The following is a 115343-nucleotide window of genomic DNA, read 5'->3' as shown; positions in this document are numbered from 1 at the left end:
GGCGGGTCGTTTCGCGACATCGTCCGGGGCATCGGGCTCGGCGACAGCGTGACTGGGCGGGCTACCGGGAACTCGGCCGAGGTAGTAGTCGGTCTCGTCTGCGCCGGGGTACATAGCGTGCGGCGGTGCAGTCATGCCGGGTTGCAGCGGGGCCAGGAGTCGACCTTTGTCGTAGATCAGGTCGGCGCGGTTGTCGTCGGCCATCTCGTAGTCGTTGGTCATGGTGAGTGCTCGGGTGGGACAGGCCTCGACACACAATCCACAGCCGATGCAGCGCAAGTAGTTGATTTGGTAGTCGCGACCGTAGCGTTCACCCGGGGAGTAGCGTTCGGCGGCGGTGTTGTCGGCGCCTTCGACGTAGATCGCGTCCGCCGGGCAGGCCCAAGCGCACAGTTCGCAGCCGATGCATTTCTCCAGGCCATCGGGGTGTCGGTTGAGTTGATGCCTACCGTGGTAGCGCGGCGCGGTGGGTGTTTTGGTTTCGGGGTAGAACTCGGTGTTCGGTTTCTTGAACATGGTCGCGGCGGTGACCGCAAAGCCCGACAACGGGTCGAGCAGCCCGGCCTTGGCGCGGGTGATGTCGTGGGCGTGGGCGTCGGTGGGCAGCGGCGGTACCGGGAAGCCGAGGAAGACCGGCGATTCGGTGGGCGGGGGTTGCTGTGGCGGTGGTGGCGCCGGCGCCCGGCCTGCCCACAAGAATCGCCCAACGAGCAGGCCCGTGACCAGCAGGCCGCCGAGCACCAAGATCGGTGTCTGCACGTTGTAGCCTTCGGCCTGCAGAACCCGGGCAGTGGCGACGACCATCACCCAACCGAGTGAGGTCGGAATGAGCAGTTTCCATCCGAGATTCATGAACTGGTCGTACCGCAGCCGGGGCAGGGTTCCGCGCAACCAGATGAATACGAAAAGGAACATCCAGACTTTTGCGGTGAACCACAGCAGTGGCCACCACCCGGAGTTCGCGCCGTCCCACATGTTCAATGGCCACGGCGCACGCCAGCCGCCGAGGAACAATGTCGTCGCCAGCGCCGAGACCGTTGCCATGTTGACGTATTCGGCCAGCATGAACATTGCGAACTTGAGTGAGGAGTACTCGGTGTGGAAGCCGCCGACCAGTTCGCCTTCGGCCTCCGGCAGGTCGAACGGCGCCCGGTTGGTCTCGCCGACCATCGCGACGCAATAGATCAGGAACGATGGCAGCAACAAGAACACATACCAGGTGCCTTCTTGCGCCGAGACCAGCCCTGAGGTCGCCATCGTGCCGCCGAGCAGGAATACCGCGGCGAAGCACAGCGCCATCGCGATTTCGTAGGAGATCACCTGCGCGGTCGAGCGTAGGCCGCCCAGCAGGGGATATGTCGAACCCGAGGACCATCCGGCCAGCACGATGCCATAGACTCCGATGGAGGTGATGGCCAGGATATACAGCACCGCCACCGGCAGATCGGTGAGTTGTAACATGGTGTCGACGCCGAAGATCGACACCTGGGGGCCGAAGGGGATCACCGCGAAGGCCATGAACGCCGGCACCGCCGAGATGATCGGCGCCAGAATGTAGATCGGCTTGTCCACGATCGCCGGGACGATGTCTTCTTTGAGGGCCATCTTCACGCCGTCGGCGACGCTTTGCAGGGAACCGAAAGGCCCGGTTCGGTTGGGGCCTATGCGCATCTGCATGCGGGCCACGATCTTGCGTTCGGCCAGTACGGCGACCAGCGGAACGAGAATGACGTAGACGAAGATGCCGAGCGCTTTCACCAGTACGAGCCACAGCGGGTCGTGGCCGAAGCCGGCTGGTTCGGAGGAGGCGACGAGGAGTGTTGCTGGATCACTCATGGCGGTGTTCCTTCGCAGTGCCCTCCGCGCGCTGGATGCGCACGATGGAACCCGGCTGCGCGGCAAGGTGTTCGGTGATGGAGCAGCCAGGTGAGTGTTGGGGCAGCCAGACCACCCGGTCGGGCAGGTCGTCGAGCATCAGCGGCACAGTGACCGCACCACGGTCTGTGGTGATGGTGACCGCATCGGCGTCGCTCGCGCCGATCTCGGCGGCGGTCGTGGCCGACAGGCGCGCCACCGGCGGTCGGGCGATGCCGGCGAGATTCGGTTCGCCGTCCTGCATGCGGCCGGTGTCCAGGAGCATGCGCCAGCTGGCCAATACTGCGCTGCCGCGCCGCGGTCGCGGTAGCGCGGGCGCGGGGTGTTCGGGTGCGTCGATGAAGGTGCCATCCCAGGCGCCGAGTTCGGTGAGTTCGGCGCGGGCGGTCTCGACATCGGTCACGCCCGCCCGCACCGACATGTGCTCGGCGAGGGCGTGCAGTACGCGTAGATCCGACAGTGGTGCGGCCCGGCGGCGCACCATGTCGTCGCCGAGGGCGGCGGCGAACGGGCGCGGTCGTCCTTCCCAGGTGCGGTAGGTGCCGGGCTTCTCCATCGCCGAGGCGACCGGGAAGACCACGTCGGCGCGGTGGGTGACCGGGCTGTGTCGCAGTTCCATGCTGACCACGAACTGTGCTGCATCGATGGCGGCCAAGGCGGCCTGCGGATCGGGCAGGTCGGTGACGTCGACGCCGCCGATCACCAGTGCGCCGAGGTCGGGGGCGGCGGCGAGGATGCCGGTGGTGTCGCGGCCGGCTCGGGTCGGCAGCTCGGCTGCGTTCCATACGGTTCGAACCTGTTGACGTGCACGAGGATCCGCAACAGGTCGACCACCGGGCAGCAGACCGGGCAACGCGCCGGCTTCGACCGCACCGCGTTCGCCTGCCCGGCGTGGAACCCAGGCGAGAGCTGCTCCGGTCTCCTCGGCCAGGCGCGCAGTCGCCGAGAGGGCGCCCGAGATGCCGGCGAGGCGTTCGCCTGCCATGATCACCGCACCTGGAGCGCGCAGCAGCCGCGCGAGGTCGGCCGCCTGGTCGGGATGCACACCGGGCGGGGTGGTCCCACCGGTGCAGAGGGCGTCGAGCACCTGCGGCTCGGCCCCTGGGATCGCTCGTAGCAGGTGGCCGGACATGCGGTCGAGTCCCCGCGAGGAGTACGGCGCCAGCGCATGGATCGCCACACCGTGCTTGCGGGCGGCTTTGCGGAGCCGCAGATAGACGATCGGCGCCTCCTCCTCGGGTTCGAACCCGACCAGCAGCACCACGGGAGCGCACTGCAGGGCATCGTAGGTCACCGTTGTCCCCGAGCCTGCGACGCGTGCGGCGAGGAATTGCGCCTCTTCGGCGGAGTGCGGGCGAGCACGGAAGTCGATGTCGTTGGTGCCCAGGGCGATGCGTGCGAACTTGGCGTAGGCGTAGGCATCTTCCTCGGTGACGCGGCCGCCGACGAGCACGCCGGCGTTGCCCGCGGCCGCGGACAAACCCGCCGCGGCCGCGGTGAGTGCGGCCGACCACGAGGCGGGGGCGAGGGCGCCGTCGGGGCCGCGCACCAGCGGAGTGGTCAGCCTGTCCGGTTCGGTGGCGTAGGCGAAGGCCCAGCGCCCCTTGTCACAGTTCCATTCTTCGTTGACCAGTGGATCGTCGCCCGCCAGGCGACGCAACACCGTGCCGCGCCGGTGATCGGTGCGCTGGGCGCAGCCGCAGGCGCAGTGTTCGCACACATTCGGGCTGGACACCAGGTCGAACGGGCGCGCTCGGAACCGGTAGGAGGTTCCGGTGAGTGCGCCGACCGGGCAGATCTGGACGGTGTTGCCGGAGAAGTAGGAATCCAATGGTTCGGCCTGTGCGGTGCCGACCTGTTGCAGCGCGCCGCGTTCCATCAGTTCGATGAACGGGTCGCCTGCGATCTGCTGGGAAAAGCGGGTGCAGCGGGCGCACAGCACGCAGCGTTCGCGGTCCAACAGCACGGCCGTGGACAGCGGAATCGGTTTGGGGAAGGTGCGTTTGCGTCCATCGAATCGGGTGTCGGCGCGCCCGGTGGACATCGCTTGGTTCTGCAGCGGACACTCGCCGCCCTTGTCGCACACCGGACAGTCGAGCGGATGGTTGATCAGCAGTAGCTCCATCACGCCTTCCTGCGCGCGGTCGGCGGCCGGGGAGGTGAGTTGGGTGCGCACCACCATGCCGTCGGTGACGGCGACCGTGCAGGAGGCGACCGGTTTGCGTTGGCCTTCCACCTCCACCAGGCACTGGCGGCAGGCGCCGACCGGGTCGAGCAGGGGATGGTCGCAGAAGCGGGGAATCTGGATGCCGATCATCTCGGCCGCCCGGATCAGCAGGGTGCCCGGTGCTACCCCGACGGACGTGCCGTCGATGGTCACGGTCACCAGGTCGGCCGCAGCCAGGCCGCTGGTGTTGTTACTGACGATGGCGGTCATCGCACGTGTTCTCCTGACTCGGCCCAGGCGGTGGCATGCTCCGGGTCGAATGGGCAGCCCCCGAGCCGCAGATGCTCGGCGTATTCGTCGCGGAAGTACTGCAGCGAGGAGATGATCGGGCTCGCCGCGCCGTCGCCGAGGGCGCAGAACGATTTGCCGTTGATGGTGTCGCTGATATCGAGCAGCGTGTCCAGGTCCTGTTCGGTGCCATCGCCGGCTTCGATTCGATCCAACAGTTGAACCAGCCAGTAGGTGCCTTCGCGGCACGGGGTGCACTTGCCGCAGGATTCGTGTGCGTAGAACTCGCTCCAGCGCAGGACTGCGCGCACCACACAGGTGGTGTCGTCGAAGATCTGTAATGCCTTGGTGCCGAGCATCGAGCCGGCGGCCGCGACGCCCTCGTAGTCGAGCGCGACGTCGAGGTGCTCATCGGTGAGCAGCGGGGTGGACGATCCGCCCGGGGTCCAGAACTTGAGGCGATGCCCGGCACGCACCCCGCCGGCATGGCCGATCAGCTCGCGCAGCGTGATCCCCAGCGGCGCCTCGTATTGTCCGGGCCGAGCTACGTGGCCCGACAGCGAGTAGAGCGTGAAGCCAGGGGACTTCTCGGTGCCCATCGAGCGAAACCACGAGACGCCGTTGCGGATGATCGGTGGCACGCTGGCAATCGATTCCACATTGTTCACCACGGTCGGTCGAGCGTAGAGGCCGGCGACAGCGGGGAACGGCGGGCGCAGGCGCGGCTGCCCGCGGCGCCCCTCCAGCGAGTCCAGCAGCGCGGTCTCCTCGCCGCAGATGTATGCGCCCGCGCCGGCGTGCACCACCAGCTCGAGGTCATAGCCGGAACCGAGGATGTCGCGGCCGAGGAAGCCGTGGGCGTAGGCCTGAGCGACCGCGGCCTGCAGTCGGCGCAGTACCGGAACGACTTCGCCGCGAACGTAGATGAACGCGTGCGCCGCGCGGATGGCGTAGGCGGCGATGACCACGCCTTCGATCAGTGCGTGGGGCGTTGCCAGCATGAGCGGAATGTCCTTGCAGGTGCCGGGTTCCGACTCATCGGCGTTCACGACGAGGTAGTGGGGTTCCCCGGCGCCGTCCGCGCCGGGGGCTTGCGGGATGAAGCTCCATTTCATGCCCGTGGGGAATCCCGCGCCGCCGCGGCCGCGCAGACCTGCGTCCTTGACGGTCTGGATCACGTGGTCGGGAGGCATCTGCAGGGCGGTGCGCAGCGCCTGGTATCCGTCGTGGCGCACGTAGGCGTCCAACGTCCAGGATCGTGGATCGTCCCAATAGGCGCTCAGGACCGGAGTGAGGGTCATTCGGCGACCTCCCGGTCTTCGTCCGCTCGGGGTGCGTGCATGCCTTGGGCGTGGGCGACTCGGAGACCGGCGAGTGTCGCATCCCCGGCCGCGCCGTCGAGCACTCCCTCCCGGGTATCGGGAAATCCGGCCAGGATTCGCGCGGTCTGGGTGAATGTGCACAATGGTGCGCCTCGGGTGGGTGTGACGGTCTTCCCGGCCCGCAGTGCATCGACCAGGGCACGCGCCGACTCGGGAGTCTGGTTGTCGAAGAACTCCCAGTTGACCATGATCACCGGCGCGAAGTCGCAGGCCGCGTTGCACTCGATGTGTTCGAGGGTGATCGATCCGTCCGGCGTGGTCTGGCCGGGTTCGATGTCCAGGTGCCGTTCGAGGGTGGCGAGGATGGCGTCGCCGCCCAGGACGGCGCACAGTGTGTTGGTGCATACACCGATGTGGTAATCGCCGGTGGGGGTGCGCCGGAACATCGAGTAGAAGGTGGCGACCGCGGTGACCTCGGCAACGGTCAGACCCACCTGTTCGGCGCAGAATTCGATTCCGGTGGCGGTGACGTGGCTGTCTTCGGACTGCACCAGGTGGAGCAGCGCAAGCAGCGCCGACCGCGGATGGGGATAGCGGGAGATGATCTGGGTGGCGTCGGCCTGGAGCCGCTGGTGCACCTCGGGTGCGTAGGGTTCGGGTCGGCGGCTGAGCTTGATCAGGATGTCCGTCATCTGTCCACTCCCCCCATGACCGGGTCGATGCTGGCGACCGATGCGATCACGTCGGCAACCATGCCGCCCTCGCACATGGCGGCGACTGCTTGCAGATTGGTGAACGAGGGGTCGCGATAGTGCACGCGGTAGGGGCGAGTGCCGCCATCGCTGACCATGTGTACGCCGAGTTCGCCGCGCGGCGACTCCACCGCTGTGTACACCTGGCCCGCCGGAACGCGGATGCCTTCGGTGACCAGCTTGAAGTGGTGGATCAGCCCTTCCATGGACGTACCCATGATCCTGCCGATGTGTCGGGAGGAGTTGCCGAGTCCGTCGGTGTCGAGCTGTAGGTCGGCGGGCCAGGCGATCTTGCGGTCGTCCACCATGACCGGCCCCGGCCGCAGCCGGTCCAGGCATTGCTCCACGATTTTCAGCGACTCCTTCATCTCCGCCACCCGAATGGCGTAGCGGCCGTAGCAGTCGCAGCCGGTGGTGGTGGGGATATCGAATTCATAGGTCTCGTACCCGCAGTAGGGTTGCGCCTTGCGCAGGTCGTGTGGCAGTCCGGTCGCGCGCAGCACAGGCCCGGTGATACCCAGGGCCATGCACCCCGACAGGTCGAGGTAGCCGATGCCGCGGGTACGTGCTTTCCAGATCGGGTTCGCCGACAGCAGGTGTTCCATGTCGCGCAGCCGTGTGGGTAGCAGCGCGAGTAGTTCACGCACTGCGGTGACCGCATTGTCGGGCAGGTCTTGGGCCAGCCCGCCGGGACGGATGTAGGCGTGATTCATCCGCAATCCGGTGATCGACTCGAACACATCGAGAATGAGTTCGCGTTCGCGAAACCCGAACAGCATCGGAGTGAGGGCGCCGAGTTCCATGCCTCCGGTGGCGAGCGCGATCAGATGCGACGAGATGCGGTTGAGCTCCATGAGCATCACGCGGACGACGGTGGCGCGTTCCGGGATCTGCTCGGTGATGTCGAGGAGTTGCTCGACTCCGAGGCAATAGGCGGTTTCGTTGAAGAACGGCGACAGATAGTCCATGCGCGTGACGAAGGTAACCCCTTGCATCCAGGTGCGGAACTCGAGGTTCTTCTCGATTCCGGTGTGCAGGTAGCCGATCCCGCAGCGCGCCTCGGTGACCGTCTCACCTTCGATCTCCAGGATCAGTCGAAGAACGCCGTGGGTGGACGGGTGTTGCGGACCCATGTTCACCACGATGCGTTCTTCGCCGGCGCCGGAAAGGGTCTCGGCCACCTGTTGCCAGTCCTGCCCGGCAACCGTGACCGAGGCGGGCTCCGGACCGGTGTCGCCGGTGGTGTCGGGTCTGGTGTCGGTGTCGCTCATCAGCTGTATGTCCTCCGCTCGTCGGGCGGCGGCACCCGCGCGCCCTTGTACTCGACCGGTATCCCGCCGAGCGGGTAGTCCTTGCGTTGGGGGTGACCGCGCCAGTCGTCGGGCATGGTGATTCGGGTGAGCGAGGGGTGCCCGTCGAAGCGAATGCCGAAGAAGTCGTAGGTTTCGCGTTCGTGCCAGTCGGTGGTCGGATACACCGTGAACAGGGAGGGAATGTGCGGGTCGACGTCCGGTGCGGCCACCTCCACCCGGAGGCGGCGGTTGTGGGTGATCGACATGAGGTGGTAGACCGCGTGCAGTTCGCGCCCGGAATCCTTCGGATAGTGCACGCCGTTGACACCCAGGCACAGTTCGAAACGCAACGCGGCGTCATCGCGTAGCGCTGCGGCAACGGCGAGTAGGTGCTCGCGCCGCACGTGCACGGTGAGTTCGCCGCGAAAGACGACCACCTTCTCCAGCGCGGCGTCCGGGCGGGCGCCGGTCGCGGTGAGCGCAGCGCGCAGCGCGGCGACCAGGTCGTCGAAGTAGCCGCCGTAGGGTGCCCGGGTCTGGCCGGGCACCGTGACCGGACGGACCAGCCGGCCGTAGCCGGACGTGTCGCCGGTGCCCGCGACGCCGAACATCCCATGACGTACGCCGACCACTTCCGCATCCGGGCTCGTGGAAACCTCTTCGGGCACTGTGCCTTCGGGGCCGGCGGTGGCTGCGGCGTCGACCGGGTCGTGCGCGCGCGGGCTGCCGGCATTGCCCGAGGTGTCGGCGGTCATCGCGGCAAACCTTCCATTCGGATGGTCGGTGTCGAGGCCAGCGCGGCCTGTTCGGCAGCGCGGATGGCTTCGGCGCGGTGGACGCCGAGCGGCATCTGCTGGATCTTCTCGTGCAGTGCCACGATTGCGTTGAGCAACATCTCCGGCCGTGGTGGGCACCCAGGTAGATAGATGTCGACCGGTACGACGTGGTCGACGCCTTGGACGATGGCGTAGTTGTTGAACATCCCTCCAGAGGAGGCGCAGACACCCATCGCCAGGACCCATTTCGGTTCGGTCATCTGGTCATAGACCTGGCGCAGTACCGGAGCCATCTTCTGGCTCACCCGGCCTGCGACGATCATCAGGTCGGCCTGCCGTGGCGAGGCGCGGAAGGCCTCCATACCGAAGCGGGCGATATCGAACCGACCTGCGCCGGTGGCCATCATCTCGATGGCGCAGCAGGCCAAGCCGAAGGTGGCCGGCCACAAAGAGCCCTTACGCAGGTATCCGGCGAAATCCTCCACAGTGCTCAGCAGAAAACCGCTGGGCAGCTGTTCTTCGAGACCCATCTTCTCCTGACTCGCTTCCACTCGTCTGCTGCGAAAACTGGTGTGCGGCGATCACTCCCAGCTGAGCCCGCCGCGCCGCCATTCGTAGGCGTAGGCCACCGAGACGTTGACGATGAACAGCGCCATTGCCGCGAGGCCGAACAGACCGAGCGCATCGAAGTGGACTGCCCATGGGTAGAGGAACACGATCTCGATATCGAAGATGATGAACAACATGGCGGTGAGGTAGTACTTCACCGGAAATCGTTGCCCAGCAATGCTTCCCGGTCCGCCGGCCACGGCATGGGGAGTGGGTTCGATACCGCACTCGTAGGCTTGCAGCTTTGCCCGGTTGTAGCGTCTCGGGCCGACCAATGCCGCCGCGGCAATGGAGAACAGCGCGAACGCCGCCGCGATCGCGCCGAGGACGAGAATCGGCACCTCGATATTCACGACTGCACTTCCCCTCCTTGCGAGCGGCGGCTGGGGTAACAGCGTCCGCGGCGGGCCGACGTCGTTGTCCGCCTCGGTCGGGCTCGCTCCGCGGCGCGCCACCGGGGAGTCATTACCTGATCCGTTCCCTTGTGAGACAAGGCACAGCCTACAACCGGAAGGGACGACTGCAGCCGGATTGGCGACCTCGTTTGATCGAATTCAGTACAACGATTTATGACCGAATCGGGGGTAATCGACCTCTATCGTCGCGCGATGCTCACCGCATGAAGAGCCGGCTCGACGCTGCGCACCGCTCGGCGCAGGCGATGTCGCAGCTCGCCGTCCCCGGTTCGGCGTCGACCAGCAGGTGGTCGGCGCGTTCACTGCCGTCGGTGAGCCGGTGCCTGCCCGCTGCGCATCCGCGTGAGACGGGGTGCAGTGCAGGGGCTCGGCGCGTGTGCGGTGGATACACCCATCAGAACCTACCGGGAGATTAATCCATGATCGCTATGAATAGCGTCAACCGGCGGGCGCCGAGCCGTGAGCTCACGCCGCGGGCCGACGGCGCAGCAACCCGACAACGGTCTCGGCGAGACGGATCGGGTCGATGGGATGGGCTACCGCGGCTTCGGCACGCGACCAACTCGCCAGCCACGCGTCGTCCGCGCGGCCGGTGAGAACCAGGATCGGCGGGCAGGAGGTGACTTCGTCCTTCAGTTGCTTGGCGATGCCGAGCCCTCCGGCGGGCGCCGCCTCGCCATCGAGAACAGCCAGGTCGATGCCGCCGGCATCCATCCGCGCGATCACGACCGCGGCCGTGGCCACCTCGATGCAGTCGAGTTCCGGTAGATCGGGGTGCGGGTGGGTACCCAAGGCGGAGACCACCTGGTGCCGGGTATCGGCATCGCTGCTGTAGACGAGAACCCGCAACGGGGTGGAGTGCGTGGAATCGGCCACGACGGTATGGTACGCCCGCGAGGGGAAGCGCGCGGGGAGATCGTGAAGGTCGCGGCACGATCAGTGCGCGTGGAAGGCGTCGGGGCCGACCTCGGCGGGGTCGAGCAGATGGCTCAAGAACAGGCGGGTGGCTGGAGCCGGGGTGCGGGAGGTGACGGCGTGCCAGGGTCGATCGAGCGGGGTGCCCGGCACCGGGAGGACCCGCAGCACGCCTTGGCCGACTTCGTGGGAGATCGCGTCGCTGTGTATCAGGGTGACGCCCAGTCCTTCGCGCGCGGCTGCCAAGGCTGCACCGTGCGAGCCGAGGGTGAGGGTGGGTGGTTCGATGCCGAGTTGGTCGAGCAGGCCGACAGTGGCCTCGCGGGTACCGGACCCGCGGCCGCGCAGCAACCAGGTGGTGTGCATCGGGTCGAGCTCGGGCACCCCGACGACGACCAAACAGCTGGGCCGGCGAGCGCGTACTACCAAACCAGCATCCCGGGGCGGACGACCTGCGATGACGAGATCCGTTTCGTGGTGTTGCAGTTCGAGAAACAGCAGATCACGAGGCTGGACCGACAAACTCAGCTCGATCTCGGGGAACCGGCGCCGGAACGCCGCCAGCGGTCGCAGCAACACGTATTCGCCAGCGGTGGCCACCACCCCGATCCGTAGTCGCCCGGTTTCGGCCCGGCGGACCGCGGTCTGAGCCTCGCGCATCAGCCCGAGGATGCCGCGGCAGTAGTCGGCATAGATCCGGCCGGCCTCGGTGAGCACGATGCCGCGCCCGGATTTTGCGATGAGCGTGGCGCCGAGCTGTTTTTCGATGTGCGCGACCGCTGCGGACACAGCCGCTTCGGTGACGTGCAGCTCGGCGGCGGCTCGACGGATGCTTCCCCGGCGAGCCACGGCCACGAAGGTTTCCATCCGCGCCGCGCTCACCGTACCCATTCACCGACGGTAACAAACACGACGAATTCATTGGGTATTGCGAGGAACAATCAAATTGTTCGTCGGTATCCGGCCCGTCATCCTGGAAATCTCCAGGCATTCCGACCACTGGTGTTCGGGTGTCTGTCCGCGCCACAGCAGGAGGAACCATGGCCGACGATACCGACCGTGACCGCTGGGATCCGGGTGTCCAATCCTATGCGTCGATGGGCTATTACGCGCCGGATTACCAACCGGCGCACACCGATGTACTCGCCGTTTTCCGGGTGACCCCGCAGCGCGGGGTCGATCCGATCGAAGCGGCAGCGGCGGTGGCCGGCGAATCGTCCACTGCGACATGGACTGTCGTGTGGACCGACCGATTGACCGCGCATTCGCGGTACCAGGCCAAGTGCTACCGCATCGACGAGGTTCCCGGCCGGCCGGGGGAGTACTTCGCGTATGTCGCCTACGATCTCGATCTGTTCGAGGAAGGGTCGATCACCAACTTGACCTCCTCGATCATCGGCAATGTCTTCGGCTTCAAGCCACTGTTGGCCCTGCGTTTGGAAGACATACGCATTCCGGTCGCGTATGTGAAGACGTTCCAGGGTCCGCCGCACGGCACGGTGATGGAACGGGAATATCTCAACAAGTACGGTCGGCCACTGCTGGGCGCCACGGTGAAACCGAAACTCGGTCTGTCGGCCCGCAACTACGGTCGTGTGATCTATGAAGCCTGCAAGGGCGGCTTGGATTTCACCAAGGACGACGAGAACATCAACTCGCAGCCGTTCATGCGTTGGCGTGACCGGTATCTGTTCGCCATGGAAGGCGTGAACCGGGCAATGGCCGAGACCGGTGAGATCAAAGGGCATTATCTCAACATCACCGCGGCGACGATGGAGCAAATGTACGAACGCGCCGCGTTCGCCAAAGATCTCGGCAGTGTGGTCGTCATGATGGATCTCACTGTCGGATTCACCGCGATGCAGTCGATGTCGCACTGGGCGCGACGCAACGGAGTGTTGTTGCATCTGCATCGGGCCGGCCATTCCACTTATACCCGGCAGAAGACGCATGGGGTGAGCTTCCGAGTATTGGCCAAATGGTGCCGGCTGATCGGCGTCGACCACCTGCACGCGGGAACCGTGGTGGGTAAACTGGAAGGCGATCCGGCCACCACCCGAGGGTTCTACGACACACTGCGCGAGAACGAGATTCGCACCCAGCCGGCCAACGGAATCTTCTTCGACCAGTATTGGGCGAGCATGCCTGGCGTGATGCCGGTGGCGTCGGGTGGTATTCACGCCGGACAGATGCACCAACTCCTCGATCTGTTCGGCGACGACGTGGTCCTGCAGTTCGGCGGCGGCACCATCGGCCATCCGCTCGGTATCGCCGCGGGCGCCGAAGCGAACCGGGTGGCATTGGAGGCGGTCGTGCAGGCCCGCAACGAAGGCCGCGACCTCGTGCAGGACGGACCTGCGATCTTGCGCAAGGCTGCCGAGATCTGCCGACCACTCGACGTGGCGTTGGCGACCTGGGGCGAGGTCACGTTCGACTACACCTCCACCGATGCCCCGGACGCCGTGCCGACGGCCAATCGCTGAGATTCACGAGAAAGACCCTCCATGTACCTGCGTCACGGAACGTTTTCCTACCTGCCGCCCCTGACCGACGACCAGATCTCCGCCCAGGTGCGCTACACGCTGTTGAACAACTGGCCGGTCTCGATCGAATACACCGACGATCCGCATCCGCGCAATGCCTATTGGGAGATGTGGGGGCTGCCGCTGTTCGATCTCGACGAGCCCGATGGTGTGCTCGCCGAGATCACCGCCTGTCGAGCCACCTTCCCCCGGCACTACGTGCGTGTACTGGCCTATGATGCCCGCTACACCCGGCAGACCACGGCGGTGAGCTTCCTCGTGCAGCGTCCGGCCGACGAGCCCGGCTTCGTACTGACCCGCACCGAGGGTCCGGACCGTCGCCAGAAGTACGGCCTGCACTCGTATGCGACCAGCGTTCGCCCGGGATCCCGATATGGCAGCTGAGAGCAGTGGCACCGGATTCCGGCTGTATCGGCAGGAAGCGGAGGTAGTCGGCACGGTCGCGTCAGCGCCGAACGAATCGGATGTGCCTGCCGTGCTGGGGCAGAACGCGGTCCTGGATCTGTCGAGCGATCTCGCCGGGCACGACGTCGAGCAGACCTTGCGCGCACTGGAGGCCGACCTCGTCGGGCTGGCCACCGTGAAACGACGTGTTCGCCAGATCGCCGCACTGTTGTTGATCGATCGCGCTCGGCAGCGGTTCGGCCTGACGGCATCGCGCCCGACGATGCACATGAGCTTCACCGGCGGCCCGGGCACCGGCAAGACAACAGTGGCGCTGCGGATGGCACAGATGCTGCACGCGATGGGCTATGTCCGCACACCGACGGTCCACGCCGTCACGCGCGACGATCTGGTGGGCCAGTTCATCGGCCACACCGCACCGAAAACGAAGGAGGCGCTGGCCAGGGCAGCGGGCGGCGTGTTGTTCATCGACGAGGCGTACTACCTGTTCCGGCCCGAGAACGAGCGCGACTACGGGCAGGAGGTGATCGAGATCCTGCTGCAGGAGATGGAGAACGAGCGCACGAGCCTGGTGGTGATCTTCGCCGGATATCGCGATCGGATGGAGCGGTTCTTCTCGGCCCACCCGGGACTGTCCTCCCGGGTGGCACACCACATCGAGTTCGCCGACTACGCCCATGCGGAACTGCTGACCATCGCCGAACTCATGGTGGCTGCAGAGAACTTTCGCTTCGACGCCGCGGCACGAGAGGCGTTCGGGGAGTATCTGACCCGGCGCATGCCGCGTCCGCGCTTCGCCAATGCCCGCAGCGTACGCAACGCACTCGACCGGTGCCGGTTACGCCAGGCGCAGCGTCTGGTGGACCTGCACCGACCACTGACCAGGATCGACGTGACCACGCTCACCGCCCAGGATGTCTACGGCAGCAGCGTGTTCACCCTCCCGGCGCCGCCCGGCGAGATGACCGAGCCGCCGCATGACGAGATCGAGCCGCTATGCCCGAAGGACTGAAGACCCTCACCCGTTACACCATCGAACAAGAGCATCGCCACCCCGGGTCGTCCGGAGAATTCTCCGGGCTGCTCAATGCGATCGCCACCGCTGCGAAGATCGTCGCCAACCAGGCCACTCGGGGTGCGATCGCGCAACCGATCCCAGCGCTCGCCGACCCGGCCGTGATCTCGGCGGTCACGCCCGACGATGCGGCGCTACATCGCACACCGGATGTGATCGCCGATGAGATCATCGTCGCCGAAACTCAATGGACCGGTCATCTCTCGGGACTGCTCTCGGAGCAGATGACCGGGATTCGGCCAGTGCCGGCCGCGCATCGCCACGGGAAGTACCTGTTGGTGTTCGATCCGTTGGATGGATCGTCGAATATCGATGTGAATCTGCCGGTCGGGACGATCTTCAGCGTACTGCGCGCCCCGGCGCGTGTGCAGGGCACAACCTCTGGCGGAATCCTGACCGCCGACGACTTTCTGCGGCCGGGCACCGAACAGGTCTGCGCAGGGTTCACCGTGTACGGTCCGGCGACCATGCTGGTGCTGACCACCGGCAGCGGGGTGGACGGCTTCACCTTGGACCGGGAGATCGGCGCATTCGTGCTGACCCACCCGCAGATGCGCATCCCGGCCGACACCTCGGGTTTCGCGATCAACGCCGCCAACGAACGGTTTTGGCAACCACCTGTGCAGCGCTACGTACACGAATGTTTGGACGGCGTGGACGGTCCGCGCGGGCGTGATTTCAATATGCGCTGGGTGGCGTCGCTGGTGGCAGACACCTTCCATATCCTCACCCGTGGCGGTGTCTATTTGTATCCGCGAGACGCTCGGCCCGCCGCACATCCTGGTCGGGTCGCGCTGCTGTATGGCGCGAATCCGATCGCGTTCATCGTCGAACAGGCCGGCGGGGCGGCGATCACCGGCTCCGAACGGGTGCTGGCCGTGGCGCCCCGCCACATTCACGAGCGGGTGCCATTGATCTTCGGCTCCCGCAATGAAGTCGAGCGCATCGAGCGGTACCACCGCGAACACGACGAGGGTCGCAGTTTCGACGCCTCGCTGTTCGGCACGCGGTCGCTGTTTCGCCCGGTAAGACGCTGAACGGGAGGACTCATGTCGGTCGAGCATCCGGTCGTCGCGATCACCGGTTCCTCCGGCGCCGGCACGACCAGCGTGACGCGGACCTTCCAGGAGATATTCCGCCGGGAAGGGATCGACGCAGCGATTGTCGAAGGCGATGCGTTCCACCGCTACGACCGCAGCGAGATGCAGATGGCGATGGCCGAGGCCGAGCAGAACCGCGATCTGCGGTTCTCGCATTTCGGTGAGGAGGCCAACTTGCTGCCGGAATTGGAGACGCTGTTTCGTGACTACGGCGAATCCGGCGTCGGAATGGTGCGTCGATACCTTCACGACGATGCCGAGGCCCACCCATATGGTCGACCGCCGGGGACATTCACCCCGTGGGAGCAGCTCGCGCCGGGCAGCGACCTGTTGTTCTACGAAGGACTGCACGGCGCGGCTGTCACCGCGACGGTGGACATCGCCCGATACACCGACCTTCTGGTCGGCGTGGTTCCGATCATCAATCTGGAGTGGATTCAGAAGGTGATCCGGGACAAAACCGAGCGAGGCTATTCCAGCGAGGCAGTGATCGACACGATCCTGCGGCGGATGCCGGACTACGTCACCTACATCTGCCCGCAGTTCTCCCGGACGTATGTCAACTTTCAGCGGGTGCCGACGGTGGACACCTCCAATCCGTTCATCGCACGCACCATTCCGACGGCAGACGAGAGTTTCGTGGTGATCCGGTTCGCCGACCCGAAGGTCATCGACTTCCCGTATCTGCTGTCGATGCTGCACGACTCGTTCATGTCGCGGCCGAACTGCATCGTGGTACCCGGCGGGAAGATGGAACTCGCCATGCAATTGATCTTCACCCCGCTGATCCTGCGACTGATGGACAAGCGGCCGAAGCGGACAGCATGATTGCCGCGGATACTCGCCCGCTCGAACGACGACTACTGCTCGGCTTGTTCTCGACTTCGCCGTCGAGTAAGACCCGTGCAACGATCCGCCACGAATACGAGAATTCCCGCCGTTTGAGCGCCACCAACACCGCCTCGGTCGCTGTGACCTCCACCTTGCCGTTGGTCGCAGCTATCTGCTCGACAGCTGCAGCTGCTTGTGTCGCAAGCCCTTCGAACGATGCCAGCTGCTCCGGCGTAGGTGCACCTTCGTGCGCGATTCGGTCCAGTGTGAGGTGAAGGCCGTCCGCACGAGTTGGTTCGAAGTACGTCGTATCTACCTTCTGCTGGCACGATTCGGTGAGCGCGTGCAGATCCGGTGCGTGCTCGAAGGTCAGGAACCAGTAGTGGCCGAGTTGGCCGACCCGCCCTTTGAGAGGCTGCAGGCGTTGACTATTCATGCTGCGCATCCGGGCTGTTCACGCTGGCTACCATGTCGCGGATAGCCCTGAGTGAAGGTGTGTCACCCCACCGGGCAGCTGCGTCGCGCACAAACTCCAGCCCACGGCGACGAACTTGCATCATGGGCGTGCCACTGGATGGGTCGAGGGCTTCGAGCATGATGTCGGCCGCGGCGTCGAGGTCGGCGCTCGCGCTCAGGGCCACGCGCCCATGCGGTGAGGTTTCTGTCCTCTGTGTACTCGCCGAGCTGAAACGATTCCAGGCAATAGGCCCGGGCAAGTGAGAAGTTCGCGCACCCAACGGCGATGTAGCCGAGCAGTCCCGATGTTTCACTCCAGATCTCGAATAGCTGGCGTCGCTGCGCCGGGCGGCGGCACTGCTCGATTAGTTCATCGAGCCACTGGCGCTGCTTCCTGAGCGCCGGAACCAGTTCGGACGGATCGAGTGTCTCGTACCGCGCGATGCTCAGGTGCGTGCTGGTTCGCAGCTGAGCAACGATGGCAGGATCGATCAGCCGTCTCGACGCCGAGGTGCGCCGCGAACTCACGGATCGACCTACGCATCGCTTCTTGGAGTGCGGCTGCTTCGAAGCCGGTCCATTCCCGCGCTCGCACCATCACCCTCACCTATATTTTTGCGGCTTGAACTGGGCAAACACCTACGATACGCCCACAGTAACCCATCACCGCGCCCGTCGGCCCGAAACTCCTTGTCGGCCAGCCCGGAGGTTCCGATCCAATGGCCATCACCCAATCCCTCACCGACCGTCAACCTGCTGCGACGCCCACCAGCCACCAACCATGTCGTTCACAGTCCCGCAAGCACACTCGGTGATGCAGATCCATGTCGCTTGCCGCGCCAACCGCTGCCCGGGAGAGCCGCCGCACTGGAAGCGCTCGTCGATGCCGGACAGGTCGCACCGGCTATCACGAAGCCGCGGTGATCGGAGGCGGCTGTGATCCCGAATCATCTGTCGGTCGAAGCCAGAGGCCACGGGGATTTACCTCGTCAACCGCGCCGCGTCCGGCACATCCACATCGAATACGGCTCCCTGAGACTTGATTTCACCGCCAGCGCTGAACAAGCGCAGAACGTCGCCGACGAACTGGCACAGAGCTTTCTGGGAATCATCGTGACCCACGATGACAGCTGAGCGTGACCGGAAGCCGATCGATCGCACCTCTGTGCACGCGGATGGGCCGTTGGCGGAAGTAATGTGCTACGCGTACTTGCTAGAGCTAACCGATACCCGGGCGCGGCAGCTGTGGGAGAGTCATCGCATGCACCTGCCGGACGACTGCTGGGTGCATTTGCAGGTGGCGATGAAGCTGCAATGTCGAGATCGGCGCTCGGTACGACGAGCAGGTTCAGCCGTTTCGCTGTGGGAGGGCGACCTGCTCGGTTGACCTTGACGTTGGGTCGTGGTCGAGACTTGGTTCATGCGAATAGGCCAGCTCGCCGAATTTGCCGGCACAACGACGAGAGCGGTGCGTCACTACCACCGTCTCGGTCTGTTGAACGAGCCGCACCGTCGATCCAACGGCTACCGCGAGTACACGATCAGCGATGCCGTCCGTCTCATGCGAATTCGTTGGCTGGCAACGAACGGGGTTCCGCTCGGATCGGTCGCCGCCATACTCGCGCAGGAGAAGTCGAGCGAAGACGATCGAGACGTAGTGGCGGATCTTCGGGCGTTGATCGTCGGCATCGAGAAGGAACAGGCTGTACTCGCCAGCCGGCGCACTGCGCTCGCGGCGATGTTGGCCGAGGCCGAACGCGGCAACCGGATCTCGGCGCTGCCGACGACCCTGGAAGCTGCCCTGTCCGACGCTATCGACGGGGCTACGTCGGTCGCGGTCGGTTCGGCTGTTCGACTCGACCGAGACCTGGTCGAGGCCGTGTCGCTGTCGGTGAGCACTCCGAAGGCGTTGTTCGCCGCTTACGAAGCAACGATGACCGATGACCGTCAGCGCGAGCGGTATATGTCCCTGCTTGCCGAATGGTCGCATCTCGAAGGGCGCAGCCCGGGTTCGGCGGAATCCGAGATCGACTCGCTCGCAGCCCGGTTCCTCGAGTTCTTCGGTCAGCAGTGGACAGCGATCATGCAGCTATCCGAGGAAGCGGCCGAGGCCGACGGCAGTATCGGCGCGATTTCGCTCGATGATCTGATCCCCGACCTCGCGCAACGAGAAGTCGTTCGTCGGGTGCACCGAGATCTGATCACCCGATCCTCGACCGATGTGGATCTCTGATGATGCTCGAGTCGATTCGACGATGGGGACACGCTGCGCAGGTGGTGGCGGCAGCCGTTCTCGTCATCGATGCCGCGATGTTGGCGGCCGGTGTGGTCAGTGCTCATCAGGCCGTGCTGCTTTTCGTCGCGGTGGAAATTCCTCTCGCGTGCGCCATGATCGTGACGCTTGTCTTCGCGATCGTGGTTGCGCGCCGTCGAGGTGCGAGGCTTCGGGATGCGGCTGTGAACATGGTCGGCCACTCGCCGTTTCGGCCGTTTGTACGCGCCGAACTCAAAGCCTACCGGGCGCTGTGGCTGTGGATCCGTGGACGTCACTCCGAAGTCGAGGCGGGTGCGCTCGTTCTCGACGCGCGTCGAGGAACGCTGGCAATGCCGGTGGCGTTCGCAGTCGCGACCCTCCTCGAGATCATTGTCCTGCATCTGCTTCTACCGTGGACGTGGGTTCGGGTGAGCGTCGCGGTTGCCTCGGTGTGGTCGCTGGTCGCGCTGCTGGGACACTTGGCGATTCATCTGACCAGCCCGCACTTTCTGACCGACACGTCCCTGGTGCTCCGTCGATCCGGCGCTGTCGTGGCCGTCGTCGATCGGACGGACATCGAGTCGATCACGTCCAGGCACCGATTCACCGAAACCGCACCCACTGTCAGGGACGGCCGTCTGCACCTCCCGAACGCTGACGGAACGAATATCGATCTAACTCTTGCTCGCCCGGTCACCGCTCGACTTCCCGCTCTGCTGCCGTCGCGACGAATCACCGCGGAGGTCACCCGCATCAGCGTGTATGTCGATGAACCAGCACACGTGCCGCGATAGCGGCTCACCATGACGACCGGGCGAACTACGACGTGCCAGCGGCTTTGAGAGCTTCGGCGAGTTCGACCCGGCGGCTGATACCCAGGCGAGGGTAGATGCGATACAGGTGGGAACCGATCGTCCGATGCGACAGGTAGAGCTTCTCCGCGATTTGCCGGTTGGTGAGTCCGTCGGCGGCGAGCGTCGCGATCTGGAGCTCTTGCGGAGTGAGATGGTCGCGGGCGCTGGGCGCCCGGCGTGCGCTGGCCTCGCCAGCAGCACGCAGTTCGTTACGCGCGGCGTCTGCCCACGGATTGGCGCCGAGCGCATCGAAAGTGTCACGGGCCGCCCGCAGTGGTTCGCGGGCCTCCGACAACCTGCGCTGGCGGCGCAACCGGCGACCGTGATGCAGGTGAAGCCGGGCGCGATAGAGCGGCCAAGAGCCCACACCACGCTCGAGTGCCTCGGAATAGGCGGTGTCTGCATCGGCATCATCGGCGAGAACCGCTCGCGTGTATTCGTCGACGACGCCGAGCATCGGGGCAGGCAATCGCACTGCCAGGGGTGGTAGTTCGGTCAGTAACTGTCGGGCGGCGTCGACTTTGTCTGCGGCGACTGCGGCGTCGGCGAGTTCGGGAGCGACCCACCAGCATCGCATGGGGTGGCTGACCGGGTCGGCCGGGTCGTAGACGCGGTGCAGAGCCGTGTAGGCGTCGTCGGCGCGGCCCGCTAGGAGATGGATGATGCCGCGGGTTTGTTGAGCAGCGACGTGAATGCCCCGCATGCCGGTAGCCAAGGGGCTGGCGTGGATCTCGCGCAGATGATCGTAGGCGAGCTCGAATTCTCCGCGCAGTGCGGCGATCATGGCCAGGTTGGCGCGCCCGGCGATCAGGTGGAATTCTTCGCCAGTTGCCTCGGCAAAGGCCCGAGACTCCTCGGTTTCGGCCAGGACCGTATCCCACTCGCCGAGCCAGATACGACTCCAATTTCCGGCACCGAGAATTCCTGCGAGCAGTCCGAGGCGTCCTTGATCGCGTCCGACAGCGGCGGCGGTATCGATATAGGCGCACCCACGACGGAAGTCCCCGAGGAACAACGCGGCATAGCCGAGGAAGCGCATGGCGTCACCATCGGAGCGGTCCGGGGTCAGCCGCTCGAGCTGTTCGAGTACAGCGGGACCACGGTCGCAGGGCATGGTGTAGGCGTCGATGGCAAGCTGTCGGGGGTCGTGTGCAGGCAGGTCGAGGATGTCGAGTTGGTTGGCGATGGCCGTGCGAGCGTCGAGCGAGGCTTGTTGGAACAGGCAACGCGAAGCGGCCCGCCACAGCAGCTCGGCGGCGAGATCGGAGTTGCCCATGACCTGTGCGGCGATGTCGACAAGTTCGAATATCCGAGATTCGGGGTCGTGTCGGCTGAAGGCGATGACTTCCTGAATATTGGCCAGCCGGGCTCGTTCGATCGGACCCAATGCGCCTAGGTTTACTCGATCGACCAGGTCCTGGGCTTCGCGGCGGGCGCCGATTTCGGTGGTGATTTCCGCGGCGTGCAGTAGCAGCGCGGTGGAGCGCTCCGGGCTCTCGGACAGAGCGGCCGCTCGTTGCAATGCGTTGACTGCGGCCATCATCGCTCCCCGCGCCTCGGAGCGTTGGGCGTAGTCTGCGAGTTGCACCGCGAGGGTGTCGTCCAATCCGAGAGTTGCTGCTGCCCGATGCCACAGTTGTTTGTCGGGGAATTCGGCGAGTACGTCGGCCAAGCGGGTATGTGCACCGAGTCGTTGAGTCAGTGACGCGCGGACGTAGACGGCCGAACGCATCAACGGATGCCGGAATCGCGCTGCCGCGCCGGATAACTCGACCAGGCCGACGTCCAGCGCTTCCTGCAGGTGTGCGGTCGTAACCGCGGTGTCGGCGAGTGCGGCGGCTGCCTGCAGCAGTCGACGTAGATCGCAGGTGACGTCGGCCGCCAAGACCACCACGAGTGCGCGGGCCGGATCACTGAGCTCGGCGTAGCGGTCGGCGAAGGCGTTTTCGAGACGTGGGGTGAGGGGGAACTCCTCGACCACCCGGTCAGTGTTGGTCTGGTGCAGCGCTCGGGGCAACTCGAGCAGCGCCAAGGGGTTGCCCGACGCCAGCTCGAGCAGTCGCTGCCGAACGGTGGTTGTCAGTGCCGGGGCACGGCTGTCGAGGAGTGCGGTGGCTTCGCGATCGTCGAGTGGGTCGACGTCGAGGTCGGGCAGTCCCGCCAGGGGCGCCGGATCCGCCCGCCCGGCGCGAGCGGCGCACAAGACGAGAACCGCGTCGCTGCCGACTCGGCGAGCGACGAAGCTCAGCACTTCGGCGCTACAGCTGTCGAGCCATTGCAGGTCATCGACGATCAAGACGACAGGGTGCTGTGCGGCGGCCTCGCCGACCAACTGGAGCACGGCCATTGCCAACGAGTACAGGTCTGCGGTGCCGTCCTCCTGCCCGAGCGCGACGTTCAGTGTGCGCTGGTGTTTCGGTGGCAATATCGTTGCTTTGGACATGAGCGGGCGCAGCAACTGATGCAGTCCGGCGAAGGGCAGTCCCGCCTCGTTCTCGACGCCGACTGCCGACAGGACGGTCAGTCTCCGCTCGATCGCCATATCCCGAACAGCGGCCAGCAATGCCGATTTTCCGATGCCGGCTTCGCCATGCAGGACCAGCGCCGATCCGTCGCCCGCGACAGCTCGATCGAGTAAGCCCCGCAGCAATGAAAGATACCGCTCGCGACCGACGAGACGTGGCGAAACGTTCGGTGTGGTGGTCAGCACGTCACTGGTAGTGACCGAGAGCGGCGAAATCCGACTATCCACCGACGCAGACTAGCAAGAGGCTGGTGCAGCAGCTGACTGCGCTTTCACCCACGAAGGTTCGATAGCTGGCAGGTGACTGCGTCATCGATTCGGAAGGACTGAGTCGTCGGTGCAGTCGTCGGTGCAGTCGTTCGACTGATTCGTCGGGGGTACTCGGACTCGTAGCTTTATCGGCATGACCTCGACATTCACCACAACAGACGGCGCGGAGATCTTCTTCAAGGACTGGGGCACCGGACGGCCGGTCGTGTTCAGCCACGGGTGGCCGCTCAGCGCCGACGCCTGGGACGAGCAGGCTCGCCTGGTCGCCGAGAACGGCTTCCGCGCCATCGCCCACGACCGCCGCGGCCACGGCCGATCCAGCCAGACCTGGGACGGCAACACCATGGATCGCTACGCCGACGACCTCGCCGAACTGATCGAGACGCTCGACCTCCACGATGCGGTGCTCGTCGGCCACTCCACCGGCGGTGGGGAGGTGGCCCGCTACCTGAGCCGCCACGGCAGCGCTCGGGTAGCCAAGGCCGTCCTGCTCGGTGCGGTACCGCCGGTCATGGTCGAATCCGACACCAACCCCGACGGCACCCCGATGGAGGTGTTCGACACGATCCGCTCCGGTGTCGCCACCGACCGCTCCCAATTCTATTGGGATCTGAGTGAGACCTTCTACGGCTTCAACCGGCCAGGCGTACCGACCTCCGAGGGTGCTCGTCGTGCGTTCTGGCGACTGGGTATGCAGGCGGGGATCCGGGCCGCCTACGAATGCATCGCCCAGTTCTCCGAAACCGACTTCACCGAGGATCTGAAACGCATCGATATTCCCGTGCTCGTGGCCCACGGTGATGACGATCAGATCGTCCCGCTGCACGACTCGGCGGTGAAGTCGGCCGAGCTGATCATGAATTCGACCCTTCGCGTCTATCCCGGCGCACCACACGGGCTGTACGGGGAATTCCGCACCGCCTTCGAAGCCGACCTGCTCGAATTCCTCAACAGCTGAATTCACCAGCCATCCATCAGCGTTCCCACACGCTCAGTTCTGTACAGCAAAGGAACTCGTCGTGAGATTCACCAACACCGCCAAACTCGCCGCCCTTGCACTGGGACTCGCCGCGACCATGGCCAGCGCAGGCTGTGCAGCCGCCGATCCTGGACGCGCCGAGGAGAAGCCGACCATCGTCCTGGTACACGGTGCCTTCGCCGAGTCCGCGAGCTGGAACGCCGTGATCGACCGGCTCGACCAGCAGGGCCTGAGGACTATCGCCGCGGGTAACCCGCTGCGCAGCGTGGACGGCGACGCCGACGCAGTCCGCGGCGTCGTTTCCTCTATCGATGGTCCCGTCGTCCTGGTCGGGCACTCCTATGGCGGCCAGGTCATCTCGCAGATCCACGATCCGAAGATCAAGGGACTGGTGTACGTCGCTGCCTTCGCGCCAGAGGAAGGCGAAACCATCGGCGAGCTTTCCGGCAAGTTCCCGGGTAGCACGCTCGGTGAAACTCTGAGCGAGGTTCCGCTGCCCGACGGCAGCACCGACCTCTACATTGCGCAGGGCAAATACCACGGCCAGTTCGCTGCGGATCTGCCGGCCGACCGAGCCCAACTCGACGCGGTCACCCAACGCCCACTCAACGACCGTGCCCTCAACGGCACGTCGGGCGCACCCAACTGGAAGAACCTGCCGTCGTGGTTCGTCTTCCCCGAAGCGGACCTCAACATTCCGGTGGCTGCACACCGGTTCATGGCCGAACGCGCCGGAGCTCGCGACACTGTTGAAATCTCCGGCGCTTCGCATGCCCTGCCCGCATCCCAGCCGCAGGCGGTCGCCGAGATCATCCTCACTGCCGCCGATTCGGTATCCTGACCAGCGGCTATGGTGTGTCGCGTGAAGATTCCACGCGACACACCGAGCGAAGACCCGGAGTGTGTCGGGGCCTTCGAATGTGACCTGGCCCAGGGTGTTTCGCCCGGGGCCACGTTTGGTTGTGTGCGTTGTTTCAGTCGGGGAGCAGCGGAACCGAGGCTCCCACACCACGGTCGAGCAGCGCCGCGCGGGTAACGGCAGTGGAGCCGAAGCGGCGGCGCAGATCGTCCAGTGTGGTGTCGAGCGTGTCGGTCGGCCGTGCGGCGAAGGGCAGTGGGAGCTGGACGGCATCGGAGTCGTCCAGATTGGTCAGGCCCAGGCCGATCAGGGTCAGACCCCGCTCGTGGATGAGCGGGGTGACCTCGGTGAGCAGGCTGCGGGCCGCGTGCAGGATCGTGTCGGTGTGGTCGGTGGCCTCGGCGAGAGTGTGCGACCGGGTGGCGCGGGTGAAGTCGTCGAAACGAATGCGCAATACAACCGTGCGGCATCGGCGGTTGGCGGCTCGCAGGCGCTGTCCGAGCCGATCGGTGAGACCGTGCAGGTAGGCCTCGATCTCGTCGGGCGGACGGTAGCGGCGGCCGAGAGCGCGCTGTGCGCCGATCGAACGGCGCCGCCGGCCGACCTCCACCCGGCGCGGATCACGCGCCCAGGACAGGGCAGACAGATGACGGGCCGCCGCAAGGCCGACCATGTCCTGCAAAGACCGTTCACCCAGGTCGGCGAGTTGCCCGATTCGGGTGATGCCATACTGGTGCAATATCCGCGCAGTGACCTCGCCCACACCCCACAGTCGTTCGACCGGCAGCGGGTGCAGGAAATCGATTTCACCGTCCGGTGGCACCACCCGCAAACCGTCGGGCTTGGCCACCGCGCTGGCCACCTTGGCGAGGAACTTGGTGCGGGCGATCCCCACCGAAATCGGCAGGCCGACACGCTCACGCACGGTGGTGCGCAACGTCGCGGCGATATCGACCGGCTCACCCGCGATACGACGCAACCCGCCGACGTCCAAGAACGCCTCGTCGATGGAGATCCCCTCGACGATCGGCGTGGTGTCGCGGAAGATCTCGAATACCGCCGCGCTCGACTCGGCATAGGCAGACATGCGCGCCGGCACCGCGATCGCATGCGGACACAGCCGGCGCGCCTGACTGGCGTTCATCGGCGTGCGCACCCCGAACGCTTTGGCTTCGTAGCTGGCGGCGAGCACCACCCCACTGCCCACGATGACCGGCTTGCCTCGCAGGCGCGGGTCGTCCCGCTGCTCCACCGACGCGTAGAACGAGTCCAGGTCGGCATGCAGGATCGTCGCCTCGGCCCGCGCCTGTATCCGAGGTCTGTCCGATCGGGGTGTCGACGCAGCAGACACGAACATATGTTCGCATACCTGTGTGACAGGCCAGCCTCTGCCCACGCCGGGAACTCGCTCGGCCGCCCGGCATCATGTGTCGAAGGGGTTCGATGGGGAGTTGCGGGGGTAAGTAAGGTGTGGGTGCACGGTGATCACTTCGCAGACACCCACGAGTTCGGTGGGCACGTCCGGGCCGATGTGGTGGAGATCGGGCACGATCACCGCATCGGCGTCGATCTTGCGCACCGCGTCGACCAGGCGAGCGAGCGGCTCGCTGGTGTTGGCCCCGAACACCACGGTTTTGGCCAACTCATACCCCATCCGGCTCGCCAGACTACGGATCTGGGTCTCGTGCCAGGCCTGGGTCACGCCGGAGACATCGCGGCGCAGGTAGCCCAACGCGGTCGGTTTCGCAGTCATATCCACCAGTTCGTCATCAGATTCGTCGATCGCTGCCGAATCTCACTGTGCGCTATCGCCTCAACCACGCATGAGGCGGGGGTCACACCAGCGACCCGGTTGGACCCCTACGCGGAAGCCTCGAAGACGATCCAGCCGTCTTTGATGTCGGACAATCTCTTTCCACGACAGTGGTTTCGGCGGCGGCGAGCCATTGGTTGGTGGCCGGACTGTAGACCAGAATGATAGGTGGAAGGATAGTCGGCATCGGTCCAGCGACTCACGCAGGCCCTCTCTCGCGTTGCAGCAACGCTGTGCGCGCCACCGCCGCGAGCCCCCGCATCGTCAGCCCGACCGCCACGAGTGGTGCGAATGCGATCCACGGCGAACCCTTGTGGTAGTCGCAGTAGAAGCGCAAGGCGCTACGGTGGTGGGAGCGGACCTTGCGCAGCGGCGCGGACCGCATGCTGCCGCCCTCCCGGTGGCGAATCGCGACACTGGGATCGAGCACGACTCGCCAGTCGCCGCGATGCATATCCAGGGCCATCTTGGTTTCTTCGAAGTAGAGGAAATAGCGATCATCGAATCCGCCCACCGCATCGAAAGCGCTGCGGCGAAACAGCATGCAGCAGCCCGAGATCCAATCCACATCGCTGACCTCGGTCACCGGCTCGCCGAAATAGCGACGCGTCGCCGGGTTTCCGGGCCACACCGGCCCGAGCAAGGCATGCGCGATACCCACCGCCAACGACGGAAACCGCCGACCGCTCGGGTACGGGGTGTCGTCCAACTGGGTGATCCGTGGTCCGATCATCCCGATTCGCTCATCGGTTTTCGCGGTCTCCACCAACGTCGCAATCGAACCGACCGCCAACTCGGTGTCGGGGTTGGCGACGAGAATCCACTCCGCACTGGTGGCCGCGGCGCCTTGGTTGATCGCTGCGGCCAGACCGACATTGCGGGAGTTACGGATGACTCGGCCGCCGAACTCTTCGACGATGTCGGCGCTGCGGTCGGTGGAAACGTTGTCGACGCCGATCACGTCGAGACCGTACGGTCCCACTGCCGCCGGAAGCGTTTCCAGGAAACCGGGCAGGTCCTGCGCACTCTGGTAGGTGACCAGAACCAGGCCGATAGTCTTCTCATCCGAGCTGGGCATGCCGGCGAACCTACCACTGTCCCGCTGGGCCTGCGTCGCCGTCCGAATCACCGGCTCAACGCTGCGGTGTCTGAAACCGATTGAGCATAAGGACCATTCGGTGGCTTCGTTTGGATGCCGCGAGCCACGATGTGCGACATCCGCCGCAAACAGTGGAAACCGGTGGATGGTTGCTACCGAGATCCGGCCGGTCGATATCGAACGTCGCGGGGGGCGGTATCTTGGTGGCGCGCTCCTGCTGCTGGTGGCCGCCGGACTCGGTATAGTGCAGCCGATCATGTCGATGCGGATCATCGACGCCGTGTCCGCGGGCGGTGCGGTTGTCGGGCTCGTGGCATTGCTTATCGGCCTTTTCGTGGCGCAGGCGTCGTGATCTCGATGGTGTCGGCAGCCGCAGCCGTATCGGTCATGGTCTGGCTCAGCCCCTTCATGACAGCGGTGGTCGTGATCACCACCCTCGGCGCGGGTCTGCTCGTCGCGGGTGCGCTGGTTGGAATCAGAACCGCCTCCGAGGGCATACAGACCGGTGTCGGAGCACTGAGCGCCGACACCGAACGCGCGCTGAGTTCTGTCCGCACCGTGCGTGCCAGCGCAGCCGAGGATAGGGAGGCCGCCCGGCGCCGGGAGGAGCACCTTGCTCGCGCTGATCGAGCGATTCTATACACCCGAGTGCGGTGCAGTTGTCATCGACGAGGTCGACGCCGCATACACCGATCTACGCTCCTACCGCCGCCGGATCGCGTTCGTGGAGCAAGACGCACCGATCATGCACGGCACAGTGCGAGAGAACCTCGCCTACGCGCACCCGAACGCCACCGAGCAGCAGCTCGTACGCGCCGTGGAATTGGCTGGACTCGCTGAGGTCGTCGATCGGTTCGAGGGAGGCCTCGAAGCGGCCGTGGGCGAGCATGGGCGGTCCTTGTCCGGCGGGGAGCGCCAGCGTCTGGCGATTGCACGTGCTCTGTTGAGCGAACCGCATCTGCTGCTGCTGGACGAACCGACGTCGAATCTCGACCCCCTGAGCGAAGCTGCGATTTCGCAGACGCTGCGGCAGTTGCGTGGTCACTGCACCGTCATCGTGGCCACCCACCGCTACTCGACAATCCGAGACTCCGACTCGGTCATCGTGCTCGATGGTGGGCGGATAGCGGCCGCGGGAAGCCATGACGAGTTGTCGGCCACCAGCCCCTACTATCGTGAGCTGACAAAAGACACTGTCACCGCGGACGGGTTGGCACGCCGATCGTAAGTCATGACGGGCGCCTCGGCCGCAGGAGGACCAGCACCGCGGTCACGGAGAACGCCGCCAGAGCAGTCGAGATCCACATCACCTGATGGAACGCGGAAACGTTGGCATCGATGAAGCCAGGTACTGCATCCGGGAAGTCGGTGAAAAGCTGTCCGACGTCTCCAGAGGCCAGTTTGTCCGAGGCTGTGGCAGTGTCGACCTCTGGTGGCAGTGGTGCGCGCTCGAGTTGAGCTCGCGTGAACGAGGCGATCAATGTGACAACCAGTACCGAGGCCGATGCTTCTGCGGCCAGGCGGTTGGTGTTGAACATGCCCGCCGCCATGCCCGACGACTGGTTCGGCACGGTACTGACGGCCGCACCGTCCATGACCCCGTTCAGCGAGCCGACACCGAGTCCGGTCACGATCAGCGGCAGCGCCAGCACCCATAGCGTGCGATCGGCATCCAGGAAGGTGAGCCCGAACGCGCCGAGACCGATGACCGCCAGACTTCCCGCAAGGATGAACCTCAGTTCGACACCCGCAGCCAGCAGCCGGCCCGACAGCAAGGGCGCGAGCAGAATCGGCGCGGTCAGAAACAGAATGCGCACACCGGTTTCGCCGTCGCCGAGTCCACCCACGCCACTGAGGAACGCCGGTAGCAGCAGTAGTAGGCCGATGAACCCGAAGGCGAATTCGATGTTCACCAGGTTCACCGTGAGGAACTGTCGGTCGGCGAACAAGCGCAGATCGAACATCGGGTTCGCGGTGCGTTGTTCGTAGCCCACGAACAACGCCAGGGTCGCCATCGCACCGGTGAACAGCACGATGGTCAGCGGGCTGAGCCAACCGGCTCGTGGTCCTTCGATCGTGCCGATCGTCAGCAACAGCAACCCGGTGGTGAACATTGCGGCGCCCGGTACATCGAATCGCACGCTGCTAGGGTTGCGCGACTCCCGCAGCAGCAGCGAGCCGAGTAGCGCGACACCGACGATCACGGCATGGACACCGAAAACCGTTCGCCAGTCGAATAGTTGCGCGATCGCGCCGCTGATGGTGGGGTCCAATGCCAGCCCCGCGCCGATCACCACACCGACCAGCGCGAAAGCTCTGGCTCGCGCCGGACCGGTGAACTCGTCCGCCACGATCGCGGTCATCGAGGTCACGATCGCGGCCGCGCCGATTCCAGCCAGGCCACGGCACACATCGATGACCACGGTGGCGGGTGCTGCGATCGTCACCACCAATGAGACGACATACAGTCCGGCGCCTACACGGAACGCGCGGCGGCGGCCGTACCGGTCGGCGAGTACACCGGTGGCGAGCATGCAGCTGGCTGCGGCGACGTTGTAGGCGTTGACCACCCACTGCAGCTGCGCGAGGCTGCCACCCAGATCGGCGCCGATCCGGGGCAGCAGAACCGGCGTCCCACTCACACCCATCGGAACGATCAGCACCGCCACCGCGGCAATGGCCAGCACCAACGCGGGACGCCGTGAACCACCGCCTACTGTGAACCCGCGGGCAAGGGATTCGGTACTACTCACGATCGTGTCCAGCCTGTTGCACATCTGCTGTACATCGGTTCAGCGCCTCTTCTCGACATCGGCGATCGACGACACGAAAGCCACCAGTGCCCGCACCAAACTATTGGCCGGCAGGTCGGCAAACAGCACATCGTGATGAGTCAGCGCACGGTCTTCCACGACATCCAGGTGCGGAATGGATGATCGCTCGGCGAGCTTTCGGGCGGATTCGATGGCCGATCCGTTGGTGAACCCTGAGGCGTAGGCGAGCAGGGGCACATCGATGCCCTTGGTGTGCATGCAGCGTAGGCCCAGCAGATCTGTGACCTCGTTGTGCTGCAGGGAATCCGCGGCGATGTAGTCGAGCAACGTGCGGTTCATGGTGTACCACTGGAAGGCACCCGGCCCGAGTGAATGGGCGTGAGCGACGATTCCCAACCGGGTCGCGGAGGTGACCCCGTGCCCACCTTTCGCGTTCTCCAGCGCCATCAATGCCCGGAAGACGTCGGTGTTGGTGGCAGCTTCCGGCACCGGGTAGCGATCAGGCAGCCGGGTCGTCAGCACCGACAGCTCGTCGGGCCGTTCCAGGATCGCTCGCGCGGACAGCTTGTAGAAGACGGCCCCCCGCTTCCGGGTTGCCCTCGAAACCCAGCACAGTACGGGTCGAAGTCTCGTCTTCGAAGACACCACCCGCTCCAATACCCGCCAACCACCCCCGAGCCGTCGGAAGATCGATGGCGAATTCCATTCCCGCGCCGCTGAAAGCCTCCAACACACCACCATCGATGATCGCCAACCCATCGATACTCCGGTAGCCGGCGACACCATCGAAGTCCCATGCGGCATAGTGGATCGCTGCGGCCGCACCGACGGAATGACCACCGAGGATCACCCTGCGACCGCCTTCGGCAGCCGCACCCTGATCGGAGTGACGAACGGCCCTTCTGCGACATCGGAAACTGTCGGGTCCATCGAGACGAAGTCACCGGCTCGAGAGAAGGACCTGCTGCATCTGGATGTGACTTCCAACTGGAAGTGACTTCCAGAATGGAAGCGTATGGCACCGAAGCGCACGGCGCAACCTGAATCTCGTCTGCGCACAGTCGATCTCGGACCGCGCCACAGCGGTGTGGATCTGAGGTTTCGTCGTGGCCGCTGGCAGGCCGTCCTGCGAATCCGTCCCTCGGCAGCAGCTCACTGGCTCCGCCCACGTGGTATCGACGCCCAAGTGGTGCGCAGTACTATCGACGCATGGCTTCCCGACCCTCACGACCGACATCGCTTCGTGAGATCAAGAAGGCGGAGTCGCGGCAGCAGATCATTCGGTCTGCACGGATGCTTGCATCCGAGGCGGGATACGACGCGACCACCGTGGTCCAGATCTGTGCGCATGCCAGGGTGGGAACCAGTACCTTCTTTCGCTACTTTCCAGAGAAGCAGTCGGCCTTCTTGGCGCCGGAAATCGAACTGTGGAATCGCTACCTCGAAGAGTTCGACCCAGCACAGAACTCCCTCACGGCACTCGACGGCCCGCTCGATCACGTGCTGGCGACTGCCGGCGAGCAATGGGCCGAAGATTTCTCGGCCTCGCTCGACATCATCGGCCGCAGCCAGGTATTGGCCAAGCACAGCTTCGACCACTGTATCGACATGGAGACCACGATCGTGTCTCGTCTGGTCGACGAGGGCGCACCGAACGACCTTTTCACCCATATGAAAGTCGGTGTCTTCCTCGCGTCCTGGCGGATCGCTCAGAGCCGGTGGGGCGCCTCGCCCCGGCGCACGCTTCGTTCTCTGCGGACATGTCGTCGGGATGCCTTCGGCCTGATCGCACAGCTGCACGATTGACGTTCACCCGGCGCATCCGATTCGAAGGCTCGAATAGCTGTATCTCACAACGTTTTTCGCAGTTCAGCGCTGTCGAAATCTCGACAGCGCTGCGCGTCATCGGGTGGTGCCCTGGCGTGGTTCGGTCGGTCCAGTCGGGTTGGACCCGTACGACGCACCTGGTGTCGCGCCGGCACGCCGTGCGAGATGTTCCAGTCCATCGAGAATGCGTTGTAGTCCGAAGTCGAAGTGGTCGAAATCAGCCGAAAACGCATCGTCGGACAGTGAAGCCATGGTCGGGTAGCGGCCGCTGGCCATGGCCCGGTTCAAGACCGACAGCTGTGCCCGCCCGATCTCTGCGCCCGCCTCGCTGGGAACCCCTTCGATCTCGTTCTCGTACAGCTGCATCTGCACCGCGCCGAGCACGTAGCCGGCAATCATGACAACCACCGAGACGAGTTCGCGGTCCGGCAGTCCCATCGGTCGGACCGCGCGCAGGATCTTCTCCATGCCTTCGAGCGCGCCCGGCCCGATTACAGGGCGCGATTGGTCTACGCCGACCAGCCATGGATGCTGCCGGTAGAGCGCGAGCGATTCGTTGGCGAGAGCCTCCAAAGCGGCACGCCACCCATCCCGACCCTCGACGATATGGTCGTCGACTCGCCGCACCCGGTCCAGCATCAGATGTAACAGTTCCGCCTTGCCCGGCACATACCGGTAGAGCGACATGGTGCCGACTCCCAGCTCGGTCGCGACCCGCCGCATGGTCACCGCAGCCAAACCCTCCGCATCGGCGACCGCGATCGCCGCGTCGACGATGCGGTCCAGGATCAGCCCGGGTTTGGGACCCCGACTGGGTCGGGGGGTCTCGCCCCAGAGTAGATCGAGTGTTCGGGTGAGGTCTCCATTTCCGCTGGCCTCCACGCTGTTCATAGAGGTCAGCATATCCGCTTGGCAAGAAACTGAGTACATCGTACTCTTATGTGAGTACAGCGTACTCAGTTTTGTGGCCGGAAAGGATGGACAACGGTGAACAACTCCGCAGTCGTCGTCGAACAGTTGAAAAAGAAATACGGGGACAAACGTGCCCTGAACGGATTCGATCTGACGGTGCGCCGCGGCACCGTTCACGGACTCCTCGGACCCAATGGGTCGGGCAAGACCACGGCGGTGCGCATCTTGTCCACGCTGGTTCGACCCGACGGTGGTCGTGCCGAGATCGCCGGTCTGGACATCGCGCGCCACGCGCGCGCGGTGCGGGCACGGATCGGGCTCACCGGCCAATACGCGGCGGTCGACGAAGTGCTCACCGGCCGCCAGAACCTCGAAATGTTCGGCAGGTTGTTTCATCTCGGCGGTCGAGCGGCCAAGCAGCGAGCCACCGAACTCCTGGAGCGATTCGACTTGACCGCGGCGGGCGATCGTGGCGCCGGCACCTATAGCGGGGGTATGCGGCGCCGGCTCGATCTTGCGGCGTCGATGATCCTCGCGCCCCAGGTGCTGTTTCTGGATGAACCCACCACGGGCCTCGACCCGCGCAGTCGCGGTGAGATCTGGGAGTCTGTGCGTGCCCTGGTGGCCGACGGCACCACGGTATTGCTGACGACGCAGTATCTGGAGGAGGCAGACAACCTTGCTTCCAGAATCACCGTGATCGACCAGGGCCGCGCCATTGCCGAGGACACCCCGGAGGGACTCAAGCGCGCCGTGGGTGCAGACACGCTCGAGATCGAAGCCACCGAGGCCATCGACCTGCCTGCCGTCGCCAAGGCGCTGGCCCGTGTCTGCGCTGGGGAGCCGAGTACCGACGATGCCGAACTGCGGGTGTCGGCGTCGGTGAGCGATCGCGTCGCGGCGCTTACCGAGGTGACGCGCACCCTTCACGACGAGGGCCTCGACATCGCAGACATCAGGTTGAGTCGACCCAGTCTCGACGATGTGTTTCTCCAGTTGACCGGACGCCGCGCGGCCAGTGAGGAGGTCGTTCGATGACGACAGCGAACCGTACGGGAAGCCTCTCTCATTCTCGCGCATACTGGGTAGTCGCCGATTGCTGGAACATGGTGCGCCGCGGACTGACCCACTACCACCGCCAGCCGGCGAACATTGCCTGGCAACTCGGACTTCCGATTCTGTCGGTGCTGCTGTACGGGTATGTGTTCGGCAGCGCGATGAGCGTGCCGGGCGGCGGCGACTATCAGAGCTTTCTCATGCCCGGAATGTTCGCCATGACGATGGCATTCGGATTCGTCAACACCGCGACAGTGGTCGTCTACGACTCCAGCAGGGGCGTCATCGACCGCTTCCGCTCGATGCCGATGGCCTCCTCGGCAGTGGTGTCCGGGCGTGGTGTGACCGATCTGTTCGTCGCCTGCGCCGAGTTGAGCATCCTTGTGCTTACTGCCGTGCTGATCGGTTGGCGGCCCGAAGGTGGCGTGCTGCGTTGCCTTGCAGCCTTGGGGCTGTTGCTGTTGCTACGGTTCGCGCTGATCTGGGTGGGCGTGTGGCTCGGATTGCTGGTGCCCAACCCGGAGGCGGCCGGTGGCCTGTTCGCGATTGCCTTTCCGCTCACGATGATTTCGAGTGTCTTCGTCGCGCCGCAATTGATGCCGGACTGGTTGGGTGTGATCGCGGCCTGGAATCCGGTCTCGTCCACCGTGGCCGCGACCAGGGAACTGTTCGGGACGCCGACCGGCGCAGGGGAATACTGGGTCGAGCAGCACGCGGTGTTGATGGCGGTGGTGTGGCCGGCGATCATTGCCGCGGTGTTCCTGCCCTTGGCCGTGCTGCGATTCCAGCGGTTGAGCCGCTGATCTGCTGCCCTGGGTAGTGCACGGGCGCCCGGCATGAAGTCGCATACCGGGTGCCCATGCAGTGACGGGCCGTGGATTCGTTCGCGGTGCGTCAGCTGATCGCAGCTCGTTCGGTGGCCTCGGCCGGTTGCGCGACAACGGTGTGCGGCATCCGTGTGGCCATGCCGACCAGGCCGGCAACGACGGCGACTGCGGCTGTCACATACCATCCACGCTGGAAGGCCTCGAGCGTCGCCTGCGGGGTTGCCGGTGAGCCGAGTACCGCGATCAGCACTGCGACGCCCACGGCCAGTCCGATTTGGCGCGCCATGCTCAAAACTGCGGAGCCGGTGGCGAATCGCTGCGGCGGCAATCCGCTGGTTCCGGCTGCGAAGGCAGTGGGCAATGTCAACCCGATACCGATACCGCCGACCACCATGCCGCCCAATAGTCCGCCGACATAGTTGGGCTGCACCGTGATCGCCTGTGCCCACCACACCATGCCTGCGCCGAAGGTGACCCCGCCGATCGCGATGACCGTCCCGGCGCCGATCCTGCCGATCAAACGTCCTGCCAGAACCGCCACGATCGGAACCATCAGAGGACCCGGCGCGATGGCCAAACCCGTGCGCAACGCCGACCAGCCCCAGACGTGTTGCGCCCACAGCACCACCGACAACAACATCGCGCCGAAGGCGATATTGAACAACACCGCATTGCCGGCCATCGCCGCGAAGTTGGGTGCGCGCAGCAGTGCTGGATCGACCACAGGGCTGTGGTGACATGCGGAGGAGGCGACGAACGCGACAGCCAGTATCGCCGCCGCCGCGAAGGCCAGCAGCACACCGCTGGCCGACCACCCCCACTCCTCGCTCTGGACCAATCCGAACACGAGTGTGGCGATCGTTGCGACCAGCAGCGCCGCGCCGAGAAGATCGGGCAGCTTGCCGGCATCACCCGGTGGGCTGGGCAGTTTCCGCATGCCTACGACCACCGCGGCCAGCCCGATCGGAACATTGACCAGAAACACCCAGCGCCAGCCGAATTCGACGAGCACGCCGCCGAGTACCGGGCCGAGTGCCGCGCCGATTCCGGCAAAGGCGACCCACAACCGCACGGCCATCGCGCGCTTCTGTGGCGGGCTCGCCGCCAACACCAGGCCCAACGACGCCGGAGTCAACAGGGCGCCACCGACGGCTTGGATCACGCGGAACATCACCAGCGAGCCGACATCCCACGCGATCGCGCACAATGCCGAACCGACGACGAAAACGGTGAGTCCGAGCAGGAAAGTGCGGCGGATACTACCGCGATCACCGAGTCGCCCAGCAGGGACGAGCAGCGCCGCGAACACGATCGCGTACGCATTGAGCACCCAGGACAGTCCGGAGAGCTTCGATTCGGCGAAGCCGGCAGATATATCGGGGAGGGCGACATTGACGATGAACAGGTCCAGGCTCGACAGCAACACACCGACCGAGACGATGCCGAGCACGCCCCGGAAGTCTGGTGCAGGTCGCGCCGGGGTCATGGTGGAAGAGTTCACGAGCAGCCCGCCTCAGCCGAGGACGCGGCGAGTCTGCCGAGCCGTGGCGAGCAGGCGCCCGTCTCGATGCCAGATCGAGACATCGTCGACCGACCAGCCGCCGGCGGTCGAGGCATTCGTGGTCTGTACCAGGACCGGTTCACGTCCGGTCGGCTCACTGTGCAGGTACATCGACTGAGCTACGGTGGGGACCGCGACCGGTGCGCGCAAGCGGGGGAAGATGGCCGGCGGCAGCGCGTCGGCGAGAATGGCGAGGGTCGGGGTCGACAACGGTAGTTCGGGAACCAAGGAGATCCAGGCGCACATCATCCGCTCGTCGGCTCCGCTCAGCGGCAATGGCCCCGTAGCCGGACGGATGTCGAAATGAGCACTCACCGGCACGATGTCGGGCGGCAAGGCGAACGTCGCACAGTCCTGCGGAGCGGGCGCATCGGGTGCGGGGGCGCCCGCGTGGCAGTCGACGCTGCTCGCTACGGTTCGACCGAACGTGATGGATGCTTCGGCGATCGGGCCACCGGATTGCTCGGCACGGACGGTCATCACGGTCGTGCTTCGACCAACGGCGTATTCCGATTCCTGCAACGACAGCTCGCCATCGACGGGACGACCCAGAAAGCGTAGATCCACCGCGCGCGCGGACTGAGATTCGACGGCGGCATGCTGGCTGGCAACCTCGATGAGTAGTGCGGCGATCACACCCCCGTGCGGCCCGGTCCAGCCGCGCCAGGTCCGATCGATTCGTGCATTCCAACCGGTGCCGGTCGCCGACAGAGCGAATTCCTCCACGAGTGTCCGCATAGTGAGTTGCGTCATGCAACAGACCATAGGGTAGCAAGTTGTATCAAGCAACTTACTATGCTGGCATCATGCGCAGGACGAGTTTCGCGGACATGAACTGCTCTGTGGCCCAGTGTCTGGAGGTGGTTGGGGAGTGGTGGACGCTGCTGATCGTGCGGGACGCACTCCTCGGCGTGACCCGCTTCGACGACTTTCGCGCGCGCCTTGGGATCGCGCGCAACGTGCTGACTCAACGGTTGGAACACCTGATTCACCACGGGGTGCTCACCCGAGACCCTTACCAGGACAACCCGGTTCGCTACGACTACCGCTTGACGGCCAAGGGCCGATCCTTGTGGTTGGTCGTCACGGTCATGCGCCAATGGGGTGACGCCTGGGCGGCGCCGGACGGCCCTCCCATACAGTCGATGCATACAGAGTGTGGGCATCTGACGACGATCGAGCCGGTGTGCTCGGAATGCGGCGACCATGTCCGGATCCGCGATCTACGGCCGATCCTCGGGCCCGGGGCCCAGGACCCATCGGCTCTCCCATTCGGCTGACGATCTTCACCGCCCATGTCGAGTCGAATGGGAGGCCGGCGCCATACCAACACGGGATGCGCCACCGCGCGGGCTCCACTGCCGGCAGCGTAGGCTGCGGCGGTGACAGACGGGCGAGTGCCTCGGTTGATCGACACCGTGGCGTGGGTGCGGATCGAGAAGGGTCGCATTCTCTGCGCGCGACCGCGTGGACGACATACGTTCTTCATCCCTGGCGGCAAACGCGAGCGCGGCGAGACCGATAGACAGACACTCGTGCGCGAGATCGAGGAGGAACTCTCGGTCACCCTGTTGCCCGAGACGGTCGAGCATGTCGGTACCTACGAGGCGCTTGCCACCCCCACGAGTGCGGAGCTGGTCCGGATGAGTTGCTATACCGGCGACTACCAGGGGCTGCTCACCGCCAGCAGCGAGATCGAAGCAGTGGCATGGTTTCGCTACGCCGACCGCGCCCACGTGCCCCCGGTAGACCAATTGCTCTTCGACGATCTCGCGCGTGCTGGTTTGCTGCAGTGAGTTGCGAGTCGAGCGAAGCTGTCATCCACTCGCTACCCCGTATTGCAGAGCTTCCATACGCCGTCTTCCTTTCGCAGGAGCTCGGTCTCGGATATTTCTGTTTCGACTCGATCTCCTGAAACCAACTCGACAACCGTGCCGGATACTTTTGCACGCGCGGTATCGTCGGTTATCTCGATATCGTCGATCCGATCGACAGTCAATGTGACAACGGAGAGTGCCTCTGCAAATTCTTGGGCTTCTTCGGGATTATCGAAGAACACGGTCGTGGCCTCCGAACTCACAGTCGACATTTCCCGCGGCACACCGTGTCGCTCACCGCCGCGGGACGCTCACGTGGTGGCCTGTGCCCGCAGCACACGCTGGATCAGATGCTCTACCAAAGTCAGCAGCATGGTCTTGCACGATCCGCGGTCACGGACGTCGCAGAGCATCACAGGGGTGACCGGATCGAGGTCGAGTGCGTCACGAACCTCCTGCACGGTGTAGTGCGGGGCTCCCTCGAAACAATTGACTCCCACCATGAACGGCAGCCGACGTCGTTCGAAGAAGTCCACCGCGGCGAAGGAGTCGTCGAGTCTGCGAGTGTCGGCCAACACGACTGCCCCGAGCGCGCCGCGCGCCAACTCCTCCCAAAGGAACCAGAACCTGTCCTGGCCCGGTGTCCCGAACAGATAGAGCACCAAGTCGCGGTCGATGGTGAGTCGGCCGAAGTCCAGCGCGACGGTGGTCGTGATCTTCTGCTCGACACCGGTGAGGTCGTCGACGCCGGTGCTCATCTCGGTGATCAGTTCCTCGGTCCGAAGCGGAGGGACTTCGCTGATCGTCGAAACCATGGTGGTTTTGCCGACACCCAGCCCGCCAGCGACGAGGATCTTGACCGAAGCGGCCAGTTGCGGCATGCCGCTGGGGTCAGAGTTTGTGGATTCCATCCAGTACTGCTCGCAATATCTCGAGGTCGTCGGGTCCGGTCTCCGTCGGAACGGGGACGCGGAAGATCAATTGTCGATCGCCGATCAGGTCACCGACGAGGACCTTGGTCACCGCCAGCGGTAACCGCAACTGTGCAGAGAGTTCGGCAACGGTTTGCGAAACTCTGCACAGGCGAAGAATATTCGCATACTCCGGTTCTGCCCGGTGCAGCGCATCCGCGGAATCGTCGGCGACCACAGAAGTGAGCATGTCCAATTCTGGTCCGGAGCTGGTGGTGCGTCCGTTCGTGAGTGCATACGGGCGGACCAGAGGGCCGGCCTCTTCGTCGAACCAGGATTCGAGGGGGTGTGTCATTGCGGATTCGGCTCCACGTGCACGACGAGATCCTGTCGCGCAGTGGTGGACAGGTATCTGCCCAAACGTTGGACGGTCGAATTCATTTCATAGGCGACCATACCGAGATTTGCGGACTCGACAGCCTGAAGTGCCAAACAGGCGTTGTCGCCCGCCGCGGTCACGAACAGCACGGCACGGTCGAGCTCGATGACCGCCTGTCGCACGCCGCCACCGTCGAACCGCTGGCCCGCGGTGCGCGCCAGCCCGTACAGGGTGGAAGACATCGCACCGAAGTGCTCGGCGTCGTCCCTACTCATTGCGCTGGAGCGGCCGAGGAGCAGTCCGTCGGTGGACAACACCACCGCATACCGGACGCCGGCCAGTCGATCGACGAGATCATCGAGTAGCCACGTGAGATCACCTGTGGAGGAATCGGACATCCTCAGCCTTCCTGTTCGTCCGGGACGACAGTGCTGCGGCGCCCTCGCCGCGTCCCGGTCTCGATGGCGGACATCAGATCGCGGGCATGTTCGGCCGACCGCGGTGTCGGCGCGGTGGTGGCCGGCTTCTGCACAGGCTGCGTAGCGTGTCGTGGCAGCGGGCGCTGTCGCGTGCGCCGCGGCAGCGCTGGACGGCCGTCCGCCATCCGCTCGATGGATGCGCCACTGTTCGGATGTGGTCCCTTCTGGGGGAGCGCCGGTGGCTGGATGGTCGCTGAATTCTCGGACGACGCATTGGCTTGGGCAGACTTCGCAGGTTCTGTCGCGGTGGCAGCCGCCGGTGGGAGGACATGCGCGGGTTGGGGATCGGCGCCCGCCGATGGAGTGGGTGCGCCGAGAAATTCGTCGGCGAGCAGCGCGGTCGGGACGAGGACGACCGCCAAGGTCCCGCCATAGTCCGACTCCGACAGCCGCACCGAGATACCCTGCCGGGCCGCAAGTCGGGCAACGACGAACAATCCCATCCGGGAGTCGGCCGACAGCGCAGCCACTCCGAAATCGGGTGGATTGCTCAGCATCGCATTCATCGCGTCCCGATCTGCCGGGGCTAGGCCCATGCCTCGGTCGCCGATCTCGATCGCCACTCCTCTTCCGACGACATTGGCGGTCACTTCGACCCGCGATTGCGGCGGGGAGAAGGAGGTGGCGTTGTCCACCAGCTCGGCGAGCACATGAATCAGGTCGGCGACAACGGTGCCGACCACGTGAGCCTCTGGGAGGCGGGCTACGCGAACCCGTGCGTAGTCGAGTGTTTCGCCGATGGCGCTGCGAATCACGTCCACCAGCGGGACCGGGTTGCGCCACTGTCTGCCCGGCTTGCCGCCACCCAGGATGATCAGATTCTCGGCGTTGCGCCGCTCCCGCGTCGCGAGATGGTCGAGGCGGAAGAGTGTGTCGAGCAGGATCGGGTCTTCTTGTTGCCGCTCGGCCTCGTCGAGAATTTCCAGTTGACGGTGCGCTACGACCTGGCTGCGGTGAGCGATGTTCAGGAACACCGTCTTGACGCCCTCGCGAGTATGGGCTTCGGCTACCGCGGCTGCGACGGCCGCGGAATGCGCATGCTGAAACGCACGGGCGACTTGGCCGATCTCGTCGCGACCGTAGTCCAGGGCGGGTGATTCCGCGGCGGGATCGATGCTGTCGCCCTCGCGCAGCCTGCGCATCATGTCCGGCAGGCGCTCGTCGGCCAGTGCGAGTGTCTGGCGACGTAGCCGCTTCAGGCGGCGAATGATGCGGTTGGCGATGGCCACCGCGACCAGAAAGGCCAGGATGCTGACCACGAGTACGCCGCCACCGAGCAGGGCGGACTTGCGGGCGGCTGCAGCGGCGGTGTCCTCGGCAAGTTTCTGAGAGGCCCGGTTGTGTGCAGTCCAGGCATCGGTCAATCCCCGGTTGACTTCCGCTGCGGCACTGAGCCATTCCGGTGTGCTCAGCGGCAACGGGGCGGCGATCTCGGAGCGTACGCTGGGTGCGCTGGTATTCGATGTGGTCGCCAACGATGCCGTCGCTCGCGCAGCGATCGCGCTTTCCATCGAAGTCAGCTGCTTCCAGGCCGTGCTGACGGTCAGTGCTTGCAGATGTTGCCCCTCCGCGCCGTCGAGTTCGAGGCCGAGAGCGGCGATTTCGGTGTGGTAGAAGCCGATCTGACGAATGTACTCTTCGCCGGGGATCGCTGGGGTCGCATCCGTATCGAGGTACAACGCGCCGAGCGCAGTACTGCGTGCCATCGCCTCACTGGCCTTGAACAAGCGCAGGCCAGTGGCGATACGGACGGCGATCGCAGCGTCTGGTGCGGTGCGCTCGGCGACTTCGGTGCCCGCGGGAATCACATCGAGCATGCGGTTGTAGAACAGGTAGGCGTCGGCGGGCGACAGCGCGGTCGCGTCGATTCCAGAACGGACAGCGGTCAGCGTTTCCATGAGTGCGGTGAATTCCGCGACATCATCGCGGAGCCGGGCTTCGTCCACGTCGCGGATGCCTTCGTAGGCGTCGACCAGCCCCCGCAGCGCCACATCCAGCCGCAGTCGGGCGCCGCTGAGCGCGGGGGCGACGGCGCTGTCGCCCGACAGAAGTGCGAGGGTCAGGTGACGTTCGTGTTGCGCTGCTTCCAGCAATTCCCGGGTCGAAGGGATGGCTTGCTGGTGTTCGGCTGCCCAGTCCTCGGCGGTGTTTGCTTCGGTGACCAGGTAGCCCGCCGCGCCGACACCGACGACAAGCAGGGTCAGGCTCGGTATGAGCGCAATCGCCAGAATCCGGGTGCGGACCCCGAGCCCTCTGAACATCGGCACAACGTAATCGACAAACCGGTCTATCCGGACAAGTTGTCTCGGTGAGTGGGACTCGATTTGACTCTGCGCAGGTCGTTGTGAGCGACGACTGCGATGGCGGAAGAGGTCGGGGTGGCGACCCGACGGAGGCAGTGTCGGTCGCCGCTTTTGTCTGGACTGCGAGGTGGTGCCCCGTTGAGCCCTGGAAGCCATCCGCAGCGTAGATTGTGTGTATCCCGGTTACTGACAACTAGGAGGCAAGGATGCCCGCGCCGGAAGCTGAAGTATTCGAGCGCCTGAGCGCGCTGGCCGTAATCGAAGCGCCCGCAGACCGTCGGAAAAAGACGATCGTCGAGACGTTCACCGGAAAACCACTGGGTACCGTACCGGTGGGCACGAAGGCCGATGTTGCGCACGCGTTCGAGAAGGCCAGGGCTGCACAGGAACGCTGGGCGGCGCAGCCGGCAGCCGAACGCGCAGCGGTGCTCGAGCGCTATCGGGCATTGTTGGTGGAGCACCGAGATTTCCTCATGGACGTGGTCCAGGCCGAAACCGGCAAGGCGCGGTGGGCAGCGCAGGAAGAAGTCGTTGCCCTGATGCTGGCAGCTCGCTATTTCGCCAAGGTCGGGCCTCGCTTGTTGGGCTCGCAACGGGTGCAGGGTGGCTTCCCGTTGATCACCCGAGCCTCCGTCTCTGCACAACCCAAAGGCGTGGTCGGTGTCATCGCGCCATGGAATTACCCGCTGGTGCTGTCGGTCGGCGACTCCATCCCGGCGCTCATGGCAGGAAACGCCGTGGTGGTCAAACCGGACAGCCAGACGCCGTATTCGACGTTGGCGGGCGCGGAATTGCTCTATCGGGCAGGACTACCGCGTGACCTGTTCGCCGTCGTCCCCGGTCCCGGCGCCGAGGTCGGCACCGCGATCGTCGAAGCGTGCGACTATCTGATGTTCACCGGCTCTTCGGCAACCGGCCGCACCCTGGCCCAGCAATGCGGCCAGCGGCTGATCGGCTTTTCCGCGGAATTGGGCGGGAAGAATCCGATGATCGTCACCAAGGGTGCAAACCTCGACAAAGCCGCCAAAGCCGCTGTGCGCGCGTGCTTCTCCAACGCCGGGCAGCTGTGTATTTCGATCGAACGGATCTATGTCGAACGCGAGGTCGCCGCGGCATTCACCGAGAAATTCGTCGCCGAAGTGAACGCTGCGGCGCTCAGCGCGACCTACGATTTCTCCACCGATATCGGCAGCCTCATCTCCGAATCGCAACTGGAAACCGTCTCCAAGCACGTCGCGGACGCCACCTCCAAGGGCGCGAAAGTGCTGGCCGGCGGCAAAGCGCGCCCGGATCTGGGACCGCTGTTCTACGAGCCCACCATCCTGTCCGGGGTGACCGACGAGATGGAATGTGGTCGCAACGAAACCTTCGGTCCGCTGGTGTCGATCTACCCTGTCGACAGTGTCGGGGAAGCCGTTCGCCTGGCCAACGACAGCGACTACGGCCTCAATGCCTCGGTCTGGGCGGCGAACAAGTCCGACGGTGAACGGATCGCGGCGCGGTTGCAAGCCGGTACCGTGTGCGTCGATGAGGCCTACGCGACCGCGTGGGCCACCACTGGCGCGCCGATGGGCGGTATGGGTATTTCCGGTGTGGGCCGTCGCCATGGTCCCGATGGACTCCTGAAGTTCACCGAACCGCAGTCCATCGTGGTGACGCGCTTGACGAATCTCGATGGCCCCACACTGCTTCCGAAGCACGTGTGGCAACGGCTGATCATGCGATTGGCTCGTGGCCTACGCTTCCTACCCGGTCGCTGACCTCGGCACGTGTGTCCCGATGGTCGTTTCATCCGGAGACACGGCATCGAACCGGCACAGGTGATGCGAGACTTCGCCTGTGCCGGTCACTTGTGGAAGAAGATCCCCGCGACGTCTGCGTCCTTGATCGGGGTGTCCGCGTTCGCCTGAGTGCCGCACAACAGTTCGACCGCCACCATAGTTGCGTCTACGACGGTGCCCGAGGGTTCGTTTTCGTTCTGAGTTTGCTGTTTGACGAACTTGGTGATCGTCATGCGCTTGGCATCTTGGTCCTGCTCGATGTACTGGCTGCACGGGGTGTCGCCGCCGCGGTTGAGTGCCCGTTCGATATCGGTGCAGCCGGCAAGGGCAGCGACCAGCACGGCGACTGCGAAACCGGTCGTCCGGATCCGTGCCCCTCGGGTCCGAGATAGTAGTGCCCTCATCGACGATCCTCCTGGTCGCTGTCGCGGTCGCCCCACCTTAAAGCCACGGCACGTCGGTGCTGCGGCGGGTCCGTGGGTCAGGCGCTACAGAACTCGGCGGCAGGTTCCGCGACAGGCGTGCCGAGCGGCGGTGACCGTCAGGCCTGCCCGGTCTCGAAGCGGCTGACCTTGCCGTCGCGAACTACGAACCGCCAGGTGGTACGCATCGAGCCCCACCGCGAATTGGTGTAGTCGGCGACCAATTCGGTGCCGCCGTCACCGACGGATTCGATCCGCATCCGAGCATTGCCGATGAAGATCTCTGTTTCGGTCCACTGGGCAAGGTTGCGTTCGACGCCGTCATCGGACATCGTCGCATCGTCGGTGAGCACAGCGTAGAACCGGTCCTGATCGGCGGCATTGACCGCGTCGATGAACTCCTGCACCGTCGGATTCAGCTGTGCGGCCATCCGTGGCGTCCTCTCGGATCGGTAGAGAAGCAACAAATAGCAAACCATTGGCATCCACTGTAAGGCAGTGATCGACTACCCGGTATTGCGCCACAACAGCGGGTACCACCCCATAAGTCGTCGGCGCAGTCGTGCTCCCGGCAACACTTCCGCTGCAGTGGAGTAAATACTGGCCCGTGGGTCAGACCCGGCCGCGGCCCGAGCTGATCACGCGGCGGGCGGTGTAGGTCGCGGCCCCGAGGACGAGCACGCTGACGCCAGCGATGACGGATTCGATTGGCAGCGTGCCCGCGAGCACAATGCAGCCCGCAGCTCCCAGAGCGGGTACCGCCCGACGAAGTCGTCCCTTGTAGGGGAGATTCCACGCCGCGACGTTGGCGATCACGTAATAGGTGAGCACGCCGAAGGACGAGAAACCGATTGCGCCGCGCAGGTCGGTGGTGGTGGTCAGGATCACCACTGCCGAACCCACCACGAGCTCTGCACGATGCGGTACGCCGGTGCTGGGATGTATCGCCGTCAGCGCGCGTGGAAGGTGGCCGTCGCGAGCCATGGCGAAGGCAGTGCGGGAGACACCGAGCAGCAACGCAAGCAATGATCCCAGCGCCGCAATCGCGGCGCCGATGCGAACGGCCGGCATCAGGGCCGGCAGGTCGGCAGCGCGCACAGCGTCGACCAGCGGCGCCGCGACGGCACCCAGGCCGGACCCGCCGAGAACGGTCAAGGCGGCGGTCGCGACGGTGACGTAGACCACAAGGGTGATCGTCAGAGCCACCGGGATCGCCCGCGCAATGGTGCGTGTGGGGTCACGCACCTCTTCGCCCAGGGTAGCGATGCGCGCGTACCCGGCGAAAGCGAAGAACAGCAGGCCACCGGCTTGTAATACCCCGTGCAGCGACACATCCGGTCCTATGTCGAGGCGGCCGAGGTCGGCGGCGGGGGAGCGGACAGCCGCGATCACCACCGCTGCCAGAACTGCCAGGACGATGCCGACGATCGCCCGGGTGAGCACAGCCGACTTCTGCACTCCTCGGTAGGTGATCGCCGCCAAGGCCAGTACCGAGGCGACTGCGACCAGGCGTGGTCGCTCGGGCCACAGGTAGGTACCGACTGTCAGGGCCATCGCCGCGCAGGAGGCGGTTTTGCCCACCACGAAACTCCAGCCGGCCAGATACCCCCAGAACTCGCCGAGACGTTCTCGCCCGTACACATAGGCGCCGCCGGAGGTCGGGTATCGTGCGGCCAACCGTGCCGAGGACGTGGCGTTGCAATAGGCCACCACTGCCGCAACTGCCAGTCCGATCAGCAGGCCGGACCCAGCGGCCCGCGCCGCCGGCGCCAGCGCGGCGAAAATGCCAGCGCCCAGCATGGAACCCAACCCGATCACCACCGCATCGAGTAGTCCCAACCGACGCGGTAGCCGGTCGCTGAAGTGCCTGGAGGTCGGCATGGCAGCTGCGAATCCTTGTCGAGAATCGATCGGTGGATGCGACAAACGATATTCGGTCTCGACTGTTCACGAATCTCGGCTATACGCCGTGGGGGCCGCCGGGAGTAGATCGAGTGATCCGATTACCTGGACTTCCCAACTTCTACCTTCGGCGGCGATGTCGCACACAGTTGTTTCGATGATCTCGACCAGCGACTCGAGTTCCGCTGCAGGGCGGCCGAGATTGTCATCGGAGAGCATGAAGAGGGTGACGTGTGCGATGTCTGCAGCCGTGCACCATTCCAGAAACTCCGCCACTTTGGCGCCGCCGACGCGATATCCCTCCCGCACATCGTCGTGGCCGGCTTCTCTCGCCCACCGGCGATTGCCATCGAGCATGATTCCGATGTGTTGTGGTCGCGGCAGTCCGGCCTAGGTCGTGGCCAGTCGACGCTCGTAGACCGCCTCCATCGGTCGACGTAAGAACAAGGGCAGAAGTTTCATTCGACTCTTCTCATGTCACGGTGTTCAGAGCCGCTATCGGGCCGCTCGCGTCCTCGGCCGAGGATCGTTCCGATGGCCGCACACCCCAGCCATCGGAAACAACTGTGCGCCATTTGATATCAGAAAGCAAGAATGAAGTCAATATCCCATTCAGTGATGGCGCATATGAGACAACGTCAGCGGTGTGATGTCATGTTTGGTTCACCACTCATCGATATATGAACGCGGACAAGGCTTTGCGCACCTCGTATGCCGCCGGACCCGGACTAGACGTAACCAGTGATCACACGTAGCCTGTCTCCGCGCGTACTCGCTAGTGCGCGCGGCCAACTGAACGAAACGAGTACTTCCATGACGCGGCATGTCGACGTATTGATAATCGGTGCTGGACTTTCGGGAATCGGCATGGCATGCCATCTCACCAGGCAGCAGACAGGTCGCAGCTATGCGATTCTGGAACGTAGAACGTCCATCGGCGGCACCTGGGATCTGTTCCGTTACCCCGGCATTCGGTCCGACTCCGACATGTTCACGTTCGGATACGACTTCCGTCCGTGGCACGGCACGAAGGTGCTGGCCGAAGGGCCGTGGATTCGCGACTACATCGAGCAGACCGCAGTCGAATACGGCATCACCGAACATATCCGGTTCGGTCGGAGAGCGACCACAGCGCGCTGGTCCAGCGCGACCGCTATGTGGACAGTCGAGGCGATAGACGAACAAACCGGTGAGACCGAGATCTACACCTGCAATTTCCTGGTCGGCTGTACCGGTTACTACGACTACGACAACGGCTATCGCCCACGGTTTCCCGGCGAAGAGAACTTCGGTGGGCAGATCGTGCATCCCCAGCACTGGCCAGAAGGGCTCGACTACTCCGGCAAGCGCGTGGTGGTGATCGGCTCCGGCGCCACCGCGATCACACTGCTTCCGGCAATGAGCGACAAGGCAGCTCACGTCACCATGTTGCAGCGCTCGCCGACCTACGCCACCACATTGCCCGCCGACGACCCCATGGCAGTGGGCATGAAACTGGCCAAGGTGCCTGCCAAGATCATCTACCGGATCGGGCGCATCCGAAATATCGCACTGCAGCGCATGATCTATCAGCTCTCACGCAGCAACCCGAAGGCGGTCAAGAAAGTTCTGCTCGGCGCCGTGCGGATGCAGGTCGGCGCAAACGTCGACATGCGCCACTTCACTCCCACCTACAACCCGTGGGACCAACGTCTGTGCATGGTGCCCAATGGTGACTTCTTCAAGGTAGTGCGAAACGGCAAGGCGTCGATCGTCACAGACCACATCGAGACGTTCACCGAGAATGGAATCCGTTTGGTCTCCGGGGAGGAGATACCTGCCGACCTGGTTGTCAGCGCGACCGGCTTGACCCTGCAGATGCTCGGTGGGATGAGCCTGGAAGTGGACGGTGAGCCGGTGGTGGTCCGCGATCGGGTGTTCTACAAAGGTGCGCTCTTGGACGGCGTGCCGAACGCGATGGTCGTGTTCGGCTATATCAACGCCTCGTGGACGCTGAAGGCAGATCTGGCGGCCGAATACTTCTGCCGTGTGCTCAACCATATGAAAGCCAACGGTCTGACCCGGGTGGAAGCCGTTGCCCGCGACAGTGATCGCAGCCCGCACTCGATCATGGGCAGCTCGTTGACCGCCGGTTATGTGCAGCGCGGGGATGCGGCGATGGTACGACAAGGCACCAACGGACCGTGGTGGATGGCCCACAACTACTACCACGACCGCAAGTTGTTGCGCGAGGACGTGATCGACGAGGGCATACTCACCTTCAGCGCGGCCGAGGGGGCCTCGACCCCGACGTCTCCGTTGGAAGGTTCGCGAACAGCGTGAGCCCGGCGCATGTCAGGGTGCCAGGGCCGGCGCAACCACCCGCCCACGGTGGTGCATGCCGAGTGATCGGTTCATGGACCCAAGTGATCGCGGTTGCGTAGGGTCGTCGGCTATGACGAGTTTCGGCGGTAAGACTTGTGTGATCACCGGAGCGGCCAGCGGACTCGGTCGCAGCACGGCACTCGCCGCCGCAGACAAGGGTGCGTCGCTCGTGCTGACCGACATCGCCCCCGAGGGACTCGCTCGGACCGCCGCCGACGCCCGTGCCGCGGGGGCGACCGTGCACCTGGCCACGGCCGTGGACGTCAGTGACTACGACCAGGTCGTGGCATTGGCAGCCGAGGCGCACTCTCGGGTCGGCACCGTCGATATCGTCATGAACGTGGCGGGTATCGCCACCTGGGGTACCGTCGACCGGTTGGCGCACGCACAGTGGCGGCGCACCATCGACATCGACCTCATGGGCCCGATTCATGTCATCGAGGCCTTCGTTCCCTCGATGATCCAGACCGGTCGCGGCGGTCACATCGTGAACGTGTCCTCGGCCGCCGGATTGTTCGGGCTGCCCTGGCACGCACCCTACAGCGCGGCCAAGTTCGGTCTGCGTGGAGTATCGGAGGTCTTGCGCTTCGACCTGGCCCGGCACCGTATCGGGGTCAGCCTCGTGTGTCCGGGGGCGATGGCCACACCCATGGTGGACAGTATCGACATCGCGGGCGTCGATCGCACCGCCCTGGCGGTGCAGCGCGGCATGTCGGTGTTCAGCCGGCATGCGGTGTCGCCGGAGGCCGCAGCCCGATCCATCGTGCATGGTGTCGAACGTGACCGGTACCTGATCTTCACCTCCCCCGACATCCGCGTCGGTTGGTGGACCCAACGGTACTTTCCTCCCGCGTATACCCTCGCGATGCGCGGTTTGAACTGGGCAATGACCCGCTATGTCGCGTCGAAAGCCGGTATCACGCGTGGGTGAGGAACCCCGGGTTCGGGAATCGGGCGGCTCCGATTGCCGGCGCACCGACCGCGGGTCGCAAGCCGTCGTAGTTGTCCTGCCGAACGCCGCCGGGAACGAGTCGGCCGTGCCACACTGTAGAAAGGTTGAGACCACAGCCGACCCCGGTTCGACGCGTACGGAGTAACCGATCGATGGGGCGGCACGATACCCGATTCGTTCACCTGCCGCCTCCATGACCAGCCGTCGCGCGGAACTGGAATCTTCGTACTTCGGAGGTTCGACTTGTCTGCCATTTCTCTGCTCCGAGAACCTGCCGCGGACGTGCGTCTCGACGGTTCGGGACCCGAATATCGCTGCGACAACCGGGTGTGGGTCCAGCGGGTGAATCGGCCCTGTAACTGTGTCGTGGTTCGGGTCGAGGGCGAGTTGGATGCCGCCGTGTCGGGCGAGTTCTACCACACGGTCGAGCGAGCCCTGCGGACATCGTGTGCGGCAGTTGTGGTGGATCTGCAGGCGACCAGATTTTTGAGCCTGCGCGTGGCCATGCGACTGGGCGCCCTACGAACCGGCGAATCCGGTGGTCCCGATCTGCGGATCGTTGCAGGCGGCCCTGGAGTCGAGCGGGCGCTCGAGGTGACCGGTGTGCGGTCGTTGTTCACGCACTATTCGTCGGTGCAGATGGCGCTGGAGGTGTGAACCGAGCACGACGCCGTGGGTTCGTTCCGGAGTCGGGATCACGCCGCGACAGCTACGACAATGTCGAGCCGCTGTTCGAGAAGATCGAGGCGCTGGCTACGGACGACCCCCGGCGGGCGGCCATGCGTCTCGAGTTGATCGAGCGTTGTCTTCCGCTGGCCGAGCACATCGCACGGAAGTTCTCCGGACGTGGGGAGAACTACGAGGACTTGCTACAGGTTGCACGATTGGGGCTGGTACAGGCCGTCGACCGCTTCGATGTGTCGCGCGGATCGTCGTTTCTGTCGTTCGCCGTGCCGACCATCATGGGCGAGGTCCGGCGGCATTTTCGCGACAACACCTGGGCGGTGCGGGTGCCGCGGCGGACCAAGGAGATCCAGCTGAGCATCGGTGCGGCGGTGGAGACATTGTCCCAGCGCCTCGGGCGGATGCCGCGAGCTCGTGAGATCGCGGTGCAGTTGGACGTCGACGTGGTCGAGGTGATGCAGGCTCTGATCGCAGGCAACGCCTACCAGTCGGCATCTATCGACACCGTGGCCGGCGACGATACCGACAACGGCACATTGCCCCTGCTCGACAGCCTGGGCGCCGAGGAGCCCTCGTATCACCTGGTCGAAGACTTCATGGCGGTGAGGCCGCTGATCGGTGCTCTGCCCGACCGCGAGCGTCAGGTACTGATCATGCGGTTTTTCGAATCACTCACCCAGAACCAGATCGCCGAGCGGCTCGGAGTGTCGCAGATGCATGTGTCGCGTATCCTGTCCCGGACGTTGCACGCGCTGCGCGAGCAGGCGCTGCGCGACTGAGCGTCATCGACGACCTGATGACCGGCGAGCAGGGGGCTCCGAGTCGACCAGTTTGCACAAGTTACCCGTGGGGTAGTCAGACACCCGTGGGGTAGTTGGACGCCAGCCCGACAACAGATGCCGATGGCTCGAGGAGCTCGTCATGACAGACCAGCGACGACCAGGCGCCCGGAACCCGCAGCTCGGGCCGGGTGGAACCAGGCCGCCGACTCGGGCCGAGGGGATTGTGGTCACCAGAAATCACGGTGTCATTCGCAGGTGGGCCGAACAGCGTGGCGCCCGACCGGCGACGACCCCGGGTAGCGAACACAACGGCCAGCTCGGGGCGTTGCGGTTCGACTTCCCCGGATATGGCGGCGCCGTGTTGCGCCGGGTGGATTGGGACGAATGGTTGGCCACGTTCGATGCGCGCAACCTGCGCTTCTGGTATCAGGAGTCCGATGCCGACGGTGTGCCGAGCAACTTCAACCGCCTGGAGGGGCCAGGGTAGCCTGCGGGCCGCTGGCATCACCGTGAGTCTCATCACCGGAGTTGATCGGCCTCCGGCTGGAACCTACCAGCTCGTCGATTCGATTCTGTCGTTCGCTGATGATGCGCGAGGCGGCAACGTGATACCCTGGAGAGGTAAAATGCCCTGCGGCCGAAAGTAATTCGACGACAGGACGGCACTTGCCGAAATTTGTCCAGCGGCGGAATTCCCGGGAGAATCACATGATCCGGTCATCGCCAAGCCTGTGAATCGGGTCGCACGCAGCGGCGGGCAGCAGCCGTCATGTCGGTCTGCCGGACGTTTACCAGCTAGCCTCCCGGGTATCCGAAATTGAGCAAGGTTGCTCGAAGCGGAGGGTCTCGTTGGCATGTGGATGCGGGTGTCCGCATCTTGACGCGCCTCCGCGTGTCTGCAAGGGATTAGGGTCTTGAGCGCAAACCTGATGATCGTAGAAGATGACGACCGGGTCCGTGGTGCGTTGCGCCTCGCCATGGAAGACGAGGGCTACGACGTCGACGAGGCCGAGGAAGCCGAGGACGCGCTCACCCACCTGCGCAGCAACGGCGTCCCCGATGTGATGATCGTCGATCTCATGCTGGGCGGTATGGACGGGTTCGAGTGCATTCGCGAGATCCGCCGCGACCACGACGTACCGATCATCGTGGTCAGCGCCCGCGATGACACCCACGACGTGGTGGCCGCGCTCGAGGCCGGCGCCGACGATTTCGTGACCAAGCCGTTCGAGATCAAGGAGATCACTGCTCGCATGCGCGCAGTGCGCCGCCGCGCCCGCTTGACCGCCGAGCGGGAGGCGCCGCCGGAAATGGTTCTCGACGCCGACGAGGAGGCTCCGCTGATCCTCGCGCAGGACAGCGGCGTCGTGCGCCGTGGCGACGAGGAGATCCGGCTCACGCTCACCGAGTTCCGGCTGCTCTGTGAGCTGGCGGAGTCGCCCGGCAGAGTGCTCAGCCGCACAGTGCTGCTCGAACGTGTCTGGGACCGAGGATTTTTCGGCGACGAGCGGATCGTGGATGTCCACATGCGCCGTTTGCGCACCAAGATCGAACAAGATCCATCCGATCCGCGCATCGTGGTCACGGTGCGCGGTCTCGGCTACCGGCTCGATGTCCAGCGCTGAACTCTCCGCACGTGCCAAACGCTGGCACCCGCACACCTGGGGTCTGCGCGGCCAGGTGACCGCGGCGTTCGCTGCGCTCACCGCGCTGATGTCGACGACGATGGCGACCACGGCGTTCATTGCCGCCGGCAACCGGGTGGAGATACCGTACGCAGGATCCGAGCCGGCCGCGGACAGCGAGGTCACGGCCGGCGTGCTGGGTGCTGTCTTGATCGGCTGCGCTGTCGTGACGACTCTGCTCGGCGCAGCTCTGGGTTGGTGGGCGAGTAGGCGGGTGTTGGTGCCGCTGCACCAGCTCGGCCGGGGTGCTGCCGAGATCACCTCTGGCGACCTCGACCTGCGCCTCACTGTCGGCGGCGACCAGGATCTGGCCGCCGCCCTCGAGGCCTTCAACATCATGGTGGACTCGTTGCAGCGGCGCATCGAGCGCGAACACCGCGTTTTCGGCGACGTCAGTCACGAACTGCGGACCCCATTGACCACGCTGATGGCCAGCGTGGACGTACTCAATCGCCACCGCACCGAGCTGCCGGAACGATCGCAACGCGCACTGGGACTGGTCACCGACGAGGTCGATCATCTGCGCCGATTGCTGGATGACCTGCTTGCGTTGGCCCGGGTGGAGGCCGGGCGGCACAACGGCGATGTCGAGCCGCTGTCGGTGCGTGATCTGCTCACCCACACCTTGGCCGACCGACGCTATTCCGCCGATCTGCTCATCGTCGACCAGGACGTGACCGTGCGTGGCCGCAAACTGGAACTGGAGCGCGCGGTGGCCAACCTGCTGCACAACGCGGACCGGCACGGAGGCGGGGTGGTCGCCGTAGCCGTGAGCCGCGACAGCAGCGACGCGGTGATCACCGTCGACGATGCCGGTCCCGGTGTGCCACTCGCGGACCGAACCCGCATTTTCGAACGGTTCGCGACTGCCCGTAGCGGCAGACGCTCACCCACCGGAACGGGCATCGGTCTGGCATTGGTCGCCGAAACGGTAGCCACTCACCGCGGGCGAGTCGAATGCACCGAACGTCCTGGTGGTGGCGCGCGCTTCGTCATGCGTCTGCCCCGGTTGGGTGACATCCATCTGTAACACGACCGTAAAGAAGTCGACAGGTTCACCTCAAAGTCGCTTCGGAAGCCTGGATTAGTACTGCTGACCCTACGAGGGAGTTGTATGTCATTGCCAACCCTGCCCCCAGCGCAGATCGAGCGTGGACGCGTCGACGACGCCGCGACCGCTCCAGGGGGCGCTTCGTCTCGGAGTGACACCGGATCGGTAGTGCTGCGCGCGCCCAACCTGGGCGATGGCGCGTCGATGTGGCGTATCGCCAAGGATTCCGCGGTGCTCGATGTCAATTCGAGCTACTCATACCTGCTGTGGTGTCGAGATTTCGCCGAAACGTCAGTGGTCGCGGACGTGGATGGCCGAGTCGTGGGCTTTGTGACCGGGTTCGTTCGCCCGCAGGCGCCCGACACCGTCTTCGTCTGGCAGATCGCGGTGGACCGTTCTCAACGCGGTCGCGGAATCGCCGCGCAGCTGCTCCACAGCTTGCTCGACCGAGTCGCCGACCAGGGTGTTTCGGTACTCGAAACGACGATCACGTCGGACAACACGGCCTCCATCGCCATGTTCACGTCGGTAGCGCGAGCGCGAGCGGCCGACATCACCAACAGTTCCTTGTTCGATGCCGACGCCTTCCCGGACGGTCACGCATCCGAGGAGCTGTACCGTATCGCACCGACCGCCGGCACCATCGAGGAGAGTCATCGATGATCAACAGCAATACCACCGTGTTCGAAAGCCTCGAATCGAATGTGCGAGGCTACTGCCGCGGGTGGCCCACAGTGTTCACCACCGCCAAAGGGAGCTGGCTGCACGACGAGGAGGGCAAGGACTACCTGGACTTCTTCGCCGGTGCGGGCTCGTTGAACTATGGACACAACAATGATGTCCTCAAGCAGCCGCTGCTGGACTACATCGCCGGTGACGGCATCACCCACGGCCTGGATATGTCCACAGCGGCCAAGCGCGACCTGCTCACGACCTTGCGCGATACGCTGCTGACTCCGCGCGGTCTGGAATACAAGGTGCAGTTTCCCGGGCCGACCGGCGCCAATGCCGTGGAGGCGGCACTCAAGCTGGCACGCAAGGTCACCGGCCGGCAGACGATCGTCAGCTTCACCAATGCTTTCCACGGTATGACGCTCGGCGCGCTGTCGGTCACCGGCAACGCCACCAAACGCGCCGGTGCCGGCGTCCCGTTGGCGCACACCGCCCGGATGCCCTACGACGGGTACCTCGGTGCTGGCGCCACCGACTTCCAATGGATGGAGAAGGTGCTCGACGACTCCTCGTCGGGCGTCGACCGCCCGGCCGCGGTGATCGTGGAGACCGTACAAGGTGAAGGCGGGGTCAATGTCGCCCGCGCCGAATGGCTGCGCCACCTCGCAGACCTGTGCGCCTCCAGAGAGATCTTGTTGATCGTCGACGACGTCCAGATGGGGTGCGGCCGGACCGGACCGTTCTTCTCCTTCGAGGCAGCCGGCATCAAGCCCGATATCGTCACGTTGTCGAAGTCGATCAGTGGCTACGGCCTCCCGATGGCACTGGTGCTGTTCAAACCGGAGCTGGACGAGTGGTCGCCCGGCGAGCACAACGGCACCTTCCGTGGCAACAATCCCGCATTCGTGACCGCGACGACGGCACTGCGCCACTACTGGTCCGACGACGCTCTCGCAGTCGCGACCCAGAAGAAGGGCGATCAGATCGCGCGCACCCTCGGCGAACTGGCCGGGCATTTCTCCGGTGTCACCACCCGCGGTCGCGGCATGGTGCACGGCGTGGTGTTCGACGACGCCTCGCAGGCGGGCAAAGTGTGCCAGATCGCCTTCGAGCGCGGTCTGCTGGTCGAGACATCCGGATCCACCGACGAAGTAGTGAAGCTTCTGCCACCATTGACCATCACCGAGCAGGAACTCGACCAGGGCCTGCGCATCCTCGCCGATGCGGTCGAGTCGGTGTGCGGTGGGATGGGAGCGAATGCATGATCGTGCGTACCACCTCGGGGATCACCGACACCGAGCGCGACGTGGCGGGCGAGGGCTGGCGCAGCAAGCGCATCGTTCTCGGTGGCGACGGGGTCGGCTTCTCCTTCCATGAGACCACCATCGATGCCGGGGGCGTGCACGAGTTCCACTACCTCAACCACATCGAGGCAGTGTGGCTCATCGAGGGTGAGGGAACGTTGACCGACCTGGACAACGACGTCACCTACGAGCTGGGTCCGGGCTCGATGTACCTGCTCGATGGGCACGAACGTCATCGCCTCGACGTACGTACCCGGATGAGAATGATGTGCGTGTTCAACCCGCCGGTCACGGGGCAGGAGGTTCACGACAGCAACGGCGTCTATCCACTAGTCACCCCGACGATCGGAGGGTAAAGGCACCTATGGTTCTGCAGCACACCGATACGCGACTCGGCACTGATCGTGACGATCGCTATGCGACCCGTCTCGGCGCGCCGGGCGCCCATGTGCAGCGCACCGACCCCACGGTGTGGGGGACAGTCGACAATCCGAAGATCGCATCGTTCGATGCCGACGGGTTCGCCATCCTCGACGATTTCCTCACTCCCGCCGAGGTAGCCGAGTTCAGTGCCGAGATCGATCGGCTCGCGTCCGATCCGGAACTGCGTGAGGACGACCGATTCATCGTGGAGAAGACGTCGAATCGGGTGCGGTCGATCTTCGAGGTGCACAAGCTCAGTGCTGCGATCGCGGATCTGGTGCGAGAACCCCGGGTGCTGGAGCTGGTCGAGCCGATTCTCGGCTCGAAGGTGTACATACACCAGAGTCGCGTCAATTACATGCCAGGATTCCGTGGTACCGGTTTCTATTGGCATTCGGATTTCGAGACTTGGCACGCCGAAGACGGCATGCCCACCCCGCGGGCGGTGAGCTTGTCGATTGCACTGACGGAGAACTATCCGTTCAACGGCAGCCTCATGGTGATGCCGGGCTCGCAGCGCACCTTTGTGCCGTGTCAGGGCAGCACCCCGGCCGAGCACTATCGGGAGTCGTTGCAGGAACAAGAGATCGGCGTACCGACTCCCAAAGACGTCACCACGTTGGCGAAGCAGTACGGGGTCACGCAGTTCACGGGCACGGCGGGCTCGGCGCTGTTGTTCGACTCGAATCTCATGCATGGATCGGCGAACAACATCACGCCGTTCCCGCGATCGAACATTTTCGTGGTGTTCAACAGCGTGGAGAACACCATTGTCGAACCGTTCGCCGCTCCGGCGCGCCGGCCGGAATACATCGGTAGCCGCGACTTCACCCCGCTACGGAACTGATTCGAGTTCGTCTCGCGCATGTGATCCCGCCCGAGCACGGTGTGGGCCACATGCGCGAGGCGCCGCCGCTGCAGGGATGGCGTCGGATGGCAACGATTCCTTCATCGAGCACGAGTATCTCCGAGGAAGTCCCCGATGGCTCCGGCCAATAGTTTCGGCTGATCCTCGGGGATCAATGTATAGCTGTCGGCAATCTCGACCAGCCGCGCATTCGGGAAGAGTTTTGCCAGGCGACGACCGTGCGCAATGGGCATCACCCGGTCTTCGGTTGCCCAGGCGATCAAGACCGGTTTCGTGAATTGTGCCGAACGGTTGGCGATTTCGAGCATCCGGGCACGCTTCGGAACGGAGCCGAGATACTTCTCGAGGTCCCGCCGAATACTGCGGTCGACCGTAGCCGGGCGGAACCATTCATCCATCACCGCGGTGGGTACGGGCCGCTTGCTCATCGAGCCCCAGGTGACCGGACTGCGTCTGCCCAAGCGGGTGTCGAGCACTGCCATCACCGCACGCAACCCGCCCGGGACCAGGCGGGAGGCCACGATGATCTTGGCGGGCCAAGGAGGGTAGTTGTCGAACGCCTCGCACGAGGTCAGCACAACGCGACCCACGCGTTCGGTATCGCCGGTGCCGATGAGAATCTGCGCCCCACCCCAGTCGTTTTGAACCAGGGTGACGTCGTGAAGATCCAACTTCCCGAGGAACTCACCGATGAGCCCGGCTACTCCGACAAGCGAGAGATCAGCGTCGGGGTTCATCGGGATTCGGTGTCCGCCCAACGGCCAGGTCGGAAGGATACAGCGGAGTTCGTCGCGCAGCTGGTCGACGACGTGGCGCCACAGCGTGCCGTCCATGATCAGACCATGTATGAAGACCAGAGCCGGCTTGTCTCCACCGGTGTCCTCGTATTCGATCGTGCCTGCAGACAGTTCCACCTGCACCATGTGGCGTCTCCTTCGTTGGTAGCATGAACTGTCCTGGATCCGTTGGAGACCCGAGTTCAGGCCACCTCGGCCGAGATGGTCTGTTGATGGTAGATGTGTTCATATTCGACCGGTGGCTGGTATCCGATCGCGGAGTGCAGGCGCGTGGTGTTGTACCAGTGCACCCAGGACGCGGTTTCCCGCTCCAACTCCGCTCGCCCGGAGAAGACCGAGTTCGGGTCGATCAGCTCGGTCTTGTAGAGCCCGATCGCCGATTCCATGAGCGCGTTATCGAGGGCATCTCCGACACTGCCTATGGACCCGGCGATACCCGAATCCCGTAATGTCTCGGTGAAGGCCAGTGACGTATATTGAGACCCCGCATCGGAAGGATGTATCACTCCTGTTGCGGTGAAACGGAAATCGGTTCGCCGGCGGGTGAACAACGCTTGTTCGAGCACCGACGTCACCAACGGTGTCGTCTTCGACGTCATCACCCGCCAACCCAGAATCCGCCGCGAATACACGTCCACATAGAACGCGGTGTAACAGAACCCGGCCGAAGTCCAGCAGTAGGTGAAATCGGCAACCCACCACTGATCCGGACGCACCGGTGTCGACCACGCCCGCTCGATCAGATCCGGATGCCGCGGCTCGGCCGCGGGGCCCGGTTCGGTGGTTCTGGTGGTGCGCCGAGGCACGAACAACTCCATCGATGCCGGTCAACCGCATCAACCGCGCTACCTGATCACGGCCGATATTGTGGCCCGCCCGGCGGGCGGTGTGCCAGAGCTTGCGCACCCCATACAGGCCCCGATTCGTGCGCCACAGGTCGAACAACCTGTTCGCGGCGTGGGCATCGGCCCAGGTGGCGTCGCTGATGCCGCGTTGCTTCGCGGCGTAGTAGGTGGACGGGGCGATCTTGAGCCCGTGCTCGGTCAGCACACGGCAGATCGGGTCGACCCGAATTTGTCCCGGTGTTCGTCGATGTAGTCGACGATCACCGCAGTCGGCGGTCGACCTCCGCCGCCGCGAAAAACGCGCTCGCGGTCCGCAAAATCTCGTTCGCCCTGCGTAATTCGACGACCTCACGCCGCAGCGCTTGGAGTTCGTCGGACTCGGTCGCAGCCGCTGCGGCCGGGCCGGTATCGCCTTGTTCGGCGCGGGTAACCCAGTTCCGCAGGGTCGCGGGGTTGATATCCAGCAGTGCTCCGACATGCCGGCGCGCGCTGGCCATCGAGTCCCCGTGCTCGCGGATCCGGTCCTGATACATCCGCACCGCCCGAGCACGGGTCTCCTCGTCGAACTTCCGTGGTGCCGCCATGACTGACAGTCTCCCTTGCTATATCGGGAGTCTCCAGCCAGTCCAGGAAGGTTCAAGCAAGACAGTTGTATTTCGTTGTGTTACAAGGATTGTCTTCGATGTCGGAGTTGTCGGGCGTAGTTCTGGTGTCGACGTCGCCAGTGGCACACGGCGAGTGCGTGGGTGTGGGCGGGGTGGGCGTCAAGCCTTGCCCCAGATTCCGGTGGCCGCGGTGTTCGTGGCGTAGTCGGCGAAGTCTCGGGGTGGCCGGCCCAGCGCACGCTGAACGCCGTCGGCCACCTGTGCGTTGCGGCCGTCCAACAAGGTCGTGAAAAGGTACGTCAGCAGCTCGATTAACTCGGCGGGAACGCCTTCGGCGGTGAGGGCATCGGCGTACTCCTCGAGGGAAGCCTGCACGAAGTCGATGGCCCGGCCCGTCGCGGTGGAGATCTCGGCGATCGCCTCGCCGAAGGTGAGCAACCGGGGCCCGGTCAGCTCGTAGAGCCGACCGGCGTGCCCGTGCTCGGTCAGTGCCGCCACGGCCACCTCGGCGATATCGTCGGCGTCGATGAACGGCTCGGGCACGGCCCCGGCTGGGAGAACGACCGCACCGCCGCGCACCGGTTCCAGGAGGTAGTCTTCGCTGAAGTTCTGGTTGAACCAAGCCGACCGCAGGATCGTCCACTCGACTCCGGAGGACTGAACGAGTTCTTCGGCGGCCTTGGCCTCGTCCTCACCGCGGCCGGAAAGCAGCACCAGTCGCGAGACCCCGGACGCCACCGCGAGTTCGGTGAATGCGCCGACCGCCTCGAGCGCGCCCGGCACTGCCAGATCGGGGTAGTAGGAGACATACACCGTCTCCATGTCGCGAAGGACCGGCGCCCAGGTCGTCTGGTCGGTCCAGTCGAAAGGCTGCTGGGCGGTGCGGGAACCAATCCGGACCGGGACTCCACGTCCGTTCAGGCGTTCCACGATTCGGCGGCCGGTCTTGCCGGTGCCGCCGAGGACCAGGATGGGCTTGTGCTCTCGCTCGTTTGTCATACCGACCATTGAAGTACACCAATGTGAGACAGCACATGGCTGATGCTCGCAATTATGTGTTCAATCGTCTACATGGATGCAGTCGTAGGTCTTCTCGACGGACCCCGGGCCCGAGGCGCGTTCCTGCTGCGTTCGGTCCTGACCCCACCGTGGTCGATGGCGATCAGAGACGAGGCGCCACTCACCCTGGTGGCCATGGTCCGAGGTGACGCTTGGATCATTCCGCACGCGGGCACGGCGGCACGGCTGAACCCCGGGGATGTCGCGATCATCCGCGGCCCCGATCCGTACACGGTCGCCGACGACCTGTCCACGACACCGCAGGTCGTGATCCATCCGGGCCAGCGCTGCACCGGACCGGATGGACAGGAACTGTCCTGGATGACCGAGTGTGGGGTACGGACCTGGGGCAACAGCACGCACGGCCCGACGATGCTGCTCACCGGCACGTACACCATGCAAAGCGAGGTCAGTCGACGGCTGCTGAACACACTGCCATCGCTGCTCGTAGTGTCGGGCGACTCCTGGGATTCCCCGTTGATCCCCTTGCTGGCCAGCGAGATCGTCAAAGACGACCCCGGCCAGGAAGCGATCCTCGACCGGCTGCTCGACCTCCTGCTCATCGCGGTGCTACGCGAATGGTTCACCCGACCCTGGGGCGAAGCCCCCGGCTGGTACCGGGCATATCAGGATCCCGTCGTCGGTCGGGCCCTGCGGATGCTCCACCACAATCCGGACCAGCCCTGGACCGTGGCGTCACTGGCCGCCGAAACCGGAGTCTCCCGTGCGGCGTTGGCCCGCCGATTCACCGCGTTGGTCGGCGAACCGCCCATGTCCTATCTCACCGACTGGCGACTGGCTCTGGCCGCCGACCTGCTGTGCGAGCCGGACGCCACCGTCGCTGCGGTTGCCCGCCAGGTGGGTTACGGCAGCTCCTTCGCCCTGAGTACCGCCTTCAAACGTCGCCGTGGGGTGAGTCCCCGAGAACACCGTAGGGCCACACGGACGTAGTGGTCGCGGCCCGCGAGTCCGAGATCCGCACAGGTGAGAGCTTCCCGCGCAGCCGTGGTGAGGTCACCTGTCTCGGAATCGGCACACACAGCCGCCGCCTCGGAGTGCACCGACCCGCCGCATGTCCTTCGATCGGGCGGCGCGTCGTACGTCCGACTGCTGCGAGTGCCGATCCGTCAGCAGGTGGTGGGCGCAGGCTCGAAAGGCCCAGGCGGTGAGCATTCAGCCAGCGGCGAAGCGTGGGGCGTTGTCTGCGGCCCACCGAGCGAACGTCGTCGCTGTTCGGCCAGTGATGTCCTGAACACTGGTGAGGGGCAGAACCGGGGGTGTCAGGTCGAAACCGGCAAGGGCATTGTCGACGTACCACGTCGCGGAGTCTCCCATCGTCGGGGTCAGAGCGGTGACGGTGTCCTCTCGCGACGACCGGCAGAAGGCGATGTCGCGGCCGAGTGCGTTGGCGAGTTGCCGGACGAGGTCGGTACGGGTGAGGATCTGCGGCCCCGCCAGAGAGAAAGCCCGGCCCGGATGGAGGTCGGTGAGCAGCGTAGCGGCGACGGCAGCGATGTCGTCCATGGCGATGGGCGCGCTTGCGGCATCGGGCCGCGGTTCCCGGACAACGCCGGTCTCGCGTATCTGGTGCGACCAGAGCAGCGTGTTCTCCATGAAATCACCGGGCCACAAGTGGGTCCACGCCAAGTCGCTTTCCTCGACAGCCGTGCAGACGGTACCCCACCAACTTTCCGGTTCACCGGACAGGTCGACGACATGTTGCACGCCGGCGGCCCGGGCCAGTCCGAGAACCTCGGTGACACTGTCCGGCGTGGGCGCCAAGTACATTCTGTCCACCCCGGCGAACGCTGCGGGCAGGGTTTCCGGTCGCCGCAGGTGGCCTTCGGCTACGTGCACCGTGGCGGGTAGTGCGGCCTTCTCCGGGTTGCTGGTGAGAGCGCGAATATCGGTGATGCCCAAGGCGAGTAGGTGGTCGACAACCTTGCGTCCGATGTTTGCGGTGGCCCCGGTTACTAGGATGGTCATCCGCGCATAGTAGGCGTACCCCGGATTTGTGCGCACTGGGTTAATCCGGTTGGTCGAGAGCGAACCACGATGAGTCCGTTCAGCTCGGCGGTGGCGGCGATTTTGAGGTCGGGCAGAGGTCGATGGGCCTATGGCCGCGAGGAATCCGCCGAAGTGCTCGAGGGCGAGGCCGTCATCCGCGCTCACGAAATCCTCGAGCGGTGAACATTCGGGCGCGGATTCGCCGTCACCATGCACTGGTATACAGAGCTGCGATCGTCAGCCCCGTGAACAGACGTTGCATGTAGACCGGTGTGACCGCCTAGGACATTCAGTCCGTACGGGTCGGCGGTGGCGGTGCGCGCTCGGACGATCTCGGACCGATGCCCCGTCTCGTTGAACCTGAGGTAGTCCCCGCCGACCCAGGTAGGCGGCGCACGTGAGTGGCTCGGCAGCTACCGCGAGGCTGGGGGCAGGAGCCGGCCGCTGAGGACGGGACGCTCGTGGAGGTCCTCCGGCACCCCGACACCGAGGTTCTCCGCAAGTCGGTAGAACAATCCGAGGGACCCCAAAGGACCGTATTCGTCTTCTTCGGGTCGGGCGCCGAGAGTCTGCATCTCGGTGTCGAAGCGGTGCGGGTCGCTACCTGTTCGGTCGGCTGGGGCGAGGCTGTTGCCGAATCCGGTGACGAGGCGGCCGTCCTCGGCGTAGTGGAACCCCACCAATTTTGGGTTGGCGTACAGCACCAAGGCTGCGGTTCCGATCGAGGCGCGCAGCACCAATCCTCGGTCCTGCATGCATTTCCAACTTCCTTCCTCCCAAGCCCAGGCCCAGCTTCGGTAATGTCCTGCGCTGACCACGTATCCGCCGTCTTCGTAGAGTAGACCGCCCAGCTCGTAGTGGAAGTCATCCGGCCCGCGCACTGCCACGGTGTTTCGGTCGACACCCATCCGTTCCAACAGCTCCCTGGCGTTGATCTGACGGGCGAAGGTAAGGTTGAGCAGCGGCAGATCCCTGCCGTACATCCACCCAAGACCACCGGTCATGGTGTTTACACCGCCTCCGGTTCGTTGATCTCACTCGACGTCGGGAACCGCGGTCCATGATCATGAATCCAGGAGTCGTCATCAGCTGAAGTAGTCACAGCAGCCGACACTGCCATCAGCCACCGACATCCATGGCCGGGTCCGGATTCTCGAAACCCTCGACGCGTGGACAGCGGCGCGGGTCGTTGTCTTTTGTGGTGGTAGCAGAGAGTGTCGGCGATGGCGCTGAGTTCGAGGACATGCTGGTTCAGCCCGCCGACACGACCGGCGTCCTCATAGAGTGCGCAGGCCTCGATCGGCGAAGGTGATCAGCCACTCGAAGCTCTCATCGACGTCGGTACTCCACTGGAAGGCGTTCGCCACCTGTAATGTGGCGAAGCCGTGGAAGAGGCTACGGAGTGTACGGAGGGCGTGGTCCACGTCGGACTCTCCGATGTCGTAGCCGCGCAGGATCGCGGTGAACGCGTCGAGCAGTCGCTGTCCCGCGGTGGCCAGCGGGTCGTCGTGGCTGGACGGTTCCACACCGATCGTCGCGGCGTACCGGCCGGGATGTTCCAGGACGAAAGCGCGGAAGGCGCACGCCGCGGCCGCCAAGGCCGCACGGCCCGCGTACCCTTGGACCGCGTAGCCGATAGCGTCAGCGGCCTCGTTCAACGCTAGAGTCGCGATGCGCCGGTTGAGGTCTTTTTGTCCGCCCACGTGCTTGTACAGAGACGGGGTGCGGACGCCCACCCGCTCGGCCAGCAAACCCATCGTCATGTTGGCAAGGCCCACCTGGTCGGCGAGTGCGGCACCAGCCACGACCACCGATGCCGGGTCCAGGCCGACCCTAGGCACCTGTGGCCTCCGACCGGAGGAAGGCGAGTACCAGTGAAACCACCTGGTCGGGGAACTGGTCATGCGGGTAGTGCCCAGCGCCCTCGATCATCTCGAGGCGACCGAGGCCAGGCGGCAGGGCATCGACGATTGCCAGTCCCTCGGCGTGCGGGTCGGCCCAGTCGGGGTCGAGCGTGCCCATCACTACCAGAACCGGGCAGCGGACGTTGCCGAGTTGCGCGCCGGCGTCGGTCGGGGCGCTGCGGCCCATACTCTGCATGGCCTTCATCCGGCCCGGCTCCTGTAGCAGAGAGTCGATACGGCCGAGCCGCTCGACCCAGTCGGCCGGCTTCACGCCGGGGTAGGCCACGTCGAGGTACGAGCGCCAAAGCAGCAGGCTGCCGAACACGCCCGTGCCGAGCAGTCGTAGCATGCCGCGCCGGAATCGTTTTATCCGTAGGTCGCCGAAGCGGATCGACTGCTTGCAGGTGAACGGCGCCAACTCGACAACCTTGGTGATCAGCGAGGGCTCCTGCGCCGCGGCGATGGTGGCGGCGCCGCCCGAGATCGAGTGGCCGACGAGCACGGCCGGGCCGCCTAGATGGCGGATCACGGCGAGCAGGTCGCCGGCGATGGCGGTGCGACTCCACGCCGACCAGCCGACGCTGGACTCGCCACAGCCGCGTAGATCGACCGCGGCGACCCGATGGCCTGCAGCCACCAGTGGCGGGATCACCGCACGGTACGCGGCGCGACTGTCGCCCATGCCGTGCGCAAGAACGACCAGCGCGCCAGACCCCTCCACGCTGTAGGCGATCGTGCCACCATCGACCGCAAGGTACTCCTGCATGATATCCCTCATATCTAGCTATCATTGTTAGCTATATAACTAACTCAATTAGCCGAACCGGATCTTAACAATGACGCCATGCCACTGTCGAGTCAGACCGTGAACGAAGCTCGATATCGCCGAGCACGGTGTCATCGCCCGCTCAGCGCCGAGCTTGGTGCGCGCGACCGGATGCGTCACCGGTTGGTCGGCGCCAGGCGGCCGGCTAGGTGATACGCCGGATCGCCTCGGGGGAGAGGTCGGCGATGGCCGGATACCCGTCGAGCGCCATCAGCAGGTCGGCTTCGGCCAGTAGGCAGCGAAGCACGTGCACGATGCCCTCGACACCCGCCAGCGCCAGACCGTAGGCATAGGGGCGGCCGATGCCGACAGCTGTGGCACCCAGCGCCAACGCTTTGACGATGTCGGCGCCGGTGCGAATACCGGAGTCGACCAGAACCGGCAGTCCGTCGGCGGCTACCACCACGTCCGGCAGGTGCTCGATCGCCGGGATGCCACCATTTGCTTGCCGACCGCCGTGGTTGGAGCAGTAGATTCCGTCCATGCCCGTGTCCTTGGCGCGGCGCGCGTCGTCGGGATGGCAGATCCCTTTGAGTACGAGTGGTAAATCGGTCAGCGATCGCAGCCAGATCATGTCGTCCCAAGTCGGGGGGCTGCCGAGGAGCGAGATCCAGGTCATGACGGCGGTCTGCAGGTCCTGCTCGGGGGGTGTGGGCGTCAGGCTGCGAAACACCGGGTCGCTGAAGTAGTTGGCCAGACAGTGTCCGCGCAGCTGGGGGAAGGTGGCCAGTGTGAGGTCGCGTGGTCGCCAGCCGTATAGCCACGTGTCCAGAGTGACGACGATGCCCTTGAAACCCGCAGCTTCTGCCCGCCGGACCAGGTTGTGCGTCAGATCCCGGTTGGATGGCATGTAGAGCTGGAACAGACCGGGGGTTGCACCGAATTCTGCGGCCACCACCTCCATGGGATCTTCGGTGAGCGTGGACGCAACCATGGGTACACCGGTGCGCGCGGCTGCCTGCGCGGTGGCGATATCTCCACGTCCGTCTCGAGCGCAGAGCCCGATCACCCCGATGGGCGCCAAGAAGATCGGGGTCGGCATGGCAATGCCGAACAGATCGATGGACAGATCACGGCTCGCGCTCGATCGGAGCATGCGCGGGACCACGCCGAATGTGCCGAACGCCGCTACATTGACCCGTTGGGTGAGCTCGTCGCCCGCGCCGCCGGCAACGTACGCCCAGATGTCGGCGGGCAGCGCGGAACGCGCCTGTGTTTCCAATTCGGTGTAGGTCATCGGCAGGTCGGGTGGCCTACCCGCAAGGCCTTGCGCGTAGATCTCGTTCTGGTAGTCGCCGAAGTTCGTCACACCGCTCCTGTTCTAGCCTCGAAACGCGACGGTGCGTGATAGTCGGGCCGGCGCAGGCGTTTGTCGACCCCGACGATGAGGCTGACAACGACCGCGATGACCAGGATGCGCAACCAGGTCGCGCCATCGATCGGCGCCGTGCCGAATACGGTGTTCATTGCCGGTAGGTAGGTGATGGCGAGCTGGCCGACGGTTTGAAGGGCAATGCCGGCGATGATCCACCGGTTGGACAGCAGCCCGATCCACCACGCCGATCGAGTCAGTGAGCGGCAGCTGAACAGATAGAACGCTTCGACCACAACGAAGAGGTTCAATGCCGCGGTTCGGGCTTCGGCCAGGTTCGCGTCGTGCCCCAGCTCCCATTCGAACAGCCACCACGACCCCGCGACCAGGAGAAACGACACCAAGAGTGTCCGAACGATGAGGGCGCGGGTGAGCAATGACTGATCGGGGTTGCGGGGCGGCCGGCTCATGATCCCGGACTCTTTCGGTTCGAATGCCAACATCAGCCCGAGAGCGACTGCCGTGGTCATATTGATCCACAGGATCTGCGTGGGCAGGATCGGCAGGCTCGTCCCCGCCGCGATAGCAGCCAAGATCACCAATCCCTCACCGATATTTGTCGGCAAGGTCCAGGTGATGAACTTGACCAGATTGTCGAATACGCCGCGCCCCTCTTCGACGGCCGCCTCGATGGTGGCGAAGTCGTCGTCGGTGAGCACCATATCGGCGGCGTCCTTCGCGACCTCGGTGCCGGTTTCCCCCATTGCCACCCCGATATCGGCTTGGCGCAGGGCGGGGGCGTCGTTGACACCGTCGCCGGTCATGGCGACGACGTGGCCGCGGGCCTGCAACGCCTCGACCAGGCGGAGCTTCTGTTCCGCCGAGACTCGGGCGAACACGCTGGCACGGTCGACCGCCTCGGGAACTTGCTCGGCGGGGAGGGCGGCGAAGTCCTTTCCGGTGAGTAGTGCCCCCTCGGTGCGGGTGTCGAGGAGGCCGACGTGGGTTGCTATCGCCTTGGCGGTTTCGGCATGGTCTCCGGTGATCATCTTCACCGCGACTCCGGCGGTATGGCAGGCGGCCACGGCTGCTGGTGCGGCGGCACGTGGCGGGTCGAGCATCGCCTGCAATCCGGTCAGCACCAGGTGGCGGGCGAGAATCGTCTGTTCGAACTGGCTGGGGTCGGACACCGGGCAGGTGGCGGTGGCCAGCACCCGTAGTCCCTGGCCCGCCAGGTCGTCGGCCGCGCGAAGAACGTCGTCGCGGTCGAGTGGCTCGGTGGCGCCGCTGGAGTTCATCTGCAGCGAACACAGGTCGAGTACGCGCTCCACAGCTCCCTTGGCCAGGGCGATGTGGTCGGCCCCGTCGGATGCCGTGTCGCGATGCAGCGTGGCCATGTAGCGACGGTGGGAGTCGAACGGGATCGTCGCCACCCTGGGCACGACCCGCGTCACATGCTCCGGAGTGATGCCCGCCTTGGCCGCAACCACGAGCATGGCGCCCTCGGTCGGGTCACCGACTACTTCCCAACGCCCACTCTCGTGGGTGAGTGCAGCATTGTTGCAGCCGGCTCCGGCCAGAAGCGACCAACGTAGCGCCTGGTGGGACACCGATTCCAGCGGCTGTCCCGCAGTGTCGAGCACAGCGCCGTCCGGGGCGTAGCCGGCGCCGGTGACCTCGAATCGACTGCCCGGTGTCCACACGGTGCGGACGGTCATTTGGTTCTCGGTGAGCGTGCCGGTCTTGTCCGAACAGATGACCGTTGTGCTGCCCAGAGTCTCCACCGCCGGCAGCTGCCGGATCACAGCCCGTCGTCGCGCCATCCGGGCGACCCCGATCGCCAATGTGATGGTGACCGCAGCTGGCAACCCCTCCGGGATGGCGCCGACCGCAAGCGCGATCGCGGCGGTGAAGGTGTCCACCACATCTTGCCCGCGCAACAGTCCTATCCCGAATGTCACTGCGGCCAACGCGAGGATGGCGGCGGTCAAGACCTTGCTGAAGCCTGCGAGCTTCTTCGTCAACGGCGTCGCCAGGGTTTCGGCGGCCCCGACCAGTCGGTGGATGACACCCAGTTCGGTGTCTGCGCCGGTTGCGATCACGATCCCAGCGCCGCTGCCGGTGACCGCGAGCGTGCCCGAGTACAAGATGTTGCGTCGGTCGGCGATCGGTGTGGCTGCCGGCAGCACCACCTCGCCCTTGCTCACCGGCACGGACTCGCCGGTCAGCGCAGACTCGTCCACCTGGAGCTCCACCGACTGGGTCAACCGAAGGTCAGCGGGGATCTTGTCGCCTGCTTCGAGAAGAACGAGATCACCAGGGATCAGCTCGTCCGACAGCACGCTCTGTTTGCGCCCATCACGTACCACGGTTGCGTCGGTGCGCACGATCGAGCGCAATCCTTCGAGCGCGGCCTCCGCCTTGGACTCTTGGACGAAGCCGACGATCGCGTTGACCAGCACTACTGCGAAGATCACCACGGCGTCGACATACTCGTGCAATCCCGCGGTGATCGCGCCGGCGGCGAGCAGCACGTAGATCAGTGGATGGTGGAACTGGCGGGCAGTGCGCTTCAGCCAGCCGACGTCGCCTGCGACAGGCAACGTGTTAGGCCCGAAGTGAACCAAACGGTCGGCGGCGTCTCGCCTGGTCACACCACGGCGGCGATCGGTGTCCAGCAGCGATACCACCTCATCGACTGCCAACTCGTGATGCGTATTGGGCGCTCGGGACACCGACGTCGTCATCACCTCTCCTCACTTCGCCACGCGCAGAATGCTCTTCTGCCGGCTTCGTGCCCTACCGCACCATTTCGCAGTGACCACGCTTTTCACGTTTCTGCACAGGTGGCGATCGGTCGGGGCTCTTCCGGAGCCGATGCTTCGTGCCCTCGGCGATAGAGCCGGACGAACCTCGCAGCCAGGTCCTTCGAGCCTAGAGCAGGATCGGCCTCGCATGACTCGACAGCGTGCAATCGGGTGCCGTCGTGCTCGATTGCACGTGCCGGAACCGGTCGGACGCTGCCGTAGCGTGAAGATCATGGGCGAGCGAGTGGTGGTCGTCGGTGCGGATGCGACCGGGATGTCGGCGGCGTCGCAGGCGCGCCGTATGAAAGACGCCAGCGCATTGGAGATCGTCGTGTTCGAACGCGGCGGGTTCGCATCGTTCTCGGCATGCGGTATTCCGTACTGGGTCGGTGGTCGTGTTCGTGAGCGCGAGGCACTCATTGCCCGCACACCCGAACAGCACCGTGCTCGTGGTATCGATCTGCGGATGCAGACCGAGGTGACCGCGATCGACCTCGACGACAGCCGAGTGCGGGTTCGTCCTCCGGACGCCGGCGCCGAGACCTGGGTGGCCTATGACCATCTGGTCATCGCTACCGGGGCCCGCCCGATCCGGCCGCCGCTGCCCGGCATGGACGCCGCCGGTGTGCACGGCGTGCAGACGTTGGATGACGGTCGAGAATTGCTGGAGACATTGGAATGGGTCACCGGTCGCCGCGCCGTCGTGGTGGGCGCTGGCTACATCGGTGTCGAAATGGCTGAGGCGCTGGTCCGGCGCGGATTCGACGTCACCGTGGTCGACCGCGGCGCCGAGCCGATGTCCACGCTCGATCCGGATATGGGCGCGGTGGTGCGCAAGGCGATGTGTGGGATGGGAATCGAGATCGTTGGCAATACCGAGGTGTCCGCGATCCGAACCGGTCCGGATGGCCGAGTCGCTGCGGTGGTCACCGACACCATGGAGTATCCAGCCGATGTGGTGGTGCTCGGAATCGGTGTACGCCCCGAAACCCGGCTGGCCGAAGCTGCGGGCCTGCCCCTGGGCGAGCACGCAGGATTGTGCACCGATCTCGCCATGCGCGTGCGTGGATACGAGAACATCTGGGCAGGGGGCGATTGTGTCGAGGTACTGGACCTGGTTTCCGGTCGCCTGCGCCATATGCCACTGGGTACCCACGCCAACAAACACGGTCAGGTCATCGGCACCGGAATCGGCGGCGGGTATGCGTCGTTCCCGGGCGTCGTGGGTACCGCGGTCAGCAAGGTCTGTGACCTGGAGGTGGGGCGCACGGGCGTGCGGGAGAAGGACGCGCGCGCAGCAGGGTTGCAATACGTGACGGTCACCATCGAGTCCACCAGTCGTTCGAGCTACTACCCGGGTGCGACGCCGATCACCGTGAAGATGCTCGCCGAGCGGCACAGTGGTCGATTGCTCGGGGTGCAGATCGTGGGCCGCGAAGGCGCGGGCAAGCGCATCGACGTCGCTGCGGTGGCGCTGACTGCCGGTATGACCGTGGAGCAGATGACGGCACTCGACCTCGGCTATGCACCGCCGTTTTCACCGGTATGGGATCCAGTTCTGGTGGCGGCGCGCAAGGCGGTTACCGCGGTCCGTTTGCGGGGGTGATGCGGTGTTCAGTGGTCGAACAGTTCGAGCAGGTCCTCCCGCCCGAACATCGCGGCTGCTTCACGAGCAGTCGGGGTACCTGCATCGGGATCGGCTCCTGCGCTGGCCAACAGACGCACGATGTCGGACTCGCCTTTGAACACCGCCCCGGCCAAGGCGGTTTGCCCCCTGTCGTTGGTGCGGTTCGGGTCTGCCGACCGCTCCACCAGCACTGCGACGGAGCTCGGGTGACCGTGGTATGCGGCGAGCATGAGCAGCGTGTCGCCCGCCTCGTTGGTGAGGTCCACGGGCACGCCCGCATCCACGTAGGCGGCCAACCTTTCGGTATCGCCGTGCCGAGCCAGGTCGAACACCTTGCCGGCCAGCGCGATCAACTCGGGATCGATGTCATCGGTGGTCACCGGCCCATTCCTTTCGGTCGTTCGACTGTCATCCCGCAGCGTCACCTGGCATGGGACGGTTCTGAAAGGCAGAGTATGGCAGGCCGTCTCGGCGATCTCGGCGCGATGTCCCATGTGGAGATCGGGGAAACTACGGTCGGTATAGTCGCAGCGGATGAGTAGTGTCAGCGTCGAAGCCGAAAGACCGATCGTCCACAATCATCGACTCCCGCGGGTGGCCTGGCTTGTGCCCGCCATCACAGTCGCACTGTCGGCTTACGTTCTGCTGATGCCAGTGTGGCCGATCGAAAAGATCACCGGTTCCTACATCGACTTGCAGGTGTATCGACTGGGGGTCGAGGCGATGCTCGACGGCGGCGATATGTACGAGGAGTTGCCGCCGACCACCATCGGAAACAAACTGCCGTTCATCTACCCACCGTTCGCCGCGCTTGCCTTGGGACTGTTCGCGTTTCTGCCCTGGAGCGTGGCCGCGCCGAGCTTCTTCGTATTGTCGCTGGCTGCGCTCGCGCTCACGCTCTACCTGGTTGCGCGTCGGGTCTGGCCGCAGAAGTCGCAGCGCAGGATGGCTGTGTGGGCCACTGCGTGCGCCGCTCCGGTGGCGCTGCTGCTGGAGCCAGTTCGCGAAAACTTGGACTTCGGCCAGGTCAACTTGTTGCTGATGGCATTGGTCGCCGCCGACTGCCTGGCACACAAGCCACGTTGGCGCCGGGGAATGCTGGTCGGTATCGCCGCTGCAATCAAGCTGACGCCCGCGGCTTTCGTACTCTACTTCCTGGTGCGTCGCGACTATCGGGCAGCCGGTACTGCGGCAGTCAGCGGAACGGTGGCCACTGCGCTCGCCTTCGTGCTACTACCGAGCGAATCGATAGCCTACTGGTTCAGTGGCGGCGGTGGTGCATCGAGCCTGAGTGGCTCGCCGTTTGCTACCAACCAATCCATTCAGGCGGTATTTGCTCGGTTCCAGGTACCCGAGTTCGCGTTCACCGGCATATGGCTGACACTCGGCGCCCTGTTGCTGGCGCTGTCGGTCGCGGCGATGCGTCGAGCTGCCGACCTGCCCGCGCTGGCTTTGGCCATCAACGCGGTGTTCACCCTGCTGATCTCGCCGATCTCCTGGTCGCACCACTGGGTTTGGATCGCACCCGCGTTGTTCGCCCTCGTGGCCTACGCGACCCGCCTTCCGCGCCAGCGGGCGGTCGGCTGGTGGGCGCTGTCCGCTGTCGCGACGGCCGTGTTCGTGTACGGTCCGCACAACTGGCAGCCCGCCGATGACAGCCGCGAGTTCGACTGGACACCCTGGCAGCACATCGTCGGCAACACTTATGTCTGGTTCAGTGTCCTGTTGGTCGTGGCGTACCTGGTCGGTGGCCGGCGTGCGACAGTGAGTCGCCGCGCGAGGCTGCCATCTGCGCCCGCAGCGTCCCCGTAACAGCGCTGTGATGTCGGGGCGGGTCTTTGCAAAGCCGTGATCACACCGGTGTCGCGGGCCGGGAAATGATCTGGGTTGCGGTATCGAGTCCGGCAAGATCGGACCCATGCCCATCCACGTACAGCGCCTGCGCACCCCGGAAGACATCCGTTCCGCTCTCACGATTTTCCGGATGGCGATGGTTGGCCTCCCGCCATTGCCGCCGACAGTTGCGGAATTTTCGGAGCCGGGACGCGTTCTGGGCGCCTATATCGATCGCGACCTGGTCGGTACTGTCGAGTCCTATGCCGGTTGGCTGGTGGTCCCTGGTGGGGCGCGAGTCCCACAGGCGGCGGTCAGCCATGTCGGCGTGCTCCCCACTCACACGCGCCAAGGGGTGCTCTCGGCGCTGGTGCGTCGTCAACTGATCGACATCGCCGAGCGCGGCGAAGTGGTGGCCACGTTGCGCGCCTCGGAAGGCTCGATCTACGAGCGATTCGGCTATGGCATCGCCAGTTCGTTCGCGCGGTTGGAGGTGCAGCGCCGTACGGCGCGGCTACGGGACACCGTCGCCGAGGCCGGCCCGGTGCGCTTCGTCGAGGACACCGTAGCGTGGAAGCTGCTTCCACGAATCTATGCCACGGCCGATGTTCGCTGGCCCGGCGCGATCAGCCGACCGGACCGGTGGTGGCTACGACAGCAGGCGCAGCACTCCGACCTCGGATTCGTTCTGGTACACGGACCCGACGGCGCCGAGGACGGTTTCGTGTGCTACCAACCGGCCGACTCGCCGATGTGGCTGACCGAGCCGAACCGACGACTGGTGGTCAACGATTTCGTCGCCACCACCCCCGCGGCGTACCGGGGGTTGATGCGCCATCTGCTCTCGATCGACTTGGTCGATACCGTCGTGTTCCCGGTCGCCCCACTCGACAGCCCGTTGCGCCACCTGTTCGCCGACGAGCGTGCGGTGCGGATGATGTCGATCGCCGATGAGACCTGGCTACGAGTGATCGACGTCACTCAAGCTCTGTCTCGACGCACCTACCGGGAGGCATCGCCAGTTGTGGTGGAGATCGAGGACTCGATCCTGCCGGACAACTCCGGCTGCTATCGGATTTCCCCGGACGGGGTGCATCGAGTACGGCACTCCCCGGACATCTCGGCGGGAATCGTGGAACTCGGGGCGGTATACCTCGGCGGGACGACATGGCGTGACCTGTCGTTCGCGGGCCGGGTCGCCGAGCATCGACCTGGTGCGATCACGGCCGCCGACGCGTTGTTCGGCACGGACACAGCACCGTTCTCGGGGACGTTCTTCTGAGCTTGCGCACAGGAGAATCGGCTCGGCTGCCAGGGTGTGGTCTGCGGTGAAGACCGCTGTTCCAGGCGTGCTCGGATCGGCCGTGGGTTGACGGATGGTGTGGGGGTCGCGATACTTCGATTGTCATAGCGATTATGTATAACTTGCCCTGTGGGACCGTGACGGAGACAGATCACCATGATGATCCCTACAGCAGTCGATGGTTTCCTGATGGCTCAGGTATACGACCCCGTCCCCGAAGCTCCACCCAGCTCGGAGAAGATCCTGCAGTTGGTGCGCTATTTCAGCTGGTTCGCGATTCTGTCAGGCGTCACCGGAATCGCCTACGCAGGAGGAAAATTCGCCTGGGAGAAGTGGCAGGGCGGCCCTCTTGCATCGGCGAAGATGGTCGCCGGCGGCATGCTGGGCGGGCTGATCGCCACCAGTGCCGGCGCCATTATGAACGCGCTGGTCGGCTGAACCGGCCGCTGCGCGGTCGCCGGGCCGAACAGCTTGGTCTGTGGCAGGCGAAGGGCCTACCGGTCCTTCGCCTGCCGCAGCGCTCGTCGTTACGCGGCGGACGACCGCGAAGATCATGTGCGGTTTCGGTCACCGCCCCCGCTGCGATCTAGAAGCAGAAAACGACGCTGCCGAACGGGAAGCACAGAATGACCGAACCCAGGGCTGGTGTGGCCGATGTGGCTGCTGTGGAAGCCGGCGCTGAGGTCGTGCTGGCGGAAGCCGCGGGAGCTGCGACGAAGCCCAGCGATAAGGCCATCGCGGTCGCGGCGAAGATCGTCATGATTTTGGTGGACATCGCGCATCCTCCGAATCGGGTGAACTCTTCCTCGGACTTATGGACTTCATGGTTCACCCAGAGCGCAGCCAAGACCAGGCATAGAAACATCAAGTTTCTGCGCTGGGCGTAACGGGAAGATCACCCCCGAGCGAACGCTCCGACACTCGCGCACCTGTGGTGAGAGAAACAGACCGCAGATCTCTCAGCAACCCCAGCAAATTGTCAGCATCACGCATTTGGTGGGGCGTCGGCGACGATACGCTGCCACCGGGGGTGCGCGACTGTGCTTTCGGTAGGGCAATGAGATGCCTTCGAACAGCACGGGTGCCCTCGTCGACACGGCCGCCGAGTGGTTCGGTTCGGCGGCGGACGGTGACGTAGGGGTGCGAATTTCCCGGAACCAGGTCAGAGAGTGGGCAGAACGATCGTGGCAGGAGCCCACGACCTAGGGGATGGACGATGTATTCGGCCTTCTACCCCGGCACACTCGTCGTGCCGGGGCGCAGCCAGTAGCCTTACGCGGCAGCAGGTCTCACCGACGGGCGTCCGGTCTCACTCACGAACGTCGCTGGCGGCCGAGCGCCGCCGAGCTGGGCCTGGGAAAAGTGAAGCCCTTGGCAGCTCGGTTGCCTATCGAAACAGCTGCACGCCAAGGGCTTCGGTCGACGTCAGATGCACCAGACGACGCTCCCGAGCGGGAAGCACAGAGCAATCGAGCCCTGAGTCGGTACGGCTGCGGCCGCCGGGGGTGACATCGTGCTCGCGGATGCTGCAGGAGCTGCGACGAAGCCCAGTGATAAGGCCATCGCGGTCGCGGCGAAGATCGTCATGATTTTGGTGGACATCGCGCATCCTCCGAATCGGGTGAACTTCTTCTTCGGACTTATGGACTTCATGGTTCACCCAGAGCGCAGCCAACACCAGGCATAGAAGCATCAAGTTTCTATGCCTGGCGTAACAGGAAGATCACCTCCGTCGAGCCGACTGCCGGCCGTAGCCGACCGGACTCACGGACGCAGGGGAGCGAACACCATGGGCAGGTCGCCTGGCCGTGTGGTGACGCGGGTGCCGAAGTCGCGGCTGATGTTCTCGATCATGGCGCACAGCCAATGGGATTCGCCGGGGTCCGCGCATTCCAGACGCATATGCCGCACTCGCAGCGGAATCAACCGTATAGGCGCTGGCTCGGGATCCAAGGAGGCGAGGTAGAGCAGCCGCAGGTCGGTGCGGTATCGCTCGTGGCCGCGGATACCCTCGTAGTCGTCGATCACATCGCCGCACCCGTAGAGGGCCGGTTTGCCATGGTAGATCTCGATCGGCCGCGGGTGGTGTGCGGAATGCCCATGGACCAGATCGACACCAGCATCCAGCAACCGATGCACGAACTGCGTCTCGCTCAGGCCCACACCGTAACCCCAGTTCGGTCCCCAATGTATGGAGACGATCGCGACGTCGTCGGGTCGCTTGTGCGCCGCCACGCGTGCTGCCACCTCTTCGGCGGCGCGCGTGGTGGGCGAATCACCCACTCGCCAGACACCCGGCCGATCGCGGCGCGCCGCCCACGATGGTGGAACCCCACTCGATCCCACAGCGATCGAGACGATCACCACTCGGCGTCGGTCGTCCAATTCCATGGTCACGGGCGCTTGGGCGGCAGCCGAATCGACACCTGCTCCACAGTGGCGGATCCCCGCGGCGTCCAATGTTTCGAGCGTATCGGTCAGCCCCGCAACACCGAAATCGAGGACATGATTGTTGGCCAGTGCGCAAACGACCGGTGAAATGACACTCAGAGCCGCTACATTGCCCGGGTTCATTCGGTAGTGGACACCCTTGCCACATGCGAACGCACCATTGGCGGTGATCGAGGTCTCCAGGTTGATCAACCGCAGGTCGGGTTCGATCGTCGCGAGGACGGGCAAGACATCGCCCCACGGCCAGCCGAAGTCGACCGGGTAGGGAAACGCTCCGTTGGCACGTTCGGCCAGTTCCACATACGTTCTGGCGTCATCGACGCATCGTTCGTGAAGTACCGGATCGTCGGGATGTGGCAGAACCTGGTCCACACCGCGCCCCAGCATGACGTCGCCACCCAGCACCACAGTCGCCATACCAGCATTGTCGATCGATTGGCGGTTGCTGTGTCGTCACTCTTTGTCGGGCGTTGCGGAGGTGGAGGTCAACGGCTGGACACCGCCAGCACCTGGTGGGGATCATCGGCGTAGACAGTAGCGATGAGGTTCGCCCGAGTGGCGAGGTCGCGAGCGAGGTTGCCGATATCGCCCGGCACCGCCGGGTCGTCGTCGATTCCGATCAGCAGATCCCGGGTATGGATCGCCGTCGCCTGCGCGCAATGCCGTAGGCGCGCCTTGGCCATCGCATCGAGCGCAGCAGGACCGAGATACTGCTGAATATGTTCACCCCGATCGGTGATCTGGTTGACGATCCGCTCCGTGGCGGCGTCGGTGAGCCGCTGTTCCGCTTCGGCCGTGATTTCGAAGACGAGGTCGTGCTCGCGGATATCGGTTGGGTTCGCAGAGGTGATCAGTAGTGTCATACTCGCTCGCCCGATCGCGAGAAAGCCGCTCATGGCGTGCGCGAGCAGAACAGACGGTTCCGCCTCGGGCAACCGGTGTAGGCGTTGCCCGACGACTGTGATCCAGGTGGCGAGATGTTCGGCTCCGGTGTCGATCGACGTCGCTGTCGGCATAGCGCGACCCTAGCCTGTGCATTCACGCAGAACGCACAGCAAAACGCCGAAAACACCGAGTCCGCTGTTGCGGCTGCGCGTCATTTGCTCGGATCGATGAGGACACCAGGATTCAGAATCCCCGCGGGGTCGAGGGTGGATTTGGCCGCCTGCAGCGCGGCGGCGAACGGTTCGGGCCGCTGACGGTCGTACCAGGGGCGGTGATCTCGGCCGACGGCGTGATGGTGAGTGATGGTGGCGCCACAGGTATGAAGTGCTTCCGAGACTGCGGTCTTGATCTCGTCCCACTGCTCGACGGTCTGTCCCCAGCGGCCTGCAGCGTAGATGCCGAAGTATGGGGCCGGCCCGTCGGGATAGACGTGGGTGAACCGACAAGTCACCACACCGGCTACTCCGATGGACTCGAATGCGGCGGTCGCCGCCGCGAGCACCGCAGCGCGCAGCGCGTCGAAACGGTCCCATGTGCACGCGGTTTCGAACGTCTCCACGATCATCGATTGCGCTGCCAGTGCGTCGCGCTGGTAGGGCATGCGCAGGAACGACGTTCTCCAGGCGTCGGCTGCTCCCGTGTGTGTCCCGGTGTCGGCCGAGTCGGTGGTGCGGATGCCGTCGGGCACGCGGCCGCCGTGATCGAGGCAGATCTGCACCGCACGGTGCATCGGTTGATCGACGGGGTGGTCCGCGGACTCGAATCCGAGGACGAGTACACCGCCGGCCGTGTTGGTTGCTGCGTTGATGAATGCCTCCACCGGATCCAGTAGCCGGCAGTTGGTGGGAAACAGTCCGGATTGAGCGATCGTCCGGGTAGCGGCCACGGCGTTGCCGTAATCATCGAACACGACCGATGCCCCGGCTCGCCATCGCGGACGGTCCTGTAGCCGTACCCATGCGTCGGTGATCACGCCGAGGGCGCCTTCGGACCCGAGGAACAACCGGTCGGGGGAAGGGCCGGCGCCGGAGGCCGGAACCCTGAGTGATGCGCTGATTCCGACCGGTGTCACCACATTCATCGACTCGACCATGTCATCGATGTGGGTGTAGACGGTTGCGTAGTGACCGCCGGCCCGAGTAGCCAGCCAACCGCCGAGGGTGGAGAACTCGAACGATTGAGGGAAATGCCGCAGTGTGAGCTCGTGCGGGCGTAGCTCCGCTTCCAATGCGGGGCCCAGTATTCCTGCTTGAATTCGTGCTGCACGGCTGGTGCGGTCGAGTTCGAGAATCCGGTCCATGTGGCCGAGGTCCAGTGCGATGGTCCCGGAATAGTCTGGGGCGCAACCCAACTCGACGCCGCCCACGACCGACGTTCCACCCCCGAACGGCACCGCGGCCACCCGCGCGCTCGTACACCAATCCAGCACGTCGATCACGTCTTGCTCGGTTCGAGGGCGGATCACCTGATCAGGGACGTAGTCGACGCGACCGAGCAGACTGCGCACGACATCGCGGAAGGCTTGTCCGTGGCCATGCCGAATCCGGTCACCCAGCTCGTCCGACGCCAACCGAGCCAACGAGTCCGGCACGAGGACTCTGGGCGCGGGAACCGACAGCGACCTCGGATCGGGTGGTTCGTGCACCGTCAGGTCCGCCTCCGGCAGCAGCGCTGCCACCCGGCTCGTCAGCGCCGTACGCTCGGTGCCGGTCACCGCCTCGTCGACAGTGCCCCAACCCCACCACGATCTCGTCGCCATACAGAACTCCGTTCACTCCCGCGCCACACGAACGGCGAATCCGTCCGTGTAGCAAGTGGCGTCATGATAGCGACCGTCGCGTCGGGCCACAGCGTCCCTGACGCCGGGTGTCACAGCGTCCCTGACGCCGGGTGTCACAGCGTCCCTGACGCCGGGTGTCACAGCGTCCCTGAGGCGGGGTGCCACAGCGTCCGTCGACGTTCAGTGCAGTGGTACTCGCCAGGAGAGTCGGGTTCCGGCGATTTCTCCATCCGGACCGGTGCCGGGGGTGATGGTGAGAGTGCCGCCTGATCCCTCGGCGCGCCGGGCGAGATTCGTCAGGCCGCTCGGGGTGATGTCTCGTGGGATTCCGCGTCCATCGTCTTCGACGACAATGGTCAAGTCGTCGTCCACCGCGATTTCGACCGATATCGATTCGGCCTCGGCATGCCGGACAGCGTTGCTGACCGCTTCCCGCACCACGGCCTCGGCGTGATCGGCCAGTTCGGGCTCTACCACCGACAGCGGACCCACAATACGCACAGAAGTGCGGACCTCGCTCGCAGCGGTCTGTTGCCGTACCGCCTCCTCGAGGCGTTGCCGCAATCGCGTGGCGTGGCCATTACCCCCGTGCAGGTCGAAGATCGAGGTACGGATCTCCTGGACGACATCCTGCAGATCATCGATCGCCTCGGTTATTCGTTCCCGCACTGCGGGTTCTCGAGTGCGTGGCGCCGTTCCCTGTAGGTTCAAGCCGACGGCGAACAGTCGCTGGATGACATGGTCGTGCAGGTCCCGCGCAATGCGGTCACGATCGGACAAGATATCCAGTTCACGCATCTGTCGCTGAGCGTCGGCCAGTCGCATGGCCAATGCCGCCTGGTCGATGAAGGACGCGGTCAGTCCGACGATCTCGTCGTCGTACGGCGCCGATTCGACCGTGCGCAGCGCGACCAGGACGCCGATGGTGGAGTCGGGGGTGTGCATGGGCAGCACCAGCGCCGGCCCGGCGTCCGGAAAGATCTTGCCGAGATCGGCGCGGCGCGAGTCGTCGAGGCGTTGCGGGGCACACAGTCGGAATGCCTTGCCGATCGTGGTATCCGCGAAGGGCAGTTCGACCGGGCGTGCGTCGTCGTGCGCGCCCGCAGAGTGGGTGACCAGCAGTTCGGTGATCTCCTCTGACGGAGTGTCCGGGTCGGGGAGGATCGCGAGAAACGTTCGGTCGGATCCCGTGAGTCGACGAGCGTGGTCGACAACGTGGGTCAGCACCTGATGGGGTTCGGTTCCCGCGAGAAACTCGGTGGTGATGTCGCGGGTAGCCGCGATCCACGCCTGCCGGGCGCGAGCCGACTCGTACAGGCGCGCATTGTCGACCGCAATGCCGGCCGCGGCGGCCAACGCCCGGACGATCACTTCGTCGTCTTCGGTGAACGGCAGACCGTTGACCTTTTCCGTGAGGTAGAGGTTGCCGAATACTTCGTCACGGATGCGCACCGGAACGCCGAGGAAGGTGCGCATCGGTGGGTGGTGAGGCGGGAACCCTACCGAGTTCGGGTGGTCGGCCAAGTTGTCCAGGCGTATGGGCTTCGGCTGGCTGAACAGTAGACCCAGCACGCCATGGCCTTGCGGGAGGTCACCGATCAGGTGCCGGGTGGCGTCGTCGACACCTTCGTAGACGAACCGCGTGAGCTGTCGGTCGTGACCGCGCACCCCCAGCGCCCCATAGCGGGCGTCGACCAGCGATGTCGCCGCCTGCACAATCGTGTGCAGCGTACGGTCCAGGTCCAGACCGGAAGTGACCGACAGCATCGCCTCGATCAGGCCATCCATCCGGTCTCGCGCATCGATGATCTGCTCGATGTGATCCTTGACTTCGGTGAGTAGCTCCCGCAGCCGTAGCTGCGAAAGCGTGTCGCGCACCGAGTAGGTGTCGGTCGGCGCGTTATCGGTCATGTCGACTGCTCCCGAGTCCCGGCATGTCATGGCAGGTAGCCGTAGTGCAACAGTATTTCACCCGCTGCCCGATGTGCACGTTCGTCACCTCGACCACGTCTGCGTGCGCGATCCCCGCACAGTCCGCACGACCGATTGGTCGTGTCTCTGGGTGGTCCACCAGCACCCGACCGGTTGTCGACAGTACCCGGGTGATCGCACCTTCCTCGCCGGCGGGTCACCCTCCGCGCTCGCTTGTGGTCAGTAGCCCGGTGTGGACCTGCGTGACTGCGTTCGGAGTTCGGAGGCATAGACGGCGGCCTGGGTGCGCCGCTCCAATCCCAGCTTGGCGAGCAATCGGGAGACATAGTTCTTGACGGTCTTTTCGGCCAAGAACATACGTTCGGCGATCTGTCGGTTCGTCAAACCCTCGCCGAGCAGGTCGAGAAGTTTGCGCTCCTGCTCGGTGAGTCCGGCCAACGGACCGTCTTGCTGTGTGTTCGCGCGCAGTCTCTGCATCAGTGCGGCAGCGGCACGGTTGTCGAGCAGCGAGCGGCCGGCGCCGACCTCTTTGATCGCCTTGGCCAACTCCATGCCCTTGATGTCCTTCACCACGTAACCGCTCGCTCCGGCCAGGATGGCGTCGAGCATGGCCTGCTCGTCGGTGAACGAGGTGAGGATCAGGCACCGCAGGTTGTCCAACTTCGACAGCAGTTCCCGGCACAGTTCTATGCCATTGCCGTCGGGCAGGCGAACATCGAGCACTGCGACGTCAGGTCGTAGCGCGGGGATCCGGGCGAGCGCCTGCGCGACGTCGCCGGCCTCGCCGACAACTGAGAGCGCCGGGTCGGTCGAGAGCAGATCGACCAGACCGCGGCGGACTATTTCGTGGTCGTCGACCAGAAACACCGTGATCATGGTGATGTCCAATCTGGGAAGAAGTGGCGTGGTCGAGACTACTCAACCGCTGTGCGGTGTCGTCGAGGACCAAAGTCCTCTATCGGACGACCGCTCGTCACTTCAGCGGTCGACCGCGCACCGTGGTCCCCGCGCCTCGCGCCGCCCTTCTGGGTGGGCGATCGTGGCCGGAGGACCCCGCATTCGGTGACTTTCGGCCGTCATCCAGGCCGCCGGATCGCGCGATGCTGAATGACAGGAAGCGGCTGCAGCCGGCTGAAAGGTGAGCGCCATGGCCGAATTCGAAAGTGAAGTCACGGTCGCGGCCGCACCTGCACTGAGCCTGCCGGAACAATGCTGACAAGGGGCAACGATGCCGAGAACACATCCTGATTCGGAAACCATTCGGTCGGCGCTGGCACTGGCGATGCGAGCACCATCGGTGCACAACGCCCAGCCGTGGTTGTGGCGCCTCGGCGACGAGTCGCTTCATCTGTATGTCGACGAGAGCCGATGGTTGCGGCATACCGACCCGGGCGGGCGCGATCTATTGCTCAGTTGTGGCGCGGCACTGCACCATTTTCGGACTGCTGCTCGCGCGCTCGGCTGGGAGACGCTGGTTCATCGGCTACCGGATCCGGCGGCGCCGCAGCATCTCGCCGCGATCGAATTCCGTTCCGCCGCATTCACCCCGGAGGACATCCAGCTGGCGAGCGCCATCAGTACTCGTCGCACCGATCGTCGGCGTTTCACCTCGTGGGAGGTGCCCCAGGCCCATTGCGAGGCCATCGTCGCGGCAGGGGTGGCGAACGGTGTGCTCGTCAGCGACATCGATTCCGAACCTGTCCGAACTCACCTGTTGCGGGCGTTCGAACAGGCAGCCTCGCAGCATGCTCATGATGTTTCCTATGCCGCCGAACTCGCGCAGTGGAGCGGCAGGCACGCCGCGTCGCAGGGCGTGCCCGCGCGCAATGCGGTAGCGCTCGCGGCCGACCCGACCGTGCGGCCGTTCTCGAGTCCTGGCTTGCCTCAGGCCGTCGTCCGCGACATCGACGCCGCCGAGCGGATGATGCTGTTGAGCACGAGCAGTGATGATCGGTTGTCTCAGTTGCGGGCAGGTGAGGCCACCAGTGCCGTGTTGTTGACGGCCACGATGCTCGGCCTGGCGACGTGTCCGCTGAGCGAGCCGATGGAGTTGACCGAAACCCGCACCCAGATCCGGACGAGTGTGCTGCAGGACACCGGGTATCCACAGATTGTTGTCCGGGTCGGCTGGTCGGTGACGAGTGCCGACCCGGTTCCGGCTACGCCCCGTCGCCCGCTCGATGAGGTCTTGGGTCCCTTGGACCCGGTGGAATAGCACTTCGGGTGGTGGGGAAGAGGTGATGTCGGTGTCGCACTATCCGTCGCTGCTGGTGCGTGTGTGGCGCGCGCGGCCGTGGAGCGACAATCCCCTGATGCGGGCCTCGGATCGGTGGGAGGCGGTAGTGCGGCTGCTCGCCGCACTGGCGATTCTGATCACCGTTCCAGTGGCCGGGGCCATTGGAACCGTGCAGTACGCGTCCACAGCGCAGCGTATCCACAGCGAGAACTCGATGAAAGTCTCGACCGAGGCGGTCACGTCGACCGCGCCGCAGCGGGTGGTGTCGATCGGCCGGTACAGCGCGGGCTCCGGACGGTTCGAGGCCGAGGTGCAATGGCGCCACGACGGCCGCGAAGGCCGCGCGGTGGTGGAAGTTCCCGCTGCAACCGAATTCGGCAGCCATATCACGGTGTGGCTCGATCAGGACGAAGCGGTAACCACGCCGCCACGTCCGCCGTCCGTCGCCGCGTGGTCGGGGATTCTGAGCGGGCTCACCACCCTGGTCGGGATCGCGTGTGCAGTGGTGGCCGTTGTGTCGGCTGGCGACTGGTTGTTGGATCGGATGCGCGGTGCGCGCTGGGAGGCCGAATGGCGACAGCTCGGTAGGCCGGTCGGCATGGATTGACGGTTCGGTAGTCGCACCGTCTCCGATGAACCTCCTGCTCGGGACGAATTCAGCGCCGTACTGGCGGGACGCACTCGAAGCCCGCCTGCGACGCCACGGGTGACGTGCGCCGTTGAATCTGTCGATGTGAATCCGGGAGCATGACCCACACTTCGATCTCGCCCGTCATATGAGCGAATCGCGGTGTCGGACCCCAACGAATCGTGCGATGCGGGAGCTGGTCTTCGGCATTCGGCACCCGTGCTCGAACTGGTCAGCAGGGGGTTGCAGACGTCGGTCTCCATATCACGTGTCGTCGTGCGTTGAACAGTGCGATCCAGGTGCCGGGACCATGGCTCTACCGGTTGTCCTCCGGGTGCGGTCCGGTCGCGAATGGGTTCGGCTCATCATCGGCGAGCACTCCGATGAAAGGTGCCCCCTCTCCTGCGAAGGTGTAGGCACCGCCCGTGATCCGCTCGATGAGACCGCGGGTCCACTCTGCGCCGCCGTCGGCAGAGTGGACCCACATGTCCATGATCTCGCCGATATGGCCCAGCTGCCCTGGCCCCGCCTCCGGGGTGTAGTACTCGGTGACCGACGACCGCCACTGTTCGAGTCCGGTAATCCGCTGCTCCAGCAGTGCGATGGCTTCGTCCCTTGGAAGATCGACGATGAAGCCGAGGCCGGCGGAGAGGATGTCGGATTTCTGCTCGTACGAGCTCAAGGCGTCGCGGAGTAACGTGAAGAATTCCTCCGTGCCCTTGGCATTGATCTCGTACTCGACGCGCGGTGGGCCGCCGACCGTGCTCGGCGCGACCTCGTGTTCAACGAGTAGGCCCTGCTTGGCCATTTGTTTGAGGGCGTGGTAGATCGAGCCGGGCTTGGCGTTGGACCATTCGTGGGCGCCCCAGTACTCCAGGTCGTTGCGTACTTGATAGCCGTGTGCTCGCCCGTGCTGGCGGATTGCGCCGAGGACCAAGAGTCGGATTGCTGACATGAGTCTCTCCTTGCCGCCGCCGTGGACGGTCTATCTCTACCCAAGCTAAACCAGCTAGGCAACCTCGGACGGCCTCGCAGCTGATCAAGTTTGACCAACTCGTGCGGATACTCTAGTTTAGCCACTAATCAAATTTGATCATGGTTGATATCCACTGAGGAGTTGACAAGTGAAATCCACTCTCGCCTTGGAGGCCGACGGCCTTGTCAAGGTTTTCGGAGAAACTCGTGCGGTGGACGGTCTCGATCTCGCCGTGTCGAGCGGACGAGTCTATGGCGTTCTCGGACCCAATGGAGCGGGGAAGACCACCGCGCTCAGAATGTTCGCCACGCTGCTACGGCCCGACGACGGTCGGGTACGGGTGTTCGGGCACGACGTTGTGGCCGACGCGGAGTCGGTGCGCAAGCTGGTCAGCCTGACCGGACAGTTTGCTTCCATCGATGAGGACCTCACCGGCCGGCAGAACCTGATCTTGCTGTCGAGGCTGCTCGGGTACTCGCGCATGGCTTCCCGGGAGAAGGTGGACAGTCTCCTCGAAGCGTTCGATCTGGCTGCTGCGGCCGATCGCAAGGCGGCCACCTACTCCGGCGGTATGCGACGCAGACTGGATATCGCGGCGAGCGTCGTCAGCACGCCGGGGCTGATCTTCCTGGACGAGCCGACCACTGGCCTGGATCCGCGTAGCCGCAACCAGGTCTGGGACCTCGTACGCGCGGTCGTTGCCAGGGGCGTCACGGTGATTCTCACTACGCAATATCTCGATGAGGCCGATCAGCTCGCTGACCGGATCGCGGTGATCGACCACGGCAAAGTGGTGGCCGAGGGTACACCCAGCGAGCTCAAGGCGTCCGTCGGTTCGGGCGCGCTGCACGTACGAGTGCGCGACCCGCAACGGCGGGCCGAAACCGAATCGATTCTGTCGGCAACGCTGGATGCCTCCGTGCGCATCGGTTCCGATCCGGCGACGTTGTCGGTCGCGGTATCCGACACCCGGCGCGTCGCCAGGGCGCTCGGTGAGCTGTCGGAGGGCGGTATCGACGTCGTCAGTTACGCGCTCGGCCAGCCGAGTCTCGATGAAGTGTTCCTGGCCCTGACCGGCCATCCCGCTGAGGACGACACCATCACCACGAGCAAGGAGGATGTGGCGTGAGCACCGCAAACAGTATCGTGAGTAGCACGGCGAATCACCCGATCGGCGTCGAGGCGCGCTTGGACTCGGTGCTTCTGATGAACGAGGAACCGCCGATGCCCAGTGCCGTAACCGCTACGTTGACCCTCGCTGGGCGAGCACTTCAGAAAATGAAGAACTCGGCAGGTGAGCAATTGTTCGACATCCTGTTGATGCCCGTCATCTTTCTGCTGGTGTTCCAATATCTGTTCGGCGGTGCGTTCGCCGGATCGACGGACAACTACCTGCAGTACTTTTTGCCCGGTGTGCTGGTAGTCGGCGCTGTCACGCAGACGGTGAGCACCGGCATCGCGGTGAACTCCGACATCGTCAAGGGGGTCTTCGATCGGTTCCGGACCATGCCGTTCTGGCAACCGGCCGTCCTGGTCGGCACTATGGTCGCCGATCTGGGGCGTTATCTGTTTGCGTTGTCTTTCACGGCCGGTCTCGGGATGGCGCTCGGCTACCGGCCGGAGGCGGGGGCCGTCGGTTTCATCCTGGCGATCCTGCTGCTGCTGGCGTTCTCGTTTTCGTTCGCGTGGATCTTCACCGTCGTCGGCGTGGTCGCCAAGAAGGCCGAAACCCTGCTCACCTGCAGCATGTTGTTGATGGTGCTGACATTCTTGAGCAACGTCTTCGTCGACTCGGAGACCATGCCCGGCTGGATGAGCACGATCGTCGACATCAATCCGGTCAGTCACGCGGCAACGGCCGCACGTGGCCTGATGCAGGGGACCGTGACCGCGGGACAGTTGCTGTTGGTGCTGTTGTCCTCGGCCGTGCTGGTAGTGATCTTCGCCCCGCTGACCATGTATCTCTACAACAAGCGCAGGCGCGGCTAGTTCGGACAGTGACCCACCGGTGGCGACTGGTTGCGCTGCGATTACCTTCGCATCTCACCGCACTGGGCGGCGCCAGCAAGGATGTGTTCGTGGCGCCGTCGGTTCCGCAACCAACAGTGCACCTGCGTCCCTTCGACCCGGGCCGGACGGAGTCGCCGGCGCCGATCGACACCGCGCCGTTGAACCTGCCGATGCCGATCTGGGAGAGCGACCCGCACTTCGATCTCTCTCATCACATGAGGCGAATCGCATTGCCGGAGCCCGGCGATGAACTGGAGCTGTGCGAATCGGTCGCGACCGAGTTGGCCGAGCGGCTCGCACCAGCCCCGTCGGCGACCCGAGATTGCTTTCATCGAAGATTGCCGACTCCGCGGCGAAGGTGTGCGACGATTTCACCGAAAATGCCTCCCGATTCCGGGTCGTCGATTGCGACCTAAGCAATCACAGGCCCCCCAGGCCGAGAGGCATTTTCTCGTCTCACACGTCGACCGCAACCAGCGGCCCATCCACGGATTCAGGTTTAGCGACGAGTCGGCTCGACCTCTCCACCCGCGGGTTTGGCAGGTTGCGCCACAACGATGCCTTCGTAGCACTTCTCATCTTCCTCGGCGCCTGGTAGGCGGTGGAAGAGCAGGAGTGTGGCGTGCTCGCGGTGCGTTCCTTCGTGCTGGCCGGCGCTCAGGCACCCCAGGGTAGGAGCTGGGTGTGTCCGCTACCCGGTGTCCCGGCCCGTGCGCCCGCGGGCGCGGTGACGATGGCGGTGTAGCCTTCGTTGGTGCGCACCTGCCGCAGGGCGTGCGCCGGAAAGATCACCGTATCACCAACGTCCACAATCAGTTCCGTGGCGTCGAGGGTGACGCCGAACCGGCCCGCAATCACCGTCCAAATCTGTTCGGCGTCGATGTAGTGCAGTGGCCCGGTGGTGCCCGTGGGCACTTCGACCCGCCACAGTGCGAACCCAGCGCCGCCCTGGCTGGGGGAGGCGAGCGTGGTCATAACGCCGCCCGGGGTCTCGGTGCGGCGGGCGTCGGAGTGTCGGATGACGGTCATCGAAGAACCACCTCTAAGATAGACAATGAAACTGTCCATATGGTCAACAGGGTTGTCTACTATGTCAAGAGCTACTCACTGTGGCGAGTGAATTCGGCGGCTACGAGCTGCCGTTGCGTATGCTGCTCGGCTTTCGTGCGGTGATCGACGAGGTACATTCGGAGCTGGCCGAACACGGCCACGCCGAATTGCGGCCCATGCACGGGTTCCTCTTCCAGGCCATCGGCCGCGCGGGCGGACCCTATGGTTGCGCGGCCGCCGATCTCGGCCGCGCCCTCGGCATCTCGAAACAGGCTGCGGGCAAGCAAATCGAAACACTGGAGCGTCTGGGCTATGCGCGCCGGGGCCACGACCCGACCGACGCGCGACGTAAGGTCTATACGCTGACCGAGCGCGCCGAAGACGCGCTGAACAGGTCGGACCGCGCCTTCGATCGGATCCGTGATCGCTGGGCGGATCTACTCGGCGCCGACCGGCTGGCAGCACTGGAACGTGATCTACGTGCGCTGGCCCCTGGTGAGGTTTTCCGGCTCGATACGCCGAACTGGTTCACCGGCTCATGAGCCCCCTGTGTGCCGATCGCGCCCAGCAAGGTCCGAGGGTTCACGATTTCGACCGAGTCGCTCATCTTTACACGCAGGAGAACTCACGGGTGGATGGTGGTCGAGCCTGCCGGGGGCAGCTGCAGGCTTCGGGCGATGGAATCGGTCCAGGCGCGCACCGCGGTCCAGTCACGCAGGTCCCCATAACGTCCGCCCATCAGCCGGTAGGCGACTCGTGTACGCAGCGGGATGCCTTTTCGCTCATAGCATCCCGCAAACGCTCGGTAGTCGCGTGCGGAAATCGAATCACGCAGCGCGGCGATACTCTTGGGCACGATCCGGCCGACTCGCCGGCCGATCGGCCCGCGCAGTGCCGGCCCGAGCCCGACACTGAACAGTCGCACATCGCAGTGTTCGAATTCGCCGCGATGAGCATGCACGTAGCCGACGACTGCCGGCAGGAAATCCAGGTTGTGCACCGCACATCCCAGCACGAGCGTGTCGAAACGGGAAAGTTCTGGGGCATGATCGATATTGGCGAGTTCCACCGTGGCGTTTCGGCCCGCCAGCTCGGCGCCGATGAATTCGGCGATATCGCGGGTCGATCCCTGTTCGGTCGCGTAGACAACCGCGACGCGGGGTTGCTCCTGTGCCATACCCAGGAAGCCTTCCTGCTGGCTTCGGACCTGATGAGAGGCCTCCTGCCTCGGCTGACGGGACCATGGTCACCGACGGTGGTGTGGGCTGCGGTCAGTGCGGGCCGCATCGCGGTTGGTATCGAGCAGGTCGTCCAATGCGGCAGCGAGTAACCGGCGCGCGCTGGCGGCAACCGGGTGGTGCGTGGGGTGCGTAGTGGGGCGGGCCTGCGCCTCGGGATCGGTGGCCTCGACCAGAGTGCCGGTGTCGACCGAGCGGACCACGACCCCATACGGCTGCAGCCCGGCATGGCGGTCCGCCAACAGTGCCTGGTGGACCGACCGAGGATCGCAGACGCTGAGCATTACGTAGTTCTCGATGTGCTCGCCGATGTTCTCGCGCAACATGGCCCGTATGTCGATCTCTGCGATCACGCTGAGACCTTGCTGGCGTAGCGCCTTCCGGGTGCGCTCGACGACGTCGTCGAAGGGGCTGGCGAGATGAACCGCGATAGTTGGTGCCCGAGCGACGGGGAGCCGGATTTCGGTCAGCAGCCGCCGCGGGTCGGTGACTTCGTCGGGACCTATCAGATAGGCCTCGGTTGGTGGACCGATCGGCCGATAGCCGGCTTCGCGCATCCAATCCTGGAGGGCGAGATACGCCGCGCCGAGGTCACGGTAGCTGCCATGGTGGCAGGTGCGCGCGACGAGAGTTCCCGGCATCACGACCACCTGCGCGCCGTAGCTGGGTCCCAGATTGGGTGCCGGCTCCACTGGAACGCCGAAGTCCACGGCGATCGATTCGTCGGCGGGTAGTTCGTGGGTGAACGTGATCGTCGGTGCGCCGCTGGCGGTCAGCCCAGCCCGTTGCGCGATTCTGGTCAGTTCGCGCATTCCTTCTGCAACATCTTCGCCGAGTAGATACGGGTTCGGACGAATCTCGCGCGGTACCCGCAACACCGTTTCCGGCGCCGACTCGACCAAGACGACTCGATATTCCATCCAACGCCTCCCTCGGTTCCTCGTGCGATGAGCGTGCTCCAGGTCACTCGCTGCTGCACAGGGGCGAAGGTCCTGCCATGATGGGCAATACCGCCGCCCACGTGGGGAAGATCTTTCCGATTACGCTGCGTACCGCGTCGCGACCGTCGTGCGCGGGACCGTAGGGGTGTACAGGTTGCCAACGGCCACCGAGTGGTGACTTTCGTTTCTGTACCCACGAGCGGTTGCGACCGAAGATCGAGCCATGGAACAGAACGATTCGGTGCACGAGGACAGTCGATCGTGATCACCGTCGGACGTGTGTGGTGATCGAGGTGACGTCGAGCAATCACGTGTTCGCGGGCCACGGCATCTGTGATGCGTCCAGCGATGCGGCCGACGCTGCTGCTGATCGGGCGCTGGTCGGGATCCAGCGTGACGAGGCGCTGAGCTTGCTGGCGAGCGCATCCTATGGGCGAGTGGTGTTCACCCGTGACGCCTTGCCGGCCATCCGTCCGGTCAACCACCTCGTCGACGGCGGCGTCGTGGTTGTGCGCACCCAGCTCGTTTCGCGGGTCACCGACAAGGTGCGCAGCGACCCTGACGTCGTGGTCGCCTATGAAGCGGACGACATCGACCCGGCGAGTCAGATGGGCTGGTCGGTCGTCGTGACCGGAATCGCACGACCGATCACCGATCCCGAACGGATCGCGCGGTATGAAAAACTCCTGCGCGCGTGGCCGGATCGAGATGTCGAGGTCATCGGGATAGAACCCACCATCGTGACCGGCGTTCGCCTCGTCGGGGTGCCCGACCAAGAGCCGGCCGCAGGGCGAAGGTCCTCGATCGAGGGTTCGAACCTGTCGGCACGTTCGTAGTCGCCCATTGTCGCGATACCTCCGATGCGGCGTCCGTCGCCTCTGTCGCGCAACCCGATCGAAGCGCATGCTGGAAATGTCGGGAGGAGGTGTGCGATGTTCGACGATCGTCGCGACGCCGGACGACGCTTGGCGCAGCGGATGGACCATCTCCGGAGCGAGGACGTTGTGGTGGTGGGCCTACCTCGCGGCGGTGTGCCGGTCGCCTATGAGGTCGCGCGCGCGCTGGGTGCGCCGCTGGATGTGATCGTGGTACGCAAGCTCGGTGTCCCACAGCAGCCGGAACTCGCATTCGGCGCGCTCGGCGAGGACGACGTGGTGGTCATCAACGACCTGGTCGTCGCACAGGCGCGACTCGGTGACGAGGATATGGCGGCAGTGGAATGCCGTGAACGGGCCGAGTTGGCCCGGCGGGCAGACCGGCTGCGCCGCGCACGTCGTGGAATTCGACTGTCGGGTCGGACGGTGCTCGTCGTCGACGACGGCATTGCCACGGGCGCGACCGCCCGCGCAGCCTGCCAGGTCACTCGGGCACGGGGCGCGCGGCGCGTCGTACTGGCCGTTCCGGTGGCCCCACGAGACACCCTCACCGAGCTCGAGGCAGAGACCGACGAGGTGATCTGTCTGGAAGCACCGACATGGTTCGGCGCTGTGGGCTACTGGTATCGCCGTTTCGGGCAGGTGCCCGACGCCGAGGTCACCGAACTGCTGTGCCGGGCCGGCACGGATCAGCCCGACTCGCAACGGCGAGGTGCGAATCATCTGGAGTCACCGACAGACCCTGTGGACGACCCTCCGCTACGCGAAGAGGAGGTGGTGATTCCCGCCGTAGAGGTCGAATTGGGCGGGCATCTGTGCATTCCGTGCGGCCCCCTCGGGATGGTGGTGTTCGCGCACGGCAGCGGCAGCAGCCGGCGCAGCCCGCGCAACCGCTACGTAGCCGCGGCGTTGAATCGGGTTGGGCTGGGCACATTGCTCTTCGATCTACTCACCCCGGATGAGGCGGCCGATCGGGCCCGGGTCTTCGACATCGGGTTGCTGTCGGAGCGGTTGGTGGAGGCCACGCGTTGGCTGACTCGGCAAGACGACGTCGCCGATATCCGAATCGGGTATTTCGGCGCCAGCACCGGGGCTGCCGCCGCGTTGTCGGCGGCAACCGACCCCAGTGTCGCGATCTCGGCGGTGGTATCACGTGGTGGGCGAGTGGATCTCGCCGGACCAGCGCTGGCCGCGGTGCGAGCACCGACGTTGCTGATCGTGGGTGGTAACGACCACGTTGTCGTGGATCTGAATCGACGTGCGGCGCGTGCGATGACCTGTGAGACCGCGCTGACGGTGGTATCCGGCGCTTCGCACGTGTTCGCGGAGCCCGGTGCGCTGGAGAAGGTTGCCGAACTCGCCCGGGCCTGGTTGGTGGACAAGTTGTCGGTGACCACTGCAGTCGACGACGACGCCGGTCGGGCGCCGAGCGCTCGGTCCTGACTCCGCCCCGGTCACGACCTCTCCTCGCACGTGGGGGTCCGGGCCATCGGGTCGTGCCAGGCCCGTTTCGCCGCAGCGACCGATTCGTCGACCGGATGCGTCGTGTCGATCACTGTCGCCTCGGGCCACGGTGATGCTGTGGCGGCCAAGGCATCCGCGATCGCCGGCGTCGCCTCCGAGTCTCCATGCGGACGGGTGCCGATTCGATGTTCGGCGAGAGCCCGCGGACAAACGCACCGTAGTTGCAGCAGATCGGTGTGGGTCCGCTCGGCCACCGCGGCAGCCTGGGCGCGCATATCGGCATCGATCCAGCTGGCGTCGAGTATCACCGAGATTCCGTGTTCGAGCCGATCCTGGGTCTGCTCCAAAAGGCGCGCGTATACCGAGGCCTTGGCGGCGCGGCGGTAGGCGCCCGCGCCGAACGTGCCGGCGGCCCCGGCAATGGCGCCCGAGATACGCATCTGCGCGCGCACACTGTCGCTGGACAGTAGATCGGCGCCGGTCGCCGCTGCCAACCCGGACGCGACTGTCGATTTCCCGGTGCCGGGCAAACCTCCGACGAGCACCAACCGCACCGCTGCGTGCTCCAGGTGTCGTGCTGCGATCTGGATATGCTGCTCGGCGTGCCCGGCCGCGTTCGGGTCGCCTTGTCCTGCGCGGATTCGGTCTGTTTTCGCGCGGACCATCGCCCGGTAGGCGAGATAGTGGTGCTGTAACGATTCCGGGACCCGATCATCTGCGGCGCGCAGGTAGTCGGCCAGAAACGATGTGCATTCCTGTGCGTGACCGCGAAATTCGAGGTCCATGGCCAGAAATGCGGCATCATCGAGGCCGTCGACATAGCGCAACTCGTCGTCGAAATCCAGGCAGTCCAGGATTCGGAAGCCGTCGGGCAGGACGAAGATGTCCTCCGTGAGCAGATCTCCGTGACCGTCGACGATGCGCTTGTCTGCTATTCGGGCCGTGAGCAGTGCCGCGCGACCGGCGATATATCGGACGGCGAGGTATTCGGTGCGCGCGATCACGTGCGAATCGGTCGGCTGGCCGGGATGTTCGCGCAGGGGGGCCAGCAGGGCGTGCCAGCGTCGCAGCAGCTGCGTGGGTGTCCCGGCCCGGTTGATCTCGGGGCCGCGCCGGGCGTTTGCATGAAACCGAGCCAGCATGTCGGCCAGTACCGACAATTCGGCGCAACCCCGCGCCGGCTCGTCGAGGATTGCAGACAGGCGCAGCTCGTCCGGCATTCGGCGCATCACGAGGAACGGCTCGGCGGCGCCACCGGCCGGGTCGGTGAGATGCGCGATACCGAGGTAGACGTCGGGTGAGAGGCGCTGATTCAGCTCGAGTTCTCGGGCGCAAGCCAGCTCCCGCTTTGCCGGCGTCCCGAAGTCGAGGAAGTCGGTGACCACCGGTTTCTTCATCTTGTAGGCGCGGTCCCCACATAGCACCACCAGGCCGGAATGCGTCTCACGCAATTGCGCGAACGGCGTGTGCGGGTCGGTCTGGGGGTAAGGGGGGCGAGGCGACACGCCGGTCAATGGTCTCGCCGCCGATCCACCTGCGCACAATCTGCCCCACGTGCCCTGGCGGCACAGCGAAGCCTTGGTCGCGTTGCAGCGGAATGATCGTTGGCGTTGCACATGACCCCAGCGTGGTCCGAGTCGGGCCGGTTGCCTAGAGCCGGACGACCTTCGGCAACGTTGGTCGATCGGCCCGCCAGTGAGGTGAGGATCGGCCCTCACCCGGGTCTGCTACTCGACCCGCTCTCTGCGGCTACGGCTGCCGGTAGGATCACGATCGGCGTAGCTGCCTACCCGCTCGTCTGCGCCGGTTCACTCCCAGAAGTCGAGGTAGGCAAGAGGAGGGGTAAGTGAATCCTGTCGACGGATCGGGCGTCGATCCCATTGTGGCTGTAATTCTCGCCTGCGAGGCAGGATTCTGGATCATTGCCGCGGTCGGGCTGCTGCTGCGATACGGGCCGCGGTTGCAGAAGGTGAGCACAGCGGTCTTGGCCATGGTGCCCTTGATCGATGTGATCCTGCTCGTGGCGGTGGCGATCGACGTGCACCAGGGCGCCGAGGTCACTGGGGTCCACCGCCTCGCGGGGATTTATCTGGGCGTGACGATCGTTTTCGGGAAGCCGGCCATCCAATGGCTCGATGCCAGATTCGCCCACTGGTTCGCCGGTGCTCCGCGACCCCCCAAGCGCTCGCGCGACAGCGCCGAAGTCTTGCGCGCCGAGATGAAGTCGTTCGGGAGATGGTTGATCGCGGGAGGAATAGCCCTGATCGTGTGCTTGGGGTTGTCGATCACGGTGGCCGCCCCGGAGCAGGCAGCGGCCTTGCGGGAAGTCGTGCAGCCGCTGGCACTCATCACGGTGGTCTGGTTCCTGACCGGACCGGCGTGGGTGATGGGCGGGAAGAAAACCCGGCAGTGAGCACGGCGCGGGCCGCCTATGGCATTCGCCGCGATCGCGGGGGCGAACCCGGGCACCGAAAGCGAGTTTGCGGTGACTTCGATGCTATGCCGGAGCCAAGGGCGGGTCAGTGGGCCTCGGTGACGGTGAACATGTCGGTGACCGCCCGGCGAGGGGTAGGCGGGGTCATGTCGGAGTCCTCGGGCGCGGTGCCGATGCGAATCAGGACCTGCGGCATGGCCGGGTGGGGGACCAGGTTCGCGAGTAGCTTCCGGCCTGCGGGGATTTCGGTGATATGGGTGAGTGCACAGCTGGCCAGCCCGGCCGCTGTGCACTCCAACAGCACGGCCGACAGTGCCTCTCCGGTACGTAGCCACGCGGTGACCGTGTCGGTGTCGGTGCTGAGCACCACCAGCTGAGCCTGGTCTTCGAGCTGCGCGCGTCGGGCCGAGTGCGGCCCGCCGGGGAAGGCGCGTCCGATGCCGACCCGCGCGAATTCCTTCTCCGACACCAGAGCGGACGAGGGCACGCCTTCGGACATCTCGGAATGTCCTACCCACCACTGTAATTCTGTCTGATAGAGCAGATCGCCGTCGCGTACCGTGTCGGCCTCCTTCGAGGCGGCGGCGAGGTGGGGGCGGGCAGCCTGGTCGAGCACACCGAGCTCGACCTCGTGTGGGGAGGTGAGCATCCGCAGTCGAGGCAGAATGTCGGCGAAGCCCTCCGGGGTGTACAACGGCAGTCGGTCGGTGCGCCGCCGGCCGATGGCGAGCGCGCGAGAATGGACGCCCGTGGGCGGGTCCGGCCAGGGACGGAACGAGATCACCGCCACATGGTCGGGGCGCTCGGGAAGCGGAACCCGTGTGGTGTCGGTGTGCCAGCCACGATCGGCGAACACGGTCCGCACATGATGCAGTACGGCGCCGCAGCTGATCACCAGCTGGCGGGCGAGCGGGTCGGTCGAGGGCAGTAGCCGATCGGCGTCCACGTACAGGTGCAAGCGCACGCCGTCGAATACCCAGCGCCACGGCTGCGTATTGTGCACCGATGGTGCTCGGGCAGCCAACCGAAGCACTGCGAGCATCGTTGGGTGATCGGGTGCAGGTGTGGTCGATGCGGCGTCCTTGGCGATCATTCTTCGAGTCTTCTCGATGCAAAGCGCTTCGGACACAGGCCTTCCTCATGGGGGGTAGGGCACTTGGTCCCGACTCGCCCACACTCGGTGACCGTGGTCGACTGCGGCTGCTTCGGCGCTACGAACCGAACACTCCAGTTCCGGTTGTAGGCGGGTGTCGTGCGAGTTCACCGCGCATTGCGGGTGTGGGTGCTGAGGATGTCGGCAAGAGGTCGGCGCGGCGTCGGTGGAGGGTCGTTCGCGGTGTCGGGCGCCATACCGACCCGGATCAGCACCTGTGGCAGTCGCGAGTGCTCAGTGAGTTCGCGGACGACGGCCCGACTGCGTGGGATCTCGGTCAGGTGCGTCAGGGTGCAGGTTGCAAAACCGGCGAGTGTGCACTCCAGGAGCACTGTAGACAGCACCTCACCACACCGAACGAGGTCGTCGGGGGTATCGGTATCGGTGGACAACACCAGAATCACCGAGTGATCGGCGGTGATCCCACGTCGTCGTGGAGTGCTCTCGGCTGTTGGAAATCGGCGGCCCACGGCGACACGCTGTTGCTCTTCCGGTGAAGTCAGTGCTTCCCCCGGAACTCCGGACCTGGCAATGGTGTGCCCTGTCCACCATTGTAATTCGGCGTGATACCCGGGGTCGTAGCGACGCAGCGAGGCCGTCATCTCCGATGCCCGGGCCAGCGCCGGGCGGCTGTCGTCGCCCAATACGTCGAGGAAGGCGTCCGCCGGGTCGAACGTGGTGCGCAGAATGGATTCGAAATCGGGCCAGTTGGTGGGTTCGGTGAAGGGCAAACGGTCGGTGCGCCTGGTGACGATCGCGTCGGCGCGCTGACGGTCACCGTCTGTCACAGTCGTGGCCGGTTGCAGTGTGAGCGTGGCGAGATGGTCTCGGTGGTTCGGGTCGGGGAAGCGAGCTACGAAGGTGTGCCAACCACTGGCGGCCAAGGCAACCCGTAGGTGGTCGAGTGCGATCCCACAGCTGATCAGCATCTGTCGGCCGGAGGCATCGGTTGCCGAAAGCATGCGTTCGGGTACTGCGAACAGGCGCAGAGCCTCGCCGTCGAAGTCCCATCGCCAGGGTTGGCTGTTGTGCAGCGACGGCGCCCGGCCGGCGAGTAGCACGGCCTTCTCGATAGTGTTCCCGGTCGGTAGCTGATCCATAGTGCCGACGGTAGGGATTCGACGGCGCGGAGGGAACAGTCCTTGGTCCCGGATCGGGTCGCCGGTTGCCCCGCAAGTCGAGTGGCCGGAGCGGACTTTTGCCTCTGGACCGAACCGCCTGTCGCAGACCGAGCCTCATGCGCTCTGCTCGAACTCAGCTCACCGACCGAGCAATGATCACCGGCACAGTCGCCGCATGGAGGACCGCTTGACTCACCGAGCCGAGCGTCATCCCGGCGAAACCGCCCCGTCCGTGACTGCCGACCACGATCAGTTGAGCTGTTTCCCCCTCGTCGAGCAGTCGCTTGGCGGGCTTGGCGCCATCCACGACACGTCGAACCGACACCTCGGGATACTTCTCGCTGTAGCCGGCGAGGTTCTGCGCGAGCAATGCCTCACCCTCGTGCTGCAACTCGCTGTGCGACTTGTAGTGGAACAGTTCCGACCACGTGTGGACCGCTACCAACCCTGTACCTCGATGAGCGGCCTGGTCGAATGCGATCTCGATGGCACGCACACTGTGAGTCGAGCCATCGACGCCGACCACCACCGGACCTTCGAAACGTTCGGGTGCTTCCGGTATCACCGCGACCGGGCACCCGGCGTGTCGGGCGACAGCGGTACTGACCGAGCCCAACAGACCACGACCGAAGGCGCCGAGCCCGCGTGTCCCGACGACCAGCATGCGAGCCGTCGCGGACCGATCACACAAGACCGGAATCGGCGGCACCTCCACCAGTTGGGTGGTGATGTGGATCTCCCGGATCGGCGAGGACGCCTCGACGGCGGTCTTGTGGGCGATGTCGAGCGCGGCCAGCCCGTCCTGGCGGAACTCGCTGAAGTCCACCTGGGGGATCCCGATGCCGGGTCCGAGGTCGATCTGGGCGCCGATCGCATCGATGATGTGCAGTGGAACGTGCCGGTGTGCGGCGTCGACTGCGGCCCAGCGTACGGCGGCTAGCGCCGCTCGAGAACCGTCGATTCCGACGAGGACGGGCTGATTGTTACTGGTAGACATACTATTTCGATTCCTTCTGAGCGTCGTGGGCGACCATGACCGGGCAACGTGCGTGTTGGACAAGGAAATTGCTGGTAGAGCCGAGCAAAAGGCCTAGGAATCCGCCTCGCCCCCGACTACCCACCACCAGCAGTTGCGCGGACTTCGACCAGGTCGTGAGCAGATTGCGCGGCGCTGCCGCGGCGACCTCACGGGTAACGTGCACGTCGGGGAATTTCTCTTGCCAGCCGGCGAGTTGTTCGGCAAGCACCTGCTGGGCTGCAGTTTCGAGTTCGCGAGCGGGAAGCAGGCCGGTGAGTCCGGCACGCGGGTGGACAGACATGTCACTGGCTGCGTGCACCGCGACCAGAGTCGAGTTGTGGATGCTGGCCTCGGTGAATGCCGCGGCGATCGCGGGTTCACATGCGCGGCTGCCGTCGATGCCGACCACGACGGGCCCGCGGTGCCGGACGAGCTCCTCGGTGGCGGTGTCTCGGACGACTACGACATTGCCGTGTCCATGTGCGGTCACCGCGAGCAACGTCGAGCCGATACGGGCGAGTTGGCCACCCTGCCCGGCGCCCAGCGCGAGCAGATGGGCGGATTTCGACCGCTCGATCAGCAAGGGGGCCGGTCGCGCAGGCGACAACTCGGTGTCGACGTGCACGTCGGGGGCAACACGGTGCGCCAGTCGTGCGGCCGCCTTCAATCGGGTGGCCCCCTCCTCCCGCAAGGTTTCGGCGACCGCGGGAACCATCAGGTCGTATCCGCCGAACACGGCCTGGGCCGCGGCAAGGTTCAATCCGTAGGTGATCAGCAGCCGACGGCCACGCCGCGCAGCTGTTTCCGCGGCCCAACGCACGGCCAGATCGGCGCCGTCGGAACCGTCGATGCCGACGACCACCGCAGCCGACGCCGACAGGTGCGGGCTATCCGTGTGCGTGGTGGGCATGCGTGGTGCTCCTTCGGCGGGCGATGCTTCGACATTCGCAGACTACGAACCTGCGCCGTGGTAGGCGTCTGTCGATGGTCCCGAATCGAGGGGTCCTTCGACCGCAGCTGTGATCACAATGCGATCTCATCCGGCGATCTGTGCGCTGGGACGCGGTGGCCGCCTCCTATCGGGTAGTCGCTGTTCGCGCAATATGGGTCAGCCACCGTACGCCGGTGTCGTTGCCAGGGTTCCGTAATTCTGTTGTCGACGAACGAATTTCGTTGTCGAGTCGGCATGGTGATATTCGGACGGAAGGTTCGAGACCGCAGTGGGGTGGGCGATCTTTGTTCCGGCGATGTCTTACGTTTCGCACCGGACCGAACATTGAATGTGGTATGTCTGTTCACGGGCTCAACCGTCGGATTCCTCTGGTAACAGGCGATTTACGGTCAGTATGCCAGTGAACCGGCCGCCTCGATGCGGATACTGTCGTAGTCGCTGCCTCGGGTGGGGAACGATCCCCGGTTTCCTTCCGAGGCGGGGGTTTGGTATGACTACTTCGGGGGCGGGCTGCTGTCGGATAGTGTGCCCCGCATGCGCGCGGATGTTTCGCGATGTTTTTCCACTGGTGCAAATGTCTCGTTTTCAGTTTTCGAAATGTCGAGAAATATGGACAAACGGGAGGTGTGGTAGTCGCTGTAGAAGTACCGCCGGCGCGGTTCGATTCTGTGCCCGGCGAATAGAGCTATACGCGGTACCTGATCGGCGCATCGAACTACAGGGGTAGCGCCATTTCGAACTGGACAAAATTCATATACGACGCAGATTTCGGATGCGGCAGACGGTGAGCTTCCGCCGTCCTTTCGCGCGTCCGGGTATGAGTTAGGGGTCATGCGATGAATCCGAAGTCAGACGGATCTACCGGGGACGGTCCGGAGCTCATTCCACTCTCGAGGGCGCAGTATGGCATGTGGCTCGCGGATCAAATGCCCGGCGGACCGGCTGTCAACATCGCACACTATGTCGACATCGAGGGGCCGGTCGATGTCGACGCGTTCGTCGAAGCCGTGACCGAGGGCGGACGTGAGACCGAGTCGCTGCTGGTGCGGGTGGTGGAGTCCGAAGGTCGCCCGTTTCAATTCGTCGACCGCAGTATCACGTCCTACGACGAGGACATGCTGGATCTCAGTGATGCCGACGACCCGGTCGAGGCGGCGATGGAATGGATGCGCCGCGACTACAACACCAAAGTGCTCGACCTCGGCCGTGACCGGCTCGTCAGGACCCGGCTGATCAAGGTCGGCGCGCAACGGTACTTCTGGTACGCCCGCGCCCATCATCTCGTGATGGACGGGTACGGCGCCTTCAACGGGGTGACCCGCATCGCCGAACGGTACAACGCTCTGCTCGAGGACAGAGCGCCCACGCGATTGGTCGCTGCAAGCCTGCGCGACATCGTGGAAACCGAAAGCGCCTACCGGGCCAGCTCCAGGTTCGAAACAGACAAAGCATACTGGCTGGACAAGGTCACGGACCTGCCCGTGCCGGTCGGTCTGTCCGGGCGCACAGCACGCCCGAGCAAGGTCGACTGCGTCGCCGCGCTGCAACTGCCGTCGCGGGTGTCGGACATGCTCGACCGCTTCGCCGCCTCGGGACACGCCTCCGCGGCCCAGGTCGTCGTCGCGGCGTTCGCTGCGTTCCTCGCGCGGATGTCCGGCGCCGACGATGTGGTGCTGTCGCTACCGGTGAGTGCGCGCGTGACGAAGCGCTTGCGCAATGCCGGCGCGATGTTGGCGAACATGGTGCCGATCCGTTTCGCCATCGATGCGACGACCACAGTGGACGCGTTGATTCGTGCCTCGGTGTCCGAACTCGTCTCGGCGATGCGGCACCAGTTGTACCGGTTCGAGGATCTGCGCCGCGATTCGAACGCACTCGACGCCTCCGCGACCTCGTTCGGGCCGATCGTCAACATCCTGTTCTTCGACACCGAGATTCGTCTCGGGGCGGCCACCGGTCGATACCACGCGTTGACCTCCGGTGCGCTCGATGACCTGCAGCTGAACCTGTACCGTTCGGGGGCCGAGGCGCCGCTGCTCATCGAGTTGCACGGCAACACACACCTGTACGAGCAGAGCGAACTCGAAGCTCACGTCGGCCGGTTCGTCGATTTCCTGAGCCGGTTGATGGAATCGGCGCCCGACACTGCTGTGGCGGACATCGAGCTCGTCACGCCTGCCGAGGAACAGCGCATCCTGCGCGACCTCGCCGGCCGGGCCGGTGCACGGCCCGCGGCGACATTGGTGGAACTGTTTTCGCGGCAGGCTGCCGCCACGCCGGACGCGGTGGCAGTCACCGCGGACGCCACGGCTCTGACATACCGCGAGCTGGATGAACGATCCACCCGCGTGGCCCAAGGGCTCATCGCTGCGGGTGCGCAGCCCGAATCGATGGTAGCCATTGCGATGTCGCGGGATGCCGATCTGATCGTCGCCGCATTGGGTGTCCTGAAATCGGGCGCTGGGTACTTGCCGTTGGACCTGGCCCACCCGGTCGAGCGGCTGGAATACATCCTGCACGATGCCGCCCCGATCGCGGTCGTGACCAATCGGAGCAACCGAGACGACCTTCCGGCCACTGCTGCGCGAGTCGTTCTGTTCGAGGACGTTGTGGACGACGATCTGCACCCGGTCACCGACCTACACCGGATCGGCGCGTTGCATCCCGACCACCTCGCATACGTGATCTATACCTCTGGTTCGACCGGGCGACCGAAAGGCGTGTCGATCACCCATCGTGCGGCCGCCACCTACCTGGCGAACTCGTGTGCCGAGGCCGGAATCCAGGCCGGCGACGTGTGGACGTTGTTCCACTCGTTCGCGTTCGACTTCTCGATCTGGGAAATATTCGGGCCATTGGTCACCGGTGGCCGCATCGTCGTTGTCGACACCCCCACCAGCCGCGCGCCGGACGAGGTCGTACGCCTGGTGGCGCGTGAGAAGGTCACCGTCTTCAGTCAGACGCCGTCAGCGTTCAATCAGTTCGTGGCGGCGCAGCAGCGGTACGTGCAATCCGGAACCGGCGAGGGCGAGCTTGCGCTTCGTCTCGTGGTGCTCTCGGGTGAAGCCCTCGACCCGGCGGGGTTGGCCGACTGGTATGAACACAACCCGAATCTGCCGGTACTGGCCAATAGTTACGGCATCACCGAAACCACCGTGTTCGTCACTTTTCTCCGACTGACCTCGGATATTGCTGCGCCCGGCGCGCCGAGCACGATCGGTCCGGCCTTGCCCGGGTTGCGTGCCTACGTCCTGGACACTCGGCTGCGTCCGTGCGCACTGGGAGCTTGGGGCGAGATCTATGTCGCAGGAGCACAACTTGCCCGCGGATACCTGGGGCGACCTGCGCTCACTGCGGGACGTTTCGTTGCGAACCCGTTCGATGCGTCGGGCGAGCGACTCTACCGAAGTGGGGATATCGCGCGATGGAATCATCGTGGCGAATTGGAGTACCGCGGGCGTGCCGACGACCAGGTGCAGCTGCGCGGATTCCGCATCGAATTGGACGAGATCCGCAATGCACTGCTGAGCCACAGCGCTGTCTCTGCAGCGGTTGTCGTCGTGCATCTCCCGGGCACCGAGGCGGCCCGCATCGTGGCATACGTCGTGCCGGCCGGCGACACCGGCTGCGACGCCGCCGATGTGCGTACACATATCGGCGCGGCGCTGCCGGATTACATGATGCCGGCGAGCATTGTCGAGATCCATGCAGTGCCACTGACGGTCAACGGCAAAGTGGACCATCGAGCCCTGCCCGAGCCGGCATTCGACTCGGGTGCGGCGTACGTGGCGCCCCGCACAGTGGTCGAGGAATCGATCGCCGACGTGTTCGCCGAGGTTCTCGGCCTGGATCGCGTGGGTGTCCTGGACAGCTTTTTCCAACTCGGGGGCAATTCGATCACCGCGACCAGCGCCGCCGTGCGCATTGCGGAGGCCACCCGCTACGACGTGTCGGTCCGTGACCTGTTCGTCAAGCCGACGGTCGCCGAGCTCGCCGCCACGCTCGAGGACGGTCGCCGATCCGCCAAACCCGTTCTGGCTGCCCAGCGCCGACCCGACCCTATCCCGCTGGCTCCGGCGCAGAATCGAATGTGGTTGGTCAACCAGGCCGATCCGGGCTCGGCGGCATACAACATCCCGCTGGTGGTGCAGCTGTCCGGACGTCTCGATGCCGCCGCTCTGCGCGCGGCACTGACCGACGTGCTCGAGCGGCACGAATCGCTGCGCACGGTCTATCCAGCCGTCGACGGAGAGGGAACCCAGAAAATCCTGCCGACACAGCAGGTCCTCGCCCACCTCGATCTGTCGCCGCAGCCGACCGACCCGGATGACATCGCGCCGCGAATTCGCGATTTGACCAGGATAGGCACCGACCTACGGGAACGCCCGCCGATCCGGGTTGCGCTGCTGGCGACAGCGGATCGGCGACGGCACGTACTGGTCGTCGTCTTGCACCATATCTGCTGCGACGGTTCCTCTCTGCGGCCGCTTGCGGCCGATGTCGCCATCGCTTACGAAGCGAGAGCGGCCGACAAGACACCCGATTGGCCCCCGCTGACGGTGCAATACGCCGACTACAGCATGTGGCATCGCACGGTGCTGGGTGACGCGACCGATCCGGACTCGATCGTGGCGCGCCAGCTGCGCTATTGGGCAGGGCGGCTGGAGGGCATGCGACCGGTTCTCGAACTGCCCACCGATCGTCCGCGTCCGGCACAGCAGTCCATGGCCGGGGATATCACGGACACGGTGATTCCTGCCGCCACCTTCACCGGCATCGAGCAATTGGCGCGCGCCGCCGACGTCACGACTTTCATGGTCGTCCACGCCGCGCTGGCCGTCCTGCTGGCCCGACTGGCCGACAGCACCGACATCACCATCGGGACACCGGTCACCGGACGCGGCGAGCGTGCGCTGGAGCCACTGGTCGGCATGTTCGTCAATACCGTGCCGTTGCGCACCGAGGTGCGTTCCGGCGAGTCGTTCATGGGGTTTCTGTCACGGGTCAAGGACATCGATGTCGATGCCTTCGCACAGAGCGATGTACCGTACGAGCGCTTGGTGGAGGAACTGCATCCGGAGCGGTCGACCGCATACGCCCCGGTGTGCCAGGTGTATCTCGCTTTCGAGAACATGGACCGCCCGCGATTGGAGCTCTCCGAGCTCACCGTCGAGTTCCTCGATCCCGGGGCAGAGCCGGCCAAGGTGGACATCATCGTCACCGTCGCCGAGAATTCCGCCGCGGGTGGCGATGTCGCGCTGCGGCTCAACTATGCCACGGACATGTTCGACCGCGAGAGCGCGGAAGAGCTGGTCGCACGCCTGAATCGGGTTTTCGACGCGGTCGTGTCGAATCCGCACGCCCGGGTTGGCGATGTGGACTTGTTGTCCGGGGTCGAGCGGCTGGAGCTCCTGCCGGCCTCGGGCGGTCGAGCCGAGCCGTCGCGGGTGCTGGCCGAGGTGTTCGCGGTAGCCGATCCGACCGCTGTGGCAGTCGTGTCGGGCCAGCGCGTGCTGTCCTACGGAGAGCTCGACGCGTGGTCCAATCGCGTTGCGCGGGTGCTGATCGATTGGGGCATGGGTCCCGGTCGCCAGGTCGCGGTGGCGATGGGCCGATCGGTGGAGTTCGTGGTCGCGGTGTGGGCGGTGGTCAAAGCGGGTGCCGCGTTCGTACCCGTCGATCCACGCCATCCCCGTGAGCGGGTCGACCACATGGTCGCCGACTCCGATGTCGAGATCGCGGTGACGATCCAGGCCGTCCGAGCGCTGGTTCCCGGCCAAGTCCGAGCGTTGGTTCTCGACGACCCGCAGACAGCGGCCTTCGTCGAGGCGCACTCCCCGGCACCGGTCGGCGACGCCGACCGCACCCGACCCTGTCGAGTGTTGGATGTGGCCTACGTGCTCTACACCTCTGGCTCGACCGGCACGCCGAAGGGTGTGGCCGTCACCCACGAAGGATTGGCGAACTTCGCGGTCGAACAGCGGGAACGCTATCGCGTCGAGCAGCGGTCGCGGGTGCTGCAAGTGGCGGCGCCCGGTTTCGACGCGGTCGTTCTGGAGCTGTTGATGGCGCACGCGAACGGTGCGGTGCTGGTGATCTCGCCGCCAGAGGTTTCTGCTGGCGGGCCGCTGGCGCAGTTGATTCGAACTCACGAGGTGTCCCACGCCTTCATCACACCGAGCGTGCTGGCGACGATGTCGCCGGACGGACTGGACTCGTTGCAGGTACTGGTGGCCGGTGGCGAAGCGGTGTCGGCCGAGACGGCCGCGGTGTGGGCGCCGGGACGGCGATTGCACAACGGGTACGGGCCCACCGAAACCACGATCATGGTGGCGATCAGCGATCGACTGTTCGCCGGGGAGCCGGTCACGATCGGCGGCCCGATTCGTGGTGTCGATGCTGTCGTGTTGGATGCTTGTCTGCGGCCGGTACCGGTCGGAGTGACCGGGCAGTTGTACGTCTCCGGCATGCAATTGGCTCGGGGCTACCTCAACCGGCCCGATTCGACAGCCGTCCGGTTCGTCGCCAACCCCTACGGTCCGGCCGGTACGCGCATGTACGGCACCGGTGACCTGGCGCGCTGGACCACGGAGCACACTCTGGAATATCTCGGACGGACCGACTTCCAGGTCAAGATTCGCGGTCAACGGATCGAACTCGGCGAAATCGAGGCCGTCCTGGCCGCTCATCCCACTGTGGCGACGGCCGTGGTGGTCGGTGTGACCACCGACAGTGGTGCACGGCTGGCGGCATACGTGACGCCCGCGGATGGCGTTGTGGACACCGTGGAATTGGTGACCTTTGCCGCGCAACGACTTCCGTCGCACATGGTTCCCGATGCCGTGTCGGTGCTCGACGAGCTCCCGCTGTCGTCGGTGGGCAAGGTGGACCGGGCAGCGTTGCCGACGCCGGAGTTCGCCCCGGCCGCCGAATTCGTTGCGCCGCGAACCCCTACCGAACAGATCGTCGCCGACGTCTGTGGGCAGGTGCTGGGCATCGAACGTGTCGGCATACTCGACAGTTTCTTCGCGCTGGGCGGCAACTCACTGTCGGCGACTCGGGCGGCGGCACAACTGAGCGGCGCGTTCGGTGTCGATGTTCCACTGCGCACGTTGTTCGAGACCCCGACCATCGGGGCATTGGCCCAACACCTCGCCGCCGCTGATGTGGCCGAACGACACCCTCTGGTACCGCAAGAACGTCCGGAGCGGATTCCTTTGTCGCCCGCACAGGCTCGCATGTGGTTTCTCAACCAGTTCGACACGAGCTCGGCGATATACAACATCCCGCTGGTCGTGCGCATGTCGGGCGATCTCGATGTGGACGCCATGCACGCGACGATCGCAGATGTATTGGACCGACACGAATCGTTGCGCACCGTCTACCCGGACAGCGACACCGGGCCACATCAGATGATCGTCTCGGTCGGCGCCGCATTGCCGCACTCACCGCTGGCGCCGATCGAGGCGAACGAGATCGAGGCGCGAATCCACACCGAGGTGACAGCCGGGTTCGACGTCACGACACAGCTTCCGTTTCGGATCACCCTGCTGCGCAGCGCACCCGACGAGCACACCCTGGTGCTCGTGGTCCATCACATCAGCTTCGATGGCGCATCCCTCGCGCCACTCGCCGCGGACCTGATGACCGCCTACGAGGCGCGAGTCCAGGGCGCAGCGCCGCGCTGGGCGCCGTTGCCCGTGCAATACGCGGACTACGCTCTGTGGCAACACGCTCTGCTCGGCACCGAGAACGATCCGCACAGTCGGGCCGTTGCCCAGATCGAACACTGGGTGGCGGCTCTCGCCGAACTGCCGGAGGTGCTCGACCTTCCCACGGATCGTCCACGACCTGCCGCGCAGTCCTTCCATGGTGCGACGGTGTCGGCAAGGCTGCCGGCGGACCTCCATCGGAAGGTGGTCGCACTCGCCCGGCGACACGACGCAACGGTCTTCATGGTGATGCATGGGGCGTACGCGGCGATTCTGGCCCGACTTGCCGGAACGGGCGACATCGCGGTCGGCACTCCGATCGCCGGTCGGGGCGAGCCCGGACTGGATGGCCTGGTGGGAATGTTCGTCAACACCTTGGTGCTGCGGACACGCATCGAACCCGGTGCGTCGTTCCTTCAGATCGTGGACCAAGTCCGGGCAACCGATCTGGCCGCCTTCGAGAACGCCGACATCCCGTTCGAGCGGCTGGTCGAGGTGCTGAATCCGCCTCGGTCGACCGCACACGCACCGCTGACCCAAGTGGGCTTCTCGTTCCAGAACATCGAAATCCCGACCGTGGAATTCGAAGGCCTGACGGTTTCGGTGCAGATGGCCGATCCGAACGTCGCCAAATACGACCTGCACCTCAATCTCGTCGACACCTTGGAACCGGATGGCGAGCCGGGCGATATGGAGGTCGAATTCGGCTACGCGACAGACCTGTTCGACGAGGCGACCGTGGTCTCGATATTCGATCGCTACGTGGCGTTGCTGCGCGGGGTGGTCGCCGACCCTACCTGCGCCATCGGCGACATCGATCTACTGTCCGCGCAGGAGGCTCGGGAACTGGCCATACGGGCCGCTGGGACGGTCGTGCCGGCGGCGTCGGCCACGGTCGCGGATTTGTTCGCGGCACAGGCGACTGCGACGCCGGAGAGCACGGCGGTGCTCGACGTCGACAGCGGTGGGCGGCTGCGCTACCGCGAGTTCGCGGCCCGAGTCAATGCGCGCGCACGAGCATTGATCGAGCGCGGCATCGGCCCGGAAACCCTGGTGGGCGTGGCGATGCACCGTTCGGTGGATCTGCTGACCACGCTGTATGCCATTCATGCCGCGGGTGCTGCTTACCTGCCTTTGGATCCGGATCACCCACTCGATCGGATACGTGCCGTTGTCCGCGCCGCGCAGCCGTGCGCGGTGGTGATCCGACCCTCCGACGAGCCCGCACTACCCGACGACGTGCCGGTGTGGACGCTCGACGAACTCGACGCAGAACACCGCGACCCTTCGCCGCTGACCGACGCCGATCGCATTCGACAGTCGAAGCCGGACGATCTGGCGTATGTGATCTATACCTCCGGCTCGACCGGAGTACCGAAAGGCGTGGCTGTATCGCATGCGGCAGTGGTGAATCAACTGCGCTGGATGCACAGCCACTATCGTCTCGGCGGCGATGACGTCATGATGTTGCGGACACCGGTGACGTTCGATTTGTCTGTCTGGGAACTGTTCTCCGCGCCGACCTGCGGCGCCGCGCTGGTCGTCGCGGGCGCCACCGCGCACACGGATCCCGAATCCGTGGTCGCGACGATGGCCGAACATCACGTGACCACAGCGGATTTTGTTCCCTCCCTGCTGTCGGCATTCCTCGACGTGGCCGCGGGACGCGAGCTTCCCGACCTGCGGCAGGTGCTGTGTATCGGGGAGGCGCTTCCCATCGAAACAGTGCGCCGGTTGCGCGAACTCAGCAGCGCGCGCATCGACAATCTGTACGGCCCCACCGAGGCCGCGGTCAGTGTGACCGCCCACCGGGTCGAGGCCCTTGACGCGACCGTTGTGCCGATCGGCGTGCCCGAGGCGAACGTGACCGTCCACGTCGTGGATTCACGACTGCATCCCGTGCCGGTCGGCGTGACCGGCGAGTTGTATCTCGGTGGTGTTCAACTGGCTCGGGGCTATCACGAACGTCCCGGTCTCACCGCGACCACGTTCGTGGCGAACCCCTTCTCCAGCGCACACGGTTCTCGCCTGTACCGAACCGGCGACCTGGTTCGGTGGGACACCGACGGGAACCTGCGCTACGTCGGCCGGTCCGACACCCAGGTGAAGATTCGCGGCCTGCGTATCGAACTCGGTGACATCGAGGCCGCATTGGTCGCGCACCCGCAGGTGAACGCGGCCGTCGTCCAGGCCCGAAGCGATGCAGACGTGTCGCGTCTGGTCGCCTATGTGGTGGCCTCGCAGACTGTCGATGCCACACAGGTGCGCAGTTTTCTCCTGGATCGGCTGCCCGCCTACATGGTGCCGACGTCGGTGTTGAACATCGAGGCCATCCCGCTGACCGCGAACGGCAAGGTGGACTATGCGGCATTGCCCGTGCCGGACACGGTCGTCGACACACCGCGGTATCGAGCGCCGCACGGGCTCGCCGAGCAAGCCATCGCGACCGTGTTCGGCGAGCTTCTCGGCCGGCCGCAGGTCGGCGCGGACGACAACTTCTTCGACCTCGGTGGGAATTCTCTCGTCGCGGCGCGCGCACTGAGCCGCATAGCCGACGTCGTCGACGCATCCATCCCCGTTCGCGTGATCTTCGAAGCGCCCACGGTCGCGGACCTGGCCGCACGCATCGGGCAACTGCGCGCGGTGCCGAACCTGCCCGCTCCGGCGGCGAGACCTCGGCCGGAGCACATCCCGCTGTCGCATGCGCAGACGAGGATGTGGTTTCTCAACCAGTTCGATCCGGACGCACCCGGATATGTGGTGCCGTTGGCCCTGCGGCTGGACGGAAACCTCGATCTCGAGGCGTTGTCCGCCGCCGTCGGAGACGTCCTCGAGCGTCACGAAAGTCTGCGTACGATCTATCCGGCGATCGACGGCACCCCGACACAAGTTGTCCTGGACGCAGCCGATGTCACCGCGACGATCGATCTGACGCCGCAACCGATCGGCGAGCGGGAGCTGCCCCAGCGGTTGGCCGAATTCTGCAGCAGCGGCTTCGATGTGGCGAAGAGTGTGCCAACGCGTGCGGTGTTGTTCCAGTTGTCGGACGCGGCATGGACGATCGCGGTGGCCGCGCATCACATCAGCTGTGACGGCTTTTCGGTGGCGCCGCTCGCTGCTGACCTGATGAGTGCCTACGCGGCGCGGTCGAGCGGTAGCCGGCCGGATTGGGCGCCACTGGCGGTGCAGTTCGTGGATTACGCGCTCTGGCAGCGCGATGTGCTCGGCTCGGCGGACGACCCACACTCGCCTGTGGCCCGCGATATCGCGTACTGGCGCACTCGACTCGCGGGCATACCCGACCGGATCGACCTGCCGTTCGATCGGCCACGGCCGATCGAACGGTCCCAACGCGGCGCTGTTGTCCAAATGACGATCTCGGGCGAGTTGCAGGGACGGGCGGAAGCGCTGGCGCGGCGCGCCGGGGCGACCACGTTCATGGTGGTGCACGCGGCATTGGCGGTGTTGTTGTCGAAGCTGTCCGGCAGCGATGACGTCACGATCGGTGTGCCACACGCCGGACGTGGCGATAGGACGCTGGACGGTCTGGTCGGGATGTTCGTGAACACTCTCGTCCTGCGGACTCGGCCCGGGCCGGATCAATCCGTGCTGGACCTGCTGACGCACGTGCGGCGCACCGACGTCGAGGCCTACGACCACGCCACGGTCCCGTTCGAAAATGTCGTCGAGGCGCTCGATCCGGTGCGCTCCACCTCGCATTCGCCACTGTTCCAGGTGTTGCTCGCCTATCAGAACATGGCGCCGGTGCAGGTGGAACTGCCGGGACTCACCGTCGAGAACCTGGACCCGGGTGACAGTGCCGCGATCTACGACCTGCTGCTCATGATGACCGAGGGCCACGGCATACACAACGAGCCCACCGGTATGACCTTGCGCCTCACCTATGCCACCGATGTCTTCGATCACGACTCGGTGGTGCGCCTGGCCGAACAATTCGTCCGGGTCCTCGATGCGATCGCCGCCGACGCCGACATGGCTGTCGGCGAGATCGATCTACTCGATGCGGCCGAACGGAACCAGGTGCTGCACCAGTGGAACGACACCGGCGCCGGTGTCGGCGGTGGTCGAACGCTCGTCGACGCGTTCGATGCGCAGGTTGCCCGCACCCCGAACGATCTGGCGATCCGAGAACCCGAAACCAGTGTGGCGCTGACCTACCAGGAGTTCGATGCCCGTGTGAATCGGCTCGCTCGCTGGCTGATCGCCCGCGGCGCCGGGCCCGAGACAGCGGTGGCGGTGGCCATCGGCCGCTCGGTCGAACTCGTGACCGCCCTGTACGCGGTGGTGAAGACGGGCTCGGCCTTCGTTCCGATCGACCCGGAGCATCCGAGTGCCCGCATTGCTCGAGCGCTGTCGGTGGCACAGCCGCTGCTGGTGCTCACGACAGCCGCGGACGGTGACGATCTGCCGGATACGTTCCCGATCGTTCGGCTGGATCGAGTGGACGCATCGGGTCTGTCGCAGTCTCCGATCACCGACGCCCACCGACGGGGTCCACTGCGGCCGGACAATGTCGCCTATATCTTGTTCACCTCGGGTTCGACCGGCGTGCCCAAAGGTGTCGCCCTGACCCACGCCGCGACGACGAGCCAACTGGCATGGGCGCAGCACCAGTGGCCGCACGGGCGGTCCGACGCGGTGCTGCACAAGACGCCGATCACCTTCGACATCGCCATCTGGGAGTTGTTCTGGCCGTTGCAGACCGGAGCGCAGATCGTCGTTGCCGCTCCGGGCGGGCACCGCGATCCGCACTACATCACACAGGTCATCGCGCACATGCACATCACAACCGTGCACTTCGTCCCCTCGATGCTCGAGGTTTTGCTGGAAGCTGTGGACGGGGCCGATGCGTCGTCGCTACGACGGGTGTTCCTGGCTGGTGAAGCTCTGGCTCAACACACCGTGGACGCCGCGGAAACGAGGTTCCCGAGCGCGGAGCTGGTGAACTGGTATGGGCCAGCGGAGGCCGAGGTCGTCACCGCGGCGCCGTGCCGGCGGGGGGCGCCGAACCTCGCCTCGGTGCCGATCGGCGTGCCGGTTTCCGGGATGCAGGTCTTCGTGCTCGATGCCCGCCTGCGACCGGTCCCGGTCGGGGTTGCCGGTGAACTGTACGTCTCGGGCGCACAGGTGGCGCGCGCCTATCACGGGCGTGCCGACCTCACCTGCTGCGCCTTCGTCGCGCATCCGTTCGGCGCGGCGGGTGAGCGGCTCTATCGCACCGGCGATCTCGCGCGCTGGCGCAAGTCGGGGGAGCTGGAATATCTGGGCCGCGCAGACTTGCAGGTGAAGGTGCGTGGTCAGCGGGTGGAGCCGGGCGACATCGAAGCGGCGCTGCAGGCGATCGAACAGGTCGCGCGGGCGGTCGTGCTCGCCACATCGGACCGAATCCACGCCTACGCGACGCCGGTCGCAGGCGCGGTGGTCGACGCGCGGGCACTTCGCGACCAACTCGCCGCGACCTTGCCGGCCTACCTGGTTCCCGACAGTGTGCAGATACTCGACACGATGCCACTCACCGCCAACGGCAAGCTCGATCGGGCTGCGCTGCCCCGCCCGGTATTCGACGGTGGTCAGACCTTCGTCTCACCACGAACCGACCGCGAGGCGGTGCTCGCGCGTGTGGTCGCGGAGCTCACCGGAGTGGACCGAGTCAGTGTCGTGGCGAACCTTTTCGAAGTCGGCGTCAACTCGCTGTCGGCCGTCCGGATCGCGGCGCGCGCACAAGTAGCGCTCGGTGTCGAGATCGGTATCCGGGATGTCTTCGATGCGCCCACGATCGCCGCATTGGCCGAGCGAGTCGCCGCACGCACCCGGACCGAGGACGTACCGCTGTCGCCCCGCCCCCGCCCGGCAACGATTCCCCTGGCGGCGGCGCAACGGCGGATGTGGTATCTCAATCAGCTCGACCCGAGTTCGGCGGCATACAACATCAGTTTCGCCGCCCGATTGACCGGAGCGGTGAACATCACGGCGCTGCGGGAAGCGTTCCTGGACGTGGTGGCCCGGCACGAGCCGCTGCGGACGACCTACCCGATGATCGACGGCACACCGTGCCAGATCGTGCACGATGACATGCACGCAACCGCGGATGTGGTGTTCGCCGCGGAGCCGGTGTGCGACGAAGCGGATCTGGCCGACCGGGTCCGAGTCGTCGTCGAGACAGGATTCGATGTCACGCAATCGGTGCCCGTGCGGGTGCGGTTGTATCGCACGCCGACCGATGACCATGTCCTGGTGCTGGTGGTCCACCACATTGCGGCCGACGGATCGTCGATGTCTCCGCTCGCACGAGATGTGTTCTCCGCCTATGGCGCTCGAGTGCGCGGTCGGGCGCCGCAGTGGCAACCTCTGGAAATCCAGTATGCCGACTATGCGATGTGGCAAGCGGACACGCTGGGCTCCGAGGAGGACCCGACCTCACCGATCGCTCGGCAGATCGAATACTGGACCGAGGTTCTCGGCGATGCGCCAGAAGTGCCTGCGCTGCCGAGCGACCGGCCTCGGCCGACCACGATGTCGATGGCCGGCGCCGCCGTTCGCGTCGAGCTGCCGGCGCGATTGCACGACGACATCGTGCGGCTGGCACACCGCGAGGGTGTCACCGTGTTCGTCGTGTTGCATGCAGCGCTGGCGATCCTGATGGCGCGCACCACGCACGGTGACGATGTCTCGATCGGTACAGCGGTCGCCGGTCGCGGCAGGCCGGAGTTGGACGAATTGGTCGGCATGTTCGTCAACACAGTGGTCTTGCGTACCCGGGTTCACCCCGAACGCTCGTTCCAGCAACTGCTGAGCGACGTACGCGATGTCGACTTGGACGCGCTCGCACACCCGGACCTGCCCTACGAACGGCTCGTCGAGATTCTCGATCGTCCGCAGTCGACGGCCGACTCGCCGCTGTACCGGGTGATGTTCGGGCTGCAGAACACACCAGCGGCTCGTTTCGAGTTGCCCGGCATCGGTATCGAACTACTCGACCCGGGCATTGCCCAGGCCAAGTCCGATCTCACCATGTTGCTGACCGAACGCTTCGATGCTAGCCGGCCAGCCGGAATCGACGGCGAGATCATCTATGCCACAGATATTTTCGTGGAAACAACCGCTCGGATGGTGAGTGATCGGTTCGTTCGAGTCCTCGAGGCTCTGACAATCGATCCGACGCGGCCGATCGGAGCTGTCGGCCTGCTGAGCGCCGAAGAGACCGAACGCCTGGTCCCGGCCCGGGGAGGCCCACCCACACGAGCGTGCGCGCTGCCGGACCTGTTGGCGGCTGCCGTTGCCGCGGACCCGTCGGCAGTAGCTCTGATCGGGCAAACCGAGACGCTCTCCTACGGCGAACTCGACCGACGCGCCAACCGACTGGCCCACTATTTGCTCGATGCCGGAGCACGGCCAGGAACACGTGTCGCGCTGGCCGCGCCACGGTCGGTCGACTATCACATCGCTTTGTGGGCGATCGCGAAGACCGGCGCCACGTTCGTTCCGGTCGATCTGCGGTATCCCGCCGAGCGGATTGCGCACATGGTGAGCGACTCGGGTGTCGAACTCGGTCTCACGTTCCTGTCCGCTCGCGCCCCGTTGCCCAGCAGTATTCGGTGGCTGGCGCTGGACGACCCGGACATCGTCACCGAGGTCGAGGCGCAGCCCCACCGCGCGATCACCGACACCGACCGTGGCCGCACACTGCGGGTCGCGCAGGCGGCGTATCTGATCTATACCTCCGGGTCGACCGGCACACCGAAAGGCGTCGTGGTCACCCACGAAGGTTTGGCGGGATTCGCGGCCGAACTCGGCGCGCGCTACCACCTGACCACCGCCTCGCGTGTGCTGCATGTGGCGGCGCCCGCCTTCGACGCCGTCCTGCTCGAGGCATTGATGGCACACACGGCGAGTGCGGCTCTGGTAGTGGCGCCGCCAGATGTGTTCGCCGGCCCCGAACTGTCGGGGTTGATCGCATCCCAGCAGGTGACGCACGCCTTCCTGACCCCGAGTGTGCTGGCAACGATGTCACCGGCCGGGATGGATTCGCTGCGAGTGCTGCTGACCGGCGGGGAGACGGTTCCTGCGGAACTGATCGATACCTGGTCGCCCGGACGGGACCTGCACAATATCTACGGCCCCACCGAGACAACGATCGTGACCACGATGAGCGATCCGGTGTCGGCTGGTGACCCGATCACCATCGGCGGCCCGAACCCTGGCGTGGATGCCGTGGTCCTGGACGCGAGATTACGCCCGGTGCCGGTCGGTGTTGCGGGGGAGCTGTACCTT

101 protein-coding genes, 1 pseudogene and 1 other annotated feature (2 of these 103 running past the window's edge) are annotated in these 115343 nt (G+C 65.1%); of the genes and pseudogenes, 47 read left to right on the top strand and 55 right to left on the bottom strand.

Annotated elements, in window-relative coordinates:
* The 10 genes from nuoH to K940_RS0107190 all read right to left on the bottom strand — a co-directional run.
* Positions 1–1836 carry the 5' portion of an NADH-quinone oxidoreductase subunit NuoH gene (nuoH, locus tag K940_RS0107235; protein WP_036527760.1) on the bottom strand. 30 nt of this gene lie to the left of the window's left edge, so 1836 of the gene's 1866 nt are visible here — the first part of the coding sequence; it begins with the start codon at positions 1834–1836; its stop codon lies off the left edge, out of view.
* Positions 1829–4312, bottom strand: a complete 2484-nt coding sequence (locus tag K940_RS0107230; protein ID WP_081706199.1) for an NADH-quinone oxidoreductase subunit G — start codon at positions 4310–4312, stop codon at positions 1829–1831. The genes nuoH and K940_RS0107230 overlap by 8 nt, the downstream gene beginning before the upstream one ends.
* Positions 4309–5631, bottom strand: a complete 1323-nt coding sequence (gene nuoF / locus K940_RS0107225; protein WP_028476980.1) for an NADH-quinone oxidoreductase subunit NuoF — start codon at positions 5629–5631, stop codon at positions 4309–4311. Before nuoF ends, K940_RS0107230 begins: the two co-directional genes overlap by 4 nt.
* On the bottom strand, positions 5628–6344 hold the full coding sequence (nuoE, locus tag K940_RS0107220) for an NADH-quinone oxidoreductase subunit NuoE (protein WP_028476979.1): 717 nt from the start codon (positions 6342–6344) through the stop codon (positions 5628–5630). Before nuoE ends, nuoF begins: the two co-directional genes overlap by 4 nt.
* Entirely contained in the window at positions 6341–7675 is a 1335-nt protein-coding gene (gene nuoD, locus K940_RS0107215) for an NADH dehydrogenase (quinone) subunit D (RefSeq protein WP_028476978.1), read from the bottom strand. Before nuoD ends, nuoE begins: the two co-directional genes overlap by 4 nt.
* The gene (locus tag K940_RS0107210; RefSeq protein WP_028476977.1) at positions 7675–8451 is read right to left on the bottom strand and encodes an NADH-quinone oxidoreductase subunit C; all 777 of its coding nucleotides are present in this window, start codon (positions 8449–8451) and stop codon (positions 7675–7677) included. The genes nuoD and K940_RS0107210 overlap by 1 nt, the downstream gene beginning before the upstream one ends.
* Entirely contained in the window at positions 8448–9002 is a 555-nt protein-coding gene (locus K940_RS0107205; RefSeq protein WP_028476976.1) for an NADH-quinone oxidoreductase subunit B family protein, read from the bottom strand. The genes K940_RS0107210 and K940_RS0107205 overlap by 4 nt, the downstream gene beginning before the upstream one ends.
* Positions 9003–9053: 51 nt before the next feature.
* On the bottom strand, positions 9054–9434 hold the full coding sequence (locus K940_RS0107200; protein ID WP_028476975.1) for an NADH-quinone oxidoreductase subunit A: 381 nt from the start codon (positions 9432–9434) through the stop codon (positions 9054–9056).
* A 528-nt stretch (positions 9435–9962) separates the two neighbouring features.
* Positions 9963–10373, bottom strand: a complete 411-nt coding sequence (locus K940_RS0107195; protein WP_028476974.1) for a response regulator transcription factor — start codon at positions 10371–10373, stop codon at positions 9963–9965.
* A gap of 60 nt (positions 10374–10433) precedes the next feature.
* Positions 10434–11303, bottom strand: a complete 870-nt coding sequence (locus K940_RS0107190; protein WP_028476973.1) for a LysR family transcriptional regulator — start codon at positions 11301–11303, stop codon at positions 10434–10436.
* Positions 11304–11452: 149 nt separating this feature from the next.
* Between K940_RS0107190 and K940_RS0107185 the strand changes: the two genes are divergently transcribed.
* Genes K940_RS0107185 through K940_RS0107165 form a run of 5 tightly spaced genes read left to right on the top strand, consistent with a single transcriptional unit; the run spans position 11453 to position 16363 of the window.
* Positions 11453–12895, top strand: a complete 1443-nt coding sequence (locus K940_RS0107185) for a form I ribulose bisphosphate carboxylase large subunit (RefSeq protein ID WP_028476972.1) — start codon at positions 11453–11455, stop codon at positions 12893–12895.
* A gap of 21 nt (positions 12896–12916) precedes the next feature.
* Positions 12917–13339, top strand: a complete 423-nt coding sequence (locus K940_RS0107180) for a ribulose bisphosphate carboxylase small subunit (RefSeq protein ID WP_028476971.1) — start codon at positions 12917–12919, stop codon at positions 13337–13339.
* Positions 13329–14372, top strand: coding sequence for an AAA family ATPase (locus tag K940_RS27290; protein ID WP_051406954.1), 1044 nt, complete (start codon positions 13329–13331; stop codon positions 14370–14372). Before K940_RS0107180 ends, K940_RS27290 begins: the two co-directional genes overlap by 11 nt.
* Positions 14357–15472 (top strand): class 1 fructose-bisphosphatase, encoded by a 1116-nt coding sequence (locus tag K940_RS0107170; protein ID WP_028476970.1) that lies wholly within the window; start codon positions 14357–14359, stop codon positions 15470–15472. Before K940_RS27290 ends, K940_RS0107170 begins: the two co-directional genes overlap by 16 nt.
* Before the next feature lie 12 nt (positions 15473–15484).
* On the top strand, positions 15485–16363 hold the full coding sequence (locus tag K940_RS0107165) for a phosphoribulokinase (protein WP_028476969.1): 879 nt from the start codon (positions 15485–15487) through the stop codon (positions 16361–16363).
* Here K940_RS0107165 and K940_RS0107160 read toward each other — a convergent pair.
* Complete coding sequence (locus tag K940_RS0107160) at positions 16311–16802, bottom strand: hypothetical protein (RefSeq protein WP_028476968.1); 492 nt, start codon at positions 16800–16802, stop codon at positions 16311–16313. The genes K940_RS0107165 and K940_RS0107160 overlap by 53 nt on opposite strands.
* Positions 16795–17007 (bottom strand): hypothetical protein, encoded by a 213-nt coding sequence (locus K940_RS32870; protein WP_028476967.1) that lies wholly within the window; start codon positions 17005–17007, stop codon positions 16795–16797. The genes K940_RS0107160 and K940_RS32870 overlap by 8 nt, the downstream gene beginning before the upstream one ends.
* A gap of 751 nt (positions 17008–17758) precedes the next feature.
* Between K940_RS32870 and K940_RS32240 the strand changes: the two genes are divergently transcribed.
* The 3 genes from K940_RS32240 to K940_RS27280 all read left to right on the top strand — a co-directional run bounded on the left by K940_RS32240 (position 17759) and on the right by K940_RS27280 (position 19870).
* Positions 17759–17956 (top strand): hypothetical protein, encoded by a 198-nt coding sequence (locus K940_RS32240; protein ID WP_155980776.1) that lies wholly within the window; start codon positions 17759–17761, stop codon positions 17954–17956.
* 286 nt (positions 17957–18242) lie between these two features.
* Entirely contained in the window at positions 18243–19055 is an 813-nt protein-coding gene (locus K940_RS0107140; protein WP_155980775.1) for a MerR family transcriptional regulator, read from the top strand.
* Positions 19055–19870 carry a hypothetical protein gene (locus K940_RS27280; protein ID WP_231390278.1) on the top strand — a complete coding sequence of 272 codons (816 nt, stop codon included), beginning with the start codon at positions 19055–19057 and terminating at the stop codon, positions 19868–19870. The genes K940_RS0107140 and K940_RS27280 overlap by 1 nt, the downstream gene beginning before the upstream one ends.
* 25 nt (positions 19871–19895) lie before the next feature.
* Here K940_RS27280 and K940_RS0107130 read toward each other — a convergent pair whose 3' ends face one another.
* A complete protein-coding gene (locus K940_RS0107130) occupies positions 19896–22682 on the bottom strand; it encodes an AAA family ATPase (RefSeq protein WP_081706198.1) in 2787 nt (928 codons plus the stop codon).
* Between the two features lie 175 nt (positions 22683–22857).
* Between K940_RS0107130 and K940_RS0107125 the strand changes: the two genes are divergently transcribed.
* Positions 22858–23682: an alpha/beta fold hydrolase gene (locus K940_RS0107125; protein ID WP_028476964.1), complete on the top strand. Its 825-nt coding sequence runs from the start codon at positions 22858–22860 to the stop codon at positions 23680–23682.
* 61 nt (positions 23683–23743) lie between these two features.
* Positions 23744–24544: an alpha/beta fold hydrolase gene (locus tag K940_RS0107120; protein ID WP_028476963.1), complete on the top strand. Its 801-nt coding sequence runs from the start codon at positions 23744–23746 to the stop codon at positions 24542–24544.
* Between the two features lie 133 nt (positions 24545–24677).
* On the opposite strand, the gene dinB is transcribed toward K940_RS0107120, so the two are convergent.
* The 3 genes from dinB to K940_RS27275 all read right to left on the bottom strand — a co-directional run bounded on the left by dinB (position 24678) and on the right by K940_RS27275 (position 27453).
* Positions 24678–25919 carry a DNA polymerase IV gene (gene dinB / locus K940_RS0107115; protein WP_051406961.1) on the bottom strand — a complete coding sequence of 414 codons (1242 nt, stop codon included), beginning with the start codon at positions 25917–25919 and terminating at the stop codon, positions 24678–24680.
* 66 nt (positions 25920–25985) lie between these two features.
* The gene (locus K940_RS0107110; RefSeq protein WP_028476961.1) at positions 25986–26315 is read right to left on the bottom strand and encodes a recombinase family protein; all 330 of its coding nucleotides are present in this window, start codon (positions 26313–26315) and stop codon (positions 25986–25988) included.
* A gap of 259 nt (positions 26316–26574) precedes the next feature.
* Positions 26575–27453 (bottom strand): glycosyltransferase, encoded by an 879-nt coding sequence (locus K940_RS27275; protein WP_036527816.1) that lies wholly within the window; start codon positions 27451–27453, stop codon positions 26575–26577.
* 166 nt (positions 27454–27619) lie between these two features.
* Between K940_RS27275 and K940_RS0107100 the strand changes: the two genes are divergently transcribed.
* Together K940_RS0107100 and K940_RS0107095 are read left to right on the top strand one after the other, a co-directional pair.
* A complete protein-coding gene (locus K940_RS0107100; RefSeq protein ID WP_028476960.1) occupies positions 27620–27826 on the top strand; it encodes a hypothetical protein in 207 nt (68 codons plus the stop codon).
* Between the two features lie 210 nt (positions 27827–28036).
* On the top strand, positions 28037–28702 hold the full coding sequence (locus K940_RS0107095; RefSeq protein WP_255342579.1) for an ATP-binding cassette domain-containing protein: 666 nt from the start codon (positions 28037–28039) through the stop codon (positions 28700–28702).
* A 1-nt stretch (position 28703) separates the two neighbouring features.
* Here the strand turns inward: K940_RS0107095 and K940_RS27270 are convergent, their stop codons facing one another.
* The 3 genes from K940_RS27270 to K940_RS0107080 are packed head-to-tail and all read right to left on the bottom strand — an operon-like array spanning position 28704 to position 31098.
* Positions 28704–30227 carry an MFS transporter gene (locus K940_RS27270; protein WP_196812123.1) on the bottom strand — a complete coding sequence of 508 codons (1524 nt, stop codon included), beginning with the start codon at positions 30225–30227 and terminating at the stop codon, positions 28704–28706.
* Positions 30228–30266: 39 nt separating this feature from the next.
* Positions 30267–30770, bottom strand: a complete 504-nt coding sequence (locus K940_RS0107085) for a hypothetical protein (protein WP_155980774.1) — start codon at positions 30768–30770, stop codon at positions 30267–30269.
* Complete coding sequence (locus K940_RS0107080; protein WP_028476957.1) at positions 30748–31098, bottom strand: hypothetical protein; 351 nt, start codon at positions 31096–31098, stop codon at positions 30748–30750. The genes K940_RS0107085 and K940_RS0107080 overlap by 23 nt, the downstream gene beginning before the upstream one ends.
* A gap of 359 nt (positions 31099–31457) precedes the next feature.
* Here K940_RS0107080 and K940_RS30685 point away from each other — a divergent pair, with 359 nt between their 5' ends.
* Complete coding sequence (locus K940_RS30685; RefSeq protein WP_051406951.1) at positions 31458–32054, top strand: TetR/AcrR family transcriptional regulator; 597 nt, start codon at positions 31458–31460, stop codon at positions 32052–32054.
* A 96-nt stretch (positions 32055–32150) separates the two neighbouring features.
* Here K940_RS30685 and K940_RS27260 read toward each other — a convergent pair whose 3' ends face one another.
* On the bottom strand, positions 32151–32966 hold the full coding sequence (locus tag K940_RS27260) for a TetR/AcrR family transcriptional regulator (protein WP_155980773.1): 816 nt from the start codon (positions 32964–32966) through the stop codon (positions 32151–32153).
* Between the two features lie 96 nt (positions 32967–33062).
* Between K940_RS27260 and K940_RS0107060 the strand changes: the two genes are divergently transcribed.
* Complete coding sequence (locus K940_RS0107060) at positions 33063–34025, top strand: daunorubicin resistance protein DrrA family ABC transporter ATP-binding protein (RefSeq protein WP_028476956.1); 963 nt, start codon at positions 33063–33065, stop codon at positions 34023–34025.
* Positions 34022–34846: an ABC transporter permease gene (locus K940_RS0107055; RefSeq protein WP_028476955.1), complete on the top strand. Its 825-nt coding sequence runs from the start codon at positions 34022–34024 to the stop codon at positions 34844–34846. Before K940_RS0107060 ends, K940_RS0107055 begins: the two co-directional genes overlap by 4 nt.
* Before the next feature lie 91 nt (positions 34847–34937).
* Here K940_RS0107055 and K940_RS27255 read toward each other — a convergent pair whose 3' ends face one another.
* Positions 34938–36371, bottom strand: a complete 1434-nt coding sequence (locus K940_RS27255) for an MFS transporter (protein ID WP_231390277.1) — start codon at positions 36369–36371, stop codon at positions 34938–34940.
* 12 nt (positions 36372–36383) lie between these two features.
* Complete coding sequence (locus K940_RS0107045) at positions 36384–37184, bottom strand: acyl-CoA thioesterase II (protein WP_028476954.1); 801 nt, start codon at positions 37182–37184, stop codon at positions 36384–36386.
* Between the two features lie 53 nt (positions 37185–37237).
* Here K940_RS0107045 and K940_RS0107040 point away from each other — a divergent pair, with 53 nt between their 5' ends.
* Positions 37238–37711, top strand: coding sequence for a helix-turn-helix domain-containing protein (locus K940_RS0107040; RefSeq protein ID WP_028476953.1), 474 nt, complete (start codon positions 37238–37240; stop codon positions 37709–37711).
* Between the two features lie 102 nt (positions 37712–37813).
* The gene (locus tag K940_RS0107035; protein WP_028476952.1) at positions 37814–38227 is read left to right on the top strand and encodes an NUDIX domain-containing protein; all 414 of its coding nucleotides are present in this window, start codon (positions 37814–37816) and stop codon (positions 38225–38227) included.
* Between the two features lie 32 nt (positions 38228–38259).
* On the opposite strand, the gene K940_RS27250 is transcribed toward K940_RS0107035, so the two are convergent.
* The 5 genes from K940_RS27250 to K940_RS0107010 are packed head-to-tail and all read right to left on the bottom strand — an operon-like array spanning position 38260 to position 42278.
* Complete coding sequence (locus K940_RS27250) at positions 38260–38511, bottom strand: hypothetical protein (protein WP_036527746.1); 252 nt, start codon at positions 38509–38511, stop codon at positions 38260–38262.
* 48 nt (positions 38512–38559) lie between these two features.
* Complete coding sequence (locus tag K940_RS0107025) at positions 38560–39159, bottom strand: ATP/GTP-binding protein (RefSeq protein WP_028476951.1); 600 nt, start codon at positions 39157–39159, stop codon at positions 38560–38562.
* The gene (locus K940_RS0107020) at positions 39140–39514 is read right to left on the bottom strand and encodes a DUF742 domain-containing protein (RefSeq protein WP_028476950.1); all 375 of its coding nucleotides are present in this window, start codon (positions 39512–39514) and stop codon (positions 39140–39142) included. Before K940_RS0107020 ends, K940_RS0107025 begins: the two co-directional genes overlap by 20 nt.
* Positions 39511–39936 carry a roadblock/LC7 domain-containing protein gene (locus K940_RS27245; RefSeq protein WP_036527743.1) on the bottom strand — a complete coding sequence of 142 codons (426 nt, stop codon included), beginning with the start codon at positions 39934–39936 and terminating at the stop codon, positions 39511–39513. Before K940_RS27245 ends, K940_RS0107020 begins: the two co-directional genes overlap by 4 nt.
* A gap of 2 nt (positions 39937–39938) precedes the next feature.
* Positions 39939–42278: a nitrate- and nitrite sensing domain-containing protein gene (locus K940_RS0107010; protein WP_036527741.1), complete on the bottom strand. Its 2340-nt coding sequence runs from the start codon at positions 42276–42278 to the stop codon at positions 39939–39941.
* Positions 42279–42526: 248 nt separating this feature from the next.
* On the opposite strand from K940_RS0107010, the gene K940_RS0107005 reads away from it, so the two are divergent.
* The gene (locus tag K940_RS0107005) at positions 42527–44080 is read left to right on the top strand and encodes a succinic semialdehyde dehydrogenase (protein WP_028476948.1); all 1554 of its coding nucleotides are present in this window, start codon (positions 42527–42529) and stop codon (positions 44078–44080) included.
* Positions 44081–44166: 86 nt separating this feature from the next.
* On the opposite strand, the gene K940_RS0107000 is transcribed toward K940_RS0107005, so the two are convergent.
* From K940_RS0107000 to K940_RS27240, 4 genes are all read right to left on the bottom strand, one after another.
* Positions 44167–44505 carry a hypothetical protein gene (locus tag K940_RS0107000; RefSeq protein WP_051406950.1) on the bottom strand — a complete coding sequence of 113 codons (339 nt, stop codon included), beginning with the start codon at positions 44503–44505 and terminating at the stop codon, positions 44167–44169.
* A 137-nt stretch (positions 44506–44642) separates the two neighbouring features.
* Entirely contained in the window at positions 44643–44954 is a 312-nt protein-coding gene (locus tag K940_RS0106995) for a nuclear transport factor 2 family protein (RefSeq protein ID WP_028476946.1), read from the bottom strand.
* A gap of 181 nt (positions 44955–45135) precedes the next feature.
* On the bottom strand, positions 45136–46404 hold the full coding sequence (locus K940_RS0106990; RefSeq protein WP_028476945.1) for an APC family permease: 1269 nt from the start codon (positions 46402–46404) through the stop codon (positions 45136–45138).
* Positions 46405–46470: 66 nt separating this feature from the next.
* A complete protein-coding gene (locus K940_RS27240; RefSeq protein ID WP_196812122.1) occupies positions 46471–46782 on the bottom strand; it encodes an undecaprenyl diphosphate synthase family protein in 312 nt (103 codons plus the stop codon).
* Positions 46783–47238: 456 nt separating this feature from the next.
* Between K940_RS27240 and K940_RS0106980 the strand changes: the two genes are divergently transcribed.
* The 11 genes from K940_RS0106980 to thpD all read left to right on the top strand — a co-directional run bounded on the left by K940_RS0106980 (position 47239) and on the right by thpD (position 57189).
* Positions 47239–48747, top strand: coding sequence for an NAD(P)/FAD-dependent oxidoreductase (locus K940_RS0106980; RefSeq protein WP_028476944.1), 1509 nt, complete (start codon positions 47239–47241; stop codon positions 48745–48747).
* Positions 48748–48859: 112 nt separating this feature from the next.
* Complete coding sequence (locus K940_RS0106975) at positions 48860–49720, top strand: SDR family oxidoreductase (protein WP_028476943.1); 861 nt, start codon at positions 48860–48862, stop codon at positions 49718–49720.
* 264 nt (positions 49721–49984) lie between these two features.
* Positions 49985–50398, top strand: coding sequence for an STAS domain-containing protein (locus K940_RS0106965; RefSeq protein ID WP_028476942.1), 414 nt, complete (start codon positions 49985–49987; stop codon positions 50396–50398).
* Positions 50395–51204, top strand: a complete 810-nt coding sequence (locus K940_RS0106960) for an RNA polymerase sigma factor SigF (protein ID WP_028476941.1) — start codon at positions 50395–50397, stop codon at positions 51202–51204. The genes K940_RS0106965 and K940_RS0106960 overlap by 4 nt, the downstream gene beginning before the upstream one ends.
* A gap of 142 nt (positions 51205–51346) precedes the next feature.
* Positions 51347–51694 (top strand): hypothetical protein, encoded by a 348-nt coding sequence (locus K940_RS27235; RefSeq protein ID WP_231390276.1) that lies wholly within the window; start codon positions 51347–51349, stop codon positions 51692–51694.
* A 427-nt stretch (positions 51695–52121) separates the two neighbouring features.
* Positions 52122–52832, top strand: a complete 711-nt coding sequence (locus tag K940_RS0106950; protein ID WP_028476940.1) for a response regulator transcription factor — start codon at positions 52122–52124, stop codon at positions 52830–52832.
* Positions 52819–53922 carry a HAMP domain-containing sensor histidine kinase gene (locus K940_RS27230; RefSeq protein ID WP_051406948.1) on the top strand — a complete coding sequence of 368 codons (1104 nt, stop codon included), beginning with the start codon at positions 52819–52821 and terminating at the stop codon, positions 53920–53922. Before K940_RS0106950 ends, K940_RS27230 begins: the two co-directional genes overlap by 14 nt.
* A gap of 225 nt (positions 53923–54147) precedes the next feature.
* Positions 54148–54606: a diaminobutyrate acetyltransferase gene (ectA, locus tag K940_RS0106940; RefSeq protein ID WP_231390282.1), complete on the top strand. Its 459-nt coding sequence runs from the start codon at positions 54148–54150 to the stop codon at positions 54604–54606.
* Positions 54603–55880 (top strand): diaminobutyrate--2-oxoglutarate transaminase, encoded by a 1278-nt coding sequence (ectB, locus tag K940_RS0106935; protein ID WP_028476938.1) that lies wholly within the window; start codon positions 54603–54605, stop codon positions 55878–55880. The genes ectA and ectB overlap by 4 nt, the downstream gene beginning before the upstream one ends.
* Positions 55877–56275 (top strand): ectoine synthase, encoded by a 399-nt coding sequence (locus K940_RS0106930; protein WP_028476937.1) that lies wholly within the window; start codon positions 55877–55879, stop codon positions 56273–56275. Before ectB ends, K940_RS0106930 begins: the two co-directional genes overlap by 4 nt.
* 8 nt (positions 56276–56283) lie before the next feature.
* The gene (gene thpD / locus K940_RS0106925) at positions 56284–57189 is read left to right on the top strand and encodes an ectoine hydroxylase (RefSeq protein ID WP_036527737.1); all 906 of its coding nucleotides are present in this window, start codon (positions 56284–56286) and stop codon (positions 57187–57189) included.
* Positions 57190–57290: 101 nt separating this feature from the next.
* Here thpD and K940_RS0106920 read toward each other — a convergent pair whose 3' ends face one another.
* The 3 genes and pseudogenes from K940_RS0106920 to K940_RS0106905 all read right to left on the bottom strand — a co-directional run bounded on the left by K940_RS0106920 (position 57291) and on the right by K940_RS0106905 (position 60456).
* Positions 57291–58133, bottom strand: coding sequence for an alpha/beta fold hydrolase (locus K940_RS0106920; protein WP_028476935.1), 843 nt, complete (start codon positions 58131–58133; stop codon positions 57291–57293).
* A 56-nt stretch (positions 58134–58189) separates the two neighbouring features.
* Positions 58190–59436: pseudogene (locus K940_RS27225) on the bottom strand (IS3 family transposase).
* Positions 59025–59155: a sequence feature (AL1L pseudoknot), on the bottom strand. (Overlaps the previous pseudogene by 131 nt.)
* A 180-nt stretch (positions 59437–59616) precedes the next feature.
* Positions 59617–60456 (bottom strand): NAD(P)H-binding protein, encoded by an 840-nt coding sequence (locus K940_RS0106905; protein WP_028476933.1) that lies wholly within the window; start codon positions 60454–60456, stop codon positions 59617–59619.
* A gap of 72 nt (positions 60457–60528) precedes the next feature.
* Here K940_RS0106905 and K940_RS0106900 point away from each other — a divergent pair, with 72 nt between their 5' ends.
* Positions 60529–61467 carry an AraC family transcriptional regulator gene (locus K940_RS0106900; protein WP_028476932.1) on the top strand — a complete coding sequence of 313 codons (939 nt, stop codon included), beginning with the start codon at positions 60529–60531 and terminating at the stop codon, positions 61465–61467.
* 222 nt (positions 61468–61689) lie between these two features.
* Here the strand turns inward: K940_RS0106900 and K940_RS0106895 are convergent, their stop codons facing one another.
* Positions 61690–62502: an SDR family oxidoreductase gene (locus K940_RS0106895; RefSeq protein ID WP_028476931.1), complete on the bottom strand. Its 813-nt coding sequence runs from the start codon at positions 62500–62502 to the stop codon at positions 61690–61692.
* Between the two features lie 69 nt (positions 62503–62571).
* Between K940_RS0106895 and K940_RS33910 the strand changes: the two genes are divergently transcribed.
* Complete coding sequence (locus K940_RS33910) at positions 62572–62706, top strand: hypothetical protein (protein ID WP_255342578.1); 135 nt, start codon at positions 62572–62574, stop codon at positions 62704–62706.
* Between the two features lie 230 nt (positions 62707–62936).
* On the opposite strand, the gene K940_RS0106880 is transcribed toward K940_RS33910, so the two are convergent.
* The 5 genes from K940_RS0106880 to K940_RS0106860 all read right to left on the bottom strand — a co-directional run bounded on the left by K940_RS0106880 (position 62937) and on the right by K940_RS0106860 (position 69312).
* The gene (locus K940_RS0106880) at positions 62937–63527 is read right to left on the bottom strand and encodes a DUF6461 domain-containing protein (protein ID WP_155980772.1); all 591 of its coding nucleotides are present in this window, start codon (positions 63525–63527) and stop codon (positions 62937–62939) included.
* A 273-nt stretch (positions 63528–63800) separates the two neighbouring features.
* Positions 63801–64364, bottom strand: a complete 564-nt coding sequence (locus tag K940_RS0106875; protein WP_196812121.1) for a TetR/AcrR family transcriptional regulator — start codon at positions 64362–64364, stop codon at positions 63801–63803.
* Positions 64357–65205: an alpha/beta fold hydrolase gene (locus tag K940_RS0106870; RefSeq protein WP_196812120.1), complete on the bottom strand. Its 849-nt coding sequence runs from the start codon at positions 65203–65205 to the stop codon at positions 64357–64359. The genes K940_RS0106875 and K940_RS0106870 overlap by 8 nt, the downstream gene beginning before the upstream one ends.
* A gap of 193 nt (positions 65206–65398) precedes the next feature.
* Positions 65399–66562 (bottom strand): alpha-hydroxy-acid oxidizing protein, encoded by a 1164-nt coding sequence (locus tag K940_RS0106865; protein ID WP_028476927.1) that lies wholly within the window; start codon positions 66560–66562, stop codon positions 65399–65401.
* The gene (locus K940_RS0106860; RefSeq protein WP_028476926.1) at positions 66559–69312 is read right to left on the bottom strand and encodes an HAD-IC family P-type ATPase; all 2754 of its coding nucleotides are present in this window, start codon (positions 69310–69312) and stop codon (positions 66559–66561) included. The genes K940_RS0106865 and K940_RS0106860 overlap by 4 nt, the downstream gene beginning before the upstream one ends.
* Before the next feature lie 292 nt (positions 69313–69604).
* Here K940_RS0106860 and K940_RS0106855 point away from each other — a divergent pair, with 292 nt between their 5' ends.
* Positions 69605–70978, top strand: coding sequence for an FAD-dependent oxidoreductase (locus K940_RS0106855; RefSeq protein ID WP_028476925.1), 1374 nt, complete (start codon positions 69605–69607; stop codon positions 70976–70978).
* Positions 70979–70986: 8 nt separating this feature from the next.
* On the opposite strand, the gene K940_RS0106850 is transcribed toward K940_RS0106855, so the two are convergent.
* The gene (locus K940_RS0106850; RefSeq protein ID WP_028476924.1) at positions 70987–71379 is read right to left on the bottom strand and encodes an ankyrin repeat domain-containing protein; all 393 of its coding nucleotides are present in this window, start codon (positions 71377–71379) and stop codon (positions 70987–70989) included.
* 154 nt (positions 71380–71533) lie between these two features.
* Here K940_RS0106850 and K940_RS27220 point away from each other — a divergent pair, with 154 nt between their 5' ends.
* The 5 genes from K940_RS27220 (at position 71534) to K940_RS32235 (ending at position 75822) form a co-directional block, all read left to right on the top strand.
* Positions 71534–72811 carry a glycosyltransferase 87 family protein gene (locus K940_RS27220; protein WP_051406947.1) on the top strand — a complete coding sequence of 426 codons (1278 nt, stop codon included), beginning with the start codon at positions 71534–71536 and terminating at the stop codon, positions 72809–72811.
* A 106-nt stretch (positions 72812–72917) separates the two neighbouring features.
* Positions 72918–74114, top strand: a complete 1197-nt coding sequence (locus K940_RS0106840; RefSeq protein ID WP_028476923.1) for a GNAT family N-acetyltransferase — start codon at positions 72918–72920, stop codon at positions 74112–74114.
* A 180-nt stretch (positions 74115–74294) separates the two neighbouring features.
* Positions 74295–74573, top strand: a complete 279-nt coding sequence (locus K940_RS0106835) for a hypothetical protein (RefSeq protein WP_155980780.1) — start codon at positions 74295–74297, stop codon at positions 74571–74573.
* A gap of 188 nt (positions 74574–74761) precedes the next feature.
* Positions 74762–75022: a hypothetical protein gene (locus K940_RS0106830; RefSeq protein ID WP_028476921.1), complete on the top strand. Its 261-nt coding sequence runs from the start codon at positions 74762–74764 to the stop codon at positions 75020–75022.
* 626 nt (positions 75023–75648) lie between these two features.
* Complete coding sequence (locus K940_RS32235; protein ID WP_155980771.1) at positions 75649–75822, top strand: hypothetical protein; 174 nt, start codon at positions 75649–75651, stop codon at positions 75820–75822.
* A gap of 77 nt (positions 75823–75899) precedes the next feature.
* On the opposite strand, the gene K940_RS0106815 is transcribed toward K940_RS32235, so the two are convergent.
* The 5 genes from K940_RS0106815 to K940_RS0106795 all read right to left on the bottom strand — a co-directional run bounded on the left by K940_RS0106815 (position 75900) and on the right by K940_RS0106795 (position 82119).
* Entirely contained in the window at positions 75900–77003 is a 1104-nt protein-coding gene (locus K940_RS0106815; protein ID WP_036527733.1) for a CapA family protein, read from the bottom strand.
* 68 nt (positions 77004–77071) lie between these two features.
* On the bottom strand, positions 77072–77602 hold the full coding sequence (locus K940_RS0106810; protein WP_028476919.1) for a hypothetical protein: 531 nt from the start codon (positions 77600–77602) through the stop codon (positions 77072–77074).
* 80 nt (positions 77603–77682) lie between these two features.
* Positions 77683–79290: an FAD-binding oxidoreductase gene (locus K940_RS0106805; protein WP_028476918.1), complete on the bottom strand. Its 1608-nt coding sequence runs from the start codon at positions 79288–79290 to the stop codon at positions 77683–77685.
* A gap of 201 nt (positions 79291–79491) precedes the next feature.
* Positions 79492–81222, bottom strand: a complete 1731-nt coding sequence (locus K940_RS0106800; RefSeq protein WP_028476917.1) for a GAF domain-containing sensor histidine kinase — start codon at positions 81220–81222, stop codon at positions 79492–79494.
* A 240-nt stretch (positions 81223–81462) separates the two neighbouring features.
* Positions 81463–82119, bottom strand: a complete 657-nt coding sequence (locus K940_RS0106795) for a response regulator transcription factor (protein ID WP_028476916.1) — start codon at positions 82117–82119, stop codon at positions 81463–81465.
* A gap of 352 nt (positions 82120–82471) precedes the next feature.
* Between K940_RS0106795 and K940_RS0106790 the strand changes: the two genes are divergently transcribed.
* Together K940_RS0106790 and K940_RS0106785 are read left to right on the top strand one after the other, a co-directional pair.
* The gene (locus K940_RS0106790; RefSeq protein ID WP_028476915.1) at positions 82472–83458 is read left to right on the top strand and encodes a nitroreductase family protein; all 987 of its coding nucleotides are present in this window, start codon (positions 82472–82474) and stop codon (positions 83456–83458) included.
* Between the two features lie 31 nt (positions 83459–83489).
* On the top strand, positions 83490–84086 hold the full coding sequence (locus K940_RS0106785) for a hypothetical protein (protein WP_155980770.1): 597 nt from the start codon (positions 83490–83492) through the stop codon (positions 84084–84086).
* A 337-nt stretch (positions 84087–84423) separates the two neighbouring features.
* Here the strand turns inward: K940_RS0106785 and K940_RS0106775 are convergent, their stop codons facing one another.
* Positions 84424–85062 carry a PadR family transcriptional regulator gene (locus K940_RS0106775; protein ID WP_028476912.1) on the bottom strand — a complete coding sequence of 213 codons (639 nt, stop codon included), beginning with the start codon at positions 85060–85062 and terminating at the stop codon, positions 84424–84426.
* 169 nt (positions 85063–85231) lie between these two features.
* Between K940_RS0106775 and K940_RS0106770 the strand changes: the two genes are divergently transcribed.
* The 3 genes from K940_RS0106770 to K940_RS0106760 are packed head-to-tail and all read left to right on the top strand — an operon-like array spanning position 85232 to position 87509.
* Positions 85232–86212: a daunorubicin resistance protein DrrA family ABC transporter ATP-binding protein gene (locus tag K940_RS0106770; protein ID WP_028476911.1), complete on the top strand. Its 981-nt coding sequence runs from the start codon at positions 85232–85234 to the stop codon at positions 86210–86212.
* A complete protein-coding gene (locus K940_RS0106765) occupies positions 86209–87072 on the top strand; it encodes an ABC transporter permease (protein ID WP_196812119.1) in 864 nt (287 codons plus the stop codon). Before K940_RS0106770 ends, K940_RS0106765 begins: the two co-directional genes overlap by 4 nt.
* 8 nt (positions 87073–87080) lie before the next feature.
* Entirely contained in the window at positions 87081–87509 is a 429-nt protein-coding gene (locus K940_RS0106760; protein ID WP_028476909.1) for a wax ester/triacylglycerol synthase domain-containing protein, read from the top strand.
* A 241-nt stretch (positions 87510–87750) separates the two neighbouring features.
* On the opposite strand, the gene K940_RS0106755 is transcribed toward K940_RS0106760, so the two are convergent.
* The gene (locus K940_RS0106755) at positions 87751–88122 is read right to left on the bottom strand and encodes a cupin domain-containing protein (RefSeq protein ID WP_028476908.1); all 372 of its coding nucleotides are present in this window, start codon (positions 88120–88122) and stop codon (positions 87751–87753) included.
* A gap of 80 nt (positions 88123–88202) precedes the next feature.
* Here K940_RS0106755 and K940_RS0106750 point away from each other — a divergent pair, with 80 nt between their 5' ends.
* Entirely contained in the window at positions 88203–88685 is a 483-nt protein-coding gene (locus K940_RS0106750; RefSeq protein WP_028476907.1) for a MarR family winged helix-turn-helix transcriptional regulator, read from the top strand.
* A gap of 83 nt (positions 88686–88768) precedes the next feature.
* On the opposite strand, the gene K940_RS0106745 is transcribed toward K940_RS0106750, so the two are convergent.
* Together K940_RS0106745 and K940_RS30680 are read right to left on the bottom strand one after the other, a co-directional pair.
* On the bottom strand, positions 88769–89320 hold the full coding sequence (locus K940_RS0106745; protein ID WP_028476906.1) for a flavodoxin domain-containing protein: 552 nt from the start codon (positions 89318–89320) through the stop codon (positions 88769–88771).
* Positions 89321–89389: 69 nt separating this feature from the next.
* Positions 89390–90301, bottom strand: a complete 912-nt coding sequence (locus K940_RS30680) for a GyrI-like domain-containing protein (RefSeq protein ID WP_051406946.1) — start codon at positions 90299–90301, stop codon at positions 89390–89392.
* A gap of 314 nt (positions 90302–90615) precedes the next feature.
* Here K940_RS30680 and K940_RS27210 point away from each other — a divergent pair, with 314 nt between their 5' ends.
* Both K940_RS27210 and K940_RS0106725 read left to right on the top strand, forming a co-directional pair.
* Positions 90616–91158 (top strand): pyridoxamine 5'-phosphate oxidase family protein, encoded by a 543-nt coding sequence (locus tag K940_RS27210; protein ID WP_369797476.1) that lies wholly within the window; start codon positions 90616–90618, stop codon positions 91156–91158.
* A 96-nt stretch (positions 91159–91254) separates the two neighbouring features.
* On the top strand, positions 91255–92640 hold the full coding sequence (locus K940_RS0106725) for a phosphoribosyltransferase (RefSeq protein ID WP_028476904.1): 1386 nt from the start codon (positions 91255–91257) through the stop codon (positions 92638–92640).
* A gap of 11 nt (positions 92641–92651) precedes the next feature.
* Here K940_RS0106725 and K940_RS27205 read toward each other — a convergent pair whose 3' ends face one another.
* Positions 92652–94166 (bottom strand): AAA family ATPase, encoded by a 1515-nt coding sequence (locus tag K940_RS27205; protein ID WP_231390275.1) that lies wholly within the window; start codon positions 94164–94166, stop codon positions 92652–92654.
* Between the two features lie 341 nt (positions 94167–94507).
* Here K940_RS27205 and K940_RS0106715 point away from each other — a divergent pair, with 341 nt between their 5' ends.
* Positions 94508–95074: a hypothetical protein gene (locus tag K940_RS0106715; protein ID WP_028476903.1), complete on the top strand. Its 567-nt coding sequence runs from the start codon at positions 94508–94510 to the stop codon at positions 95072–95074.
* Between the two features lie 106 nt (positions 95075–95180).
* Here K940_RS0106715 and K940_RS0106710 read toward each other — a convergent pair whose 3' ends face one another.
* The 4 genes from K940_RS0106710 to K940_RS27200 all read right to left on the bottom strand — a co-directional run bounded on the left by K940_RS0106710 (position 95181) and on the right by K940_RS27200 (position 99297).
* On the bottom strand, positions 95181–96188 hold the full coding sequence (locus K940_RS0106710) for a hypothetical protein (RefSeq protein ID WP_051406945.1): 1008 nt from the start codon (positions 96186–96188) through the stop codon (positions 95181–95183).
* 167 nt (positions 96189–96355) lie between these two features.
* Positions 96356–97348: an NAD(P)H nitroreductase gene (locus tag K940_RS0106705; protein WP_028476901.1), complete on the bottom strand. Its 993-nt coding sequence runs from the start codon at positions 97346–97348 to the stop codon at positions 96356–96358.
* A 154-nt stretch (positions 97349–97502) separates the two neighbouring features.
* Positions 97503–98366, bottom strand: a complete 864-nt coding sequence (locus K940_RS0106700) for a universal stress protein (RefSeq protein WP_028476900.1) — start codon at positions 98364–98366, stop codon at positions 97503–97505.
* 1 nt (position 98367) lies between these two features.
* Positions 98368–99297 (bottom strand): universal stress protein, encoded by a 930-nt coding sequence (locus tag K940_RS27200; RefSeq protein ID WP_036527729.1) that lies wholly within the window; start codon positions 99295–99297, stop codon positions 98368–98370.
* Between the two features lie 878 nt (positions 99298–100175).
* Between K940_RS27200 and K940_RS27195 the strand changes: the two genes are divergently transcribed.
* A protein-coding gene (locus tag K940_RS27195) for a non-ribosomal peptide synthase/polyketide synthase (RefSeq protein ID WP_081706193.1) crosses the window boundary here: on the top strand, positions 100176–115343 show its 5' portion. It continues 9297 nt past the right edge of the window; 15168 of the gene's 24465 nt are visible here — the first part of the coding sequence; it begins with the start codon at positions 100176–100178; its stop codon lies beyond the right edge, outside the window.

The organism is Nocardia sp. CNY236 (assembly GCF_000482385.1).
In the GTDB taxonomy this organism is placed as follows: Bacteria; Actinomycetota; Actinomycetes; order Mycobacteriales; family Mycobacteriaceae; genus Nocardia.
Note: the sequence above shows the minus strand (reverse complement) of the source record. Positions and strands in the feature narration are given on the sequence as shown.

Bases quoted from the DNA above. Each gene is read 5' to 3' on its own strand.
- K940_RS0107230 (WP_081706199.1), bottom strand. From the start codon at position 4,312: ATGACCGCCATCGTCAGTAACAACACCAGCGGCCTGGCTGCGGCCGAC.
- nuoF (WP_028476980.1), bottom strand. From the start codon at position 5,631: ATGACCCTCACTCCGGTCCTGAGCGCCTATTGGGACGATCCACGATCC.
- nuoE (WP_028476979.1), bottom strand. From the start codon at position 6,344: ATGACGGACATCCTGATCAAGCTCAGCCGCCGACCCGAACCCTACGCA.
- nuoD (WP_028476978.1), bottom strand. From the start codon at position 7,675: ATGAGCGACACCGACACCAGACCCGACACCACCGGCGACACCGGTCCG.
- K940_RS0107210 (WP_028476977.1), bottom strand. From the start codon at position 8,451: ATGACCGCCGACACCTCGGGCAATGCCGGCAGCCCGCGCGCGCACGAC.
- K940_RS0107205 (WP_028476976.1), bottom strand. From the start codon at position 9,002: ATGGGTCTCGAAGAACAGCTGCCCAGCGGTTTTCTGCTGAGCACTGTG.
- K940_RS0107190 (WP_028476973.1), bottom strand. From the start codon at position 11,303: ATGGGTACGGTGAGCGCGGCGCGGATGGAAACCTTCGTGGCCGTGGCT.
- K940_RS0107185 (WP_028476972.1), top strand. From the start codon at position 11,453: ATGGCCGACGATACCGACCGTGACCGCTGGGATCCGGGTGTCCAATCC.
- K940_RS0107180 (WP_028476971.1), top strand. From the start codon at position 12,917: ATGTACCTGCGTCACGGAACGTTTTCCTACCTGCCGCCCCTGACCGAC.
- K940_RS27290 (WP_051406954.1), top strand. From the start codon at position 13,329: ATGGCAGCTGAGAGCAGTGGCACCGGATTCCGGCTGTATCGGCAGGAA.
- K940_RS0107170 (WP_028476970.1), top strand. From the start codon at position 14,357: ATGCCCGAAGGACTGAAGACCCTCACCCGTTACACCATCGAACAAGAG.
- K940_RS0107165 (WP_028476969.1), top strand. From the start codon at position 15,485: ATGTCGGTCGAGCATCCGGTCGTCGCGATCACCGGTTCCTCCGGCGCC.
- K940_RS0107160 (WP_028476968.1), bottom strand. From the start codon at position 16,802: ATGAATAGTCAACGCCTGCAGCCTCTCAAAGGGCGGGTCGGCCAACTC.
- K940_RS0107140 (WP_155980775.1), top strand. From the start codon at position 18,243: ATGCGAATAGGCCAGCTCGCCGAATTTGCCGGCACAACGACGAGAGCG.
- K940_RS27280 (WP_231390278.1), top strand. From the start codon at position 19,055: ATGATGCTCGAGTCGATTCGACGATGGGGACACGCTGCGCAGGTGGTG.
- K940_RS0107125 (WP_028476964.1), top strand. From the start codon at position 22,858: ATGACCTCGACATTCACCACAACAGACGGCGCGGAGATCTTCTTCAAG.
- dinB (WP_051406961.1), bottom strand. From the start codon at position 25,919: ATGTTCGTGTCTGCTGCGTCGACACCCCGATCGGACAGACCTCGGATA.
- K940_RS0107110 (WP_028476961.1), bottom strand. From the start codon at position 26,315: ATGACTGCGAAACCGACCGCGTTGGGCTACCTGCGCCGCGATGTCTCC.
- K940_RS27275 (WP_036527816.1), bottom strand. From the start codon at position 27,453: ATGCCCAGCTCGGATGAGAAGACTATCGGCCTGGTTCTGGTCACCTAC.
- K940_RS0107100 (WP_028476960.1), top strand. From the start codon at position 27,620: ATGGTTGCTACCGAGATCCGGCCGGTCGATATCGAACGTCGCGGGGGG.
- K940_RS30685 (WP_051406951.1), top strand. From the start codon at position 31,458: ATGGCTTCCCGACCCTCACGACCGACATCGCTTCGTGAGATCAAGAAG.
- K940_RS27260 (WP_155980773.1), bottom strand. From the start codon at position 32,966: ATGAACAGCGTGGAGGCCAGCGGAAATGGAGACCTCACCCGAACACTC.
- K940_RS0107055 (WP_028476955.1), top strand. From the start codon at position 34,022: ATGACGACAGCGAACCGTACGGGAAGCCTCTCTCATTCTCGCGCATAC.
- K940_RS0107045 (WP_028476954.1), bottom strand. From the start codon at position 37,184: ATGACGCAACTCACTATGCGGACACTCGTGGAGGAATTCGCTCTGTCG.
- K940_RS0107040 (WP_028476953.1), top strand. From the start codon at position 37,238: ATGCGCAGGACGAGTTTCGCGGACATGAACTGCTCTGTGGCCCAGTGT.
- K940_RS0107025 (WP_028476951.1), bottom strand. From the start codon at position 39,159: ATGGAATCCACAAACTCTGACCCCAGCGGCATGCCGCAACTGGCCGCT.
- K940_RS0107020 (WP_028476950.1), bottom strand. From the start codon at position 39,514: ATGACACACCCCCTCGAATCCTGGTTCGACGAAGAGGCCGGCCCTCTG.
- K940_RS27245 (WP_036527743.1), bottom strand. From the start codon at position 39,936: ATGTCCGATTCCTCCACAGGTGATCTCACGTGGCTACTCGATGATCTC.
- K940_RS0107010 (WP_036527741.1), bottom strand. From the start codon at position 42,278: ATGTTCAGAGGGCTCGGGGTCCGCACCCGGATTCTGGCGATTGCGCTC.
- K940_RS0107005 (WP_028476948.1), top strand. From the start codon at position 42,527: ATGCCCGCGCCGGAAGCTGAAGTATTCGAGCGCCTGAGCGCGCTGGCC.
- K940_RS0107000 (WP_051406950.1), bottom strand. From the start codon at position 44,505: ATGAGGGCACTACTATCTCGGACCCGAGGGGCACGGATCCGGACGACC.
- K940_RS0106995 (WP_028476946.1), bottom strand. From the start codon at position 44,954: ATGGCCGCACAGCTGAATCCGACGGTGCAGGAGTTCATCGACGCGGTC.
- K940_RS0106990 (WP_028476945.1), bottom strand. From the start codon at position 46,404: ATGCCGACCTCCAGGCACTTCAGCGACCGGCTACCGCGTCGGTTGGGA.
- K940_RS27240 (WP_196812122.1), bottom strand. From the start codon at position 46,782: ATGCTCGATGGCAATCGCCGGTGGGCGAGAGAAGCCGGCCACGACGAT.
- K940_RS0106980 (WP_028476944.1), top strand. From the start codon at position 47,239: ATGACGCGGCATGTCGACGTATTGATAATCGGTGCTGGACTTTCGGGA.
- K940_RS0106975 (WP_028476943.1), top strand. From the start codon at position 48,860: ATGACGAGTTTCGGCGGTAAGACTTGTGTGATCACCGGAGCGGCCAGC.
- K940_RS27235 (WP_231390276.1), top strand. From the start codon at position 51,347: ATGACAGACCAGCGACGACCAGGCGCCCGGAACCCGCAGCTCGGGCCG.
- K940_RS27230 (WP_051406948.1), top strand. From the start codon at position 52,819: ATGTCCAGCGCTGAACTCTCCGCACGTGCCAAACGCTGGCACCCGCAC.
- ectA (WP_231390282.1), top strand. From the start codon at position 54,148: ATGTGGCGTATCGCCAAGGATTCCGCGGTGCTCGATGTCAATTCGAGC.
- ectB (WP_028476938.1), top strand. From the start codon at position 54,603: ATGATCAACAGCAATACCACCGTGTTCGAAAGCCTCGAATCGAATGTG.
- K940_RS0106930 (WP_028476937.1), top strand. From the start codon at position 55,877: ATGATCGTGCGTACCACCTCGGGGATCACCGACACCGAGCGCGACGTG.
- thpD (WP_036527737.1), top strand. From the start codon at position 56,284: ATGGTTCTGCAGCACACCGATACGCGACTCGGCACTGATCGTGACGAT.
- K940_RS0106920 (WP_028476935.1), bottom strand. From the start codon at position 58,133: ATGGTGCAGGTGGAACTGTCTGCAGGCACGATCGAATACGAGGACACC.
- K940_RS0106905 (WP_028476933.1), bottom strand. From the start codon at position 60,456: ATGACAAACGAGCGAGAGCACAAGCCCATCCTGGTCCTCGGCGGCACC.
- K940_RS0106900 (WP_028476932.1), top strand. From the start codon at position 60,529: ATGGATGCAGTCGTAGGTCTTCTCGACGGACCCCGGGCCCGAGGCGCG.
- K940_RS0106895 (WP_028476931.1), bottom strand. From the start codon at position 62,502: ATGACCATCCTAGTAACCGGGGCCACCGCAAACATCGGACGCAAGGTT.
- K940_RS33910 (WP_255342578.1), top strand. From the start codon at position 62,572: ATGAGTCCGTTCAGCTCGGCGGTGGCGGCGATTTTGAGGTCGGGCAGA.
- K940_RS0106880 (WP_155980772.1), bottom strand. From the start codon at position 63,527: ATGACCGGTGGTCTTGGGTGGATGTACGGCAGGGATCTGCCGCTGCTC.
- K940_RS0106870 (WP_196812120.1), bottom strand. From the start codon at position 65,205: ATGAGGGATATCATGCAGGAGTACCTTGCGGTCGATGGTGGCACGATC.
- K940_RS0106860 (WP_028476926.1), bottom strand. From the start codon at position 69,312: ATGACGACGTCGGTGTCCCGAGCGCCCAATACGCATCACGAGTTGGCA.
- K940_RS0106855 (WP_028476925.1), top strand. From the start codon at position 69,605: ATGGGCGAGCGAGTGGTGGTCGTCGGTGCGGATGCGACCGGGATGTCG.
- K940_RS27220 (WP_051406947.1), top strand. From the start codon at position 71,534: ATGAGTAGTGTCAGCGTCGAAGCCGAAAGACCGATCGTCCACAATCAT.
- K940_RS0106840 (WP_028476923.1), top strand. From the start codon at position 72,918: ATGCCCATCCACGTACAGCGCCTGCGCACCCCGGAAGACATCCGTTCC.
- K940_RS0106835 (WP_155980780.1), top strand. From the start codon at position 74,295: ATGATCCCTACAGCAGTCGATGGTTTCCTGATGGCTCAGGTATACGAC.
- K940_RS0106830 (WP_028476921.1), top strand. From the start codon at position 74,762: ATGACCGAACCCAGGGCTGGTGTGGCCGATGTGGCTGCTGTGGAAGCC.
- K940_RS0106815 (WP_036527733.1), bottom strand. From the start codon at position 77,003: ATGGCGACTGTGGTGCTGGGTGGCGACGTCATGCTGGGGCGCGGTGTG.
- K940_RS0106810 (WP_028476919.1), bottom strand. From the start codon at position 77,602: ATGCCGACAGCGACGTCGATCGACACCGGAGCCGAACATCTCGCCACC.
- K940_RS0106805 (WP_028476918.1), bottom strand. From the start codon at position 79,290: ATGGCGACGAGATCGTGGTGGGGTTGGGGCACTGTCGACGAGGCGGTG.
- K940_RS0106800 (WP_028476917.1), bottom strand. From the start codon at position 81,222: ATGACCGATAACGCGCCGACCGACACCTACTCGGTGCGCGACACGCTT.
- K940_RS0106795 (WP_028476916.1), bottom strand. From the start codon at position 82,119: ATGATCACGGTGTTTCTGGTCGACGACCACGAAATAGTCCGCCGCGGT.
- K940_RS0106790 (WP_028476915.1), top strand. From the start codon at position 82,472: ATGCCGAGAACACATCCTGATTCGGAAACCATTCGGTCGGCGCTGGCA.
- K940_RS0106775 (WP_028476912.1), bottom strand. From the start codon at position 85,062: ATGTCAGCAATCCGACTCTTGGTCCTCGGCGCAATCCGCCAGCACGGG.
- K940_RS0106755 (WP_028476908.1), bottom strand. From the start codon at position 88,122: ATGACCGTCATCCGACACTCCGACGCCCGCCGCACCGAGACCCCGGGC.
- K940_RS0106745 (WP_028476906.1), bottom strand. From the start codon at position 89,320: ATGGCACAGGAGCAACCCCGCGTCGCGGTTGTCTACGCGACCGAACAG.
- K940_RS30680 (WP_051406946.1), bottom strand. From the start codon at position 90,301: ATGGAATATCGAGTCGTCTTGGTCGAGTCGGCGCCGGAAACGGTGTTG.
- K940_RS0106725 (WP_028476904.1), top strand. From the start codon at position 91,255: ATGTTCGACGATCGTCGCGACGCCGGACGACGCTTGGCGCAGCGGATG.
- K940_RS0106710 (WP_051406945.1), bottom strand. From the start codon at position 96,188: ATGATCGCCAAGGACGCCGCATCGACCACACCTGCACCCGATCACCCA.
- K940_RS0106705 (WP_028476901.1), bottom strand. From the start codon at position 97,348: ATGGATCAGCTACCGACCGGGAACACTATCGAGAAGGCCGTGCTACTC.
- K940_RS0106700 (WP_028476900.1), bottom strand. From the start codon at position 98,366: ATGTCTACCAGTAACAATCAGCCCGTCCTCGTCGGAATCGACGGTTCT.
- K940_RS27200 (WP_036527729.1), bottom strand. From the start codon at position 99,297: ATGCCCACCACGCACACGGATAGCCCGCACCTGTCGGCGTCGGCTGCG.